Annotated in this window: 115 protein-coding genes, 1 tRNA gene and 1 riboswitch (2 of these 117 running past the window's edge); of the genes, 63 read left to right on the top strand and 53 right to left on the bottom strand. The window is 56.5% G+C overall.

Annotation, left to right across the window (positions count from 1 at the left end; genetic code table 11):
* Positions 1-52, bottom strand: partial view of a glucosamine kinase nucleotide-binding domain-containing protein gene (locus G7G_RS0105610; RefSeq protein ID WP_010439361.1) — the start only. 836 nt of this gene lie to the left of the window's left edge; only the first 52 of its 888 coding nucleotides appear in the window; the start codon lies at positions 50-52; the stop codon falls past the left edge of the window.
* A 158-nt stretch (positions 53-210) separates the two neighbouring features.
* Between G7G_RS0105610 and G7G_RS0105605 the strand changes: the two genes are divergently transcribed.
* From G7G_RS0105605 to G7G_RS0105580, 6 genes are all read left to right on the top strand, one after another.
* Complete coding sequence (locus G7G_RS0105605; RefSeq protein WP_010439359.1) at positions 211-1,134, top strand: N-acetylmuramic acid 6-phosphate etherase; 924 nt, start codon at positions 211-213, stop codon at positions 1,132-1,134.
* Positions 1,131-2,381 carry an ABC transporter substrate-binding protein gene (locus G7G_RS0105600; protein ID WP_010439357.1) on the top strand — a complete coding sequence of 417 codons (1,251 nt, stop codon included), beginning with the start codon at positions 1,131-1,133 and terminating at the stop codon, positions 2,379-2,381. The genes G7G_RS0105605 and G7G_RS0105600 overlap by 4 nt, the downstream gene beginning before the upstream one ends.
* Positions 2,382-2,448: 67 nt before the next feature.
* A complete protein-coding gene (locus G7G_RS0105595; RefSeq protein WP_010439355.1) occupies positions 2,449-3,363 on the top strand; it encodes a carbohydrate ABC transporter permease in 915 nt (304 codons plus the stop codon).
* A gap of 10 nt (positions 3,364-3,373) precedes the next feature.
* Positions 3,374-4,213 (top strand): carbohydrate ABC transporter permease, encoded by an 840-nt coding sequence (locus G7G_RS0105590; RefSeq protein ID WP_010439354.1) that lies wholly within the window; start codon positions 3,374-3,376, stop codon positions 4,211-4,213.
* Positions 4,210-5,244, top strand: coding sequence for a Gfo/Idh/MocA family protein (locus G7G_RS0105585; RefSeq protein WP_010439352.1), 1,035 nt, complete (start codon positions 4,210-4,212; stop codon positions 5,242-5,244). Before G7G_RS0105590 ends, G7G_RS0105585 begins: the two co-directional genes overlap by 4 nt.
* A complete protein-coding gene (locus G7G_RS0105580) occupies positions 5,241-6,236 on the top strand; it encodes an ABC transporter ATP-binding protein (RefSeq protein ID WP_010439350.1) in 996 nt (331 codons plus the stop codon). Before G7G_RS0105585 ends, G7G_RS0105580 begins: the two co-directional genes overlap by 4 nt.
* 760 nt (positions 6,237-6,996) lie before the next feature.
* Here G7G_RS0105580 and G7G_RS23660 read toward each other — a convergent pair.
* A complete protein-coding gene (locus tag G7G_RS23660; RefSeq protein ID WP_010439349.1) occupies positions 6,997-7,938 on the bottom strand; it encodes a response regulator in 942 nt (313 codons plus the stop codon).
* Positions 7,939-8,641: 703 nt separating this feature from the next.
* Between G7G_RS23660 and G7G_RS0105570 the strand changes: the two genes are divergently transcribed.
* Both G7G_RS0105570 and G7G_RS23655 read left to right on the top strand, forming a co-directional pair.
* Positions 8,642-9,244, top strand: coding sequence for an acyl-homoserine-lactone synthase (locus G7G_RS0105570; protein ID WP_010439348.1), 603 nt, complete (start codon positions 8,642-8,644; stop codon positions 9,242-9,244).
* Between the two features lie 404 nt (positions 9,245-9,648).
* A complete protein-coding gene (locus tag G7G_RS23655; protein WP_010439347.1) occupies positions 9,649-10,785 on the top strand; it encodes a response regulator in 1,137 nt (378 codons plus the stop codon).
* Positions 10,786-10,848: 63 nt separating this feature from the next.
* Here the strand turns inward: G7G_RS23655 and G7G_RS0105560 are convergent, their stop codons facing one another.
* Complete coding sequence (locus G7G_RS0105560) at positions 10,849-12,099, bottom strand: cytochrome P450 (RefSeq protein WP_120981149.1); 1,251 nt, start codon at positions 12,097-12,099, stop codon at positions 10,849-10,851.
* A 385-nt stretch (positions 12,100-12,484) separates the two neighbouring features.
* On the opposite strand from G7G_RS0105560, the gene G7G_RS0105550 reads away from it, so the two are divergent.
* Entirely contained in the window at positions 12,485-13,918 is a 1,434-nt protein-coding gene (locus G7G_RS0105550; RefSeq protein ID WP_010439345.1) for a sensor histidine kinase, read from the top strand.
* 834 nt (positions 13,919-14,752) lie between these two features.
* On the opposite strand, the gene G7G_RS0105545 is transcribed toward G7G_RS0105550, so the two are convergent.
* Positions 14,753-14,839, bottom strand: a tRNA-Leu gene (locus G7G_RS0105545).
* A gap of 129 nt (positions 14,840-14,968) precedes the next feature.
* Here G7G_RS0105545 and G7G_RS0105540 point away from each other — a divergent pair.
* On the top strand, positions 14,969-15,628 hold the full coding sequence (locus G7G_RS0105540; protein ID WP_010439344.1) for a DsbA family oxidoreductase: 660 nt from the start codon (positions 14,969-14,971) through the stop codon (positions 15,626-15,628).
* A 39-nt stretch (positions 15,629-15,667) separates the two neighbouring features.
* Positions 15,668-16,324 (top strand): lipoyl(octanoyl) transferase LipB, encoded by a 657-nt coding sequence (gene lipB / locus G7G_RS0105535; RefSeq protein WP_010439342.1) that lies wholly within the window; start codon positions 15,668-15,670, stop codon positions 16,322-16,324.
* A gap of 395 nt (positions 16,325-16,719) precedes the next feature.
* On the opposite strand, the gene G7G_RS0105530 is transcribed toward lipB, so the two are convergent.
* Positions 16,720-17,139, bottom strand: coding sequence for an HIT family protein (locus G7G_RS0105530; protein ID WP_010439340.1), 420 nt, complete (start codon positions 17,137-17,139; stop codon positions 16,720-16,722).
* A gap of 279 nt (positions 17,140-17,418) precedes the next feature.
* Here G7G_RS0105530 and ctaD point away from each other — a divergent pair, with 279 nt between their 5' ends.
* The 3 genes from ctaD (at position 17,419) to G7G_RS0105515 (ending at position 20,355) form a co-directional block, all read left to right on the top strand.
* Positions 17,419-19,077, top strand: coding sequence for a cytochrome c oxidase subunit I (gene ctaD / locus G7G_RS0105525; protein ID WP_010439338.1), 1,659 nt, complete (start codon positions 17,419-17,421; stop codon positions 19,075-19,077).
* Positions 19,078-19,224: 147 nt separating this feature from the next.
* Entirely contained in the window at positions 19,225-19,824 is a 600-nt protein-coding gene (locus G7G_RS0105520; RefSeq protein WP_010439336.1) for a 2-hydroxychromene-2-carboxylate isomerase, read from the top strand.
* Between the two features lie 45 nt (positions 19,825-19,869).
* Positions 19,870-20,355, top strand: a complete 486-nt coding sequence (locus G7G_RS0105515) for a DUF2244 domain-containing protein (RefSeq protein ID WP_010439334.1) — start codon at positions 19,870-19,872, stop codon at positions 20,353-20,355.
* Here the strand turns inward: G7G_RS0105515 and G7G_RS0105510 are convergent, their stop codons facing one another.
* Complete coding sequence (locus G7G_RS0105510) at positions 20,356-20,838, bottom strand: GatB/YqeY domain-containing protein (protein WP_010439332.1); 483 nt, start codon at positions 20,836-20,838, stop codon at positions 20,356-20,358.
* A gap of 183 nt (positions 20,839-21,021) precedes the next feature.
* Here G7G_RS0105510 and carA point away from each other — a divergent pair, with 183 nt between their 5' ends.
* Complete coding sequence (gene carA, locus G7G_RS0105505; RefSeq protein ID WP_010439331.1) at positions 21,022-22,188, top strand: glutamine-hydrolyzing carbamoyl-phosphate synthase small subunit; 1,167 nt, start codon at positions 21,022-21,024, stop codon at positions 22,186-22,188.
* Positions 22,189-22,267: 79 nt separating this feature from the next.
* Positions 22,268-24,172, top strand: a complete 1,905-nt coding sequence (locus tag G7G_RS0105500) for a glycosyltransferase family 2 protein (RefSeq protein WP_010439328.1) — start codon at positions 22,268-22,270, stop codon at positions 24,170-24,172.
* Here G7G_RS0105500 and G7G_RS0105495 read toward each other — a convergent pair.
* Positions 24,129-24,776 (bottom strand): GntR family transcriptional regulator, encoded by a 648-nt coding sequence (locus G7G_RS0105495; protein WP_010439325.1) that lies wholly within the window; start codon positions 24,774-24,776, stop codon positions 24,129-24,131. The genes G7G_RS0105500 and G7G_RS0105495 overlap by 44 nt on opposite strands.
* 100 nt (positions 24,777-24,876) lie before the next feature.
* Between G7G_RS0105495 and G7G_RS0105490 the strand changes: the two genes are divergently transcribed.
* The 3 genes from G7G_RS0105490 (at position 24,877) to G7G_RS0105480 (ending at position 27,126) form a co-directional block, all read left to right on the top strand.
* A complete protein-coding gene (locus tag G7G_RS0105490) occupies positions 24,877-25,521 on the top strand; it encodes a pyrimidine 5'-nucleotidase (RefSeq protein ID WP_010439322.1) in 645 nt (214 codons plus the stop codon).
* Positions 25,522-25,608: 87 nt separating this feature from the next.
* Entirely contained in the window at positions 25,609-25,857 is a 249-nt protein-coding gene (locus G7G_RS0105485; protein ID WP_010439320.1) for a hypothetical protein, read from the top strand.
* 72 nt (positions 25,858-25,929) lie between these two features.
* Positions 25,930-27,126 carry a UbiH/UbiF family hydroxylase gene (locus G7G_RS0105480; RefSeq protein WP_010439318.1) on the top strand — a complete coding sequence of 399 codons (1,197 nt, stop codon included), beginning with the start codon at positions 25,930-25,932 and terminating at the stop codon, positions 27,124-27,126.
* 32 nt (positions 27,127-27,158) lie between these two features.
* On the opposite strand, the gene G7G_RS0105475 is transcribed toward G7G_RS0105480, so the two are convergent.
* Entirely contained in the window at positions 27,159-28,286 is a 1,128-nt protein-coding gene (locus G7G_RS0105475) for an aminotransferase class V-fold PLP-dependent enzyme (protein ID WP_010439317.1), read from the bottom strand.
* A gap of 231 nt (positions 28,287-28,517) precedes the next feature.
* Between G7G_RS0105475 and G7G_RS0105465 the strand changes: the two genes are divergently transcribed.
* Positions 28,518-29,219, top strand: a complete 702-nt coding sequence (locus tag G7G_RS0105465) for a GntR family transcriptional regulator (protein ID WP_010439315.1) — start codon at positions 28,518-28,520, stop codon at positions 29,217-29,219.
* Here the strand turns inward: G7G_RS0105465 and G7G_RS0105460 are convergent.
* Together G7G_RS0105460 and G7G_RS0105455 are read right to left on the bottom strand one after the other, a co-directional pair.
* On the bottom strand, positions 29,216-29,674 hold the full coding sequence (locus G7G_RS0105460) for an Lrp/AsnC family transcriptional regulator (RefSeq protein ID WP_010439313.1): 459 nt from the start codon (positions 29,672-29,674) through the stop codon (positions 29,216-29,218). The genes G7G_RS0105465 and G7G_RS0105460 overlap by 4 nt on opposite strands.
* A complete protein-coding gene (locus G7G_RS0105455) occupies positions 29,671-30,126 on the bottom strand; it encodes an Lrp/AsnC family transcriptional regulator (RefSeq protein WP_029621755.1) in 456 nt (151 codons plus the stop codon). Before G7G_RS0105455 ends, G7G_RS0105460 begins: the two co-directional genes overlap by 4 nt.
* Positions 30,127-30,258: 132 nt before the next feature.
* Here G7G_RS0105455 and ilvC point away from each other — a divergent pair, with 132 nt between their 5' ends.
* Positions 30,259-31,281 (top strand): ketol-acid reductoisomerase, encoded by a 1,023-nt coding sequence (gene ilvC, locus G7G_RS0105450; protein ID WP_010439309.1) that lies wholly within the window; start codon positions 30,259-30,261, stop codon positions 31,279-31,281.
* Between the two features lie 45 nt (positions 31,282-31,326).
* Here the strand turns inward: ilvC and G7G_RS0105445 are convergent, their stop codons facing one another.
* Positions 31,327-31,782, bottom strand: a complete 456-nt coding sequence (locus G7G_RS0105445; protein WP_010439306.1) for an SRPBCC domain-containing protein — start codon at positions 31,780-31,782, stop codon at positions 31,327-31,329.
* On the bottom strand, positions 31,779-32,090 hold the full coding sequence (locus G7G_RS0105440; protein ID WP_010439305.1) for an ArsR/SmtB family transcription factor: 312 nt from the start codon (positions 32,088-32,090) through the stop codon (positions 31,779-31,781). The genes G7G_RS0105445 and G7G_RS0105440 overlap by 4 nt, the downstream gene beginning before the upstream one ends.
* Positions 32,091-32,168: 78 nt before the next feature.
* Here G7G_RS0105440 and G7G_RS0105435 point away from each other — a divergent pair, with 78 nt between their 5' ends.
* On the top strand, positions 32,169-33,071 hold the full coding sequence (locus G7G_RS0105435; protein ID WP_010439303.1) for a DMT family transporter: 903 nt from the start codon (positions 32,169-32,171) through the stop codon (positions 33,069-33,071).
* Here G7G_RS0105435 and glmM read toward each other — a convergent pair.
* From glmM to G7G_RS0105390, 9 genes are all read right to left on the bottom strand, one after another.
* On the bottom strand, positions 33,068-34,411 hold the full coding sequence (gene glmM / locus G7G_RS0105430) for a phosphoglucosamine mutase (RefSeq protein ID WP_010439300.1): 1,344 nt from the start codon (positions 34,409-34,411) through the stop codon (positions 33,068-33,070). The genes G7G_RS0105435 and glmM overlap by 4 nt on opposite strands.
* Before the next feature lie 32 nt (positions 34,412-34,443).
* The gene (gene folP / locus G7G_RS0105425) at positions 34,444-35,442 is read right to left on the bottom strand and encodes a dihydropteroate synthase (RefSeq protein WP_010439298.1); all 999 of its coding nucleotides are present in this window, start codon (positions 35,440-35,442) and stop codon (positions 34,444-34,446) included.
* Positions 35,439-36,359, bottom strand: coding sequence for a dihydroneopterin aldolase (locus tag G7G_RS0105420; protein ID WP_010439296.1), 921 nt, complete (start codon positions 36,357-36,359; stop codon positions 35,439-35,441). The genes folP and G7G_RS0105420 overlap by 4 nt, the downstream gene beginning before the upstream one ends.
* A 104-nt stretch (positions 36,360-36,463) precedes the next feature.
* On the bottom strand, positions 36,464-37,837 hold the full coding sequence (locus G7G_RS0105415; RefSeq protein WP_010439294.1) for a multicopper oxidase family protein: 1,374 nt from the start codon (positions 37,835-37,837) through the stop codon (positions 36,464-36,466).
* A 73-nt stretch (positions 37,838-37,910) separates the two neighbouring features.
* Positions 37,911-38,549: a cell wall hydrolase gene (locus tag G7G_RS0105410; protein WP_029621754.1), complete on the bottom strand. Its 639-nt coding sequence runs from the start codon at positions 38,547-38,549 to the stop codon at positions 37,911-37,913.
* A gap of 186 nt (positions 38,550-38,735) precedes the next feature.
* Positions 38,736-41,321 (bottom strand): putative PEP-binding protein, encoded by a 2,586-nt coding sequence (locus G7G_RS0105405; protein ID WP_010439288.1) that lies wholly within the window; start codon positions 41,319-41,321, stop codon positions 38,736-38,738.
* A gap of 12 nt (positions 41,322-41,333) precedes the next feature.
* Positions 41,334-43,553 carry a glycine--tRNA ligase subunit beta gene (glyS, locus tag G7G_RS0105400; RefSeq protein WP_010439285.1) on the bottom strand — a complete coding sequence of 740 codons (2,220 nt, stop codon included), beginning with the start codon at positions 43,551-43,553 and terminating at the stop codon, positions 41,334-41,336.
* A 9-nt stretch (positions 43,554-43,562) separates the two neighbouring features.
* Entirely contained in the window at positions 43,563-44,771 is a 1,209-nt protein-coding gene (gltS, locus tag G7G_RS0105395) for a sodium/glutamate symporter (RefSeq protein ID WP_010439281.1), read from the bottom strand.
* Positions 44,772-44,776: 5 nt separating this feature from the next.
* On the bottom strand, positions 44,777-45,298 hold the full coding sequence (locus G7G_RS0105390; protein WP_010439279.1) for a DUF6446 family protein: 522 nt from the start codon (positions 45,296-45,298) through the stop codon (positions 44,777-44,779).
* Between the two features lie 78 nt (positions 45,299-45,376).
* Between G7G_RS0105390 and G7G_RS0105385 the strand changes: the two genes are divergently transcribed.
* Entirely contained in the window at positions 45,377-46,009 is a 633-nt protein-coding gene (locus G7G_RS0105385) for a MarC family protein (RefSeq protein ID WP_010439276.1), read from the top strand.
* Here G7G_RS0105385 and G7G_RS0105380 read toward each other — a convergent pair.
* Positions 46,006-46,947, bottom strand: coding sequence for a glycine--tRNA ligase subunit alpha (locus G7G_RS0105380; protein WP_029621752.1), 942 nt, complete (start codon positions 46,945-46,947; stop codon positions 46,006-46,008). The two genes, G7G_RS0105385 and G7G_RS0105380, sit on opposite strands and share 4 nt — an antisense overlap.
* Positions 46,948-47,154: 207 nt before the next feature.
* On the opposite strand from G7G_RS0105380, the gene G7G_RS0105375 reads away from it, so the two are divergent.
* Positions 47,155-48,894, top strand: a complete 1,740-nt coding sequence (locus tag G7G_RS0105375) for a serine protease (protein ID WP_010439271.1) — start codon at positions 47,155-47,157, stop codon at positions 48,892-48,894.
* A 56-nt stretch (positions 48,895-48,950) separates the two neighbouring features.
* On the opposite strand, the gene G7G_RS0105370 is transcribed toward G7G_RS0105375, so the two are convergent.
* The 5 genes from G7G_RS0105370 to metZ all read right to left on the bottom strand — a co-directional run bounded on the left by G7G_RS0105370 (position 48,951) and on the right by metZ (position 55,549).
* Positions 48,951-50,525: a thiamine pyrophosphate-binding protein gene (locus tag G7G_RS0105370; protein ID WP_010439268.1), complete on the bottom strand. Its 1,575-nt coding sequence runs from the start codon at positions 50,523-50,525 to the stop codon at positions 48,951-48,953.
* Positions 50,525-51,973, bottom strand: coding sequence for a TrkH family potassium uptake protein (locus tag G7G_RS0105365; protein WP_010439263.1), 1,449 nt, complete (start codon positions 51,971-51,973; stop codon positions 50,525-50,527). Before G7G_RS0105365 ends, G7G_RS0105370 begins: the two co-directional genes overlap by 1 nt.
* 51 nt (positions 51,974-52,024) lie before the next feature.
* The gene (locus tag G7G_RS23650) at positions 52,025-52,792 is read right to left on the bottom strand and encodes a hypothetical protein (RefSeq protein ID WP_139056596.1); all 768 of its coding nucleotides are present in this window, start codon (positions 52,790-52,792) and stop codon (positions 52,025-52,027) included.
* A gap of 281 nt (positions 52,793-53,073) precedes the next feature.
* Positions 53,074-54,177 (bottom strand): GTP cyclohydrolase FolE2, encoded by a 1,104-nt coding sequence (gene folE2, locus G7G_RS0105355; RefSeq protein WP_010439255.1) that lies wholly within the window; start codon positions 54,175-54,177, stop codon positions 53,074-53,076.
* 181 nt (positions 54,178-54,358) lie between these two features.
* Positions 54,359-55,549, bottom strand: a complete 1,191-nt coding sequence (gene metZ / locus G7G_RS0105350) for an O-succinylhomoserine sulfhydrylase (RefSeq protein ID WP_010439253.1) — start codon at positions 55,547-55,549, stop codon at positions 54,359-54,361.
* Positions 55,550-55,611: 62 nt separating this feature from the next.
* A riboswitch (SAM riboswitch) is annotated at positions 55,612-55,689 on the bottom strand.
* 129 nt (positions 55,690-55,818) lie between these two features.
* On the opposite strand from metZ, the gene G7G_RS0105345 reads away from it, so the two are divergent.
* The 4 genes from G7G_RS0105345 to G7G_RS0105330 all read left to right on the top strand — a co-directional run bounded on the left by G7G_RS0105345 (position 55,819) and on the right by G7G_RS0105330 (position 58,605).
* Positions 55,819-56,508 (top strand): glutathione S-transferase N-terminal domain-containing protein, encoded by a 690-nt coding sequence (locus G7G_RS0105345; RefSeq protein WP_010439251.1) that lies wholly within the window; start codon positions 55,819-55,821, stop codon positions 56,506-56,508.
* Positions 56,509-56,696: 188 nt separating this feature from the next.
* Positions 56,697-57,401, top strand: coding sequence for a creatininase family protein (locus G7G_RS0105340; RefSeq protein WP_158005268.1), 705 nt, complete (start codon positions 56,697-56,699; stop codon positions 57,399-57,401).
* Positions 57,402-57,559: 158 nt separating this feature from the next.
* Positions 57,560-57,883 (top strand): 2Fe-2S iron-sulfur cluster-binding protein, encoded by a 324-nt coding sequence (locus tag G7G_RS0105335; RefSeq protein WP_010439247.1) that lies wholly within the window; start codon positions 57,560-57,562, stop codon positions 57,881-57,883.
* Positions 57,884-57,900: 17 nt separating this feature from the next.
* Positions 57,901-58,605, top strand: a complete 705-nt coding sequence (locus G7G_RS0105330) for an FG-GAP repeat domain-containing protein (RefSeq protein ID WP_238528767.1) — start codon at positions 57,901-57,903, stop codon at positions 58,603-58,605.
* Between the two features lie 108 nt (positions 58,606-58,713).
* Here the strand turns inward: G7G_RS0105330 and purD are convergent, their stop codons facing one another.
* On the bottom strand, positions 58,714-59,976 hold the full coding sequence (gene purD / locus G7G_RS0105325; protein WP_010439243.1) for a phosphoribosylamine--glycine ligase: 1,263 nt from the start codon (positions 59,974-59,976) through the stop codon (positions 58,714-58,716).
* A 74-nt stretch (positions 59,977-60,050) separates the two neighbouring features.
* On the opposite strand from purD, the gene xseA reads away from it, so the two are divergent.
* Together xseA and G7G_RS0105315 are read left to right on the top strand one after the other, a co-directional pair.
* Complete coding sequence (gene xseA / locus G7G_RS0105320) at positions 60,051-61,535, top strand: exodeoxyribonuclease VII large subunit (RefSeq protein ID WP_010439240.1); 1,485 nt, start codon at positions 60,051-60,053, stop codon at positions 61,533-61,535.
* A 3-nt stretch (positions 61,536-61,538) separates the two neighbouring features.
* Positions 61,539-62,186 (top strand): glutathione S-transferase family protein, encoded by a 648-nt coding sequence (locus tag G7G_RS0105315; RefSeq protein ID WP_010439238.1) that lies wholly within the window; start codon positions 61,539-61,541, stop codon positions 62,184-62,186.
* Positions 62,187-62,188: 2 nt separating this feature from the next.
* Here G7G_RS0105315 and G7G_RS0105310 read toward each other — a convergent pair whose 3' ends face one another.
* On the bottom strand, positions 62,189-62,584 hold the full coding sequence (locus G7G_RS0105310; protein ID WP_029621749.1) for a hypothetical protein: 396 nt from the start codon (positions 62,582-62,584) through the stop codon (positions 62,189-62,191).
* Positions 62,585-62,725: 141 nt separating this feature from the next.
* On the opposite strand from G7G_RS0105310, the gene G7G_RS0105300 reads away from it, so the two are divergent.
* The 5 genes from G7G_RS0105300 to G7G_RS0105280 all read left to right on the top strand — a co-directional run bounded on the left by G7G_RS0105300 (position 62,726) and on the right by G7G_RS0105280 (position 66,949).
* Positions 62,726-63,364 carry a lysoplasmalogenase gene (locus tag G7G_RS0105300; RefSeq protein ID WP_010439232.1) on the top strand — a complete coding sequence of 213 codons (639 nt, stop codon included), beginning with the start codon at positions 62,726-62,728 and terminating at the stop codon, positions 63,362-63,364.
* A 58-nt stretch (positions 63,365-63,422) separates the two neighbouring features.
* Entirely contained in the window at positions 63,423-64,559 is a 1,137-nt protein-coding gene (gene ftsY / locus G7G_RS0105295; RefSeq protein ID WP_010439229.1) for a signal recognition particle-docking protein FtsY, read from the top strand.
* A gap of 88 nt (positions 64,560-64,647) precedes the next feature.
* Positions 64,648-65,550: an EamA family transporter gene (locus G7G_RS0105290; RefSeq protein ID WP_010439225.1), complete on the top strand. Its 903-nt coding sequence runs from the start codon at positions 64,648-64,650 to the stop codon at positions 65,548-65,550.
* 16 nt (positions 65,551-65,566) lie between these two features.
* Positions 65,567-66,169: an inner membrane-spanning protein YciB gene (locus G7G_RS0105285; RefSeq protein ID WP_010439223.1), complete on the top strand. Its 603-nt coding sequence runs from the start codon at positions 65,567-65,569 to the stop codon at positions 66,167-66,169.
* 111 nt (positions 66,170-66,280) lie between these two features.
* Positions 66,281-66,949, top strand: a complete 669-nt coding sequence (locus G7G_RS0105280; protein WP_010439221.1) for a Crp/Fnr family transcriptional regulator — start codon at positions 66,281-66,283, stop codon at positions 66,947-66,949.
* Positions 66,950-67,181: 232 nt separating this feature from the next.
* Here G7G_RS0105280 and G7G_RS0105275 read toward each other — a convergent pair whose 3' ends face one another.
* From G7G_RS0105275 to rpiA, 6 genes are all read right to left on the bottom strand, one after another.
* Positions 67,182-68,630: a DegQ family serine endoprotease gene (locus tag G7G_RS0105275; protein WP_120981148.1), complete on the bottom strand. Its 1,449-nt coding sequence runs from the start codon at positions 68,628-68,630 to the stop codon at positions 67,182-67,184.
* Positions 68,631-68,806: 176 nt separating this feature from the next.
* Entirely contained in the window at positions 68,807-69,001 is a 195-nt protein-coding gene (locus tag G7G_RS0105270; protein WP_010439218.1) for a DUF2065 domain-containing protein, read from the bottom strand.
* Positions 69,001-69,897 (bottom strand): protease modulator HflC, encoded by an 897-nt coding sequence (gene hflC / locus G7G_RS0105265; RefSeq protein WP_010439217.1) that lies wholly within the window; start codon positions 69,895-69,897, stop codon positions 69,001-69,003. The genes G7G_RS0105270 and hflC overlap by 1 nt, the downstream gene beginning before the upstream one ends.
* On the bottom strand, positions 69,897-71,039 hold the full coding sequence (hflK, locus tag G7G_RS0105260; protein ID WP_010439214.1) for an FtsH protease activity modulator HflK: 1,143 nt from the start codon (positions 71,037-71,039) through the stop codon (positions 69,897-69,899). The genes hflC and hflK overlap by 1 nt, the downstream gene beginning before the upstream one ends.
* A gap of 72 nt (positions 71,040-71,111) precedes the next feature.
* Positions 71,112-72,470, bottom strand: a complete 1,359-nt coding sequence (gor, locus tag G7G_RS0105255) for a glutathione-disulfide reductase (protein ID WP_010439212.1) — start codon at positions 72,468-72,470, stop codon at positions 71,112-71,114.
* A 130-nt stretch (positions 72,471-72,600) separates the two neighbouring features.
* Entirely contained in the window at positions 72,601-73,386 is a 786-nt protein-coding gene (gene rpiA / locus G7G_RS0105250) for a ribose-5-phosphate isomerase RpiA (protein ID WP_010439210.1), read from the bottom strand.
* A 167-nt stretch (positions 73,387-73,553) separates the two neighbouring features.
* On the opposite strand from rpiA, the gene G7G_RS0105245 reads away from it, so the two are divergent.
* From G7G_RS0105245 to G7G_RS0105230, 4 genes are read left to right on the top strand one after another with little or no spacing between them, the layout of a single operon-like run.
* Complete coding sequence (locus G7G_RS0105245) at positions 73,554-74,255, top strand: glutathione S-transferase family protein (protein WP_010439208.1); 702 nt, start codon at positions 73,554-73,556, stop codon at positions 74,253-74,255.
* 1 nt (position 74,256) lies between these two features.
* The gene (locus G7G_RS0105240) at positions 74,257-75,630 is read left to right on the top strand and encodes an L-serine ammonia-lyase (protein ID WP_010439206.1); all 1,374 of its coding nucleotides are present in this window, start codon (positions 74,257-74,259) and stop codon (positions 75,628-75,630) included.
* A 26-nt stretch (positions 75,631-75,656) separates the two neighbouring features.
* Positions 75,657-76,073 (top strand): GFA family protein, encoded by a 417-nt coding sequence (locus G7G_RS0105235; RefSeq protein WP_083828997.1) that lies wholly within the window; start codon positions 75,657-75,659, stop codon positions 76,071-76,073.
* A 45-nt stretch (positions 76,074-76,118) separates the two neighbouring features.
* Positions 76,119-77,033 (top strand): DMT family transporter, encoded by a 915-nt coding sequence (locus G7G_RS0105230; protein ID WP_010439202.1) that lies wholly within the window; start codon positions 76,119-76,121, stop codon positions 77,031-77,033.
* Here the strand turns inward: G7G_RS0105230 and G7G_RS0105225 are convergent.
* A complete protein-coding gene (locus tag G7G_RS0105225) occupies positions 76,978-77,685 on the bottom strand; it encodes a thiamine diphosphokinase (protein ID WP_010439199.1) in 708 nt (235 codons plus the stop codon). The genes G7G_RS0105230 and G7G_RS0105225 overlap by 56 nt on opposite strands.
* A 111-nt stretch (positions 77,686-77,796) precedes the next feature.
* Between G7G_RS0105225 and G7G_RS0105220 the strand changes: the two genes are divergently transcribed.
* A complete protein-coding gene (locus G7G_RS0105220) occupies positions 77,797-79,542 on the top strand; it encodes a hypothetical protein (protein ID WP_010439197.1) in 1,746 nt (581 codons plus the stop codon).
* A 225-nt stretch (positions 79,543-79,767) separates the two neighbouring features.
* Here G7G_RS0105220 and G7G_RS0105215 read toward each other — a convergent pair whose 3' ends face one another.
* From G7G_RS0105215 to nthA, 6 genes are all read right to left on the bottom strand, one after another.
* The gene (locus G7G_RS0105215) at positions 79,768-80,037 is read right to left on the bottom strand and encodes a hypothetical protein (RefSeq protein ID WP_010439195.1); all 270 of its coding nucleotides are present in this window, start codon (positions 80,035-80,037) and stop codon (positions 79,768-79,770) included.
* Between the two features lie 390 nt (positions 80,038-80,427).
* Entirely contained in the window at positions 80,428-80,670 is a 243-nt protein-coding gene (locus G7G_RS0105210; protein ID WP_010439193.1) for a DUF2842 domain-containing protein, read from the bottom strand.
* Positions 80,670-81,962, bottom strand: a complete 1,293-nt coding sequence (locus tag G7G_RS0105205) for an adenylosuccinate synthase (protein ID WP_010439192.1) — start codon at positions 81,960-81,962, stop codon at positions 80,670-80,672. The genes G7G_RS0105210 and G7G_RS0105205 overlap by 1 nt, the downstream gene beginning before the upstream one ends.
* Positions 81,963-82,182: 220 nt before the next feature.
* Positions 82,183-82,512, bottom strand: a complete 330-nt coding sequence (locus G7G_RS0105200) for a nitrile hydratase accessory protein (protein ID WP_010439189.1) — start codon at positions 82,510-82,512, stop codon at positions 82,183-82,185.
* On the bottom strand, positions 82,509-83,186 hold the full coding sequence (gene nthB / locus G7G_RS0105195) for a nitrile hydratase subunit beta (RefSeq protein WP_010439187.1): 678 nt from the start codon (positions 83,184-83,186) through the stop codon (positions 82,509-82,511). Before nthB ends, G7G_RS0105200 begins: the two co-directional genes overlap by 4 nt.
* Complete coding sequence (gene nthA / locus G7G_RS0105190; RefSeq protein WP_029621743.1) at positions 83,183-83,797, bottom strand: nitrile hydratase subunit alpha; 615 nt, start codon at positions 83,795-83,797, stop codon at positions 83,183-83,185. The genes nthB and nthA overlap by 4 nt, the downstream gene beginning before the upstream one ends.
* 151 nt (positions 83,798-83,948) lie before the next feature.
* Here nthA and secG point away from each other — a divergent pair, with 151 nt between their 5' ends.
* The 11 genes from secG (at position 83,949) to G7G_RS0105135 (ending at position 93,180) form a co-directional block, all read left to right on the top strand.
* Positions 83,949-84,317: a preprotein translocase subunit SecG gene (gene secG / locus G7G_RS0105185; RefSeq protein ID WP_010439184.1), complete on the top strand. Its 369-nt coding sequence runs from the start codon at positions 83,949-83,951 to the stop codon at positions 84,315-84,317.
* Between the two features lie 160 nt (positions 84,318-84,477).
* Entirely contained in the window at positions 84,478-86,121 is a 1,644-nt protein-coding gene (locus G7G_RS0105180) for a CTP synthase (RefSeq protein ID WP_010439182.1), read from the top strand.
* A 102-nt stretch (positions 86,122-86,223) separates the two neighbouring features.
* On the top strand, positions 86,224-87,000 hold the full coding sequence (locus tag G7G_RS0105175) for an isocitrate lyase/PEP mutase family protein (RefSeq protein ID WP_010439180.1): 777 nt from the start codon (positions 86,224-86,226) through the stop codon (positions 86,998-87,000).
* A 71-nt stretch (positions 87,001-87,071) separates the two neighbouring features.
* The gene (locus G7G_RS0105170) at positions 87,072-87,365 is read left to right on the top strand and encodes a DUF1330 domain-containing protein (protein WP_010439177.1); all 294 of its coding nucleotides are present in this window, start codon (positions 87,072-87,074) and stop codon (positions 87,363-87,365) included.
* Positions 87,366-87,406: 41 nt separating this feature from the next.
* Complete coding sequence (locus tag G7G_RS0105165; RefSeq protein ID WP_010439176.1) at positions 87,407-87,856, top strand: tellurite resistance TerB family protein; 450 nt, start codon at positions 87,407-87,409, stop codon at positions 87,854-87,856.
* A gap of 21 nt (positions 87,857-87,877) precedes the next feature.
* On the top strand, positions 87,878-88,315 hold the full coding sequence (locus G7G_RS0105160) for a tellurite resistance TerB family protein (RefSeq protein WP_010439172.1): 438 nt from the start codon (positions 87,878-87,880) through the stop codon (positions 88,313-88,315).
* A gap of 132 nt (positions 88,316-88,447) precedes the next feature.
* Entirely contained in the window at positions 88,448-89,623 is a 1,176-nt protein-coding gene (locus G7G_RS0105155) for a S41 family peptidase (protein WP_010439170.1), read from the top strand.
* A 269-nt stretch (positions 89,624-89,892) separates the two neighbouring features.
* Positions 89,893-90,669 (top strand): ABC transporter ATP-binding protein, encoded by a 777-nt coding sequence (locus G7G_RS0105150; protein WP_010439167.1) that lies wholly within the window; start codon positions 89,893-89,895, stop codon positions 90,667-90,669.
* 31 nt (positions 90,670-90,700) lie between these two features.
* Positions 90,701-91,414 carry a transporter substrate-binding domain-containing protein gene (locus G7G_RS0105145; protein WP_010439165.1) on the top strand — a complete coding sequence of 238 codons (714 nt, stop codon included), beginning with the start codon at positions 90,701-90,703 and terminating at the stop codon, positions 91,412-91,414.
* A 75-nt stretch (positions 91,415-91,489) separates the two neighbouring features.
* Entirely contained in the window at positions 91,490-92,377 is an 888-nt protein-coding gene (locus tag G7G_RS0105140) for an ABC transporter permease (protein ID WP_029621742.1), read from the top strand.
* A complete protein-coding gene (locus G7G_RS0105135) occupies positions 92,374-93,180 on the top strand; it encodes an ABC transporter permease (protein WP_010439160.1) in 807 nt (268 codons plus the stop codon). Before G7G_RS0105140 ends, G7G_RS0105135 begins: the two co-directional genes overlap by 4 nt.
* Here G7G_RS0105135 and G7G_RS0105130 read toward each other — a convergent pair.
* A complete protein-coding gene (locus tag G7G_RS0105130) occupies positions 93,177-94,004 on the bottom strand; it encodes a M90 family metallopeptidase (RefSeq protein WP_238528765.1) in 828 nt (275 codons plus the stop codon). The two genes, G7G_RS0105135 and G7G_RS0105130, sit on opposite strands and share 4 nt — an antisense overlap.
* A gap of 193 nt (positions 94,005-94,197) precedes the next feature.
* On the opposite strand from G7G_RS0105130, the gene G7G_RS0105125 reads away from it, so the two are divergent.
* The 5 genes from G7G_RS0105125 (at position 94,198) to G7G_RS0105105 (ending at position 100,243) form a co-directional block, all read left to right on the top strand.
* Positions 94,198-95,517: a glutamine synthetase family protein gene (locus tag G7G_RS0105125; protein ID WP_010439156.1), complete on the top strand. Its 1,320-nt coding sequence runs from the start codon at positions 94,198-94,200 to the stop codon at positions 95,515-95,517.
* Between the two features lie 58 nt (positions 95,518-95,575).
* The gene (locus G7G_RS0105120) at positions 95,576-96,256 is read left to right on the top strand and encodes a type 1 glutamine amidotransferase (RefSeq protein WP_010439155.1); all 681 of its coding nucleotides are present in this window, start codon (positions 95,576-95,578) and stop codon (positions 96,254-96,256) included.
* Positions 96,256-97,614: a glutamine synthetase family protein gene (locus G7G_RS0105115; protein WP_010439152.1), complete on the top strand. Its 1,359-nt coding sequence runs from the start codon at positions 96,256-96,258 to the stop codon at positions 97,612-97,614. The genes G7G_RS0105120 and G7G_RS0105115 overlap by 1 nt, the downstream gene beginning before the upstream one ends.
* A 12-nt stretch (positions 97,615-97,626) precedes the next feature.
* Entirely contained in the window at positions 97,627-98,931 is a 1,305-nt protein-coding gene (locus tag G7G_RS0105110; protein ID WP_010439151.1) for an NAD(P)/FAD-dependent oxidoreductase, read from the top strand.
* Between the two features lie 112 nt (positions 98,932-99,043).
* Positions 99,044-100,243, top strand: coding sequence for a DegT/DnrJ/EryC1/StrS family aminotransferase (locus G7G_RS0105105; protein WP_010439150.1), 1,200 nt, complete (start codon positions 99,044-99,046; stop codon positions 100,241-100,243).
* A gap of 2 nt (positions 100,244-100,245) precedes the next feature.
* Here G7G_RS0105105 and G7G_RS0105100 read toward each other — a convergent pair whose 3' ends face one another.
* The 4 genes from G7G_RS0105100 to G7G_RS0105085 form a co-directional block, all read right to left on the bottom strand.
* The gene (locus G7G_RS0105100; protein WP_010439149.1) at positions 100,246-101,007 is read right to left on the bottom strand and encodes a trypsin-like serine peptidase; all 762 of its coding nucleotides are present in this window, start codon (positions 101,005-101,007) and stop codon (positions 100,246-100,248) included.
* An 8-nt stretch (positions 101,008-101,015) separates the two neighbouring features.
* Positions 101,016-101,570, bottom strand: a complete 555-nt coding sequence (gene phaR, locus G7G_RS0105095; RefSeq protein ID WP_010439148.1) for a polyhydroxyalkanoate synthesis repressor PhaR — start codon at positions 101,568-101,570, stop codon at positions 101,016-101,018.
* 136 nt (positions 101,571-101,706) lie between these two features.
* On the bottom strand, positions 101,707-102,153 hold the full coding sequence (locus tag G7G_RS0105090; protein ID WP_029621740.1) for a phasin family protein: 447 nt from the start codon (positions 102,151-102,153) through the stop codon (positions 101,707-101,709).
* Positions 102,154-102,285: 132 nt separating this feature from the next.
* Entirely contained in the window at positions 102,286-104,088 is a 1,803-nt protein-coding gene (locus tag G7G_RS0105085; RefSeq protein ID WP_010439146.1) for a PHA/PHB synthase family protein, read from the bottom strand.
* A gap of 111 nt (positions 104,089-104,199) precedes the next feature.
* Between G7G_RS0105085 and phaZ the strand changes: the two genes are divergently transcribed.
* Complete coding sequence (gene phaZ / locus G7G_RS0105080) at positions 104,200-105,474, top strand: polyhydroxyalkanoate depolymerase (protein WP_010439145.1); 1,275 nt, start codon at positions 104,200-104,202, stop codon at positions 105,472-105,474.
* Positions 105,471-106,055: a DUF6151 family protein gene (locus G7G_RS0105075; protein WP_010439144.1), complete on the top strand. Its 585-nt coding sequence runs from the start codon at positions 105,471-105,473 to the stop codon at positions 106,053-106,055. The genes phaZ and G7G_RS0105075 overlap by 4 nt, the downstream gene beginning before the upstream one ends.
* Before the next feature lie 29 nt (positions 106,056-106,084).
* On the opposite strand, the gene G7G_RS24955 is transcribed toward G7G_RS0105075, so the two are convergent.
* The 6 genes from G7G_RS24955 to G7G_RS0105050 all read right to left on the bottom strand — a co-directional run bounded on the left by G7G_RS24955 (position 106,085) and on the right by G7G_RS0105050 (position 109,637).
* Positions 106,085-106,183, bottom strand: a complete 99-nt coding sequence (locus G7G_RS24955) for an alpha/beta fold hydrolase (protein ID WP_420794972.1) — start codon at positions 106,181-106,183, stop codon at positions 106,085-106,087.
* Positions 106,184-106,233: 50 nt separating this feature from the next.
* Positions 106,234-106,761 (bottom strand): alpha/beta fold hydrolase, encoded by a 528-nt coding sequence (locus G7G_RS22760; protein ID WP_310793651.1) that lies wholly within the window; start codon positions 106,759-106,761, stop codon positions 106,234-106,236.
* A 74-nt stretch (positions 106,762-106,835) separates the two neighbouring features.
* Positions 106,836-107,450 (bottom strand): hypothetical protein, encoded by a 615-nt coding sequence (locus G7G_RS0105065; RefSeq protein ID WP_010439143.1) that lies wholly within the window; start codon positions 107,448-107,450, stop codon positions 106,836-106,838.
* A 20-nt stretch (positions 107,451-107,470) separates the two neighbouring features.
* The gene (locus G7G_RS0105060; protein ID WP_010439141.1) at positions 107,471-107,896 is read right to left on the bottom strand and encodes a VOC family protein; all 426 of its coding nucleotides are present in this window, start codon (positions 107,894-107,896) and stop codon (positions 107,471-107,473) included.
* Positions 107,896-108,888 carry an alpha/beta hydrolase gene (locus G7G_RS0105055; RefSeq protein ID WP_010439138.1) on the bottom strand — a complete coding sequence of 331 codons (993 nt, stop codon included), beginning with the start codon at positions 108,886-108,888 and terminating at the stop codon, positions 107,896-107,898. Before G7G_RS0105055 ends, G7G_RS0105060 begins: the two co-directional genes overlap by 1 nt.
* A complete protein-coding gene (locus G7G_RS0105050; RefSeq protein WP_010439134.1) occupies positions 108,888-109,637 on the bottom strand; it encodes an alpha/beta fold hydrolase in 750 nt (249 codons plus the stop codon). Before G7G_RS0105050 ends, G7G_RS0105055 begins: the two co-directional genes overlap by 1 nt.
* Before the next feature lie 217 nt (positions 109,638-109,854).
* Here G7G_RS0105050 and thrS point away from each other — a divergent pair, with 217 nt between their 5' ends.
* From thrS to G7G_RS0105025, 5 genes are all read left to right on the top strand, one after another.
* Complete coding sequence (thrS, locus tag G7G_RS0105045; protein WP_010439131.1) at positions 109,855-111,813, top strand: threonine--tRNA ligase; 1,959 nt, start codon at positions 109,855-109,857, stop codon at positions 111,811-111,813.
* A 222-nt stretch (positions 111,814-112,035) separates the two neighbouring features.
* Positions 112,036-112,338, top strand: coding sequence for a BufA1 family periplasmic bufferin-type metallophore (locus G7G_RS0105040; RefSeq protein ID WP_010439128.1), 303 nt, complete (start codon positions 112,036-112,038; stop codon positions 112,336-112,338).
* 71 nt (positions 112,339-112,409) lie between these two features.
* Positions 112,410-113,267, top strand: coding sequence for an MNIO family bufferin maturase (bufB, locus tag G7G_RS0105035; RefSeq protein ID WP_010439125.1), 858 nt, complete (start codon positions 112,410-112,412; stop codon positions 113,265-113,267).
* Positions 113,264-114,025 carry an HvfC/BufC N-terminal domain-containing protein gene (locus G7G_RS0105030; protein WP_010439123.1) on the top strand — a complete coding sequence of 254 codons (762 nt, stop codon included), beginning with the start codon at positions 113,264-113,266 and terminating at the stop codon, positions 114,023-114,025. The genes bufB and G7G_RS0105030 overlap by 4 nt, the downstream gene beginning before the upstream one ends.
* Positions 114,022-114,295, top strand: partial view of a DoxX family membrane protein gene (locus G7G_RS0105025; RefSeq protein WP_010439120.1) — the 5' portion only. Its footprint extends 245 nt past the window's final position; 274 of the gene's 519 nt are visible here — the first part of the coding sequence; it begins with the start codon at positions 114,022-114,024; its stop codon lies off the right edge, out of view. Before G7G_RS0105030 ends, G7G_RS0105025 begins: the two co-directional genes overlap by 4 nt.

The raw sequence follows: 114,295 nt of genomic DNA, 5'->3' as shown, positions 1-114,295 counted from the left end.
GCGTACCACCGCCATCTACAGCGAGCACTATGGTATCAGCAAGACGACTCATGGAAATACCTTTATAATACCTATTTAAGTTTTTGAAGACCCAATTGCGACCAAATTGCAGAATTATGGCTGAAATTCTGAAACATATCGACACAAAAAGAAAATGGTAGACTAATGGTATCTAAAAGGTATGATGTCCAGAACTGAGGGGAGAATCACGTGGCCACGCCAGTAACGGAACAACTGCACAAGGATGCGATCGGGCTAGACGCGCGCCCCTTGGCCGAAGTTGCCGAGTTGCTGGCTCGATCCCAGTCTGAGGCCGCGACCACCCCGCTCACCTCGCTCACCCCCATTTGCACCGGAGCAAAAGCAATGGCGCAAACGATCCGCACGGGTGGTGTCTTGCATTATCTCGCGGCGGGATCATCTGGCCTGATGGCCGCTTCGGATGCACTGGAACTCGGCGGAACTTATTCAATACCTCCAAGCCAAATACGCATTCATATGGCAGGTGGTATGCCAACGGGTGTCGAGATGCCCGGAGATACTGAAGATGCGACCAGCACTCTTGCTCGTGATCTTGTGGATCTGTCCCCCAAAGACACTTTGATCACTGTTTCTGCCAGCGGTACGACGCCGTATACTGTTGCCGCAGCCCAGATCGCGCGCGACAAGGGTGCCCCTATCGTCGGGATCGCGAATAACGGCGATACCGAACTGTTGCGGCTGTCTGATCACCCCATTCTGCTTTCCACACCGCCCGAGCTGGTTTCGGGTTCGACCCGCATGGGGGCAGGCACGGCACAAAAAATCGCGCTGAACATGCTGTCGACCCTGATGGCAATGGAGTTGGGGCATATTCAGGACGGCATGATGATCAATCTGCGTGCTGACAATGATAAGCTCCGCGCCCGCGCCAAAGGGATTGTTTGTCAACTGGCCGGCGTTGACCCCGAACAAGCCGAAACAGCATTGATGACGGCCAGCGGCAATCTGAAATGCGCCGCCTTGCTTGCAGCAGGGGTCCCGACGCTGGGCGAGGCACAGGCCATATTGCACGACGCGAATGATCACCTCCGTCCCGCCCTGGAGCGGATTAAGCAAAACCAAGAAACCATCAACCTGGGAGAAACCAAATGACACGCAAAGTTCTGAGCCTTGCTCTGATGAGTACGGCCTTGGTCACAAGCGCCTATGCACAGGAGGCCACCCTGACAATCGAAAGCTGGCGCAATGACGATCTGGCTCTGTGGCAGGAAAAAATCATTCCGGCTTTTGAAGCCGAGCACCCCGACATCAAAGTGATTTTCTCGCCCTCTGCCCCTGCGGAATACAACGCCGTTCTGAATTCGAAGCTCGAGGCCGGATCGGCTGGTGATCTGATCACCTGCCGTCCGTTTGATGCGTCGCTCGCGCTTTATGAAGACGGCCACCTGACGGATTTGTCCGATCTGGACGCTATGGGCAATTTCTCCGACGTCGCCAAATCTGCCTGGCAAACCGATGACGGTTCGGCCAGCTTCTGCGTCCCGATGGCGTCGGTGATTCACGGCTTCATCTACAACAAGGATGCGTTCAACGAGCTGGGCATCGAAGTTCCTACCACCGAGGCTGAATTCTTTGCCGCCCTCGACAAGATCAAGGAAGACGGCACCTATATCCCGATGGCGATGGGCACCAATGATCAGTGGGAAGCCGCCACAATGGGCTATAACAACATCGGCCCGAACTACTGGAAAGGTGAAGAAGGCCGTCAGGCGCTGATCAAAGGCGAGCAAAAGCTGACCGATCCCCAGTGGGTTGCCCCATATGCGACGCTGGCCAAATGGGCGGACTATCTGGGCGACGGGTATGAAGCGCAAACCTATCCCGACAGCCAGAACCTGTTCACGCTGGGTCGTGCAGCGGTCTATCCAGCAGGCAGCTGGGAAATCTCGGGCTTCAACACGCAGGCCGATTTTGAAATGGGCGCCTTTAAGCCACCGGTCCAGAACGCGGGCGATACCTGCTATATTTCGGACCACACTGATATCGGCATCGGTATGAACGCCGCGAGCGAAAACCAAGAAGCTGCGCGCACCTTCCTGGCTTGGGTCGCAAGCCCCGAGTTTGCCAGCATATTCGGTAACGCCCTACCCGGTTTCTTCCCGCTATCCAGCACTCCGGTCGAGTTGGAAGATCCACTGGCCAAAGAAATCGTTGGCTGGCGCGAAGAGTGCGAAAGCACGATCCGTTCGACCTACCAAATCCTGTCGCGCGGCACGCCGAACCTCGAAAACGAGACTTGGGGTGCATCCGTTGCAGCCATCAAGGGTGCAGAGACACCCGAAGCGCTGGGTCAGCAACTGCAAGACGGTCTGGCCAGCTGGTACGCACCGCATCAGTAACACCTAGGCCACTCACACCGGACGCGACCGCCGCGTCGCGTCCGGACCTTTTTCCCCGGAGATTCCCATGCAGACCCGCCGCATACGCTGGCACATTGCCGTTTTCCTCGCCCCTGCGGTGTTGGTCTATACGGCGGTGATGATCTTCCCCTTGTTCAACACTCTGCGCCTCGCACTGTTCACCGAGGTTGATCAGACACGTATCTACGTGGGCCTGCAGAATTTCCGCACCCTGTTCTTCGATCCAATCTGGTCCGAGCAGTTCTGGAACGCTTTGGGCAACAACTTCTGGTTCTTCCTGATCCACATGCTGGTGCAGAACCCAATCGGTATCGCTCTGGCGGCACTACTTTCGCATCCCCGCCTGCGGTTTGCGGCGCTCTACCGGTCCGCGATTTTCATTCCGACCATTCTGAGCTTTGTCATTGTCGGATTCGCGTGGAAATTAATCTTGTCCCCGCTTTGGGGCATTGCACCTTCGATGCTGGACGCCGTTGGTCTTAAGTCTCTGTTTGCACCATGGCTGGGCAAGGAAGAATACGCGCTGACGACACTGGCACTTGTCTCGGTCTGGCAATTCGTCGGCATCCCGATGATGTTGATCTATGCCGCCCTGCTGTCGATCCCCGAAGAGATCCTTGAGGCCGGAGAAATAGACGGCATCACCGGAGCCTCGGCATTCTGGAAGATCAAACTGCCGTTGATCATTCCTTCAATCGGAATCATCTCAATCCTGACTTTTGTAGGCAATTTCAACGCATTCGACCTGATCTACGTCTCGCAAGGCGCACTGGCAGGACCGGATTTCTCGACCGATATCCTCGGCACCTTCATGTACCGCACCTTCTTTGGCTTCCAGCTGCAACTGGGCGACCCGCATATGGGCTCCGCCATCGCTGGCGCCATGTTCGCCATAATCTTGATCGGTGTCTGCATCTACCTCTTCGGCATCCAGACCCGAATGCGCCGGTATCAACTGTGAGGGTGAACGCATGAACAAAGCACGCCAAAACCCGCTAAACACGGCCGCCATGCATGGGGCGCTGATCCTCTACACGTTGATCGCCCTCTTCCCGGTCTTCGTGATCATCATCAACAGCTTCAAAACCCGACGCTCGATTTTCCGCGAGCCACTCGCCCTGCCCGATGCCGAAAGCTTCTCGCTGATCGGTTATCAGACGGTGATGAAACAAGGGGATTTCTTCCTTTATTTCCAGAACTCGCTGATCGTGACCGTGGTATCGCTGGCTTTTGTTCTGTTGTTCGGCGCAATGGCTGCTTTTGCGCTGAGCGAGTACAAGTTCAAGGGCAACACCCTGATGGGCCTCTATCTGGCACTTGGGATCATGATCCCGATCCGCATCGGCACCGTTGCGATACTTGAGATGATGGTTGCTACAGGGTTGGTGAACACCCTCTGGGCACTAATCCTTGTCTACACCGCACAGGGCCTGCCCCTAGCCGTGTTTATCCTGTCCGAGTTCATGCGACAGGTTTCGGACGATCTGAAAAACGCGGGCCGCGTCGATGGCCTATCCGAATACACCATCTTCTTCCGGTTGGTCCTGCCCCTCGTCCGCCCTGCTATGGCGACCGTGGCCGTGTTCAACATGATCCCGATCTGGAACGACCTCTGGTTCCCACTGATCCTCGCCCCAGCTGAGGAAACCAAAACACTGACACTGGGCAGCCAAGTCTTCATCGGCCAGTTCGTCACCGACTGGAACGCGGTTCTGTCGGCGCTCAGCATGGCGATCCTGCCGGTGCTGGTGCTCTATGTCATCTTCTCACGCCAGTTGATCCGCGGCATCACTTCAGGAGCTGTGAAATGACCAAAGTTCTGATCGCCGGCCTTGGCAATATGGGGCTGAGCCACGCTTTGGCCAACCATCACCACCCGGACGCTGAAGTCGTGGGGCTCGTGAACCGGTCTGGCCGCGTAGACCATCCTGACTTGTCAGAATATCCGGCCTTTTCCGAATTTCAGACGGCTCTGTCAGAGACGAACCCGGATTTGGTAGTCGTCGCCACCTATTCTGACAGCCATGCTGATTACGCCTGCACTGCGATGGAGGCCGGAGCGCATGTCTTCGTTGAAAAACCACTAGCGACGACTGTGGCTGATGCCAAACGCGTTGTAGCGAAAGCCATTGAAACCAAACGCAAACTGGTCATCGGCTACATCCTGCGCCATCACCCCTCATGGATTCGTCTGATTTCCGAGGCGCGCGACCTGGGCGGGCCCTACGTGTTCCGGCTGAATCTCAACCAGCAAAGCAGCGGGGCCGAGTGGGAGACGCATAAGGCCTTGATGCAGACCACCTCGCCCATCGTCGATTGCGGAGTGCACTATGTCGACGTGATGTGCCAGATCACGGACTCAGACCCCGTGCGCGTCCACGGCATGGGCCTGCGCCTAAGCGATGAGATAGCCGAAGGCATGTACAATTACGGCCAGTTTCAGGTGATCTTCGAGGATGGCTCCGTCGGTTGGTACGAAGCCGGTTGGGGCCCGATGATGTCTGAAACCGCATTCTTCGTGAAAGACATTGTCTCACCGAACGGTTCCGTCTCGATCACCGATGGCAACAAGGGTGCGTCAGCCGATATCGACGGCCACACCAAAGTCGGTGGCCTTCTGGTCCATCGCCCCGAAGGCGACCAGACAATCGACATGCCGGATGAACCCGGCCATCAGGAGCTCTGCGATGCCGAACAAGCCTATATGCTGCGCGCCATCGCTGAAGACATCGACCTGACCCGCCACATGAACGACGCCGTGCAATCGCTGGCCATCTGTCTGGCTGCCGATACAAGTATCCGCACCGGCCAACCAATTTCGCTGAAAGAGGCAAACACATGACCGCCCTGACGCTAACGAACGTGAACAAGTCCTTCGGCTCCGTCGAAGTCCTTAAGGATATCAACATCGAAGTCGAAGACGGAGAATTCGTCGTCTTCGTTGGACCTTCGGGCTGTGGCAAATCCACTCTTCTGCGCGTGATTGCGGGGCTCGAAGATGTGACCTCGGGCGAGGTTCGCATCGGCGGAGAACTTATGAACCTAACCCCGCCCTCCAAACGCGGCATCGCGATGGTGTTTCAGAGCTATGCACTCTATCCCCACCTGAATGTGCGCAAAAACATGTCACTGGCACTGAAACAGGAAGGTCAAAGCAAGCAGGTCATAGAAGAGCGCGTTGCCAAGGCCAGCAAGATGCTGAACCTTGAACCATATATCGACCGTTACCCCTCGGAACTGTCCGGCGGCCAACGTCAACGTGTCGCCATTGGGCGTGCCATCGTGCGCGAACCCAAACTGTTCCTGTTCGACGAACCTTTGTCCAATTTGGACGCCGCCCTGCGCATGAACACGCGGCTGGAAATCGCAAACCTGCATCAGCAGCTCGATGCATCGATGATATACGTCACCCACGACCAGACCGAGGCGATGACGCTAGCCGACAAAATCGTCGTCCTGCGCGACGGGCGCGTTGAACAGGTCGGTAGCCCGATGGAGCTATACAACAACCCCGCCAACCAGTTCGTCGCAGGCTTCCTCGGTGCGCCCTCGATGAATTTCTTCCCTGCCAGCGTGATCGGCGACAGCGCGGACACGATACTGGGAATACGCCCCGAAGACCTATACCTGACCGACGAGGGCCCCCTGACCGCGAACGTGACTCATGTCGAGCATCTGGGCGGAGACACCAACGTGATCGCGATGATGCAAGACCATCAGATCACCGCGCGCTTATTCGGCCAACATCAGGTTAATGCAGGTGAATCCGTACATTTCGGCTATGCTCAGGATCGAACCTATCGCTTCAACCCACAGGGTGCCCGTCTCACCTGACAATATCGGGTAACGATTTTAGGATTTTGGTGCGGTCGAGATGTATTGAAAACTTAAACACGCCTGTTTCCGGACTCCTCGAAAAACCAGAAGAATAATTTTAAAACAACATAATGAGGCTTCCAGTAGTCTCTAGATGGATCACTGTGTCTCATAGTAAAAGTTGGACCTTGGGGAGGACCAATTATGCAGTCAACAAGCTGTTATCTTTGCAAGTGAAGAACACTCAAACCGGCTAGTACTAGGATGGCGAGAACCTCTGGCTGCCAAAAAGGACGGTGATGCTGGCAAGTAGTTGCTTCGGGTCCATGTCTACAGGCGTCGCAGAGAGATGGGTTTGGGCGCTCTGTCAGCCATAGCTCTGAAGATTCACGCCAAGAAGCAGAGAAATGGCGACCCGTAGCCCGTCAAGGCAAAGACCCGATCAAAGAACAAGAACGGATACACCGGGAAGCTGCTTAGACCGATCACGCTCTGACCGTGGTCGCGAAAGAAACCTCCAGGAAATCAGAGAGAAGCGAATACGCCAAATCTCGCATCTGATCAAATTTCGAGAAGAAGCTTACGGGTTCTTTCTCAGAGTTGTTGCCGCCGGGTAGGCACTGAGATCGGACGAAGTAGGCCAAAAGCACAAAGGTTGAACGTCTGATGAACGAGCGCGCGGATCTACTTAAACCAGAAAAATGAAAAACTCAGGGCGTTCAAATGTATTTTTTACACCAACAGCCTGGCCTTAATCACCATCCATATATGCAGTTTTTCATCCGATATTCGCCGCTTGACGCTCCGACATTTCAGCCATTTCAACGGCCTTGTCTATCAAGAACAACGCCTCCATCTTGGTTTTGGCTTTAAGCATAACTTCTTCGCTAACTTGGAAGCCAATTGGCCGACCTGAAGTGGTGTCACTGGAAATTTCTTTCAATGCCTCCGGAAGCGGTGCTCCCAACTGGTCCACACTCAAATCAATTTGATTGTCATAGATCATCAAGAATACGCCATTTCCCCAATAGGTCGCTACTTTGCGCCCTTGCTGATTGGCTGTCAGAAGCGCGGTACCAGCTAAAGTCATGGCACTACGGAATTCACTGACCGTGCTCGTCTCATAGATTTGTTCGGTGCCTATGCATTTCACCGCCACAAGCTTTGCAGCCATGGAGTGCATCGTTGAAAGCTGAATTACGTAGTTCTCAAATTCAGCTAACCCAATGCAACCGGGCAAATCTCCGAAACATTGCGGATCACTTAAGCGAACGTCCGGACTATTGCCAAAACACAACTCAGAATCCGCTTCAGCTTCCAGCACTTCGATTGCGGCTCTGCGTTCCGCTGCCATTCTATAGGCGTCAGACAACCTCTGCTTCAGATCCGAGAACTCAAAAGGCTTTGTAACGTAGTCCGTTGCCCCAACTCCGAATGCTTCGTCGATGTACTCTTTTTGCACCATGGCGGTCACCATGATAATGGGCGTGTACGTGTATTCTGGTAATTTTCGCACTTCTTCGCAAAGAGTTATGCCGTTCATCTGCGGCATCTGCACATCAAGCAATAAGCAGTCGAACGCTTCATTTGGTCTCGACAGTATTTCAAGGGCCTCCCGACCACTTCTGGCGGTAACGACATCTTTGTACCCGAACGCTTCTAGAACTTTATCAAGCAACTCCAGGATGCTAGGATCGTCGTCTACAGCAAGTATACGCATAACTTTTCACCAACCTCTTACACCTCTCCAACCGTTGGGCATTGCAGACTTTAAGGCAACGGCTGGCTGGCGCATAAAACACTCAGGGATTACTCATCCTCTCTCATTTTCTTCTACGAAGGTGGCAAAACGGTGACATTAGGCAGACTTCCTTATGTCTGCACATTTTTTTTAATCTGTACAAATTTCTCAGCCCGAGGACGCAATTAGAAAAATAACTCCCTCCAAATTTGGATGTCATTTTGATGACTGCTTTTATCAGCAGTCAGGGCTGCCTTGAAATTTCATCAGACAGCGAGACGGCACTTGATCCAGCGTAAGCTCTAATTGAAAGAGCAAAAAAAGCTTTTTTTCAGAATGTTGCTGCACACGCGGAAATGAATGAAGCCTACGGGTGAAAAGAAAAGTTAAAAAAAACTTGCGTAACTGATCTGTCAGCGAACTCAACCATTGGGAGAGAGGAGATTTGGACACACCCATTCATCAATTCGGTTAACTACCGCATAGGTTGGTGGACTTGCCGAGCTGAATATTGTCATAAGTGCGTCAATAATATGAGCAAAATATGGACCGTCCACTCAGGTTTAAGCAGACATACTCGGTCCCGGAGGGATTTCCGGAGCTGACACCCGCTAACGCCACTTCAAGCGTTCCGAGTAAATCGGCGCGAATAGAAGTTTTTGCGGTTAGAAGTAGCCAGCCAATGCCACGTAGTGACGTTGGCAATATTCGTGCGACTACGCTTAGCTTTCGCAATATTCACGAGTATGGCCCACTGCTGGCAAAATACCTCGAAACCAGAAAGTCAATTTTTATAGATCAGCTAAAGTGGCAAGTCGGCGAAGCTGACGGGATGGAATTCGACCAATACGACACGCCAGCCTGTCGGTGGGTTGTGCTGCACGAGTTTGGTGAAATTTTGGCAGGTGTACGACTTCTGCCCACGACTGCACAATGCGGGGTATACAGTTATATGCTGCGCGACGCACAAAGAGGTATTCTTAAAGATATCCCATCTGACGTTCTGTTTGTTGAAGCCCCGGTAAAGCAATCTGTCTGGGAAGCATCCCGTTTCTTCGTGACAAAAGATGTCGCTTCATCACGCAGGCAGCAGGTTCAACAAGAGTTGTTTCACCAGATGACTACTGTCGCAATGGAAGGTGGTGCATCCAGCATATTGGGCATCGTTCCTTCAGTCTGGGCACGGTGGTCACGGCGTCTGGGTGTCAATGCCTCGCCTGTCGGCGCAAAGTTCTCTATCGATGGCACCGTCAGTCAGTCGGTTTTGTTCAACATCTACAAGTAAATTGAACAACCCCGCCGCTGGATGGTCTATTGTACTTTCTAACGCCCGACGCTGACTTCATTGCGACTGGGGTTTATTTTCAGGCTATAGGGAAACCGTGGCTATAATGCATGTTAGCAGCGCTACCAGAGTTGATGCTTAAATTCCCTATCGCATTTCAATTCCGTTGTTTTGAGATCGTGAATTGTTCTTAGACACAAACAAATTGCCGAATAAATAGCACCAAAAAAGCGCCACGGCCGCTCAAAACAAAAAACAGGCAACTCGTCGCTGAGGCCGTTTGCGCCAAACAAAGGTCAAGAAAAAACCCCTTTCTACGAAGAATTTCTCAATTTTTGCCGCGGTTTCGACCCACTCACCTCATAGGTTCAACCCGTTATGAGGATATCGGCGGTTCACCAGTTATGAGACATTCCACATTTGGCAGTGATCGGTTCCAAAGAAATCTAGAGCATCGAGCACAAAGAAAGACCGCACTTACTGTACTGGCGGTTGATGATGATCCTGACATCTTGAAATTGCTCCAATCAGCGCTTCCTGAACTCGAAAACTGCAATGTGGCTGCTGCCAGTTCAGCTGATGAAGCGCTTGGGATGATAGAAGCAGCAGAATCCCCGTTCGACTGTCTGCTTGTTGACATTCAGATGCCTGGAACCTCAGGGATAGAGTTGCTTTCACAAATCCGGAACCTGCCGGAAAATCTGGAAACACCTGTCATAATGCTGACTGCACTGGATGACAGGCAGAACATCGAGAAGGCATTTTTAGAAGGCGCGTTTGATTATGTAACTAAACCCTTCGACTTCTTTGAACTGCGCAGCCGTATGAACGCTGCTCACCTTCTGATGATGGAGAGAAAGAAAACCCAATCCTCATCGGCGTCGATAGAAAATCTTCGCAGTGAATTGGATTTCAACCAGAAATTCAATTTCAAGGATCCTTTGTCTATCGACGAGCAGGAACAATGCTTGGGGTATGTCGAATTCGACAACTATGTCGAGCAGCTTTCACGGAGGCGTCGATTTGACACCTGGGTCACCGCAATCAAATTTCGTGACGCCGAGTATCACTTTGATCTGGGAAATTTTGGTGATTTTCGGCGATCTGTTTCCGACATTGGATTCTGCATTGAAAGAACAACACAGGCTGCTGGAGGAATCTATTCCTATCGCGGGAGTGGCACATTTCTCGTTGTTACACATGGGCGGGAACGCACCCAGAATATTCCGACCGAAGCTTTCCTAAACCAAGAACTAGGGACTGTTCTCAGCAACCGCTGCGCATCTGTCCATCTTAAAGTGGTGAAAGGTACACCGGTATCGCTTCGTTCATTTACGAAGGTTGGAGCATTCGCCTCTTTGGACATGGCTATCAAAAAAGTGAATCATCGCGAGGCCAATCTCAGAAAGGGCCTGGTTACAACTTCCTCCACATTTTCAGAGCCCACACCGGATCGCAAAGAAATGGTCAACGATAGATTGTTTGATGTAGTCTTGCGTGAGCTGTACGGCGATAACACTTACCTCACTCGCCGGCAGTAAGCTAATTCTGTCGCCAGGCCTGACGTCGATCAAAGGTCAGGCACTGGAGTGTAAATATCGACTTTATTCGCGAACCCGTTCGGCATTGAGGATGAGTGGGCCACTCGTACGCATGGTGAATGTCAAAACTGGTTCCGGTAATTCAGACTCTGTAATCGAAAAATTTATTTGGCGGAGCACCGAAGCCATAAGTACCATGATTTCAGTTTCAGCGTACTGAGCACCAATGCAGATTCTGGGACCATCTCCAAATGGAATGTACTGACCTCGAGGCAGTGTAGATCCCAAGAACCGTTCCGGTTGATAGTGGTCAGGAGCATCCCATAGTTTTTCGTTTCTGTGCAAAGAGTAAACTGGGAAGAACAGCGCGTCACCATTTGCAATCTTTACCCCTTTGATTTCAAGGTCGGCAGATGCGTCTCTAGCAAAGAACGCGGCTGAAGGGTAAAGCCGCAGCGTCTCTTTTACATGGGCGCGCAGGAGTGGCATTGCCTCCAGGTCAGAAAACTCGATTGGGCCTTTTGGGCGAACCGACCGAATTTCTTGTCTAACCCTAGCTTGCATATCTTGGTGCAGCGCCAGCAGATAATACCCCCAGGCCAGAGCGTTGGCGGAAGTTTCATGACCAGCGACAACAAAGGTTAAAAGGTTGTCGACGGTTGTCGCTTCATCTTCGAAATCTGTTTTCAACGCCTCAATCATGAAATCGAGGAAGTCCTGTGGTTCGCTGCGGCATTCGGCGCGACGCTGATCAATGACCTGTCTGGCGAGGTTCCGCATATTAGTGACCGGGGCCAGGCTGCGTAGCCAATTCTTGCGCGGCACCCACTTTGGCAAACCCATTAAGTCGAAAAGAGACAAATCAGAAATGTACTCAAAATACTTGATCAGCCCCACGCGTATTTGCTCTGAATTGACTTTCTTGTTACCCGAAAAAATCACCCTAGAAATATTCGTCAACGTTGATGCAGGCGCAATTTGTGCAACATCTACGGGGCCTTCGTGTTCCGCCAATGAATCTGCAATCTCGACACCAGTCTCTGCAAAATGCCGAGCCAGAACCGGGAGGTTCCTGGCGGCGAATAGTGGAGAATACCTACGCCGCTGCTGACGCCATTTTTCCCCTTCAGAGAGTATCAACCCGTTGCCTACAGCCGATCCAATAATGTCTTTAGTGAACTTGGCTTTGGGAAACGAACGACCCTGCCCGACGAGTAATTCGGTTATCATTTCAGGATCGCAGATATAGTGTATGTTCAAAGGCCCGCGAACATAAGTTTCACGCAAAGTTTCGGCCGGGATGACTTCAAACATGTTTCGGCCAGCGGACCTTGCAAACTGAAGCAGTGTCACCGGCTTTTTTGCAAGCCTAGCCGAAACAGGAGCGACAGCGCCCTGTCCCAACTTCGTAAATTCAACTGCAGTCAAACCCCAACCCTTTTAGATTTTCTCCGTCTTTCTGGCACATTAAGATAAAAAAAATGTACTTAGCAACGAGATCGTCAAATTTGGGCGCCCCACACTGCATTTGCGCAACAAAAATTTTTTTAACCTCTCACACCAGAATCTTGCGTGAAAAGCCAACAATCCCAGTGGCCTTCAAAGGATTAGCGCCAAACTGTGAACCCAATTCAGACCAACTAAGTCCTCATTGTGCCGGTAATGGTATTTTCCAAGCGCGAAAAACGAAGACATCTAGATGACAGCCATCGACGCCAATCTGCCGGACCGGGACTCCGGTGAAACGGAAAACCGGCTTCTGCAAAACATCATAGATTATACTGCCATGAGCTTTGCGCTTCTGTGGCAGCGGCAGGCTATTTATCTGGCCACGACCATTTTGACTGCGTTCTTCTTCGATCCCATTAACGCCATGCTGTTCTATGGGACAATCCTCATTTGCGAAGCGCAAGATTTATTGCTGGCCAAACGCGTACCGCGCTTGAAGCCAGATCAGCACAAAGCAATTAGTATGATGGTTGTTTGGATTCTGTTGAACACGATCCTCAGCGCGGCCGCAATCTGCCTGTATGCTGTTTCAGTTGCTTTCGCACAGCCCGCCGGTGGTCACTTTACTCCAATGTTCTTCTTGTTTGCTGCTGCGTTGTTTGCAGCAATGAACAACCATCAGTTTCTGTGGGCAATGATTATCCGTCTGACAATGTACGGCGTATCGTTCATGTTGATTGTCGTCAAGGATATCTGGACCGAACGCCCCGAGCTTTCATCTGAACTCTGGCTGCACTTCTTCACCGTTATCTTCGTAATGTACTTTCTGATTGACTGTTCGATGGTGTTTCTGAAGCTCTACCGCAGGAATTTGGAACAACTCGAAAAGCTCAAAGCAGAGCACGAAAGAACAAAAGCGGCCTACATTGCGAAAACTCAGTTCATATCGACAGTTAGTCATGAACTGCGTACGCCTCTGACATCGATCAAGGGATCACTTGACCTAATCAACACAGGCGCATTGGGTGAAGCTCCAGAATCAATGCAAAGCCTCATACATTTAGCAGGTAAAAACTGCGAACGGCTCGCATCCCTAATCAATGATGTGCTGGACATTCAAAAAATGGAAGCGGGCGAGATGAACTACCGTGAAGGAACTGTTGATGTACATGCGCTGATTCAGGAAGCGATTGCCTGTAACATGGGATACACCAGTGCTCACAACGTAGAAATTGTAGAAGACTTAAGGGGAAACAATGATCTGTACGTTAAAGGTGATCCCTCCCGCCTTCTTCAGGTGTTGGCCAACATTATCTCCAACGCAGCTAAATTCTCCCTTGATGGAGGCGAGATAACCGTCGGATGCGAGAAAGTCGGCGAGAATATTCGCCTCTTCGTCAAAGACCATGGCATCGGGATACCTGAGGGGAGCCATGACAAAGTTTTCGATCGATTTTCCCAGATAGACTCCTCCGATGAACGTCACGCAGGCGGTACAGGGCTCGGGATGCACATTTCAAAGGAAATTGTTGAGCATTTTGGCGGAACAATAGACTACAGAAGCAAACTTGGTGAAGGCACAGAGTTTTTCATTAAATTCCCTGCGATAAGCGGACATGAAGTAGGTTCCACCGGAGAAGAGCACACCTCACCACCCTGCGCCACGCAACCGGAGCAACGATAACGAATTCCTGCCAAGCAATTTCGATGGCACAACACTTTGCATTTTGAAGCAATCCCGTGATTCAGTAGCGGATTTTCGGTTGTGAAGTTATCCCTATGATCACAAGACCTCGTGGCACACTCGAGATCGTCAGTGGTAAAATGAGGGAGCCTGCATATTGCCAAAGCAACTCCAAAAAGAAAATGCTGTCCCGATCATACGATCGAAACAGCACACTCGTTACCAAATACACTTCCGAAGATGCAGTAGATTTACAACTTTCGGCAAATAGGCCTACTACTTGCAGGCCGCGATATTACTACGAACATCATAAGGGATGAGCTGTCCAAGCACCGAGAAATTCTCGTGTTTTGTTCGTTTTAGTTGTTCTAATTGATGTAATCCGGAAACAAAGAAGCCAATGACCGCCGGACTGTCAACATATTCAGCTTCTTCATCGATTGGGCGCACTCTATTTGAACTAATTCACTCAAGTTATGACGCCCAACTCTGATTGTATGGTCGTCACAGTTCTTAAGCCCGTGTTGCACGTCTATCTCAATATTCTCGGCTAATCAGCCTTCACAAGTGCGGCAGCTAATTTCGTTGACGCACTCATACAGCCATTTAACCAGCAGTCGAGGTTCCTCCTCGATAAACAGTAATGGTGGAAGCCATTTATGTACTTGATCGGTTGTCGGGCACTCTACTCGACGATCGGAGGTATCAGTGCACGCGTGCAGAAGCAGCGAAAGCGACTACGTTGCGCTGATGACCAAATCACAAGCCTTTAGGTGGACCAAGATCGTTCACGCCAACATAATAAATTGAAATTACACAACGAGATGGATTATTTGGTGCGGTCGAGAAGACTCGAACTTCCACGGGTGTTACCCCACAGCGACCTCAACGCTGCGCGTCTACCAATTCCGCCACGACCGCACTGCCAATGACTTGGTAGAGGGGCGTATAGACGCTGTGCCACGCGATGTGAAGAGGCAAAAACACAGCCGATTGAATTCGCGCGCTTTAGCAATATCTAAACGCGACCAATGCAATCTGGAGCAGCCCATGCCCTCGCCCGATCCCCGCCCTACCGTGCAGATTGATGTCGTTTCGGATGTGGTCTGTCCGTGGTGTATAGTCGGCTTTCATCAACTCGATGCCGCACTGAAGCAAGAGAATGTTCTAGCCCGGTTGCGCTGGCATCCGTTCGAATTGAACCCCAGCATGGGGCCCGAGGGGCAGAACCTGCGAGAGCATATTGCCGAAAAATATGGCTTGACGCCCGAACAAAGCCACCAGGCGCGCGAGCGGTTGACCGCGTTGGGGGCTGAACTTGGATTTACCTTCAATTTCACCGATGACAGCAGAATCGTGAACACCTTTGCCGCGCATCAACTGCTTGATTGGGCGGAAACGAAGGGGCGACAACATCCGCTTAAGCTGGCCTTGTTCGATGCTTATTTCACCAGGCAACAGGATGTCTCTGACGTCGACGTGTTGTTGGGCGCGGTTGAAACGGCGGGGCTCGACACAGTGGCAGCGCGCGCGGCGCTTGAATCGGGTGCACATGCCCAACCGGTGCGTGAGAAACAACGGTTCTGGACCAGCCGAGGCATTTCGGGCGTCCCTTCGATGGTTTTCGAAGGGAAATACCTGCTGACCGGCGCGCAAGGCGCTGACACCTATGCGCAGGTCTTGCAGCGTTGTCTGGCCGAGGCCGCCTGACCCCTTCCCCCTGCCCCTCAGAAGGTCTAAGGAACCGACATGGAATGGAAAACCACTGACGGGCTGATCGACTACGACGAGGCCACCGCCTTCATGGAGGCACGCGTTGCAGCGATTGCGGCGGGCGAAGCGGATGAATGCGTCTGGCTGTTAGAGCACCCGCCACTTTATACCGCTGGGACCTCTGCCAAGCGAGAAGACCTGACCGATCCGGACCGCTTTCCGGTTTATGAAAGTAAACGTGGTGGTCAGTACACCTATCACGGACCCGGTCAGCGTGTGGTCTACGTGATGCTGGATGTGGGCAAACGCGGCCATGATGTGCGCCGCTTTGTTCAGCAGCTTGAGGCCTGGGTGATCGCCGCACTGGCAGAATTCAATGTCACGGGTGAAATAAGAGAAGGCCGCGTGGGCGTCTGGGTGCAACGACAGGACAAGCCGCTAACGATAGCAGGACAGACCGCCGAGGATAAAATAGCAGCCATCGGAATACGTCTGAGGAAGTGGGTTAGTTTCCACGGAATATCAATCAATGTTGAACCAGATCTGTCTCATTTCGGTGGGATTGTACCTTGCGGCATACAGGAACACGGTGTGACATCTTTGGTCGACCTCGGGCTTCCCGTAACTATGGATGACGTCGACGTGGCACTAAAAAAGACCTTTGATGATGTGTTCGCCTCCGAAGGCGTTTGAAAACTAGGTGATTCCACGTACTCGGAACGATCCGGAAACATTACCCAAACAACAATGCTGAATTTCGATGCGTTCTGTTTCGAAAATCATAGTGGGTTGTCCTTCAAATCGCCCTAATTCGCCTCAAATTCAGGGATTCTTCACATCCACTCCTTACAAACGCCATTTGACCACGTAGTATGTAATGACCGTTCATGAGTGAGTGGTGTGTTAACCGGTGATCGCAGGGCTGCCCAGCGAAATCCGAGAAGTGTTTGGTTACGAGTCTGCCGTTCCGACCCCATAATCGGAACGGCAATTCTCGTTTTAGGGCCTCGGTATTTTGTAAATCCCTTGCCTTTGCGGCCTTTCGTGCAGCTTATCGACCCCACGTGCCAGCGGAACTTTCTTGGAATTCAACCCAATGCTGCGCGGATTTTGTCAGCGTGTTTGGCGATCAGATCAAAATCACCCATCTTGCCCGGTGGACGCATCGATACGCCTTCGTAACGGGGTAGGACATGGAAATGTAGATGAAACACCTCCTGCCCGCCCGCAGCTTCGTTGAACTGCTGAACAGTTACACCATCAGCTTCAAACGCGACCTTCATAGCCTGTGCTATTTTCTGAACCGTCGCTATCACTGCCGCAAGTTCTACGGACGACGCGTCCAGCATGTTGCGGCACGGTGATTTTGGGATGACCAACACATGCCCATCAGTGCGCGGCATGATGTCCATCAAGGCGACTGTTTCATCATCTTCATAAACTCGGCTCGACGGGATTTCCCCACGTAAGATCTTGGCAAAGACGTTTTCGGGATCATATTCAGTCATCACGGGCCTCCGGTATTGCGCTTCTTTGCTGTTCTGTGCCGCCCCCCGATGCGGGTCAAGCGGGATTCCCCCATCACCACTTGAATTCGTGGACTGCCCCCCCAAATCGCTAGTATCTGAGGTTGGAATGCCGGGCTGCATGGGCTGCCCGCGACAATTAATCTTGATCCAGATCAAACTCGGCCATTGAAGGTCGCCCCCTTGCAATCTAAAACCAGCAGGAATCCCGCGCGTTGGAGAGGTCCGACTACGCGGTGTAGTTGCAACAGGAGGCACCTAATGGCAGACGCAGCCATTCATGGTCACGAGCATGAAGACCAGCGTGGGTTCTTTACCCGCTGGTTCATGTCGACCAACCACAAGGATATCGGGATTCTGTACCTGATCGTCTCGGCGCTGGCCGGTTTGATTTCGGTTCTGATGACTGTCTACATGCGGCTCGAACTGATGCACCCCGGTGTTCAGTACATGTGCCTCGAAGGTTTCATGGCCGATCCATGTACCCCCAACGGACACCTGTGGAACGTCATGATCACTTATCACGGTGTCCTGATGATGTTCTTCGTGGTTATCCCGGCCCTCTTCGGCGGATTTGGCAACTATTTCATGCCGTTGCAGATCGGTGCGCCGGATATGGCGTTCCCGCGGATGAACAACCTGTCCTTCTGGCTGTACGTCGCCGGGACCTCGCTGGGCGTCGCCTCGCTGCTGAGCCCCGGTGGTAACGATCAGCTCGGTTCGGGCGTCGGCTGGGTTCTGTATCCACCGCTGTCCACGACCGAGGGTGGCATGTCCATGGACCTTGCGATCTTTGCCGTGCACGTATCGGGCGCCTCTTCGATCCTCGGCGCGATCAATATGATCACCACCTTCCTGAACATGCGTGCCCCGGGCATGACCCTGTTCAAGGTGCCGCTGTTCAGCTGGTCGATCTTTGTCACCGCGTGGCTGATTCTGCTTTCGCTGCCGGTTCTTGCGGGCGCGATCACCATGCTGCTGATGGACCGCAACTTCGGCTTCACCTTCTTTGATCCGGCCGGTGGCGGCGATCCGATCCTGTATCAGCACATCCTGTGGTTCTTTGGCCACCCCGAAGTGTATATCGTGATCCTGCCGGGCTTTGGCCTTATCAGCCACGTGATCGCGACCTTCGCACGCAAGCCGATCTTCGGTTACCTGCCGATGGTCTGGGCGATTATCGCGATCGGTGTTCTGGGCTTCGTCGTGTGGGCGCACCACATGTACACCGTTGGCATGTCGCTGCGTCAGCAAGCCTACTTCATGCTGGCCACGATGGTCATCGCGGTTCCGACCGGCGTCAAGGTCTTCTCGTGGATTGCGACCATGTGGGGCGGCTCGATCGAGTTCAAAACCCCGATGCTGTTCGCCTTCGGCTTTCTGTTCCTGTTCACCGTTGGTGGTGTAACCGGCGTTGTGCTGTCGCAGGCAGGTGTAGACCGTGCTTATCATGACACTTACTACGTCGTGGCGCATTTCCACTATGTGATGAGCTTGGGTGCAGTCTTCGCGATCTTCGCTGGCGTATACTTCTACTTCTCGAAGATGACAGGTCGTCAGTATTCCGAGTTCTGGGGCAAGGTTCATTTCTGGCTGTTCTTCATCGGCGCCAACCTGACCTTCTTCCCGCAGCACTTCCTGGGTCGTCAGGGCATGCCACGTCGCTACATCGACTATCCCGAAGCGTTCGCGCAGTGGAACTTTGTTTCGTCGATTGGTGCATTCATCTCGTTCGCTTCGTTCCTGCTGTTCTTTGGCATCGTGATCTACGCCCTGCTGCGCGGCGCGAAAGAGACGCGGCCGAACCCGTGGAACGAATACGCGGATACGCTGGAATGGACATTGCCAACGCCGCCGCCTGAACACACGTTCGAGCAGCTGCCGAAGCAGGAGGATTGGGATAAAGGCCACGCGCACTGATCCCGACCTGAATGACAAGAAAACCCCGCCCATTGAGGCGGGGTTTTTTGTTCCTGCCTGACCTGTGTAAGCGGGGCAGTCGCCAGAACAGCAAAAATAGAGTATTCTGGTCCGGGCAAAATATCCGGCCAACCGAAGGGGTTTACGATGCCCGAGATCGACTTTTGGTTCTCAATAGGTAGCACCTACAGCTTCCTGACGATCAAACGCCTGGACGATTGGAGTGCCGAACACGATGCCACCGTGAACTGGCGGCCGTTCAATGTGCGGACCGTGATGTCAGAACAGCAGAACATCCCCTTCGCTGGCAAACCGATTAAATCCGCTTACATGTGGCGGGATATCGAACGCCGGGCGGCCAAGTATCATATTCACGCCAACTTGCCAGCGCCCTACCCAATCTCGGACCTCGCATTGGCCAATCAGGTTGCCCTACTGGGAATGACCGAAGGCTGGGGAAAGACGTATACACAATCGCTCTATGGTCTCTGGTTTGAAGACGGCATAGAAGCCGGGTCCGAGACAGCCATCACCGAAGCCCTGCATCGTTGTCAGCAGGACCCCCGCCTAGCCCTCGCACGTGCGCGCAGTCCGGACATTGTGCAATCTCTCGAAAACGAGACCAACACTGCCATCCAACTGGGTGTGTTTGGCGCGCCCAGCTTTGTCGTGCGCGGCGAGGTGTTTTGGGGTGATGATCGGCTGGACGACGCGCTGTCATGGGTGCGTGTTGGACACGTTGTGTGACAGATTGCACTTCGACTCAGGCAGTTGCTGCGCTAGGTTTCGACCATGCCTTATCGATGGATCAAGAATTCAGATACAGAGCAGGAGTTGCGCCTTTGGCCGCATAACTCCTTACCGCCGCGCGGCGCGATGGGGGTTGTTCTCGCGGTCTTTCTGTTCGGTCTGATTCCGCTGTTTGCAGTGCTCGGATCTGTTCTGCTGTGGGGCTTGCTGCCCTTCCTGTTGCTGACCGTATTAGGTCTCTGGCTGGCATTTGAGATGAACTATCGCGCACGCAGCGTGTTCGAGGTTCTCACGTTGGATAAAACGCAGGCGCGCCTCGCGCACCGCAATCCACGCAAAGACGATCTGGAATGGTCCTGCAATCGATATTGGGCGCGCCCCGAAATGCACGCGAGCGGTGGTCCGGTGCCCCATTACGTGACACTGGTCGGAGACGGCCGGGAGGTCGAAATTGGTGCATTCCTCACTGAAGAGGAACGGATCGCGCTTTTCGATGACTTAACCCGGAAACTGCGCGATTCTGCTTGATTAACCGCCGTTTGATGCGGCGCAAAGGTGATCTTTGACCATTGGCCCGACCTTGCCGAAATCCATCTGACCGGTATAGCGCGTTTTCAATTCGCCCATCACCTTGCCCATATCGCGGATTGACCCCGCGCCGGTGGCCGTGATGGCCGTCTGAATAGCTTTGCTGACCTCGTCATCATCCAGCTGCTTGGGCAGGAATTCCTCGATCACTTCGACTTCGCGCAACTCACGCTCGGCCAAATCCAGGCGCCCACCCTCTTCATAGGCGCGCGCGCTTTCCTTGCGCTGCTTGGTCATTTTTCCAAGAATATCAAGCACCTCGGCATCGCCACAGCCTTTGGCCTCTTCATTTACGGATGCGCGCGAAGCAATGTCACGATCCTTGATCGCGGCATTGATCAGGCGCAGCGTCGATAGGCGCTCGGCTTCTTTGTCTTTCATTGCTTGCTTCAGGGCGGCATTCACCCGTGATCGCATATCCATATGGTCTGTCCATCCCCATGGCAAAGGAACCTCGACCATATCGAAACAAAAAGGCGGGCACAACAGGGGCGATACTTTCCTAAGTTATTGATTTTAAACAATAGCATAAAATTTGAACAGGCTTGACCCGACGCGCTAACCCCCTTAGGTATGCGTCCGTTTACCTTGCAGGAGAGTCGCGCCATGGCCCAGAACGCCCCGTCCAAGCCCACCGCATGTCTGGCATTGGCCGATGGAACGCTGTTCTACGGTATTGGCTTTGGCGCCACCGGCCAGACGGTGGCCGAGCTGTGCTTCAACACCGCCATGACCGGCTATCAGGAAATCATGACAGACCCCTCCTACGCGGGCCAGATCGTGACATTTACCTTCCCGCATATCGGTAATGTTGGCGTGAACCCGGAGGATGACGAAACTGGCGATCCAGTTGCCGCGGGTATGGTGGTCAAATGGGACCCGACCGAGCCTTCAAACTGGCGCTCTGCCGAAGAGCTAAAAGCATGGCTGGCCCGTCGCGGCCGCATTGCGATTGGGGGCGTCGACACCCGCCGCCTGACCCGCGCTATCCGTCAGCAAGGTGCACCGCATGTAGCGCTCGCGCATGACCCCGAAGGTAACTTCGACATCGAAGCTTTGATCGCGGCTGCGCGCGGGTTTGCCGGACTTGAGGGCATGGATCTGGCTAAGGACGTTACCTGCGCACAAAGCTATCGTTGGGATGAGATGCGTTGGGCCTGGCCTGACGGCTATCAGCGCCAGGAAGCTCCGTCACATAAGGTTGTCGCTATCGACTATGGTGCCAAGCGGAACATCCTGCGCTGCCTGGCATCGGCAGGCTGTGACGTGACCGTATTGCCTGCGACCGCGACAGCAGCAGAAGTTCTTGCCCATAAGCCCGACGGTGTTTTCCTGTCCAACGGCCCGGGCGACCCGGCGGCCACTGGTGAATACGCCGTGCCGATGATCAAGGAAGTGTTGGAAACCACTAACCTGCCGGTCTTTGGCATCTGCCTTGGCCATCAGATGCTCGCGCTGGCTTTGGGCGGGCAGACCGTCAAGATGAACCACGGCCACCACGGCGCGAACCATCCCGTCAAGGATATGGAAACCGGCAAGGTCGAAATCACCTCGATGAACCACGGCTTTGCCGTAGACGCTCAATCCCTGCCCGATGGCGTGATCGAGACGCATCGTTCATTGTTTGACGGCTCAAACTGCGGCATCCGCATGACGGGTCGCCCAGTCTATTCGGTGCAACATCACCCCGAAGCCTCACCCGGACCACAAGACAGTTTCTACCTGTTCGAACGTTTCGCCGCTGCAATGGCCGATCAAAAAACACAGGCCTAAGTGCGATTTAGTCGAGTTAACTCGGCGTTAACCCTGTTTGAGCAACCCTGCCGTCTGTGAAGCGCGGCAGGGTATTCTTATGGTTGAACTGAATCTGAAACGCCAGATACCGGCGGAACCGGTTCCCGGCCTCCATTCACGCAAACCTCTTGGGGCCTGCCTGCGGGATCAAGGGGTGATATCAGAGGCTCAGCTCCAACAGGCGTTGCATTTACAAACCCGCCAGAATGCCCCGTTGGGGGAAATCCTTGTTGGTGAAGATTGGGCCAGTCGGGCCGAAGTTCTCTCTGCCCTGTCCGAACAAACAGGCTTGCAAATTGCCGATCTGGATCAAACTCCACCTCCCGAAGAGCTTTGCGCGCTGAAACCATTGGAGTTTTGGCTAACCCACAACGTTCTGCCTTGGATGCGAGTTGGACCAATTCTGCCAATTGCAACGGCGCGGCCTGACCGGTTCGATACGGTTTCAACTGCGTTAAGTGATACAGGCTATACGATCGTCCCGGTTCTAGCCGGGGCCGAACAGATTGATACCGCAATTGCGCGCCATTTTGCCGCCGATCTGACGGAGGCGGCTGAAACGCGCGTCGATTTGCAACAAAGCTGTCGCAACTGGGGGGCAACGGCTCGGGCCAGACCTATCACGTTGGTCGTTTTGCTAATCACTTTATGCAGCTTATTCCCAATGCTGGGTCTCACCGCTCTACTTTGGACAACGCTTGCGACATTGGCGTTGTTCCTCTTCCTTCGTGTCTCGGGGCTGATTGCCCATCTGACACTTCGAAACCCTCGTCTTGTCACAGCAGATCCGATCCGCCTGCCCTGTGTGTCGATACTGGTGCCGCTTTTTAAAGAAAAAGAAATTGCAGAAATCCTGATCGCCCGTCTGCGACGGTTGACTTACCCAAAGGCGCTGCTCGATATCATATTGGTGCTTGAAGAGCAGGATAGCGTCACCAAAGCCGCACTGAATAACATCGAGCTTCCCAGCTGGGTACGGGTACTTGAGGTGCCGAAGCGGGGTAAACTAACGACCAAGCCTCGTGCGATGAACTATGCGCTGGATTTCTGCCGTGGGGATATATTGGGTGTCTGGGATGCCGAAGACGCCCCGATGCCAGATCAGATCGAATCCGTTGTCCGGCATTTTGCGGCCGCGCCCGAAGATGTTGTCTGCCTGCAGGGCGTCCTGGACTATTATAACCCGCGCACCAACTGGCGGTCGCGGTGCTTTACCATCGAATACAGCGGTTGGTTTCGGGTGATTCTCAGCGGCATCGCCCGATTGGGCCTTGTGGTTCCGCTGGGTGGAACCACCTTCTTTTTTCGTCGAGACAAACTGGTCGAGCTGGGCGGATGGGATGCCCATAATGTTACTGAAGACGCAGATTTGGGCGTTCGTCTCTGCCGGGCTGGCTACAAGACTGAAATCGTCAGCACTGCCACCTATGAAGAGGCTAATTTTCGGGCCTGGCCCTGGGTCAAACAGCGCTCGCGCTGGCTAAAGGGATTCATGGTTACATATCTGGTCCATATGCGCGCGCCGTTAAGGTTGCTGCGCGATCTGGGACCGCTCCGTTTTCTGGGCTTTCAGGCCTTTTTTCTTGGAACGCTCGGGCAGTTTCTACTTGCCCCGGTGTTATGGGTATTCTGGCTGACATTTCTCGATCTGCCGCACCCCTTTCAGCACATCACAACACCTGACTTTCTGCGAAACTGCATTTACTTATTGCTCGCTGCAGAAGCTGCAAATCTTTTGGTTGGCATGCTGGGCGTCATCGCGGGCAACAGGCGCTTTCTGCTGCCCTGGGTTCCGATGATGGTCCTCTATTTTCCACTGGGTGTTCTGGCGGCCTATAAGGGCTTGTGGGAACTAGCGGTACGGCCATTCTTCTGGGACAAAACCCAGCACGGTCATGCGGTCGAGGAAAGCGAGGCTGCTATTTCTCGCGCCGGATCGCATCCTGTTTCAGCCGGGTCATGAACGCGACCGAGATATGGTCCTGCAGGGCTTGTTGGGCCCCTACCTCATCGCGGGCAGCAATCGCGTCAACGATGTTTTTGTGCTCATTCTGCGCGATTTCACCGCGCCCCTCAGCCGCAAGGGATGTAGTCGCCATCAACGCCATGGTCCTGTGCACCAGATCAAGCTGTTGCACCAGATAGCGATTGTGCGAGGCCAGATGGATCTGCTCGTGAAACCTGCGGTTGGCACGCGAAAGCGCAGACGAGTCATTCACCAGCGCATCATCGGCATCTACCATATCTTGAAGGACCCGGATTTCTTCTTCGGTCGCATGCTTGGCCGCCAGCCTTGCGGCGAGCCCCTCCAATTCGCGTCGCACGACATATAGTTCTGCCATCTGGTTGTGGTCCAGCGACGCCACGATCAGAGACCGCCCGTCCCGTTCCAGCAGCGATTGCGTCTCTAACCGCTGCAACGCTTCGCGGATCGGTGTACGCGAAACGCCAAAACGCTCGGCCAACTCGCTTTCCACCAACCGGTCGCCCGGCTTGTAGACGCCCACATCGATTGCTTCGAGTATCAGGCTATAGGCATCCGTATTGGACTGTTTGGATTGGGGCATCGGCTATTATGTCTCCTGGTTCGGACATGTCTAGCCGCCTCACGCCCCGGCAATCAAGTGCGGCATTGAAAACCGTCGTTCATCGCCCTAAACCCAAACCATGGTCAAACCTGCCTTTACTCACGTCACCCAATGGGTGTTCGACCTCGACAACACACTTTACCCACCGCATATGCGCCTGTTCGATCAGATTGAGGTGCTGATGACGGATTACGTGGTGCAAGCGATCGGCGTCGACCGACCCGAGGCCGATCGGCTCCGTTCGCACTACTGGCGTGAATACGGCACCACGCTTGCCGGCCTGATGGCCGAACACGATCTGGACCCAGATCCCTATCTGCACGCAGTGCATCAGGTGGATATGAGCCATATGGAGCCTGACGCGACATTGGCCGATCACATTCGTGCGCTGCCGGGCCGCCGCATCGTCTATACCAATGGGTCAGCGCCTTACGCACAGCGTGTTTTAGCTGCACGTGGGCTGGATGGGCTATTCGATGCGATCTACGGAATTGAGCATGCGGGCTATCGCCCAAAACCGCAAAAGGCTGCATTCCAAGCCATCTTTGCTCAGGACGGAATCGAAGCCACACAAGCAGCCATGTTCGAGGATGATCCACGCAACCTGGCAGCGCCGCATGAGATGGGAATGCGTACCGTTCACGTCGCCCCTGATCCACACCATGCAGATCACATTCACCATCACACGGACGATCTGACCGGATTTCTGGGCCGCCTGCGATAGGCTGTCACACTGCGACGATCTGTGCGTTTCGCAGTCGCAGCATCAGCCCCATATGCAGCTCAGCGACGAACAGAATTGGAGATCCCAATGACCGCGCTCGATATCCCAGCGCGCCCGCCTTTGTGGCAGCGCCTGTTGTTTGCAATCCCGCTTTTTGGCTGGATGGCCCGGGATGTGGCCAATGCCGAGGCCGAAGACCTGTACTACTCGGCCGCAGCACTCGTCAGTATGTGGGGGTGTTCCATCCTTCTGTTCGGCCTGCCTGGCCTTTACATCCCTGCACTGATGATGGTGCCGACGATGTTCCTTGTCCTGATTTTGATCTCTCGCGGATAAGGCACGAGACAGGATGTCACTTGGCACCCACCTCGCAACAGCACTAGTGTCTGCGGCAACGGAGACATATTCATGACCGACAGCTGTGACATCCTGATTTCTGGCGGTGGAATCGCCGGATTGACCGCCGCCGCCGCCTTTGGTGCTGCCGGGTTTGACGTGATTTGCCTCGACCCTTCACCACCGATCACAGAACGCGACGTGGATGGCTCGGATCTGCGCACTACTGCCTTTTTGCAGCCCGCCCATGGGTTGCTAGAGCAATGTGGACTTTGGGCGCGTTTGGATGCACATGCTGCCCCTCTGCAGATCATGCGCATTGTGGACGCAGGCGGTGATGTACCCGAACCCCGCGTGGTACGCGATTTCAACGCCGCTGATATCTCGGATCAACCGTTCGGCTGGAACCTGCCCAACTGGCTGCTGCGGCGTGAGATGGTGGCACGGCTGGGGGAATTGCCAAACGTCGATTTCCGACCCGGTTCTGCCACGATCAGCCTGTTCACCCGCACCAATGAAGCACGTGTTGGTCTGAGCGATGGCAGCCGCGTCCGCTGCAAACTTGTCATCGCCGCAGACGGACGAAACTCGCCGATGCGGGAAGCCGCCGGAATTAGCGTGCATACCACCCGCTACGGCCAGAAAGCTCTGGCCTTCGCCGTTACTCACCCAATCCCGCACGACAATGTTTCGACCGAAATCCATCGGTCCGGTGGGCCCTTCACCTTGGTCCCCCTGCCCGATTGGCAGGGTCAGCCGTCGTCTGCGATTGTCTGGATGGAACGCGGCCCACGCGCGGTCGAATTGCTGAACCTCGGAGCCGAGACATTCGAGGCTGCGATGACTGAACGCTCCTGCGGGCTGTTCGGACCGCTGAAACTCGCTTCGCGCAGGACAATCTGGCCAATCATCAGCCAGTCGGCGGAACGTCTTGCTGGTGAACGCATTGCCCTGATGGCCGAAGCCGCACACGTGGTCCCCCCTATCGGCGCGCAGGGACTGAACATGTCGCTCGGCGATCTTCGTAGTTTGATGGAACTAGCGCTGGCTCGGCCCGAAGGCTTGGGTGACGCGCAAATGCTGGATGCCTATCATAAGGCCCGCCATACTGAGATCGGACTGCGCGTCAAAGGTATCGATCTGCTGAACCGCGCCTCGATGATCGAGGCGCGACCGCTGCGTGATGCAAGGGCGATGGGGCTAAATGCGCTCTATTCCTTACCAACAGTGCGGAAGACGCTGATGCAAATGGGCCTCGGCGTCCGCTGATCCGTCAGGCGGGCTTCTGCCCGCGTTGCCGGTTACAATACCTGATCCAAAACGCGTGTCAGGCGCGAAATCGTGCCGTCGACATCATAAAGTTTGTCCAAGCCAAACAGCCCCAGACGGAATGTGCTGAACCCAGCCGGTTCATCACATTGAAGCGGCACACCTGCCGCGATCTGCATGCCCAAAGCCGCGAACTTCTTACCGTTTTGAATCTCGGGGTCGGCAGTGTAACTGACGACCACTCCAGGCGCGCCGAAACCTTCGGCTGCCACCGACATCACGCCTTTATCCTTCAGATAAGCCCGTACGCCATCCCCCAAAGCCCACTGCGCCGCACGCAACTTTTCGAATCCATACTCACGTGTTTCAAGCATGGTATCGCGAAAGGCACGCAGAGAATCCGTGGGCATCGTGGCGTGATAGGCATGGCCGCCATTTTCATAGGCCTGCATGATCTGTCGCCATTTCTTCAGATCAATCGCAAAACTGTCAGATGTGGTTTCGGTCAACCGTGCTTCGGCCCGCTCAGACAGCATGACAAGACCGGCACAGGGCGTCGCACTCCACCCCTTTTGCGGAGCCGAAATCAGCACATCCACACCGGTTGCCTTCATATCGACCCAAGCACAGCCCGACGCGATGCAATCCAGTACCATAAGCGCACCCACCTCATGCGCGGCGGTTGCCATTGCGTTTACATAGTCATCAGGCAAAATCACCCCAGCAGAGGTTTCGACATGCGGGGCAAAAACGACATCCGGGCGTTTCTCATGGATTGTCGCGACAACTTCTTCTATCGGAGCAGGTGCAAAGGGCGAAGGGCTGGCATTCCCGGTCTCTCGGGCTTTCAAAACCGTCGTCGAACCGGTCAATTCACCTGATTCTATGATCTGGCTCCAGCGATAGGAAAACCAGCCGTTGCGGACCACGAGAACATTTGCCCCGCGTGCAAATTGTCGCGCAACCGCCTCCATCCCGTACGTCCCGCCTCCAGGAACAATGGCGACACCTTCAGCGTTGTATACCTCGCGCAACATATCAGAGATATCGCGCATAACCTGTTGAAAGTTTGCAGACATATGGTTGAGCGAGCGATCAGTAAATACGACCGAGAATTCCTCAAGGCCATTGGGATCAACGGTTCCGAGTAATGCAGGCATCATGCGTCCTTTCCTATCGCCACTTGTTTCTGCCTGTTCCTTGCCTCGGGGTAAAGCTTCAATGCGCCAAGATTGGTTGACCTTAAGTAACCCGCAACCTTAAGTTTTACTTTGAGATTTAACATGCAACAATTAGCAGAAATGACGCCAACTAGTGTCACCATCTCTTTACACCCTGACGTGTTTCTGACCAGATACACTCACTTTGAACAAGAATGGATTTTTTAGCTCGTGACTGCGCAAAAGCGGATCAATTTTCAGGTCGTCCGGGACGAAGTTAAACGGCGGATTGAATCACGTATTTGGCCACAGGGCTCACTTCTGCCCACCGAAACCCAACTTGCGGAAGAGTTCAATTGCGCCCGCGCTACAGTCAACCGGGCGTTGCGAGAACTTGCAGAACAGGGCTTTGTCGAGCGTAAACGCAAAAGCGGGACGCGGGTTAAGAAAGAGCCGCGCAAACAAGCCAAACTTGAGATTTCACTGGCACGTCAGGCAGTTGAGAATCAGAACTCAGCCTATCGCTACGCACTGGTGGAACGTAGGGTGGTCTACAGCCCCGGCTGGCTGACCTCTCAATTGAATGTCGAGCCGGATGCGCGTGTCTTGCATGTGATTTGTATGCACTATGCTGACAATCGTCCCTTCCAGCTTGAAGAGCGCTGGATCAATATTGAAGCCGTTCCCGAGGTTGAACACGCCGATCTGAACAAAAGCGGCCCTCATGAATGGTTGCTGAACGCAGCACCTTTTACCGAAGCTGAGATCGCCTTTTGCGCCATCTCTGCCGATGGGCGCTTAGCTGATTTCATGGGCACCACGACTGGGACATCGATGATCCAGCTCGAGCGGACCACATGGAAAAACGGCCGCCCCATGACTTTTGCCCGCATGACCCATCATCCCGGATTTCGAATCCGCTCAAAGTACTAACCAATCGGTCCTGGAAGGCGCTCTTCGCTTAGCAATACGTTGGCCTCGACTTCCCCGGCCCCGGGCAGAGTCATAACGCGTCTCCGCAAGACTCTCTCGAAATCAGCCAGGTCCCGCGCCACAACCCGCAAGCGATAATCGTAAAGCCCTAGCACATGCTCGACTGTCTGCACTTCTGGAATGGCACTGACGGCGCGTTCAAAATCCTCAAGGCTAACCTGACCTTTTCGCGCTAGTTTCACGCCCAAAAACACCGTTACCCCGAACCCGAGCGCTTCGGCGTTCAGCCGCAATCGTCGACCTTTGATCACACCCGCATCTTCCAGACGCTTAATTCGGCGCCAGGTGGCGGGCTGAGACAACCCGAACTTGCGCCCCAATGCACCGGCGCTTTGGGTGGCATCCTGCCTCAAAGCGCGCAAAATCCTTCGATCGATTTCGTCCAATTCGATCATATCGGCAATGCCTCATCCTGTTTGACTCGAGCAATGTGCATCAAGGCCTCAATATCTGCGATATGCGGCAGTGTCAGGATGCGATCCCGATAGACCTGTTGGTAATGGCTCATGTCCTGTGCCAGCACTGAAAGGCGCACATCGACGCGCCCCAGAAAGGTCTGAAGTTCGATCACCTCGCCCACTTCACGGGCAGCTTCGGTAAATTCATCAAAGGCCCGTGCCTGCGTCTTGTCCAAGGTCACGCGCAGCGACACTTCTACCGCATATCCCAGAGCGGTCCAATCAATTACTGCCTCCTGCCCTTCGATGATACCCGCCGCCTGCATCTTTTCGATTCGCCGCCCGCAAACTCCCTGCGTGCTGCGGCAACGTTCGGCCAGTTCCGCACCGGACAAACTCGGCTCGGCCTGCAGATGGCGTAATATTCGGCGATCCAGATCATCTAACATGAAATTCACAAGAATAGCATTTTTCAAGAATAGACAAGGCATTTATTCTTGATTTTCCAAGGATAGAGCCATCGCTATCCATGGAAATACAAAGTAAAAACCACCGCAATCGAAACAGAAAGGACCGGCAAAATGCGCGTCTATTACGATCGCGATTGCGACATCAACCTGATCAAAGACAAGAAAGTGGCCATCCTGGGCTACGGCTCGCAAGGTCACGCCCACGCTCTGAACCTACGTGACTCGGGCGCCAAGAACCTTGTCGTAGCGCTGCGCGAAGGTTCGCCTTCAGCGAAGAAAGCCGAAGCGGAAGGTTTGGAAGTGATGGACATCGCTGAAGCCGCCGTTTGGTGCGACGTCATCATGTTCACCATGCCCGACGAACTGCAGGCCGAGACGTACAAGAAATACGTGCATGACAATATCAAGCCGGGCGCCGCGATTGCGTTTGCCCACGGCCTGAACGTGCACTTCGGCTTGATCGAGCCGAAAGAAGGTGTCGACGTCATCATGATGGCCCCTAAAGGCCCCGGCCACACTGTGCGCGGTGAATACACCAAAGGCGGCGGTGTTCCTTGCCTCGTCGCGGTCGACAACGATGCGACCGGCAAAGCGCTGGAAATCGGCCTGTCCTATTGCTCAGCCATCGGTGGCGGGCGTTCGGGCATCATCGAAACCAACTTCCGCGAAGAATGCGAAACCGACCTGTTCGGCGAACAAGCCGTTCTGTGCGGTGGTCTGGTAGAGCTGATCCGCTGCGGCTTTGAAACGCTGGTCGAAGCTGGCTACGCGCCCGAGATGGCCTATTTCGAGTGTCTGCACGAGGTGAAGCTGATCGTGGACCTGATCTATGAAGGCGGCATCGCCAACATGGATTACTCGATCTCGAACACGGCCGAATACGGCCAGTACGTCACCGGCCCGCGTATCCTGAAATACGACGAGACCAAAGCACGAATGAAAGAGGTTCTGAACGACATCCAGCAGGGCAAATTCGTTCGTGACTTCATGCTGGAAAACGCCGTTGGTCAGCCGACCATCAAAGCGGCCCGCCGCGCCAATGACGAGCACATGATCGAAGAAACCGGTGCCAAACTGCGTGGTATGATGCCTTGGATCTCGGCCGGTAAAATGGTCGACAAAGAAAAGAACTAGGCCTGACGTCTGTTAGTGAAAGGGCGGCCCATGTGGCCGCCCTTTTCATTTGCCCACCGCATCGGCAAAACAGGTCGCAAGTACATAATCCCAGCCACTGTTATAGCCATCTCGCTTGGTTTGTGCCTCAGCGGCCCAGACCTCCCAACCAGAATGGGTCAACGTAACTTTGGTTTGTCCCTGCCCATGATCCTCGAACTTCACCTCGACGCGGGTCTGTTTGTCTGGATCAGTGCCCGGATGCCAGCTCATAGCAAAGTGGCGACCGACCTCATAATCCAGAACCTCCCCCCATTTGGCCCGTGCGCCATCATGCATCACTTCATAGACCGCGCCGCCAACTTCAGTTTCAATCACGACACCCAAAGCCGCCTTGCCAGCTCCGGCAGATACCGCGTGCCGGTTCAGTGGCCACCATGATGCCGTGCGCTTGACGAATATGTCGAAAGCCTGTTGTGGCGCTGCATTTACAACTACAGTTTTGATGATTGGATCCGTCATATGTCCTGCCCCCCTTCATTTACCTCAATTGCAAAGCTTTCCAGAACATCAGACCAGTAGCGCTCTAACCACGCCCGCATTTCATTCAGCCCGCCGGGCCGCGCCGCATAAATCCGTCGGGTGCCTTCAGCGCGGCATTCGACCAAACCGGCGTCGGAAAGCACTTTCAGATGCTGGGATACCGCAGGGCGACTAACGGGCAATTCACCTGCCAGTTCACCTACTGCACGGGGCTTGTCAGCTACCGCTTCGAACACCTGCCGGCGGGTCGGATCACCTAACGCATAGAACGTATCATGGTAAGTCATGACTAACGGTAAGTAAATACTTACAAAAAGTCAAGATCGCATCGTGACACCGACCTGATCGCAGGATAAGGGGATGGAATGGTTCAACAACCCGACCACCGCGACTGGAGCGGCATCGCAGCGCTCGGTCTCATCTGGGGGGCCACTTTCATGGTCGTGGCCATAGCTCTTGAAGGCTATGGCCCCATTACTGTGGCCACCGCGCGCACAACTCTGGGCGCGGTCACACTGCTGATGTTGATGCGGATCACACGGCGCAAAATGCCCGCGATGAGTGCTCAACTTTGGTGGTTCGTCACTGTTATCGGAGTGCTTTCTACTGCCCTGCCCTTTGTGTTGCTGAGTTGGGGCCAGCAATATGTGCCATCGGCATTTGCGGGCCTGTCGATGGCCGCGGTTCCGCTCATGGTGCTGCCATTGGCACATTTCTTTTCGGATGAGCCTATGTACGTGCGCCGCTTGGTTGGGGTATCGCTGGGATTTTCCGGTGCGCTTGTTCTGATCGGCCCCGGCCTGGCACAGCTGGGCCAAGGGGCCGAGCCACTGGCCCAGCTTGCCTGTATCGGCGCGGCATTCTGCTATGCCAGTTCATCCGTTATTACACGCCGTTGTCCGCCAATTGACCCGATAACGTTGTCTGCACTGACACTGGTCGTTGGCGCAGTGATCTTATTGCCGATCATGCTGATGACTGAAGGAACACCCACATGGCAAGGCACACGCTCAGGACTTGCCATCATAATTCTGGGGCTGATACCAACAGCCTTCGCCACACTGCTTCGCGTTTCGATCATCCGTAGCGCCGGATCGGTTTTTATGACCTTGGTGAATTATCAGGTGCCCATCTGGTCAATGGTATTCGGAGCGTGGATTCTGTCCGAGGCTTTGCCTCTGCGCTTCTACATCGCTCTACTCATGATTCTGACCGGTTTGGCGATCAGCCAATGGTTCAGCCTGCGTAAAATGCTGATCGGGCGTTAGCCTGTGGCGGCCTCGACCTCGGCCACGATCCCATCAACAACCTGGTTCAGCAGGGCGGAATCTTCGCATTCAGCCATAACCCGGATCAAAGGTTCGGTTCCTGATTTGCGGATCAACAGGCGTCCCTGACCATTCAGGCGTGCTTCGGCGTCGGAAATAGCACTTTGGACGCTGGCGGCCTCAAGCGGCGCCTGACCGGCACCAAAACGCACATTTTTCAGCAGTTGCGGCACCGTCTCAAACTGGCGCGACAGTTCCGAGGCCTTCTTTCCGGTCTGTACCATCTCGGCCAGAAAATGGAGCCCTGCCATAAGCCCGTCGCCGGTTGTGGCATAATCGCTCATAACAATATGGCCCGATTGTTCGCCGCCCAGATTGAAGCCACCTTCGCGCATCCGTTCGACTACATACCGGTCACCAACGGCAGTGCGTTCCAACCGCAGCCCTTGCCCCGCCAGATACCGTTCCAGCCCGAGGTTTGACATCACCGTTGCCACCAGCGCACCGCCTTTGAGCTGGTCGGCGCGGGACCAGGATGACGCCAATAGAGCCATCAGCTGGTCCCCATCAGCTACGGTCCCGGTTTCGTCGATCACAACCACCCGGTCGGCGTCACCGTCCAGACAGATCCCCACATCCGCTCCATGCGACACCACCGTCTCAGCCGCTACGCGCGGCTGTGTCGAGCCGCAATCGAGGTTGATATTCTTGCCGTCAGGTGCAGTCCCAACCGGGATCACATCCGCACCCAGCTCCCACAGAACCTCGGGCGCTGTCCGATGCGCCGCCCCATTTGCGCAGTCGATCACGACCTTCAGCCCGCCCAGCCGCAGATCGCGCGGCAACGAGGATTTCACCCGCTCTCCGTAACGAAAGCGCGCATCATCGACCCGACGCGCACGGCCGATGTTCTGTGCCTGCGCGGGGCTTACGCCTTCTTCGATCAGCCGTTCGATATCAATCTCTGCCTGATCAGACAATTTGAAGCCATCTGGCCCAAAAAACTTGATACCATTGTCGATCGCCGGGTTGTGGCTGGCCGAGATCATCACGCCCAAATCTGCACGCATCGAACGAGTCATCAACCCGACTGCGGGCGTCGGCACCGGCCCCAGCAACAGCACATTCATGCCCGTAGAGGTCAGGCCCGCCGTCAACGCGTTTTCCAGCATATAGCCAGACAGCCTTGTGTCCTTACCAATGACCACCCGATGCACGCCTGACGCATCCCGGCGAAAATACCGACCCACAGCAGCACCGATACGCAATGCCATTTCCGCCGTCATCGGGTGCGTGTTGGCGGTGCCCCGCACTCCGTCGGTTCCAAACAGCTTGCGCATAAGTCGTTCTCCTGAAATTCCTTGTGTCCGGATTACCGGACGGCGGCCCATAGACGCAAGGCCTGAGCCGTCTCGGCCACGTCATGTACCCGCACAATCTGCACGCCCTGTGATATTCCCGCCAGAGCAACCGCGATTGATCCCGGCGCGCGGGCATCCTTGCGCGACTCTTTGCCGATCTCGCCAATGAACCCTTTGCGCGAAACGCCTAACAGGATTGGGCAGCCCAACCCGTGGAACAGGCTGAGATTACGCAAAAGGGTTAGGTTGTGATCTGTGTTTTTGCCAAACCCGATGCCGGGATCGACGATAATCAGATCGCGGTTCAGGCCCTGCCCTACCAATTCAGTGATTTGCCCATCTAGGAAATCGTAAACGTCCAATAAAACGTCGTCATATTGCGGGTCATCCTGCATCGTGGCCGGATCACCCTGCATATGCATTACGCAGACCGGAGCCTCGATCTGTGCGCAAAATGGCGCAAGTTGCGGGTCGAAAGTGAACCCCGACACGTCATTGATCAGCCCTGCGCCTGCCTGATACGCGGCTCTGGCAACGCTGGCTTTACGAGTATCGATCGAGATCAACGCATCGGTTTCGGAGCGGATCGCCTCGATCAGGGGGCGCGTACGCGCAATTTCTTCGTCCTCCGGCACGAAATCAGCTCCGGGGCGTGTGGACTCGCCGCCGATGTCCAGAATGCTTGCACCATGCGCCACCATCTCGACTGCAGCGGTGCGCGCTGTGTCAACCGAGTTATGCACCCCTCCATCCGAGAAGCTATCGGGCGTTGCGTTCAGAATGCCCATGATCTGAGGCTGCGCCATATCAAGCCCGGCGACTGTTGTACGCGCGCGCGTCAACGAATCCAGATATTCCGGAGGAATATCAACGACATTCACGATCTTCCTGACATTGTTCCGCTCGATCTTTTCGGCCTGCGTAAACCACAGATTCTGACCGGCCAGAGGTACTGAACCCTGAGGACGCAAGGAGCCGTGCTGAACCAATGGTCGATAATAGACAGTCACAGTTGCGCCTGTTCGACCGGAACTGCACGCAACGGCGTTTTAGGGGCCTCGGGCAGGTCTCCGCCGATCACCAGCATTTCGCTGGCTTCAAATGTTGCCGCGAACCACGCAGCCAGCGCCACTGCATCCGACGGTGCCGCAGACGGGCCATCTACCGCATCCAACACTACTTTCGACGGTGCCCAAACGCATATCTGACCGTTTTTCATCGCCCAATCCAACTCGGTCCGTGTCGAGACGACTACGCAACGGAAATCCCTTGCGGCCAACACCCAGGCGTTCTGCTCGATCGCCAGCAGATCAATCCTGCGTTGCGTCATGGCATGGCCGGTCTGCGGCACCGCCAGATCAGAGGCACCAACACACAAGATCAGCGGGCGCTGACGGTTCTCGAGCTGATCGATCCAGCCAGTCAGGTTTTCGGATTCAATCGCGGCATTTGACAGGAAAACAAGCCGCGGATGAGGCCGCTCTTCTTCGGTCACGTCGTGATGCACCGCATCCTTTCCGCGGACGATCTCGACCCCCAGCGCACCGGGGCCGCGATCCAATTTTTCAATTCGAACAAAGGCTCTTACGGCCTGAGGCTCATGCAAAATTCGCTCAGCCACGCGGTCAGCCAGTGTTTCTAGAAGATTCAACCGCTCAGCCGCCAATTCGAACGCGATCGCTTCGGTTACTCTGTCATAAGACAGAATGCGATCCACATCATCATCAATAGGATCGCTCAACGGACGCACTTCAACGACGATGTTGAAACAGATACGTTGGGTTGTGCCGCGTTCAGCCTGAAAGGCACCGATCTCAACTTCGACAATGTGATCCCGCAAAGAAATACGATCCAAAGGACCGCGAGGTGCGGTTGCCTCGGACCGCTCAGAGGGATGCGCGAAGGCAAGGCGGATTTCAGAGCTCATACGTCGGACCTTTTCGGGCTCGGTGGACTGATCACAGCCCACTTTAGGCGTTTCGCGGGCGTATAGCACCGTAACATGCGCCTTTCCAGCTATCGATTGCGGCGTTACATGACCCGAAACCAGCTCATCATTCCCGATGCCGCATGGCCTAGCATGTGACAATGCAACAGCCAGTTACCTGGATTGTCGGCGACAAGCGCCACCTGCCGCACCTGCCCACGCTCGACCAGAACAGTGTCACGCCACGGCCCCAGCGTACCATCCTGCAAGATTATGCGAAAATGGTGGCCATGCAGATGCATGGCATGTGGAAATGCCGTTTCATTTGCAAATTCAATCCGATGAACCGATCCCAATCGCACATCCAGAAACGGATCATCCGGCCGCTCTGCATATCCGTTCAATGCCCAGAATCGCCCAAGCTGTGCCAACTCACGACCTGAAAGCTCCGCATCGCCCAAGTTGGCGCTTTCCAACCAGCGCATTGCCCCACCTTGCATCGTCATACGATGCAGCGGAGTGTTCTGCAGTGTAATTTCGGGCATCTGATTTACCGGTAGCGGATCAATTTCAGTCCGCGCAACACGTGATGAAACTCCTGACACATCAAACTTGAGCAATCCGTATGCGCCGTCCCGCTCCACGCTGACAATGCTCGCCGCCTGGCCCGAGTTCGCCAAAACATCAACGATCAGGTCAGCCCGCTGCGCGGGTGCCAATGGGAAACTGTTTTCAACCCGCAATGGAACCTCAAGCGGCATACCGTCAAGCGCCACGATCCAGCCGGCGAGCCCGTCGAGCGTGACGTCGAATACCCGGGCATTCGCCGCATTGATCAGCCGTAAGCGTAATCGTTCAGACGTCTGTACCGGATAAGAAGGGTCAAACTTTCCGTTCACCGTTATAAGGTTGCCCAGCCGACCCGCATGGCTCAGATCATGACCATTGTCGAACTCGCCTGAAATCTCTGCGCTTTCGGGGTCAAGGCGCCAATCGTCCAGCATCAGGCTCAGGTCCTGATCAACATCGGGTCCGCTGGCCTCTTCGACGATCAAAGGGCCATAAAGCCCTCGCGCGACCTGTTCCATAGATTGATTATGCGCGTGGTACCAATAGGTCCCCGCATCCGGCACCTCGAAATCATAGTCAAAACTAGCCTTCGGCTGCACGACCTCCTGCGTCAGACCGGGCACTCCATCCATCGCATTGTCAATCCGGACGCCATGCCAGTGAACAGTCGTTGGTTGGGGCAGCATGTTAACAAGCTTGCGACGCACTCGGGCGCCCTGTGGAACACGGATTTCGCTACCCGGAACACCACCGCCGTAACTCCAGATCGGTGTTTCCGGATACCCTTGGGGCGCGATCTGCTGCATGGAAGTCTGTGCCACCAACTCGGAGGCCGATGCCATCGCCACGCGTGGCATCATCGACAAGGCCAAGGTCGATTGCAGAAACTGTCGGCGTGATATGGTCATTACGAGCCTCCTGGCTCGCAACATAGTCGGTAAAACGCCTGTAGCCAGCACCTTTCCAGCGCTGGTGCGTCAATCAGTTGCTGGCAGTGCGATAGTTGTGCTTGTAGAAAATATGCACACCAATCCGCGCAGTTTCCTTGTAAACCCGTGACCAGGACGGGCGAACTGCCTTCGTGTGATAGTGTGTGGCACCCGCTGTCATCTCTTCAGCAACGCCATCAATCGCCGCACGGGCAACCTTGGCGACACGCTCGTAAGCACGCTTTTCGTGGATGACCTCTTTGTGGCCATCGCAGGTGTAAGTAAACTGGCACTGATACTTCTTGCCGGTTCCCTGCTTGATCACACCACAAAGCGAATTCGGAAAGCGTCCGCTTTCGACGCGGTTCATGATCACTTCGGCTACGGCAAATTGCCCGCGTACGCTTTCACCACGGGCTTCGAAATACAGCGCCTCTGCAAGACAACGGAAATGTTCATCTCCGTTTGCGTTGGGCTGCTGATCCAACCAACCTTTGGTGTAAGAGATTTCAACCTTTTCCGGTGCCTTACGCGGCTTGAACAGCGTAAGATAGTCGCGAAAGTTCTGCGCTGGCAGCTCGTTACGGGCAACCAGTTCAACAGGTTTTTCGTCGTTCTGCCGTTCGGCGAACAACAAACTTGGCAGCACGGCTGCGGCCCCCACGGCGACAGCCATTATGTAGCGTCTCATCAGATAACCTCGCACAGGCACAAACGCGCCATACCCTCCCCCGGCGGGCGCGACGAGGCACATACCCCACTTCGAGGCAGACGTCCAGTTTTCAAATAAATGCAAGTAAAAAATCGCCTACGCCACCGATTTTCATCGACAGCGGGGCAATTACTTCGCCACTATTTCTAGGTAGTGGACAGTTAGTCAACCCCCAAGTTTGGACGAAATCGCCAGTTGAGCGGCAGACAGCCTAGCGACCGGAACTCGGAAGGGAGAGCAGGACACGTAGTCAAACCCCAGAGCTCGGCAGATGGCGATTGATTCGGGGTTACCACCATGTTCACCACATACTGAAAGCGTAACGTCTGGCTGAGCCTCCCGACCACGTTCGGCCCCAAGCTTCAGCAATTCGCCAACCCCGTCCCCATCAAGAACGTGAAATGGATCTTCATTGAAGACCCCCAAATTCACATAAGCCGACATGAACCGCCCCGCATCGTCGCGCGACAATCCATAGGTCATCTGAGTCAAATCGTTGGTTCCAAAGCTGAGAAAGGCGGAATGCGGGGCAATCTCATTCGCGCGCAGACAGGCCCGGGGCGTTTCCACCATCACGCCCAACCGATAATCGAATTCCTGCCCTTGCTCCGTGGCAACCTCGGCCGCGACCGTATCGATCCGGGTTTTAACCAGCTCAACCTCGCGCTTGGCCGAAACTAGTGGGATCATCACCTCGGGCACCACGGGTGCGCCTTCCTTGCTGGCCTCCAACGTTGCTTCGAAGATCGCGCGCGCCTGCATGTCGTAGATTTCGGGTACAGTCACGCCCAAACGTACGCCACGCAGCCCCAGCATGGGGTTGTATTCGCTCATCGCCTCGACCCGACGCTCGACATCAGAAACGGGCAGGTCCAGCGCCTCGGCCAGTTCTCTCTGTCCACTACGGGTTGTGGGCAGGAATTCATGCAATGGCGGATCGAACAGGCGGATGCAAACCGGCTGCCCCTCCATGATACGAAACAGCTGTACAAAATCCTGCCGCTGCATCGGCAGCAGGCGTTCCAGCACCGCAGCACGCCCCGAGGGCGTTTGCGCAAAAATCATCTCGCGCATCACGGTCAGACGACCCGGATCAAAGAACATGTGCTCCGTCCGGCAAAGCCCGATCCCTTCTGCTTGAAAATTCCGCGCAGTCTGTGCATCGGCAGGCGTATCGGCATTCGCGCGGATCGCAATGTCCCGCTCGGCGTCGGCCCACCCCATCAAGGTTTGAAAGCAATCATCCAGCGCTGCCTCAAGCATTTCCGGCTGGCCTGCCAGAACCTGCCCGGACGTGCCGTCGATGGTCAGAATGTCACCTGTTTTGAACACCCGCCCATCCGGAGCGTTCAGCAGCTTTTTCTTGGTTTGAAACCGCATCTCGGACGCGCCGACAATACAAGGCAGTCCCAAACCTCGGCCGATCACCGCCGCATGGCTGGTAATCCCACCCTTTTCGGTCAACACCGCAACCGAGGCATGCATTCCCCGCACATCCTCGGGCGAAGTTTCACGGCGCACAAGAATACAAGGTTCACCCCGTGCAGCGCTGGCCTGCGCTTCGGCTGCGGTAAATACAATCCGACCTGTCGCAGCGCCCGGGCTTGCGGCGATGGCCGTGGCCAGAACATCACGTTCAGCGTCTGGGTGAACCTGACGGTGCAGCAGTTCATTCAGCGAGTGCGGGTCGATGCGCATCACAGCCTCTTGCGGCGGGATGATCCCGTCCTCGGCCAAACGCACCGCAATCCGCATGCCTGCGCGCGATCCGCGTGGCACCCGGACACCATCCAGAATATGTACCTGCCCGTTCTGAACGACAAACTCGACTTGCATCTCTTCGCGCAGCTTCTCTCGCATCAAGGCAGCATTGGCCTTGAGATCTGCGAAAGCTTCGGGAGCCACATCTTCCAGTGATGGTCCGCGCTCATCCTTCTCAAGATACAGCGCAGCAACGCCTTCGCCGAGCGCATCGCGCCCCTGGCTCTGGCTCAGATACCGCCCAGTGATCTGAGGCATGCCCGTTGCCGGATCAATCAGTTGCAGCACGCCCGATCCACATTCGCCTTGCCCCACGCCCGGGATCATTTCCTGAATCACCAGTCCAAGCCCGGCATCTGCGGGTGCCCCTTTGGCCTGTCGCAGCAACCGGGCCGAGGTTCCATCCCACGCCCGCGCCATCGACCGCAAGACACCGATCAACTGCTCACCCCGATCCTGAGGGAAGACCTCGTCGGTTTCATCTTCATACGCGCGCAGATACAAGCTCAGCCCTTCGCGACCATCCGTCTCGATATCATCGAATACATCCGGGTCCAGACGGGCCACATGCAGCGCGTAGCTCTGCACGAACCGAAGATAGAGCGCCGCCGCCGCTTCTGCGCCCATATCCGCCGATCGATCGAGATAACGCGCATCATTCATACCGATGTTCAGCACTGCGCCCGGGCCACCCCAATCTGGGTCTTCTGAACTAGGCCGTACACACAGCAGCGCCTCGGCATCGAATTGTTCCAGAATGGCGGCGATGTCAGGCACCTGACCTTCCGCGATGCGCTGCACCGCGTCAAAAGACAGCGCCACCGTGCGCGGCACCGGCATGTCCAGTCGGACCAGACGTTGCAGGCACTTCGCCCGGCCGCCATGGGTATTGGCGGCAACGGGCGCTTTAGGAGTGATAAGCGTGGTATGCGGATTATTCTGCACTGCGGCACCTTTTGGTTTGCCCGCAGCATAAGGCCCTGCGCCCATGGCGCAAGGGCGTTATCCTTCGATCCGGGTCAGATCAGCCACGCTGGAGCAGACCTTGCGGATCTGGCTCAGCAGGTTCAGACGGTTGCGGCGCAGGATGTCATTTTCGGTGTTGACCTGCACATCCTCAAAGAACGCATCCACAGGCTTGCGCAGTTCGGCCATGGCTGCCATCGCTGCCGGGAAATCCTCGGCCTTCAGCGCGGGATCGATCTTGGCCTCTGCCGCATCAAGTACTGCAAACAGCGCCTTTTCGCTGTCGGTCTCAGCAAATTTCACATCCGCGCCGTAGGAGTATTCCACCCCATCCTTCTCTTCCGCCTGAGACAAGATATTGTTGGCCCGCTTGAACCCCTGCACGAGGTTCTCTCCATCCTCGGTCGCAATCACCGCGTTCAGAGCACGCGCACGTTTGACCAACAGGTTGAGGTCGTCATTCCCCTCCATCGCGATACAGGCGTCGATGACATCATGGCGGATGCCTTCGTCTCGGAGGAAGACTTTGAGCCGGTCGTGGAAGAAAGAAAGGAGATCGTCAGACGCGTCAGGAACCTTTTTCTCAAGCTCAAGAAATGCTGTTGCGGGCAGTCCTTCAAGCTTTTCTTTGACTGTCTGGTATGACGCACCAAAGACACCATGTTCTGCGATTTCTTCCAAGAGATCGCGGACATTCGTTTCGGGCAAGGCGTCATTGATAGCGCTTTCTGCTCGAACAAGTTGGCTATCGAAGAAACGGTCCAACCGAAGGCGTAGATTGTTATTCACAATTAGTCGAATTACCCCTAACGCCGAACGACGCAACGCAAACGGATCTTTCGAGCCAGTCGGCTTCTCATCAATCGCCCAGAATCCGGTCAGCGTGTCCAACTTGTCGGCCAGCGCCACGGCCACCGAAAGCGGAGCGGTTGGCACGTCATCCGACGGCCCCAGCGGCGAGTAATGCTCTTGCGCCACAGCCGCGACGGCAGCGTCCTCGCCAGCCGCTTCGATGTAATACCGCCCCATAAGCCCCTGAAGTTCAGGGAATTCATAGACCATTTCGGAGTTCAGATCAGCCTTGGCCAAACGCGCGGCTTTCTCAGCCTGATCGGCATCCGCCCCGATCACCGGGGCGAGTTCGCGGGCCAGTGCGGCGATGCGGTCGATCCGCTCGGCCTGTGTACCCAGCTTGTTTTGGAAGGTCACATTCTCCAGCGCGCGGGTCCATTGGGCGATGTCCGACTTGGCAACGCGCAGATCGTTCTCCCAAAAGAATTTCGCATCGGCCAGACGGGCTGAAAGCACTTTCTGGTTCCCTGCCAGAATGGTCGCACCATTGTCGGCGGTTTCACGGTTGGCGACGGTAATGAAGCGTTCGATCCGGCCCGTCTTGGGGTTTTTCACGGAAAAGAACTTCTGATGCTCTTTCATCGAGGTCTGCAGCACCTCGGGCGGCAGCTCAAGAAACTCCTCATCAATCTGCCCCATCAGTACAACGGGCCATTCGACCAGACCGGCCACCTCGGCGAGCAGACCCTTGTCATCAACCACTTCCAGACCTGCGGCAAAGGCCATGTTCTGAGCGTCGTTCCAGATATGCTCGGCACGTTCCTCGGGCGACAGAACCACAAAGGCGCGTTTCAGCTTGGCGGCATAATCCTCGAACGAGGTCACAGAAAACCGGTTCGGGGCCATGAAACGGTGGCCCTCAGTCGTGTCACCGGATGTGATCCCCTCGACCTCAAGCGGCACGACCTGCACGCCTGCCTCATCTGTCAGGATACACAGGATCGAGTGCAAAGGCCGTACCCACCGCATCGATCCAGCCCCCCAGCGCATCGATTTAGGCCAGGGAAAGTTTCGAATGGTAGCTTCCAAAACCTCGGCGATGATTTCAGCGGCCGGGCGGCCCGCCTTTTCGATGGTGGCGAAATAGACTGCGCCTTTGGGCCTGTCGCGCTCTTCCAACTGATCTCGGGTCAGACCAGCGCCGCGCAGAAAACCTTCAATGGCTTTGTCAGGCGCGCCGACCTTGGGGCCTTTGCGCTCTTCGCGGATCGTAGGGCTTTCCGCAAGCAGGCCCTCAATAGCCAGCGTCAGGCGACGCGGCGTCGTCAGTGCAGCGGCAGAGGCATAGGTCAAACCAGCCTCGACCAAACCGTCCGTGATCCGTTTTTTCAGATCCTCACCGGCGCGGGCTTGCATCCGCGCGGGGATCTCTTCGGAGAACAGTTCGATCAGCAGGTCGGGCATAGTCGGTCCTTAGAAATTGACAATCGTCTGGATGACGATGGCATTGGCGATATCCACAAAGAATGCGGATACAAGGGGCAGCACGATAAAGGCAATAGGTGAAGGTCCATATCGCTTGGTTACGGCGGTCATATTCGCGATAGCGGTCGGGGTCGCACCCAATGCGAATCCTCCGAACCCAGCGGCCAGAACGGCGGCGCGGTAATTTGATCCCATCAGCGGGAACAGTGCCCAGATCACGAACACGACGGCAAACAGCGTCTGAGCGGTCATGATCACCGCGATTGCAAGGCCCAGCTCGGCGATGGTCCACAGTTGCAAGCTCATCAAGGACATCGCCAGAAATGCGCCTAATGCGAATTCCGATATCAGTGCCAGCGATGGTGTGCGCGAAACCGGCTTTGCGTTCGGTGCGACCATGCTGCGCAGATTGGCGATTACGATCCCCATGATCAGGCAGGGCACGAACAAGGGCAGCTTTAACCCAGCCGCACTGATCGCCTCGCTCAAAATCGCGCCGGAAATGATCGCGAGGTTGAGATACAGCAGAACCCGCATGATTGTCAGATGATCAATCTCGGACTTCTGGTCGACCTCATTGGGCAAGCCCACCGTATGCTCTTCCCCCGGCCGTTCGGGGCTGAGCTCGCGCCCCTCGATCAGCAGCCGCGCAATCGGCCCACCGACCAAGGCGGCCAACACAAGACCCAATGTAGCCACGGCCGCACCCAACTCGGTTGCACCACTCAGCCCGGTGGCATCCGCAACTTCGGGTGCCCAGGCGATCGCGGTCCCATGCCCCCCGATCAACGCAGCAGACCCGAATAGCACCCCGGCTTGCGCCGGATATCCGAACATCACGGCCCCAGCAGCGCCGATCACATTCTGCGCGACGATGGTTAGAAGCGTCAAAATCAGAAGCAATAGCAATGGCTTGCCGCCCGCGATCAAATCGGACAGACGGGCGTTCAGACCAATCCCGGCAAAGAACAGAACCAATAGGAAATCTCGCGCGGTCAAGCCAAATGACAGCTCAATGCCAAATCCAAGATACAGAGCCAACACCACCAGCGAGGCCAAAAGGCCCCCGGTCACAGGCTCGGGGATGTTGAAGCTGCGCAAGGGCGCAACGCGGGCGTTAATCTCGGCCCCCAACAGGTAAACCGCAAAGCCCAGCGTTGCGGTCAGGAACTCCGGAATGTCAACAACCGTACCCATCTTCGTCAACCCTCGGGTCTGGGTGGGCATTCCTCGCCCACAACCGTGCCGTCATAGGCCTTTTCACCGCAATTGTTCAGTGCGTGCCAGATGTAGCCTTTACCATCCTGTGTAATGGCGACGATCTGATCGACACCATAATGGATGTTCTTGGCGCCCATGAAGGCCTGCGCCTGCCCTGTTTTCAACGCATCGGCAAGCGCGACCGCGTCGTAGCAGTCAAACCATCCCGGCGCAGTCAATGGCTCGGGGTTCTCGACAGGGATGAAATCCACCATCTGATCCGGCATCATCTCAGTTTCGAAACAGGCCCTATACCGGATCGGAGAGCTGTCGGCGTCAATGGCCTGGAACGCAGTGTAAGCGATGGGTTCGGGCGCCTCCGCCCCTCGCGCCAGCACTACCACATCCTGGCCCGGGCGTGGCTCGACCTCATAATAGAACCCATAGACCTGCAGATAATACATCCCGGCCCCTGCCAGAACGGCAGAAATCACAAGGATCAGCGCAAGCAGTTTTCCAGTCATCGATTACGCCGCCTCTTTCAAGTTCACAGAAAATAGGACAGGTTTCAAACTAGTACGAGCAGAAACGAGGCTACACGCATGGAAACCACCCTTGCCGTCGGATTTTTCGGCGCGCTGTTCGCGATCATGAATCCGATCACCAACCTGCCTGTGTTCCTGAGTGTTACGCAAGACCTGCCCGTTTCGGATCAACGCAAAGTGGCTGTGAAAACCGCGCTCTACTGCTTGATCCTTGGTGGAGCCTTCGCCGCAATTGGCAGTCAAGCGCTTGGGCTGTTTGGCATCAGTGTCGATGACCTGCGTGTCGCCGGTGGCCTTGTCGTCCTGATGATCGGGCTGAACATGCTGAACGGAAACGAAAGCAGCTCGCACCATGGGACCGACGGAGAAAAGAAATCCTACCCGGCCCCCGAGACGGTTGCCTTCTATCCCTTGGCCTTTCCGATACTGGTCGGCCCCGGCACGATCACGACCTTGATCCTCTACGCGCATCACATCAAGACACCGGTCGAAGCCATTGTCTATGCGGGTGTATTTCTGTTTGTCGTCGCTTTGCTGCTGGGTACATTCTGGAACGCCTCGGCGCTGGCCAAGCGGCTGTCGGACAATGCCCGCGTGGTCATGAGCCGCTTCATGGGCATGATCCTTGCGGCCATCGCAATCAGCATGATCGCAGACGGCCTGAAGGCGTTGTTGCCCGGTCTGGCCTAGGCGTTGCATAAAACCTCGAACCCGGCGGCCTCGGTCTGCACGAACGCATCGGCGCATTGCTTGGCCAATGCGCGGACGCGACCGATATAGGCCTGCCGTTCGGTCACCGAGATCACGCCTCGCGCGTCAAGCAGATTGAAAATGTGGCTGGCCTTGATGCACTGATCGTATGCAGGATGCGCCATGATGATGCGCTTGCCCGTCTTCGGGTCATCATGTTCCTGCGCCAGAATGGACGCGCATTCGGCCTCGGCCTCTTCGAAGTGGCGCAGCAGGACCTCGGTATTGGCCACATCAAAGTTCCAGCGGGCGTATTCCTCTTCGGTCTGCTTGAAGATGTCGCCATAAGTTAGCGGACTGGGTGATTGCGGATCGTTGAACGGCATATCCATCACATGATCGATGCCCAGTACATACATCGCCAAACGTTCCAGACCATAGGTCAACTCGCCCGAAACCGGCGTACAGTCGTGGCCCCCGACCTGCTGGAAATAGGTGAACTGGCTGACTTCCATGCCATCACACCAAACTTCCCAGCCCAGTCCCCACGCGCCCAGAGTAGGGCTTTCCCAGTCATCTTCAACAAACCGGATGTCGTGCAGGTCCATGTCGATACCGATGGCCTCAAGGCTGCCCAGATACAGCTCTTGCAGATCCGGCGGGCTGGGTTTGATCAACACCTGATACTGATAGTAATGCTGCAACCGGTTTGGGTTTTCGCCATAGCGCCCGTCCGTCGGGCGGCGTGAGGGTTGAACGTAGGCCGCGGCCCAAGCCTTGGATCCCAGCGCGCGCAGGGTGGTTGCCGGATGGAACGTACCCGCGCCAACCTCCATGTCATAGGGCTGCAGGATCGCACAGCCTTTCGACGCCCAATAGGTCTGAAGCCGCAGGATAATCTCCTGAAATGAACGAGGAGCGCTTTTGGGTTCGGTCATGACATTTCCCTTGGACGCCATTTGCGCCCTGTTTCAGTGGGTTTGGCCCTTCCTATGCAAGCCACCAAGGGGCGTCAACGGGCCAAACGGCACTGGCTGTCGCTGAGCAGCCACACCCAGAATTCCCCGTATTCCGGGCATGGCCATCGGGTCGCGATTCCGCGTACTCTGCGGCAAAGTGAAAACACTGCATAAAACGGGCAGACAATGACACGCGTATTTACAGTAATTACATTCTTTCTCTTCTTCGGTCTTCGCGCCGCTTTCGCCCAACAAGACGCCGGCGTTTGGATCCAGATTGAGGCACAGCCCTCGCTTCGCGAAGCGCGAGAGCGCGCTCAGGCTTACGCAAACGCCCTGCCAGATGTGAACGGATTTCGCCTGAACTCGGGCTGGTATGCCATTGTAATCGGGCCATATATTCGCGATGACGCCGAGCAGGTATTGCGGGTCTACCGGGCTGAACGCCAGATACCGTCAGACAGTTTCATCGCTTTTTCCAATGCGCTGGCTCAGCAGTTCTGGCCTGTTGGAGCCAACATTCTTGAACGGGGTGTGATCAACGCACCCGTACAGCCGGAACAGCAACCAGAACAGCCAGCGATTGGTTTGAGCTTGCAGGACGCAGACGAAACGCGTTCGGAAGCCCTGCAGGGTGAACGCCTGCTGACGGCTCAGGAACGCAAGGACCTGCAGACTGCGCTGCAGGCGGCCGGGTTCTACAACTCGACCATCGACGGTGCGTTTGGTCAGGGTACCCGTCGCTCGATGAGCGATTGGCAAAGCTTCAACGGGTTTGAGGCAACTGGCGTTCTGACAACATTGCAGCGCAAGACGCTGATGGACGACTACAACGCACCGCTGATCGGCGTCGGCTTGGCGCGATATTCCGACGTTCAAGCGGGGATCGAGTTGGACATGCCTCTGGGCGTGATTGCATTTGATCGCTATGAAGCCCCCTTTGCGCATTTCAAACCCGCCTCGGATCTGGACGCTCAAGCGCTGTTGATCAGCCAGGAAGGTTCACCCGCCACCCTTCGGGCGCTGTATCAGGTGATGCAATCGCTTGAGATTGTTCCGCTTGATGGCAAACGCGCCTTACGCGGGAACAGTTTTACGATAGAGGGGCGCGGCCAGGGAATAACCTCGCACACTCAGGCGGCCTTGAAGGACGGGAAGATCAAGGGGTTCACTCTGGTTTGGCCTGAAGGCGATGAAGCGCGACGCGCCCGCGTTCTGGCCGCAATGCGCGCTAGCTTCACCCCAACGGATGCGGTGCTCGATGCCAGTGCCGGGGCAGAGGCCGAACAACGCATTGATCTGGTCTCGGGTCTTCAGGTCCGCAAACCGCGACTGTCGCGATCCGGCTTCTACGCCGATAGCAACGGGACAGTCCTGACTGTATCGGAGGCTTCCGACAGCTGTAACCGCATCACTCTGGACGGTGGTCTGGAGGTTCAGGTCGCATGGCAAGACGCTGATCTTGGCGTTTCCGTTTTGCGCCCCAGCCAGACACTGGCCCCAATCAGCGTCGCCGAATTCCAATCAGACCAACCCCGTATTCAGTCTCAGGTCGCCGTTTCGGGCTTTTCTTACGAAGGCGCTTTGGGTGCCCCCACCCTGACCTTTGGCGAGATCGCCGATCTTCGCGGCTTGAACGGCGAAGATGGCGTCAAACGTTTAGCGCTGGCCGCGCAGCCCGGGGATGCGGGCGGGCCGGTCTTTGATGACAGCGGCAACGTGGTCGGCATGCTGCTACCCACCCCATCTGAGGGACGCACCCTGCCCGACTCGGTTAGCCTTGCGGCAAATGTCGATCGCCTGACAGAAGTCCTGAACAAGGCGGGTGTTTCCGGCCAAACCGCACAAAACTCGACCCAGATCTCACCAAACGAGCTAAGCCGCCGGGCCAGTGGAATGACTGTATTAGTTCATTGCTGGGACTGAATATCTGACATCACTGAAAAGGCGCTGGACCGAGGTGCAGCGCCTTTTTTCATGCCTCACAGAATTTCCGGCGTAATTCTGATCAGAGTTGGGCCGTTAGCAGTAAACGCCTTGCGAACTGCCGCCTGCATCTCATCCAGATTACCCGGTTCTGCCGATCGGGCCCCGAAGGCCTCGGCCAGTTTGCAGAAATCCGGATTGCGCGCGATCACCGCGTTGGGCGCGATCTGACTGCGCACCATGCTATCTTCGATCGCTTTCAGCTTGCCATTGTCCCACAGAATAATGGGCAAAGGCAGGCCCAACTCCACTGCGACGCCAAGCTCTTGCATCGTGTAGTGGAAACCATAGTCGCCCGCGATCACCGCTGTGGGTTTTCCACGTCGCGCCATGGCACCACCGATGCCTGCGGGCAGAGCATATCCCAGTGTGCCGAACCCAGTTGGGTGATGCCAGTGATAAGGATAATGCATGTCCCAGATCTCTTTCGAGACATAAGCGAACTGCGTCATATCCGAATAGATCATCGTCTCGACCGGCATCGCCTCGCGCAGCGCGTCGGACACCTGAACGATGCCCGGTAGTTCGGCGTTGATTTCCGCACGCCAGCGCGCGCGTGCCTCACTTACTTCATCCTGGGACCATCCGCCTGCCGGTTGAACCTTTTCGACGGATTGCCACAACGCATATGCGAAGCTTTCGCCATCAGCCTGAATCTTGACTGTCGCCCTATGGTGGTCGGACAACACTTCGGGGTCGATATCAACGCGTACCAGCTGGGCGGAATGGCCCAATCGATCACGCCACAAATCAACCTCTCCCAGCTCTGCCCCGACAACAACTACAAGATCGGCCGAAGCGATGACCTCGGCGCTGCCCGGACGAGGCAACATCGATCCGAAATCCAGCGGATAGTTGGCCCCAACAAGCCCTCGTCCGGCAAATGTGGTGAAACAGGCAGCACCTAGCTCCGTCAGAATCTGCCGCCACAGGTTGGAGCGGCTACCACCGCCTAGAATGAACAATGGCCGCTGCGCAATATTGAGCAAAGACAAAACAGGAGCGACATCAGGCGGCAACGCCTTGGTACGCAAGGCGGGTTGGTTCGGGAATGGTGCCGGCTCAGCTTCAGCTTCCAGCTGAGCAATTGGGATCTGGATATGCTTGGGCCGTGGTCGCGACAACTCAAAGTCTTCGAACGCTCGTTCAACCAACAGATATGTGGACTGCGCATCGTCTGCCTGGCAGGACCAGTCTGCCACGGTGTCCGCTGCGCCGCGTTGATCTTTCATCTGGTGCAACTGTCCACGCCGTGACTGAACATCATCAAGGCAAGAGGACAACACCAGCATTGGAACTGAATCCGAATAGGCCTGGCCCATTGGCGTCATGATGTTGCACAGGCCAGGACCGGTGATCACATAAGCCACACCAGGCTTGCCAGAAGCGCGCGCGTATCCATCAGCCATGAACCCAGCGCCTTGTTCGTGGCGCGCCAGTACATGCGTTATGCCAGCTTCTTCGATACCACGGTACATTTCCTGATTATGAACGCCGGGAATTCCAAAAATCACATCAACGCCGCGATCTTTCAACATATGCGATATCTGCGCACCAAGCGGTCGCTTCATTAGTCTCTCCAGAATTGAACAGTAAATATTGCGTAAACGGCAAGCAGCTCTAGCCGCCCAACCAACATACCTACAATAAGCATCCATTTCGCGCTGTCGTTGAGCCCGGCAAAGTTTCCTGCAGGGCCGATCTGATCACCCAGCCCAGGACCCACATTGGCCAGTGCAGTTGCGGCACCCGAAACCGAGGTTATAAAGTCCAGTCCAGTCAATGCCAGAGCCCATGACAGCACCCCCATCGAAAGTGCGAAGAACATAAAATAGCTCATGACCGAGGTCAGAACATCGCGCCCGATGGGTCGCCCGTCATATCGCGGCACGAACACACCATGCGGAGACCGGATGCGGCTGATCTGCGTTTTGATCGAGGCAAACAGCAGCTGATAGCGGAACACCTTGATCGAACATGCGGTAGAGCCCGCACAACCGCCAATTAGGCCGATCAGGAAGAACAGCATGATCGGGAAGCTGCCCCAGCCCATATAATCAACGCTGGCATAGCCGGTACCCGAGATGATCGAAGTGATATTGAACAGCGACTCGCGGAACGCTTGTTCCCAATGGTGTGGAAAGACCGATGTCAGGAATATCGACATGAGAACCACAAGAACCGCAATCGTTGCCAGAAATGCCCTGATCTGACTGTCTTGCCAAAGCGAACTCGTATTGCCATTGGCAAATTGGACATAGCGTACGAATGGCAAGGCCGCGAGGATCATGAAAACGGCGGCGGCGTATTCGGCAGGTCCCGAAAAAGTCCCGAATGATGCATCATAGTTAGAGAACCCGCCGGTGGAAATCGTGGTCAGCGCATGGACCAGAGCGTCAAAGAAACTCATCCCAAGACCGGCATATACGAGGATGCAGACCACTGTGAGAACGACATAGATCAGGGAAATCTGACCTGCAATTTCTTGCGCACGAGGAAGGATCTTCCCCATGGTTTCAAATCCTTCCGAGCGGAAGATCTGCATTCCGCCTACGCGCAGTTCGGGCAGGAACACCATTGCGACAACGATGATGCCAATGCCACCCAGCCATTGCAGGACCCCCCGCCACAACAACAGGCCACGTGGCAGATCATCCAGCCCCGAGATCACAGTCGACCCGGTGGTGGTCAGCCCCGACATCGCCTCGAAATAAGCATCAACAAAGCGGAGCTCGGTCTCGCCGAATACAAAGGGTATGGCGCCAAAAACCGGCAACGCCACCCAGACGCCCGAAGTCAGCAAAAAGGTCTGACGGATGGTCAGACCTTCGCCCACCCCGTTCGAACAACTCATCGCAAGAACGCTGCCGGTCAGCAGCGTGATGATCGCGCTTTCAAAGAAAACATGCCACTCGCCCCGCCCCTCGATCATGTCGACAAGCATGGGCAGCAGCATGGTCGCCCCTAGAATGGCGACCAGCAGGCCAATCACATATCCGACCGGGCGAAGATCCATCATGACGGGCAGCGTTGGCGCGCCAACCCGACGGTGTCAAGCAGATGATCGGCGTTAACTGTCGGATTTTGCCTCAGAGCCCGGCATCGCGGGTGGCTTCGACGGGGCGCGTGCACGACGCTGCGCTGGTTTGGCCTGCTCAGCCGACGCAGCTGCCGGTTTCTGCGGCGCAGGCTTTGCTGCGGCAGGTTTCGGGGCCGCTGTGACCTGATGCGCAGCTTTGGCCGGCGCGGGCTTTGCGGGGGCAGGCTTAGCTGCCGCAGGTGCCTTGGGCCCAGCTTTTGCCGTTTTTGCCGACGCTTTCGGCGCTGCGGCTACCGGTTGTGCCTTGGCCTGCGCGGAGGATTTGAACTCCGCGACCGCCTTGGCCGCCGTTGATACTGGCTTGGCCGATTTCGAGGCGGGTTTCACAGGCATCATGGCCTTGGCCCGTGCTGTTTTCACAGCCGGCTTGGCCGCAGGGGTCGCCATGGGTGCAGCGGCCGCAACCTTAGGAGCCGCCGCTTTCGGCACTGGTACCACCGCAGACGTAGCCGCCGCCTTTGGCTTAGGTGCCGCTTTGGTTTTCGGCTCGGCTTTATACTTTGCTGCAACCTTGGTTTTGGCAGCCGGCCTGGCTGGCTTTCGTGTTGCTGGTGTCGCCGCTTTGCGGGCAACCGGTGCGGGTGCCTCGGCTGTCTTCAGTCCGTGCAGAGGTGTCATCGGCAGATCAAAAGCCGCGCGCGTCATGATCTGCATGATCTCAATCTGACTGGCCATTGCGTAACCGGCCATCCGGATGGCCGCTGCCTGAAACTCAAGCGGTTGAGTAATCGGATTCATTGCATGTCTCTCCTGATAAAACCGAGGCAGCGGGAAAATGAGTAAAAGACCCCACCCGCCCCAATCGTCCGGGCGGATTTGCAGGTTGGCGGTCCAAGGCGTCGCACGTCCCGGCTTCCTTTCGGGCTGCACCATCCGGGTTTTGCGGAGGCGCAGCAGCTGCACTCAGGGGCAACCTAGCGCAAATTGAGGTGCAGATGCAGCATTACTTGCTGCATTGCGGCAAAAAAGCGCCCATGCGGGATTTTTGATCGTTTTTCCAGCAGCTTCCGAGGGGTCAATCAACCCACATGAAACAGCGTCGTGAACAAACGCGGGTCCAGGCTAGCCGTTTCGAACGTTGGACCCTCGGTCAAAATCGAGACCGCATCATGGCTGTGAAGGCTTTCCTGATGGCTGGCAATCACGCGGAAATCGCCGACATGATGATCGGCCTGCAACTCGGCGCAGAACAGACGCGCGGCATCTTCAACGAAAATGGGGTTGGCCGCGTTCAGTTCGGCAAAGGCCTGTTCATCCTCGCGCTTGACCATCACCTGCGTTTCGGTCGGCACCGCACGGCGACAGAGCGCGATCAGATCTTCGAACCACAGGCAATCCGCATTGCAATCAACCACGACCGAAATCCGCGCGACTGAGCGCTGCGAGTGCGGCGTTGCCAACTGCCCTCGTGTGGCGCGTGCGTGTTCACTAAGTTCCAGTGAACAGGGGCATGTGGACGAATAGACATAGTCAAGATGCATGATCTTTAGACGCTCTCCGCCCCGATCAACCAGTTCCAGCGCGATGTCGTAGTACTGGTATCCGGACAATCCCGAACGCAGGCTCTCGATCCGGTCGGGATAGGAAAACCGCATCTGAATCCGCGCATCCAAACTGTCCAGATCGGACAGATAGTCGTTCAGCGCTGCCTCCATCACCTCAAAACTAAAGGTACGCTCGGCGTGCTTGTAGAAAGACCGCATGATCCGGGACATGTTGATCCCCTTCTTTTCGGCCTCAAGGCTGACAGATCCGGTGACCGAGGTCTCAAGTGTCAGCTCGGCACCGCTTTTGCGGTGGAACCGGATCGGCAGGCGAAAATTCGAGATGCCGACATGCTGGATCTGCTGCTTCGACCCCCGGATCAGGCTGGACGGCCCGTTCTGCAAATCGGGCAAGGTGGCCCTGTAGGCTACATCTGCCTCAAAGCTTTCGGGATAGTCGCGCGACAAAGCAGGATATTCCGCCTGAGACAGCCCCGGAACAAGCTGCGCCACCGCCGGATCAAGCTGGCTGATTTCGACCGCCGAGGCCGATTTCGCCCATTCCCGCAGTACCTTTAGCGCTGCGGCGGCCTGATCGTGATCGGGTGTCTCGTTGATGTCGCGCGGATGAATGTTCATTGGCACGGATCCCTTGCTAGGCCGACGGTTATATACCACCGAGGTTTAATTACCAGTCCTGAACGATACGCGCGGGATAGCAGCCCGGATCGAAATTCGAGGCGAGAAATCGTCACATTACAACCAAAAGCGCCGGATCAGGCGGTTCACACCCGCCTGACCATGAATTCCCGGCGCGGCGCTAGCCCTGAGATACCTCCAGCGCGCGCTGGATATCCGTCAGCAGATCCCCGGCATCCTCAAGCCCGACCGACAGGCGGATCAGGCCGGGCGTAATACCCAACTCATCGCGCTGTTCTTCGCTCAGGCGCTGATGCGTGGTGGTGGCCGGGTGTGTCGCGATCGACTTGGCGTCACCCAAATTGTTCGAGATCACGGGGATCGTGAGCGCATTCAGGAACGCAAACGCTGCGGCTTTGCCGCCCTTGATATCCAGCGACAGAACCGTGCCGCCTTTGCCGCCCAGCTGATCCTGCACCAATGCGTTCTGCGGGTGCGTCTTAAGACCAGGGAACAGTGTCCTTTCTAGTGCGGGATGCCCTTCAAGCTCCTCAGCAATCTTCTGGGCGCTGTCTGCCTGCGCATTCACGCGCAGCGCCATGGTTTCAAGACCTTTGACCATGATCCAGGCGTTAAACGGACTAAGTGCACCGCCGGTGTGTTTCATGTAGGGTTCGACCGTGCCGCGGATGAAATCCTTGGTGCCGATGATCACACCGCCCAGCGCGCGGCCCTGCCCGTCAATATGCTTGGTTGCCGAATAAACAACCACATTCGCGCCCTGCTCGATCGCGCGCGAGAACACCGGCGTCGAGAACACATTGTCTACGATTACAACGGCACCAACCGCGTGGGCCAGTTTCGACACAGCGGCGATATCGATCACCTCAAGCGTCGGGTTCGACATGGATTCGAAGAATACCGCCTTGGTGTCAGGTCGGAGCGCGGCCTCCCATGCGGCCAGATCGGTACCGTCCACAAACGTCACCTCAACACCGAACCGAGTCAGGATGTTTTCAAGGATATACAGGCAGGACCCAAACAGAGCTTTGGCTGATACCACATGGTCGCCAGCTTTCAACATCGAAGTCAGCGCACCGTTCACAGCCGCCATTCCCGAAGCGGTTGCGAACGCATCCTCGCCGCCTTCCAAAGCCGCTATACGTTGCTCGAACATCGAAACGGTGGGGTTGCCGTAGCGGGCATAGATGAACTCATCCGGGCCGCTTTCGATAAACCGGGCCTCGGCCTGCTCAGCGTTTTCGTAGACAAACCCTTGGGTCAGAAAGATCGCCTCGGAAACCTCATTGTACTGACTGCGACGGATGCCGCCATGGACGGCTTGGGTGCGTTTGTTCCAGCTCTCGCTCATCTCATTCCTTTCAGCCCCGCTTGGGAGGCAAACAAAAAACCCCAGACGCGGCCAAGCGAAAGGGGTCTTTCATCCTGACCTTTTAGCGGTGTTGTTTAGCGTGGCCCGCAATCCGGTAACAAATCGCCACGTGGTAGGCATGCGTTTACGCCCCGTCCCAGGCCTCGTCAAGCCCGTCCCGCTTCGGGTCACGCTTTCGTAAATGGCCCAAGCAGGCTCTTGCCGTTTGTGTAGAAAACTTCATGATCGCCCCAAACTAGGGAGGTCCCATGATCGATCTGTATTTCTGGCCCACGCCCAACGGCTGGAAAGTGTCCATCGCTTTGGAAGAGATGGAGCTGCCCTATGAAACCCACTTGATCAATATCGGCAAGGGCGATCAGTTCGATCCCGAATTCCTGAAGATCTCACCCAACAACCGCATGCCAGCTATCGTCGATCCGGATGGCCCCGACGGCGAGCCCGTTTCCGTTTTCGAAAGCGGCGCGATCCTGATGTATCTCGCCCGCAAGACTGGGCGCTTTTATGGCAAAACCGAGCGCGACCGGATTGCAGTCGAAGAATGGTTGATGTGGCAAATGGGCGGCGTTGGCCCCATGGCCGGTCAGGCGCATCACTTCCTGAAATACGCTCCGAAACTGGAGCCGCCGCAAGACCTTCCCTATCCAAAAGACCGCTATCGCACCGAGGTCGGGCGTCTATACGGCGTTCTGGACAGGCGTCTGGCCGAAAATGAATTTGTTGCGGGCGATTTCTACTCGATCGCCGACATGTCGATCTGGGGCTGGGCGAGCTTGTGGGAGGGTCAGCAGCAGGTACTGGAGGACAAACCGCACTTCACACGCTGGCTTGAGATGATGAGCGCCCGCCCCGGCGTTCAGGCCGGTCGCGCGCTGCATGCCGAGCTGCGTGGGGATCACGGGGACAAAAAATCGCAGGGGATCTTGTTCAATCGGTGAATTCGTTGTCTTTGTCCTGACCCGATTAGTGGGTTCCAGCATCATTTATAAGAGGAATGAACATGTGCCAGGCACGTTTGCGCAGAACCATTTGGGCGGTGTGCATTGTCGGGGCAGCGCTCATAACCGCCAGCTTGATGTGGATACAGCAAACGCCAGACCCTACCAACGATCTTTTTCTGGAACATATGACCTGGCCAGAAGTGCATGCCGCGCTTGAGGACGGCTACAGAACAATCATCATTCCCACAGGAGGAACCGAACAGAATGGTCCCCACGTCACTTTGGGAAAACACAATTTCGTTGTCGAATATGCCAGTCGGGAAATTGCCGAACAACTGGGCAATACTCTGATCGCACCGGTGATCCGCTATGTACCTGAAGGTGACGTTGTCCCCAACCCCACAGGACACATGCAATGGCCGGGTACAATTTCATTGCCCGAACCGGTCTTTCAGCAGGTGCTGGAAGCAACAATCCGCAGCCTCGCCTCTCACGGGTTCAAGGAGATCCTCCTGATCGGCGACAGCGGGGGAAATCAGGCAGCGCAGTCCCGTGCCGCCACTTCAACCAGCCTTGAATTAGCGACAACCGGGGTAATCGTTCAGCATGTCTCTGACTATTATGAAAAAAATGGCCAGATCGCATTTCTGGAAGATCAAGGTTTCAGTGCAGAGCAAATCGGCAATCATGCTGCGTTGCGGGACACCTCCGAGCTCATGTATGTCAATGCAGATGAAGTCGGTCGCTCACGAGCACCGGTTCCTCCTGGTTGGAGCGCAGGATTCGACGGTCAACCTGACCTCGCGACGCGCGAAATCGGCAAACAAATGGTTCAGCTTAAGGTGGACGCCGCGTTGAAACAGATACAGCGCCGAAGGGACGCAAATTAATAATGCACCCTTTCATAATCAAAGCAGCGATGAGAACAAAAATGGAATTCTCACCAGGAGAATCCAAGCTCAATACGATGAGACGCAAATGAGACTGGAAACATCAGGCTCCCTTCACTAAGGAAGAGTTCGACAACCGAAAAAGGAAGACGCACGCAATGGCAAAGATCACCTATGTCGAGCATGGCGGTACCGAACATACAGTCGAGGTCGCCAACGGACTGACAGTCATGGAAGGGGCCCGTGACAACAATATCCCCGGCATCGAGGCCGATTGCGGTGGCGCCTGCGCCTGCTCGACTTGCCATGTCTATGTTCACCCTGACTGGGTCGAGAAAATCCCGGCCAAGGACGACATGGAAGAAGACATGCTGGACTTTGCCTATGAGCCCGACACTGAGCGCTCGCGCCTGACCTGCCAGATCAAGGTCACCGATGCGCTGGACGGGCTGGTTGTCCAGATGCCCGAAAAACAAATCTGATGCCTTCCTGGTCGGTCATGGTCCTAGCAATCGCGCTGGGGATTTGTCCGATCAAAGCTCAGTCACAGCAACCATGGCAGTATGAGCCATTGGAATCGGCGGAATACGCCGAGCCCACCGCTCGATACCCGCACGGCGTGCTCGGTGATCAGATCGAATACGGCGCGCTTGTATTGCAATACGCACCCAATTCGGCGCGATACACAATCCGCCTGCCCAAGGAACGGGTCTTTGAAGATATTAAGCCGCGTCTTGTCGACATAGACAATGACGGCCTTCGCGAAGCGCTAGTGGTTGAAAGCCATCGTGACAAAGGTGCCCGGCTCGCAATCTACAACGGCGGCGGTCTGATCGCCGCCACCCCCTATATCGGAACCCGGAATCGCTGGCTTGCCCCTATCGGTGCCGCCGACCTCGATGGTGACGGCCATATCGAGATCGCCTATGTCGACCGCCCACACCTCGCTAAAACCCTGCGGATCTGGCGCTATGAAAACGGCACCCTGACCGAAATCCAGTCGATCCCCAGCCTCACCAATCACAAAATCGGAGAGGACTTCATCTCGGGCGGCCTACGTCAATGCGACGGTGCCCCAGAGTTAATCGTTGCAAACGCGAACTGGACGCGCATCATCAGCGTCTCATACCAGAACGGCTGGCAAACCGCTGATCTCGGCCCGCTCAGAAAACGCGATGACTTGACCGCAGCGCTAAAGTGCTGATCCCGTCTTCATCTGGCCATAAATACCCTGGGGGGGTGAGGCCAAAGGCCGAGGGGGCAATGCCCCCTACTTGCAAACAATCAAGTCGGGCATAGCCCGGAAATCAGATCACAGCGCGCGCCAACCGATATCACGGCGATAGAAGCCTTCGGGCCAATCCACGCCTTCTACCATCGCATAAGCCCGGTCGCGCGCTTCTTGCAGCGTGTCCCCGCGTGCGGTCACGTTGAGAACCCGACCGCCTGTTGCCTGAACCTGCCCCTCAGCCGCCTTAGTACCCGCATGGAAGACCATGTTCCGGCTGTCCTCGGGCAGGTCTTCCAATCCCTTGATTGCAGTGCCTTTCTCGTAGGTGCCGGGATATCCTTTTGCGGCCATCACGACGGTGATCGCGTGATCCTCAGCCCAGTTCACACGCGTCTCACCCAGCCGCCCTTCGGCCGCAGCGTGCAACAGATCCATCGCCTGCGCGCCCAGCCGCATCATCAAAACCTGACATTCCGGATCGCCAAAACGCACATTGTATTCCACCAGCTTGGGCTGACCATCGTTGATCATCAGCCCTGCATAAAGCACACCCTGAAATGGCGTCCCCCGCCGCGTCATCTCAGCTACGGTCGGGCGCACGATCTGATCCATTGCACGGGCCTCAATCTCGGCACTCAAAACCGGGGCCGGAGAATACGCACCCATGCCGCCGGTGTTCAGTCCGGTATCCCCCTCTCCCACACGCTTGTGGTCCTGAGCCGTGCCAATCGACAGGATATCCTCACCATCACAGAGAACGAAAAGCGAAGCCTCCTCGCCCTCCATGAATTCTTCGATTACAACTTCGGCCCCCGCGCCACCGAAGGCACCGCCGAACATGTCATCAATGGCGTCCAGCGCGGTTTGCTCATCCATTGCAACGATCACACCCTTCCCGGCAGCCAGACCATCGGCCTTGACCACGATCGGGGCACCCTGCGCGCGGATATAAGCCTTGGCTGGTTCTGCTTCCGTGAACCGGGCATAACCCGCTGTCGGCGCGCCAGATGCGTCACAGATTTCCTTGGTGAAACTTTTTGAGGCCTCTAACCGCGCCGCTTCGGCTGACGGACCAAAGACCAGAACGCCTGCTTCACGCAACCGATCAGCAACCCCCGCCGCCAAAGGAGCCTCAGGGCCGACAATTACGAAATCAATCGCGTTTTCTTCGGCAAAACTGACGACTGCGCCACCATTCTCGATATCCAGCGCAGCACAATCTGCGATCTGCGCGATCCCGGCGTTGCCCGGTGCCACAATCAGGCGATCACATTTAGGGTTCTGCATCACCGCCCAAGCAAGGCTGTGTTCGCGCCCGCCGCTGCCGAGAATGAGGATATTCATGAAACGCTCCGATCTGCTTGGCCTTGCCTGCGCGGCGTTCTAAGCTGCGCAGAGATTTGACACAAGGCGCTGAAATGTCCGACCTGCTTGATGACCCGATTCCGGGCCAAAACACCCCCGAATACACCGTCTCGGACATCTCGGGTGAGGTGAAGCGCACGCTCGAAGGCACGTTTGGCCGAATCCGTGTACGCGGCGAGGTCGGGCGGGTGTTCAAGGCGCGCTCGGGGCATCTCTACTACGACATTAAGGACGACCGGAATGTTCTGGCCTGCACCACGTGGAAAGGGCAGATATCAGGTTTGTCGGTTGTTCCCGAGGAAGGTCTTGAAGTTGTCGTTACCGGACGTCTCACAGCTTTCGGAGCCCAGTCGAAATACAATCTGAACGTCGATGAGGTCGCCGTCGCCGGCCAAGGCGCACTAATGGCATTGCTGGAAAAGCGCAAGAAACAGCTCGAAGCCGAAGGCCTGTTTGCGCCCGAACGCAAGAAACCGCTGCCCTACCTGCCCCAAATCATCGGCGTTGTCACTTCGCCCTCCGGCGCGGTGATCCGGGACATCTTGCATCGGCTACGCGATCGTTTCCCGCGCAAAGTACTGATCTGGCCCGTCGCGGTCCAGGGTGCAAACTGCGCCCCTGAAGTGACCCGCGCCATCGAAGGCTTCAACAACCTTACCCCCGGCGGAGCGCTGCCGCGCCCCGACCTGATTATCGTCGCGCGCGGGGGCGGATCAATCGAAGACCTCTGGGGCTTCAACGAAGAAAGCGTTGCGCGTGCGACCGCCGCTTCAGAAATCCCGCTGATCTCGGCCGTGGGACACGAGACCGACACCACCCTGATCGACTATGTCTCGGACCGCCGCGCCCCTACGCCAACCGCCGCTGCCGAACTTGCCGTACCGGTCCGCATGGAACTGCTGGCTTGGACCAACGAACAAGGGGCCCGCCTGTCGCGCGCGGCAACGGACGCCGTGCAGCGCCGCAGCCAACGCCTGCGCGATCTGTCGCGCGCGCTGCCGCGCCCAGACACACTGCTGGAAAGCCCGCGCCAAAGGCTCGACCAGATATCCGAGCGCTTGCCCAACGCGCTAATCCGGGGTGTTCAGAACCGCCGCGTCAAGCTGCTGGACAGTGCGGCGCGTCTGCGCCCCTCGACCCTGCGCAGCTTTGTCGAAACCCGCCGCGACCGCTGGCGCAACCTGTCCTCACGCCTGTCGCTGCGCCCGATCCAGCGCGAGCTGGAAACACGGCGCGATACCCTCAACCGACTGAGCGATCGCCTGAACGCCGCGCAATCCACGCGGCTGGACCGCCTACGCCAGCAAATGGAGGCCACCGACCGCCTGCGCGAAACGCTGAGCTACAAGGCGACGCTCGGGCGTGGCTACGCCGTCGTGCGCGCCGACGGGGAAGTCATCACAACCAAAGCACAGGCCGCCGGTCACACGGCACTTGAGATCGAGTTCGCCGATGGTCGCCTCCAAACCGGAACACAGGGCAAAGCATCGACCAAAAAACCCAAACAGGCACCGCCTGATCAGGGATCGTTGTTCTGATCCATGCTGACGATCTGGGGCCGTAAAACATCATCCAATGTTCAGGCGCTCCTGTGGTGTGTCGGCGAACTCGATCTGGAGTACCAGCGCCACGATCTGGGTCATCTCTTTGGCGGATTGGACAGCGCGGCGTTTCAGGCCCTGAACCCAAACCGAACCATTCCGGTTCTAAGAGATGGTGACGGCGCACCGCTCTGGGAGACCGGTGCCATCCTGCGGTATCTTGCTACCAGATATGGGAACGAAACTTTCTGGCCATCAGATCCCATTCAGCGCGCGCAGATCGACAAATGGGCGGAATGGGCAAAACTAAACATCGCAATGGCGTTTACCGTCCCGATTTTCTGGCAAGTGGTTCGCACCCCTGCAAAACAGCGGGACGATCAGGCAATCCGACAGGCCGTCATCGATCTGGAGATCAAGCTAACCATAGCAGACACTCTGCTTGCCGACTCACCCTATCTGGCGGGCGATACGTTCACTTTGGCCGATATCCAATTCGGCCACGTGCTCTACCGCTACTACGATATCGAAATAGACCGCGCGACGCTCCCGCATCTTAGCAGATACTACGACACGTTAACCGAAAGACCTGCATATAAAAGACATGTCATGATTGGCTACGAAGAGCTAAGGCCACCCGACGCTTGACATCAGACCCCGACATCCGGCCCGTAACACAGCATCTCTTCGCCAATATCCTCAGCCTCGTACAGTTCCGTCGCAGTCGGATCACCTTCGAATTGCGCGATCAGCCCGCCGCCAAACTCCGTGAACACCCAGCATTGCGGCGCCAGCTGATCCTCATAGATAAAGCAGATCTGATCTTCCTGCTCGTACCAGACCCCTTCCATGCATTTGCCATCCAGAAATGACCAGATCACACGACGATTAGGAAGATACCGCTCGACCCCATAGGCTTGCCCACCGAACCCGTAAAACAACGTTTTCCCACGGGTATACGCATCGAACTCAGTCGCAGTCAGAGGCGACTGCGCCGCAACGGAATGCGCCACGAAGGTCAGCAGAATCATAATAGCTCTGAACATGTCTTCAGTCTGTCAGATGCTGCTACCGAGTACCATTCAACCTTTCTGGCTCTGCCAAATCGGCAAGATAACTCAACGTCACGCCTTGATGCACCGCGGTGATCATGGCGATGATTGCCTCAAAAACATCGGGGATGCACCATGACGACACTTCTGTTTTGGATCGCGGGGGCCTGCGCGCTGGCCTACCTGCCACTCACCCCGCGCCCTGCCAGCGCCCTGCGCAGCACGCTGAAAACAGCGTCGGTCGCCCTGCTGGCCGGAATCGCCCTACTGGCAAATGCACCATGGCTTCTGATCCTTGCGCTCACCCTCTGCGCCATCGGGGATGCCCTTCTGTCACGCGAAACCGACAGCACATTCATGGCAGGCATCGGCACATTTGCGGCTGGCCATCTGGCTTATATTGCTCTGTTCCTGACCCATCCCGATAGCAACCTGGAACTGATCTTCGACCACCCCGCGACCTTCTGGTCCCTGATCATTCTTGGCATCGTTATGGCCACGCTGCTCGCCCCCCGCGCCGGAGACCTCAAGATCCCCGTCCTCGCCTATATCCCGATCATCCTGGGCATGGGCATTACCGTTCTGTCCCTTCCTGATACTGGTGTATTACGCTGGGCCTTGCCCGCCGCTATGGCCTTCATCGCCTCGGACCTGACCCTTGCGACTGAAAAGTTTCTGCTGCCCGCCAAGCACCCGGCCCTGAAGCTTACGCCCTATCTGGTCTGGCCGCTCTATTGGGGGGCGCAGGCCGGGTTTCTGATCACCTTCACCTGACCCTTTGCAACTGCCTTCAATCCGCATTAGGTGAGGGGAACACCTGCGGAGACCAAAAATGGCGTTTTTCTCAAAGCTCAAGGACAAGCTGTTCAAATCCTCGTCGCGCCTCGAAGAGGGGCTGGATGCGATTGTCGAGGATGGCGGCGAGGAAACCACACCTGACCCCGTGATCCCTGACCCCGAGCCAGAACCGCAACCGGTTCCCGAAGTGCCGGAGCCTGCGCCTGTGCCACAACCGGCCGAACCCCCAGCTCCGATCCCGGCTGATCCCACACCGGCCCCTCCGCCCCCGGAAGTCCCCGATTCCAAAGGCCTGCTGGGCCGCCTGTTTACGCGCAACGAAGACCGCATGGTTGTTCGCCGCACTCTGGACGACGACATGCTGGAACAGCTCGAAGAGCTTCTGATCGCCTCGGACATGGGCGTCGACACCGCCCTGCGCGTTACGTCCAACATAGCAGAGGGGCGCTTTGGCCGCAAACTCTCGACCCAGGAAATCAAACAGCTGCTGGCGCAGGAAGTCGCGCGTGTGATGGACCCTGTGGCCAAACCAATGCCAATCTACCCCAAGCGCCCACAAGTGGTGTTGGTCGTGGGCGTGAACGGCTCGGGCAAAACCACGACCATCGGCAAGCTCGCCAGCCAGTTCAAAGCCGCAGGCAAAAAGGTCGTCATCGCCGCCGGAGACACCTTCCGCGCCGCCGCCGTCGAGCAGTTGCAGGTCTGGGGAGACCGCGCTGGTGTCCCGGTGCTGACCGCGCCCGAAGGCTCAGACCCCGCTTCGCTGGCCTTCGATGCCCTGACCAAAGCGCAAAACGAAGGTGCCGACCTTCTGATGATTGATACAGCAGGCCGCCTGCAAAATCGCGCTGACCTAATGGAGGAACTGGCCAAGATCGTCCGCGTCATCCGCAAGGTCGACGACACGGCCCCGCACAACACCCTACTGGTGCTGGACGCCACCACCGGCCAGAACGCCCTTAGCCAGGTCGAAACCTTCCGCAATCTCGCCGATGTCTCGGGCCTTGTGATGACCAAGCTCGATGGCACAGCCAAAGGCGGCGTACTGGTCGCCCTCGCCGACAAGTTCGGTCTGCCGATCCACGCGATTGGCGTCGGTGAGCAGATTGACGACCTCGCCCCTTTCGACCCCGAAGAATTCGCCGCCGCCCTCACCGGCCTGCAAACCTGATCCGCCCCTTCATCTGGCCAAAAATACCTTCGGGGGGCGTGGGGGGCAGACAGCCCCCCACTCTCTCCGCCCAAGCGAAAGCCCCGATTTGAGCGACTGGCTAATCTCCCTCGAAGGCACCGAAGCAGGCCACCACCTCGCCCTCGCCCTCGCGCTGATGGCGGCCTTCCTGCATGCAGTCTTCGGCGCGCTGCAAAAGGGTCGCCATGACCCGTGGATGTCGCGTGGGGCGATCGATGCCTGCTATTGCCTTATGGCGATGCCCTTCGCCTTTTTCGTCGTCCCATGGCCCGAACCATATATGTGGCCCATCTTTGGCGTCGTTTGGGTGATCCATATCGGCTACAAGGTCCTGCAGGCGATGGCCTATACCAAAGGCTCCTACACGGTTGTCTATCCGGTCGTGCGTGGCACTGGCCCGCTCTTTACCGTAATCGGGGCCTATATTCTGTTTGGCGAGACATTCACAGGTGTTCAATGGCTGGGTGTGGCCACTTTGCTGGCAGGTATCTTCGGCCTCGCCGCCTATAACCTGCGCTATCTTGAGACCAATCGTGACACGCTACATATCGCGCTGGTACTGGCGCTTGCCACTGGCCTCTTTGTCGCGCTCTATACGACCTATGACGCCTACGGCATACGCGCCACAGCCGACCCGTTCACCTTCCTCGCGTGGTTCTTCATGATCGACGGAGCCGCCATGCCGATTTACGCCGCGCTTCGATACCGTGCCATGATTCACCGACCAGCACTCGGCCCCCTGATGCTACGCGGTTTTGTCGGCGGTATCGTCGCACCGCTGTCTTTTGGTGCGGTCATGTTGGCCACGCGGCTCGACAAGGTCGGAGAAGCCGCCGTCCTGCGCGAAACCTCAACCGTCTTCGCCGCGCTCATCGGGTGGCTGGTGCTAAAAGAAACCGTCGGCCCCAGGCGCATTGCGTTAATGGCATTGATTGCACTCGGTGCAGTAATAGTTGAAATGGGCGGGTAAGCAGCAGGTCGGAATCATGGCAGAGAAAAAAGACATCAACCCTTTCCTCAAACAGGTGCTGGAACTGGGGCCCCCGCTGGCCTTCTTCTTCATCTACCTGCGTCTGCGTGATGACAATTTCGTGATCGGCGGCACCGAGTATTCGGGCTTTATCGTCGCCACCATCCTGTTTGTGCCTCTGATGCTGGCTGCCATGGGCATCCTCTGGTACCTGACCGGCAAGCTCAGCCGGATGCAGATTTTCACTGCGTTCATGGTGATTTTCTTCGGTGGCCTTACCGCCTGGTTCAATGACGAGCGGTTTTTCAAGATGAAAACAACGCTGGTCTATGGCTTCTTTTCCGCCATCCTTGGGATCGGTCTTTTGCAGGGAAAGTCCTACCTGGCTTACGTTCTGGACGAAATGCTGCCCATGCGTGACGAAGGCTGGATGATCCTGACGCGCCGACTGTGTGCCTGTTTTGCGGTGCTTGCGGTCGCCAATGAACTGGTCTGGAGAACAATGTCGACCGACCTTTGGGTCAAGATCGAAACCTTCGGCTTTCCCATCGCGCTGATGGCGTTCCTGATGATGCAGTTCAGCATGCTGCAACGCTATATGGATGACCCGGATCAGTAACCGGTCGGATCACTCAGCGTTAATATCTGATGAATTTTCTTGGCTTAGAACGCAAGCTGTGGAAAGCTGGGTCACCACCCGCACCACTCAACTCCGGAGACAATCGCCCGCATGATGGCTTTCCCCAATAGCGGATTCCTATCCGAAGCCTCTGAAGAGCTGCGCACAATGCTGGCGGCCCAGGCCACAGAATTGACGCTCGACCGGGGCGATGTACTGTTCGAACAAGGCGACCCAGGAGAGGCGCTTTATGCGATCCTGTCCGGCAAGCTCGAGGTATCCTTTTTGGCCATGAGCGGACGTAAACTGTCGCTTAGGCTGATGCGCGCTGGCGAAGTGTTCGGCGAGATTGCTCTGTTCGACAGCGGTCCCCGGACCGCCACTGTCACCGCAGCAGAGCCTGCCAAAGTACTTCGCGTTCGACACAAGGATGTCATGGAACAGATCAGAAAGAACCCCGATCTCGCGGTCGACTTGATCCGCCTCGCGGGGGTGCGCATGCGTTGGATGGGTGATCAGTTGAACGAGCAGGTGTTCCTGCCAATGCCGATAAGACTGGCGCGCAAGCTGTTGCATTTGGCAGGTCAACAAGACACACCGACGGCTCGGATCACGCTGTCACAAAGCGAACTGGCTGAATTCGTCGGTGCAACGCGTGAAGCGGTGTCAAAAACCATATCGACTTGGAAGCGCGACAATGTGGTCGAAGCCTCGCGTGGAGGTCTGCAAATCCACGATTTCGACGCACTACGGCAACTTGCCGAATCTGATCTGATCTAAAGTTGCACGGATGTGATCCGCTTCACATACGCGGCATCAAGATTGCCCTAAGGTCAATCCTGTTACCGTAGGAGGTCGGTTTTATCATCCCCGATATCTGTCCACCGACCTCTCCCTGTACAAGAGCCATATGCCTTCCCCGGCATATGGCTTCTTTCTTAAGAAAGTATGAATAAATGAAGAAAGGCCGGGATATTCACCCGGCCTTCACAAATTTTGATTGGAATGCTGTTTACGGTTCCAAGCTCAGCGCCACAAAACGAGGCTCTCCGCCACGCCGTACCAGCAGCAGCAGCGATTTACGCCCAGCCTCTCGCGCCTCTTCCATGCGGGCCTCAAGATCAGCAATTGAGGTCACTTTTTGCTGCCCCGCCTCTGTGATCAGATCGCCGGTGCGCAGGCCTTTCTCAAAGGCTTCCGAAGCTTCATCCACATTGGTGACCAACAGGCCCTCGGCATCGGCATCCAGCCCCAATTCCTCGCGCTGGCTGTTGCCCAACGGAGCGATGGTCAGACCCAGAATGTCTTTATCCTCTTCCGCCGGTGCTTCGATTTCTGGCTCATCACCTTCTTCGGAGCGCTCGGCATCCTCGCGACGCCCCAGCGTCACCAGCACGGTTTGCGTGCCACCGTCACGATGCACAACGACGCGCACGGATTTACCTACCGTGGTCTCACCCACCTGCCGTACAAGGCCGCGCGTGTCCTCGACCTCGACTCCATCGAAGCTGATGATCACATCTCCGGCCAACAGACCGGCTTCTTTGGCCGGACCGTCCGGGACATCGCTGATCAGCGCGCCGCCGGGTTTGTCCAGACCCATTGCCTCGGCCATATCCTCGGTCACGTCCTGAATGCGCACGCCCAGCCAGCCGCGGCGGGTTTCACCAAACTCGCGCAACTGATCGACAACCTTGATCACCACGTTCGAGGCCATCGAGAACCCGATCCCGATCGAGCCGCCATTGGGCGACAGGATCGCCGTGTTCACACCAATTACTTCGCCATTCATATTGAACAAAGGACCGCCCGAGTTCCCTCGGTTGATCGCGGCATCGGTCTGGATGTAATCGTCATAAGAACCGCTCAGCGCCCGGTTTCGCGCCGACACGATCCCGGCCGAGACCGAAAATCCCTGCCCAAGCGGATTACCCATCGCAATCACCCAATCCCCCACGCGCGCCGTATCGCTGTCACCGAATTGGACATATTTCAGAGGCCCTTCGGCTTCGACCTTCAGCAGCGCGATATCGGTTTTTTCGTCCTTGCCGATCACCTTAGCAACCAGTTCTTCTGCAGGCTGACCATCACCAGGAAAGAACTCGACCAGAATTTCATCGGCTTCGGCGATGACGTGATTGTTGGTGACGATATACCCGTCTTCCGAAATCACGAACCCCGAGCCCAGCGCGTTGCTGCGGCGCGGGCGGTTTTCGTCATCCCCGCCATTGCGGTCCTGAAACTCGCGGAAAAAATCCTCGAACGGAGAGCCTTCGGGCACGATCCCCTGCGGACCGGTCTGACCTTCGATCAGGGTCGAGGTGGTAATATTGACCACCGCGGGGCTGATCTTTTCAGCAAGCGGTGCCAGACTGTCACCGCGCGACTGCGCGGCCACTGACTGTGCAAGAACCAGCAGCATCCCCAAAAAGGCCAGCCACATAAGCCGCATCATTACCATAACATCGTCCCGCCGGACGGACACACTGCGCGCTTTCGCCTGCACTTGGGGTCTCCTTGTCGACACTTCTTTTGCGGGCAACCAAAGATCACCCTTCTTAGCAACCAATGTAGTCAGTTTGGCCAAGCCCGCAACTCGGGATCGCGGGGAAATCACCGGTGCGTGAAACCATCGCATCAAAAACCGACCTGATATGCGCCCCACAATAGGATCAAACCGCTGACGACACATAGCAATCCGGCCAAACGCCGCGCCTGTTCAGGCAGGGTGCGCAACGCTTCCAGCATACGTTCAATAAGCGAAGGGGCCAGCGCATATGCCAGCCCCTCAACGATCAACACCAGCCCAAAGGCCAGAAGGATCATACCCATTACTCGGAAGCCGCAGCGGCCGGCGCCCGACGTCCGGTCGGCGAAGCAAGGTAGTTGAAGAACTCTGAATCCGGGCTCAGGATCAACGAACTGTTGCCGCCTTGCAGGGCGTTTTCGTAAGCTGTGAGCGACCGGTAGAATTCAAAGAACTCCGGATCGGCACCGTAGGCTTCGGCAAAGATCGAGTTCCGTTCGGCATCCGCTTCACCGCGAATGATTTCAGCCTCGCGATTTGCGTCGGACACCAGTTCAACCACGGTCCGGTCGGCCTGCGCGCGTACACGCTGCGCCGCCTCGTTACCACGGGCACGTTCGTCAGTGGCTTCACGTTCACGTTCGGCCTTCATCCGGTCAAACGTCGCTTCGAGGTTCGCCTGCGGCAGATCGGTGGCTTTCAGACGCACGTCGATCACGTTAACGCCCAGCGCCTGCGCTTCGGCAATCGCACTGTTGCGGATTCGCAGCATCAGCGCAGCACGATCCGAGCTGAGGATATCACGGGACGATACCGAACCCAGAACCTCACGCGTTTCAGCGCGCAGGATACGGTCCAGGCGATCCTCGGCAACCGGGATGCCACCGACACCGACAGCCTGACGGAACTGGTTCAGGTCCGAAATCCGGTAGCGCGCGAAGGCGTCAACCACCAGACGGCGATCGTCCAAAGGCGTAACCTCTAGCGGCTGCACATCGATCGACAGGATGCGGTCATCGTAGCGCACCACTTCCTGAATCAACGGGATTTTGAACGCCAAGCCCGGCTCTTCCTTCACTGCAACAACGCGGCCAAATTGCAGAACCAGCGCGCGCTCGCGCTCATCCACGATGAAGATCGAGGACAGGATGCCGACGATTGCGACGAATACGATCGGCAGAATGATTGTCGATTTACGCATCAGTTGCTCTCCCCTGCAGGGCTACGGCGCAGTTCATTCAGCGGCAGATACGGGACGACGCCCTGCCCTGATCCTGTGGATTTTTCATCCAGAATGATCTTGTCAACATCGCCCAGAACCTGCTCCATCCGCTCCAGGTACAGACGTTTGCGGGTTACATCCGGCGCTTTGGAGTACTCTTCCAAAACCGCACTGAAACGACTGGCCTCACCCATTGCGCTGTTGATCTGCTGGGCACGATAGGCTTCGGCCTCTTCCAGAACCTGAGCGGCTTCACCCCGCGCTTCGGCCAGAACGCGGTTGGCATAAGCATCCGCCACGTTCTGCAACCGGTCGCGTTCCTGCGCGGCGGCCTGAACATCACGGAACGCGGCAATCACGTCCTGCGGCGGGTCGGCTTTGTCGAAGTTCACACGGACGATGTTCACACCTGAATCATAGCTGTCCATTGTCGCCTGAATCAGTTCCTGCAAACGGTCGGCAATAATGCCACGATCCCGGTTCAGGATTGGTGCGAGCTCGCTTTGCGCGATGATCTCACGCATGGCCGATTCCGAAACGGCACGGATCGTCTGGCGCGGATCGCGCAGGTTGAACAGATATTTGGCCGGGTCGTTAATGTTCCAGACGACCTGATAGTCAATATCGACCACATTCTCGTCCCCGGTCAGCATCAGACCATCGTCGCTGCCGCGGGCACCACCCATGTCTTCGTTTTGTTCGCGGGTGACCGGAATCACTTCTGCGGTGACAAGAGGCCAAGGCGCGAAATTCAGACCTGGATTTCCAACAGCCGAGAATTCGCCCAGAAACAGCTCAACAGACTGTTCTTCGGGTTTAACGGTGTAGAAGCTTGCCGCAGCCCAGAGACCTGCTGCCACCAACACACCAATTGCAATTGTACCCTTGGTAAATGCCGGACCACCGCCGCCGCCTTTGCCATTGGTCCCTCGGCCACCGCCGCCGCGACCGCCCATTAGGACGCGCAGCTGCTCCTGGCCTTTTTTCATCAGCTCGTCGATCTCGGGGATCTGCGGGCCGTCGCCTTCGGGGGGCTTGCGCCCGTCCCCGTTGTTACCCCGATTTCCTCCGCCTCCGGATGAGCCTCCGCCCCCCCAGGGGCCGCCGCTGTTGCCCGCCATATGTATCTTTTCCCTTATATTGGACCGTGTGATCACGGGTTCCCTTGTAACGTGTGTGCGCGCGCTTGCAAATCAAGCCGTGCGCACAGGTTGCCGCATTGTCACCAGTTCTTCGGCCATCACCGGGTGAACTGCAACGGTGCGGTCAAAATCTTCTTTGGTAGCCCCCATTTTCACGGCAATTCCGGCCAGCTGGATCATCTCACCCGCCCCCGGAGCCACAATGTGACAGCCCAGCACCTTGCGCGTCGCCTGCGATACGATCAGCTTCATCAGAACCTTCTGCGAGCCACCTGCAAATGACTTCTGCATTGGTTTGAACGAAGTCGTGTAAACCTCGATTGATTCCTGCGCAGCCGCCTCTTCTTCGCTGAGGCCTACAGTGCCCATTTCTGGCTGCGTGAAGATCGCGGTTGGGATCAGTTCGTGGTCCACCGGGGTCGGGTTGCCCTTGAAAACCGTCTCAACAAAGGCCATGCCCTCGCGGATCGCAACCGGAGTCAGGTTCACCCGATCCGTCACGTCGCCAATGGCGTAGATCGATGGCACGCCGGTCTGGCTGTATTCATCTACGATGATCTCGCCCTTGCGGCCGCGTTCGACACCCAGCGCCTCGAGCCCAATATCATCTGCATTGGGTGCGCGGCCGGTGGCATACATCACCACATCGAACTGATCTTCACTGCCATCGGTGGCTTTGACACGGATCTTGTCGCCAGCTTTGGTCATTTCGACCACGTTGGTTTCCAGACGCACATCAATGCCGTTCTGGCGCATCTCGTCGCAGATCAGGCCGCGCGCTTCTTCGTCGAAGCCGCGCAAAATCTGAGGTCCACGATAGAACTGGGTAGTCTTCACCCCTAATCCGTTCATGATGCCGGCAAACTCACTTGCGATATAGCCGCCACCCACAATCAGGATGTTTTCGGGTAATTTTTCCAGATGGAATATCTCGTTTGAGGTGATCGCCAGATCCGAGCCGGGAAACTCGGGCACAACCGGACGCCCACCCGTGGCGATCAGGATGTGCTTGGCGGTCTTGCGCGTCCCGTCAGCCAGTTCAACCGTATGCGGATCGACCACACGGGCCCTCTGATCAAAGCTTTCGACACCGTTGTTTTTAAGGATGTTGCGATAGACGCCCTCCAAACGGTCCAACTCAGTCACCAACTTGCCATGGAATAAGTTCCAGTCGAACCCACCGGGCCGAATATCCCAACCGAATGCCTGAGCATCTCCGACCATCCCAGAAAATTCGCTGGCAAAAACCATCAACTTTTTGGGCACACAGCCGCGGATCACGCAGGTTCCGCCGTAACGATCCTCTTCTGCCAGCGCCACTTTGGCACCAGTCTCACCCGCAGCTACACGCGCCGCGCGTACACCACCCGAGCCACCTCCGATGACGAACAGATCATAGTCAAAGCTCATACATACGTTCCTTTGCTTGCCGCGTGGCTAAAATTCAGTGGATATCTGGGCGCAAAATTCAAACTGCCAACCCCTGAGCGCTGAAATATCAAGATTTCATCAGATACCCGCCGCGCTATCTGACCCGACCTTAATCTGCCAGATCGGAGAACAGGTTGTCCCCACCCTCGCCCAGCATGTTGGTCAGCACGGTGCCTTCATTGAGGTCGCGCAGTTCAACGCGCCCGTCACCATGGCCGACGATTACTTTGTCGCAAATGTCGATGAAGAGACCGTTCTCGACCACGCCGGGGATCTGGTTCATCACCAGCGCCAACTGCCGCGCATTTCCGATCCGTTTGAGGTGCAGGTCCAAGATGTGATTGCCCTCATCCGTGACCTTAGGGGCCTCGCCATTCATCCGCAAAGTAACCGACGTGCCCAGCACATCCATCGTGTCCAGCGCCTCTTCGATCAGCGTGCGGGTGGTTTGCCAGCCGAACGGGATCACCTCAACCGGCAAGGGGAACGCGCCTAGCGTCTCGACCTCTTTGCCGGCGTCGGCGATCACTACCATCTGGTCGCTGGCCGTGGCCACGATCTTTTCCTGCAGCAGCGCAGCACCGCCGCCCTTAATCAGATTGAATTCACCATCGAATTCATCCGCGCCGTCTATGGTCAGGTCCAACCATCCAGCCTGATCCAGCGAGATAACCTCGATCCCCTCTTCCCGCGCCAATTGCGCGGTCGCGGTCGAGGTCGGAACGCCTTTGATCGACAGACCTTCGTCGCGCACCCTCTCGCCTAGACGGCGGACCAGCCACGCGGCGGTCGACCCGGTCCCCAGGCCCACGCGCATTCCACTTTGGACAAGATCGGCGGCACGGCAGGCCGCAACATATTTTGCTTTGTCGATGGGCGACAAATCCTTGATCATGGCAGCTTCCCCTCAGAATATTGACGGACTTATAGGGAATGCCCCGCGCAACTGCGAGAGGCAATTCACTCGATCGCAGCGCTAACTTAACACTTAACGACGAGTTTCCTATAGGAAACGTCGTAATCGATCACTATACTGGTCGCCAGACACTCTAGAAAGACGTCATGGAATCGACTTATCGCCTTCACTATGCCCCCGACAATGCCTCGCTGATAATCCGATTGGCATTGGAAGAGATGGGCTTGACGTATGAGACGGCGCTGGTCGATCGCACACGTAACGCACAAGACAGTGCCGCTTATCGGGCACTGAATCCCAATGGGCTGATTCCCGTATTGGAAACACCACAAGGACCAATTTTCGAGACTGCCGCAATCCTGTTGTGGCTGGCCGACACGCACCGACAGATGGCCCCCGCGCCCGAAAGCGCCGATCGGGCGGCGTTTCTGAAATGGCTGTTCTTTGCCTCAAACACGTTGCATGCCGATCTGCGCATCCTGTTCTACGCTGAGAAATACATTGACGCAGCACAGGCTGAAGCGTTGCGTGCCGGTATTCGCCCCAGATTGCGCCAGCATCTGAAGCGGCTGGATGATTTGGCCCAAGACGCGCCCGATTGGTTCAACACGCAGGTGCCCTCGGCCCTGACCGTCTATGTCGCCTGCATGATGCGCTGGATGGCGCTTTATCCCGCCAAGGCTGACCGCAGTTGGTATCAACTGGCCGACACACCCTATTTGCAAAAGATACTGCATCAACTCGAATTTCGCCCGGCAACCCGATCGGTCATCGCCGCCGAGGGTTTGGGGGCGACGCCGTTCACATCTCCAACCTACGCCACCCCTCCAGAAGGCTCAGCTACCTGACATGTTTCTCTCAGTTTTCGATATGTTCAAAGTGGGCATTGGCCCATCGTCGTCACACACCATGGGCCCTATGGTTGCCGCCGCACGGTTTCTTGATCTGATGCGTGCATCACCGTTTGAATTTGCGGGGTTGCGCGGCTCATTGCATGGATCGCTTGCTTTCACCGGCGTCGGCCACGCGACTGACCGCGCTACGATCCTTGGTCTCGCCGGGTTCGTGCCCGACACGTATGACAACGATAAGGCCGAGGCCGCGCTGACGCAGATTTCCGATACGCATACGGTAACCCCAGAAGGGTTGCCTACGCTAAGCTTCGATCCTAAGGCCGATCTGATATTTGACTACGACAACAATCTGCCCGGCCACGCCAACGGCATGATCCTGATGGCCACTGACGCACAAGGCGATGTCATATTGCGTCAGGTCTATTATTCCATTGGTGGCGGCTTTGTCCTGACCGAAGAAGAATTGGCCGAAGGCAAAGCAACCGACGAAGGTGCGCCTGTTCCCTTCCCGTTCAAATCCGCGGCCGAAATGCTGCAGATGGCCAAGGACAACGGCAAAAGTATCGCTCAGATGAAGCGCGAAAATGAAATCGCGCGCGGTTGCGCGGATAGCTTTGCCAAAGGCACGGCACGTCTTTGGCAGGTCATGAATGACTGTATCGAGCGCGGCTTGAAAACCGATGGCATCCTACCCGGTGGCCTTAGCGTGCGCCGCCGCGCCAAGGGGATCCACGATGCCCTGCTGGCCGAACGCGGCATGAACCTGAACGCGCCGCATACGATCAACGACTGGATGAGCGTCTACGCGATGGCCGTGAACGAAGAAAACGCCGCCGGTGGGCAAGTCGTCACCGCACCTACCAACGGCGCGGCAGGCGTGCTGCCTTCAGTCTTGCGTTATTACCTCGATCATGTCCCCGGCGCGTCCGAAAGCCATGTCGAGGATTTCCTGCTCACCGCGGCCGCCATCGGCGGTCTGGTCAAGTTCAACGCCTCGATCTCGGGCGCCGAGGCGGGCTGTCAGGCAGAGGTCGGAAGTGCCTCGGCCATGGCTGCCGCCGGCATGTGCGCTGTGATGGGTGGTACGCCCGAGCAGGTGGAAAACGCCGCCGAGATCGCGCTCGAACATCACCTCGGCATGACATGCGACCCAGTCGCGGGCTTGGTGCAGGTGCCTTGTATCGAACGCAATGGCCTTGGCGCGATCAAGGCCGTTTCGGCCGCGTCACTCGCCCTGCGCGGTGACGGTAAGCACTTCATGCCCCTAGACGCGGCCATTGAAACCATGCGCCAGACCGGCGAGGATATGCACGCGAAGTACAAGGAAACCTCATTGGGCGGGCTGGCCGTCAACGTGCCGAACTGCTGATCTGACAGCAAGAAAGAGCGGGTGACATGCGCGGACATTGCCTATGCGGCAAGATCGGATACGAGGTTGATCCTCCGGTTCTGTCCTGTGTCACCTGCCATTGCGATAGCTGCCGTCGCCAATGCGCGGCCCCGATCACCACCTATTTCGGGGTGCGCGATGGCAATTGGCGCTGGACCGGAGAACAACCGAGAAGGTTTAACTCCTCCCCCGGGGTCGAGCGCAGCTTTTGCCCCCATTGCGGCACACCGATATCCTTCCGCTCGACAGTAATGTCGGATGTGATGCACCTCTATGTGGCGACGCTAGAAAACCCCGAGGCGCTGACCCCGACTCTGCATGTCGCGCACGAGGAAAAGCTAAGCTGGCTTCAACTCAATGACGGCCTGCCCACCTGCGTTGGCCCGGATTATACCAAAGTCCAACCCCTGCCCGACGCCTGAGATCAGAGCTTCCCCCTTTGATGCGAAAACGCTAGCGTCGCGCACATGACTCAGGATCGTCCCGTTTTTGGCATCGTATTGATGCTCGGCTTTTGCGTGCTCGCTCCGCTTGGTGACGGGATGGCGAAGCTGTTGGGCGAAACCATTGCTCTGGGTTTGTTGGTTCTGGTGCGGTTCGGCGTGCAAGCGATGATCCTGATCCCGCTCATCGCTGTGACCGGCAAGCCATGGCGGATGACACCAAGGGTCCTGCGTCTGACGATGGTCCGTACGCTGCTGCACATTGTTGGGATCGCGGCGATGTTTACAGCGCTGCAATATATGCCGCTGGCCGATACTGTCGCCATTGCTTTTGTGATGCCGTTTATCATGCTGCTGCTGGGCAAGTACGTTCTTGGCGAACAAGTCGGCCCGCGCCGCCTGATTGCCTGTGTCGTGGGTTTCATCGGCACTTTGCTCGTCATCCAACCTAGCTTTGCGCAGGTTGGCGCTCCTGCGTTACTGCCTTTGATCGTCGCCGTGGTCTTTGCCCTGTTCATGCTGGTCACACGCCAGATCGCCAAAGAAACAGACCCGGTTGCGCTGCAAGCGGTATCGGGGGCTATGGCGACAGCTCTCTTGTTGCCGATCGTCTATGTGGGCTCTCAGGCTGGCCTGCCCGCCATGTCATTGACGATGCCCAAGGGTGAAACGCTTTGGCTGCTGCTGGGCATCGGCGTGCTCGGCACCGTGGCACATCTTCTGATGACGTGGTCGCTGCGCTATGCACCGTCCGCGACCCTCGCCCCGATGCAATATCTTGAAATTCCTGTTGCCACCCTGATCGGCTGGTTGATTTTCCACGACCTGCCCAACGGGCTGGCGGCGATCGGCATCGGCATCACCATCTCCGCGGGGCTTTATGTCATCCTGCACGAGCGGGCCAATGCCCGGTCTGGCCCGACAGAAACGCCTGCATGACCTGATCCAACGCGGTGCGCGGCAGGATCGCCAGCAGACCAGGCGCGTCCACCTCAAGTGCAAGTGCACCCAGCGCCCGGTTCGAGGTTCCGACCCGCCCGTCCGGTTCAAGCACCAAATCGTTGATCGGCCATTCAAGCCCATCGCTGCGCCCGGTCACCCGTCGCAAAGGGAACAGAGAAACGGTATCTCCGGCAGTCAATTCCAGCCGGATCTGGGGAGGCGCGTGAAACACTATCTCGCGTGCCCCTAACAGGATACAGGGCCGGTCCTGCAAACGAACGAGCGTATTGAACGCGACCAACTGATGATCAACCCGAGCGCCCAGAAATCCCGCTGCCAGGACGACCGGGGCAATGACATTTCGAAGGGCTTTGTCGAAATCGGTGCTGTTCTGTTCGGATATTGGATGCAGCCGATCAGCCGGTATCTGCGCGCGATGACCGGATGAAAGCGAATCGAAATCGCCGATCACCGCATCCGGAATTCGACCCGAATCAATCAACGCGGCAGCGCCCCCATCCGCTGCAACAGCGCTTTTGACGCGATTCAGGACCAGACTCACATCTTCAGATGTGATTTCCCCCCCGCCAAACAGACCGATTGGCATTTCAGCCTGAACAATCACCCCAGATTCCACAAGATTGACCATAATTCCCGGTTTTGGACATAATGAAACCACAAAATGGTAGCTTCATGACTAGAGTTTCGAGTCGATTGCTGCTGCTGTGTCTGGCGATCGGCCTGGTAGTTTGTAAAGGACATGCGTCTGATGGTACAGAACAACAAGGTACTTACCGTTTCCTACGGAACCTTTTCATGCACGCTCGAAGGCTTCGACGATTCATTTGAAACGATGAAAGCCATAGCCGAGTATTTCCGAGATCTCGCGGCGGACGACCGCTATTTTGGTTCTGAGCCCCCTCAGCCCGATGCCGAGATGCTGACCCGCATAGCCCAGCGCGATGTCGCACGAAAGGTAGAAGCCAGTCAGAACGACAGCGGTCTGCTGCTACGCGCGACCGAGACCGACGCCCCTGCAGTACCGACCCCCGCTGCACCTGCAGTACCGACCCCCGCTGCAGTCGCGAGTGCGCCTGAGCCTGCACCTGTTCAGACCACCGATGTTGTTCCCCCCGCCCCTGCGCCCGTCGCGGCACAATCCGCTCCTGCAGTGGACAGCCCAGCGGCCGACAGTATTGCGGCCAAACTCCAGCGCATCCGAGCTGTGGTTTCGCATTCCGAAGAAGTCTCCCCCGGCTATTCAGAGGACGAAGACTCCAGCTATCTTCAGCCTGTGAAGCCAAAGGTTGATGCCATCTCTGCCGCCTTTGAAGCAGGCGCACTGGATCCCGCCGACTTGCAGGAAGCAGAAGAGGATACCTTCCCTGCGCCCAAGCCCGAGCTGGCTGCCGAACCGGAACATGTCGACGAGTTAGCCGAAGCACAGGCCGACGAGGCGGCTCATGTTACGGAACCAGAAAGCTCAGATGAATTGGTTGAAGAGACCTCAGATGAAACGGTAGAGGAGACCTCCGACGATCTAAGTGCATTGGTCGCTGCCGCGGAATCGGCGGATGAAGCTGAAGAAATCGGAGCGTCGGAACCTGCCACAGCTGATGTAACGGAAAACGACGTTCTGTTTTCTGATCTGGATGATGAGGCCCCAGAAGTCGAGGAAGAAAACCCATCAAACATTCTAGGCGATGAAGCCAGTAGTGTTGCCTCTGAGGCAATGACCGGAATCGAGCACGGCATCATCTCGGTCGAGGAAGAAGCGCTTTTGTTGGATGAGATCGCGCTTGTTGAATCCGAACTCGAAGCAATTTCTGAAGCCGATGTGCCCAGTATTTCTGGACCAGATGAGGACGTCTCGCGCCTAATGGACGAAGCAGATGTTCAGCTGGACGATCCCGCTACCAGCGATCAGCGTGATACCTACTCGCACTTGCGCGCTGCGGTCGCCGCGACCGAGGCCGAACGCGAAGCCGTAGGCGACAAGACAAAGACACCCGAAGATGATTTTCGCGGCGATCTGGCCTCAGTCGTCAATCCACGTCGTCCCGCGGTTGAAGTCACCAGCCAGCGCCCGACCCCAGAATCGGCCGCCCCCTTGAAGCTGGTTGCCGAACAGCGCATCGATACCGAGAATGCCGATACTGGCCCTGTTACGCCGCGCCGGATCACTTCAACTGATGAAGACACGGGTGAAGAAGAAGGCGGATTTGCCACTTTCGCACAGGAACAGGGCGCCCAGTCGCTGCCTGATCTGCTTGAAGCTGCAGCTGCCTATCTGTCCTTTATCGAAGGTCAAGAGCAGTTCTCGCGCCCGCAACTTATGAACAAGGTCCGCTCGCTTAAGCAAGATGCGTTTAATCGCGAAGAAAGCCTGCGCTCCTTCGGTCAGTTGCTTCGCGATGGCAAGATCGAGAAAGCTGGAGGTGGTCGATTCGCTGCCTCAACCGACATCGGCTTCCGCCCCAATGACAACGAACGCGCTGCGGGCTAGGTCCCAGCGAATCCATTACCCCCCTCGAGTCGTAGTAGGGCCAGAGGATACTCTGGCCCTAATTCTTTTAATAGCGCGGCTTCGGCGCGACCAACCAGATTAGAATAATAAGGCCAACGCCACGTAGGGGCCGGTCAGGATCAGATCGATCAATTCACGTCCATCTTGAAACACAACATCCAGATGGCGGCACCCACCGGCGACGCTGATGCCAGGTCGTCATTTCTAGTTGGCTTGTGCCAGCGCCTCCCACTGTAACTCTGAACCATAACCAAAGCCGCCAATGTTTCCTATTGCGGTGACACTCCATCGATCGTTCAGAGCACGACTGTAGCGCGCTCCAACCAACGGGTCAGTCCAAGTTTGATCCGCGCTGAATGTGCGAACCAGCACCGTGGTTGAGACATCAAGATCCCAATGGCGCAGCCCGGCAATCGCTTCCAGCCGCGACTGTTCATCTTCATAAACCGCGAAACCGGCCCCCAGCGATGTCATGGTGCCCTCAAGCTCTCAACTGGCGGCGTTGTTAGATGGTCCGATGGAAACATAGTCTCCTAGGTTCAGGTAGTTGAACTCGCATCCAATGGACCATCCGCCATTCCGGGCCTCGCCTACAATCAGAATTGCCCCCTTTGAAATATTGAAGATCGAGGTATCCCCGTTCACCGGCGGGTTCGGCCCCACTTCAAGGGAGGTCCTGAATTCCAGCCCCCCAAAAAGGGTGCGACCGTGTAGCTCCAGTCTCCAGCCTGAGCGCCGTATGCGACACAAGACGCGGCGAACGCCGCGAAAAGCCCTTTGTTCATGCCCTAACCGCCCTTACCTGCAACGCGTTTAAGCTGCAGTCAGCGTGCCTCGCGAATGACGCACCGGCAGTCGGAAAGTCTAATTTTGATCCTGATCTGGGTCTTCTTTACCCACACCACGAAAGACAAACTTGAAGGGTAATGCCCATAGAATGCCCAACGCGACATAGACCAAAAGCTCCAGCCAGATTGGCGGGCGGTCCAGCCAGTTCACGATAGTCACAACCGCAACGATATAGACTGGCAACCCGACCAGCAGCAGTACCAGAGACCAGCGCCGCCGTGCTTTGTAGCTAAGGCCAGGCTTGTCGCTACCGCTCATCAGTCTGCAAACGGGTCGGTAACCAGAATGGTATCCTCCCGCTCCGGGCTGGTGGACAATAGGGCAACCGGGCAATCGATCAGTTCCTCGACCCGGCGCACATATTTGATTGCGTTGGCTGGCAGATCAGCCCAGCTGCGTGCACCTTCGGTTGATTCGCTCCACCCCGGCATCTCTTCGTAGATAGGAGTGCATCGCGCCTGTTGGTCGGCGGCTGTCGGCAGATAGTCCAGACGTTTGCCATCCAGCTCGTATCCAACGCAGATTTTCAGTGTCTCGAACCCATCCAGAACATCCAATTTGGTCAGCGAAATGCCGTTCACACCGCTGGTCGCGCAGGTTTGGCGTACCAGACAGGCGTCGAACCACCCGCAGCGTCGCTTGCGACCCGTCGTCGTTCCGAACTCATGTCCCCGTTCGCCCAGACGCTGGCCATCTGCATCGTCCAACTCGGTGGGGAATGGCCCCTCACCCACGCGGGTCGTGTAAGCCTTGACGATGCCCAGAACGAAGTCGATCGAGCCCGGTCCGATTCCGACGCCCGTTGAGGCCTGGCCTGCAATCACATTTGACGATGTCACAAACGGATAGGTCCCGAAATCAATATCCAGCAACGCGCCCTGCGCGCCTTCGAACAGGATACGCTTGCCCGCCTTGCGCTTCTCATTCAGCACCTTCCACACCGGTGCTGCGAAAGGCAAAATTTGCGGCGCGATCTCTTTCAGCTGCGCGATCAACGCGTCCCGATCAATCGGATCAAGCCCCAAACCATTGCGCAGCGCGTTGTGATGGACCAGCGCCCGATCCACCCGGAGCGCCAGCGTTGCGTCATCGGCCAGGTCAGCCACCCGAATTACGCGACGCCCGACCTTGTCTTCATAACACGGACCGATCCCGCGACCGGTTGTCCCGATCTTGGCGACTGAATTCTGGCTCTCGCGCGCACGATCTAACTCGCCATGGAACGGCAGGATCAGTGGGGTGTTTTCAGCAATCATCAGCGTCTCAGGCGTGATATCAACGCCTTGGGCACGGATTGTTCCGATCTCTTTGATCAGGTGCCAAGGATCAAGAACAACACCATTGCCGATCACACTCAGCTTGCCGCCGCGCACCACGCCCGAAGGCAGCGCGTGCAGTTTGTATACCTCGCCCTCAATGACCAGTGTGTGCCCGGCATTATGTCCACCCTGAAAACGCGCGATCACATCTGCACGCTCGCTGAGCCAGTCGACAATCTTGCCTTTTCCTTCGTCACCCCACTGGGCGCCGACAACAACCACGTTGGCCATATCCGGTCCTTTTGCGCTGAATAATCAAACCTGGCTCATATAGCGAGGCACAGACGGCAGGGAAACCGATATTTCGCCGCAGTTGAAAATCGCGCTGCGCGCGATGCCTCCGGCGGAGGTACTTTGGGCCAGATGAAAAACGGATCCCCTGCTTCATCTGGCCAAAAGTACCTGGGGGGAGCCGCCCGGACGGGTGGCGGGGGCAGAGCCCCTTCTGCTTTTAGCGTAAGTGTACGGGGTGACCGTGGGGTGTTGTCAGATAGGCCTCTTCCCATGCATTGCGAATATCTTGGACATCATCAGTGGGTGCTTTTCCCTGCTCAGCCAGCAGCGCCTCCAAGGTCTCCAACCAAGCGTGAAAGTAATCGTCACCACCATCCAGTTCTTTTTTGAGGCCGTTCCGTTTCAAAGTAATGGAAAACCGCTCTGCCCAGTCCGACCAATCAAACCGGCCCGCTTCGTTCAAAGCTACGGTGACTGCAAAAACCTGCGCGTGCCAGGGCTCGGCGAAAATCGGCTCCGGGGCCGAATGGGTGATACAATCGCTCATGCGGGCTCCAGATAAGATTGCCACAGATCCAATACGACCTCGTCTGATGGATGCTCAGGATTTGCCCAAAGCTCCGAGGTGGAAAACGCGACGGCGTAAAGCGGCTCAGGGGCCTCACCCAATTCATGGGCGTTGGAATCCGGCAGCACATGGGTGCCATGCAATCTGAGAATGCGACCCTTTGCGCCCGAGGCATAGGCCGGAAGTCGGGTGTGGCCGCCCTCAACCAGGCGATTTGCGCTTTGGCCCAGAGTTCGGACGGCTTGCCCGGTTTCAAACCGAACTTCGACGCTCGACGGGCGATCCGCGGGTCCACCTTTGGCCAAAGCGTCCGCGACTGCCTCAGCCTTCAGGGTGCGCTCTGCCAAAGGATGGTCACCATCCCGGTCCACACCGCGCAAATCTTCAAGCGTCAGGACACCCTTATCGACCAAAAGATCGGCTAGACCGGATATCCACTTCTCATAGTAGGAAAACCGCGCGTAGTCTTTAGGAGACAGTTTTTCACGCGCGTGGCGTGAGATATCGATATTCCATTGCCCCAGAAATCCCGCAGCGAGTGTTACCGCCAGCGCCCGACCGTGCCAGTCTTCTGCAAAGACCGGAGCGTCCTCAGCCTCCGGTACAACCGAGCCATCGCCAAAACGCCCTCCCATGTCATGAATCCGCGTCATGATGGCACCTTGGGCAGCCCGGTGCCGATCATACTGTCACGGATGACCAGCGCAGCGAGTTCTTCCTCACTCAGCCCTTCGCTGCCCTCGGGGCGCATCGGCAGGACAAGATAGCGAATCTCGGCGGTCGAGTCCCACACCCGTACGGATGTATCTTCGGGCAGCGTCACGCCAAATTCGGCAAGAACCTTGCGCGGTTCGCGTACGGCACGGGCGCGGTAGGCATCGGATTTGTACCAACCCGGCGGGATACCCAGCAGCGGCCACGGGTAACAACTGCACAAGGTGCAGACGACCATATTATGCTGTTCAGGCGTGTTCTCGACGACCACCATGTGCTCACCCTGTCGGCCGTAATAGCCCAGATCGGCCACGACCGAGGTGGCATCCTCCAGCAGCGCGGCTTTGAAATCGGGATCACTCCAGGCCTTGGCAACGACATGCGCGCCGTTCTGCGGGCCAATCTTGTTTTGATAGGTGTCGATGATTTCATCTAACGCCGCCGGATCGATCAGCCCCTTGCGGGTCAGAATCGTTTCAAGCGCCTTGACGCGAAGCGCGGGTTCAGGGGGCAACAGAGCGTGCGGGTGGTCGTGATCATCATGTGGCATGGGGCGCAGCCTGCGCGACAGAACGGCGCTCTGTCCAGTCTCTTTGGTGTGATATGAAACATCACCGCACGTGATGCCAACTCGTGACTTGCCCCCAGCATCAAACTTGCATAAGTACCACGCGATACACGCCACGCTGTACAGGACCACCATGGAAAACGTCGTTCTCATCATCCACCTTCTTCTGGCTTTGGGCCTGATTGTCGTTGTGCTGATGCAACGTTCCGAAGGCGGCGGCCTTGGCATGGGTGGCGGTGGCGGCGGGGCCATGACGGGCCGCGCGGCAGCGACCGCTCTGGGCAAGCTGACTTGGATCCTGGCTGCGTGTTTCATCGTAACCTCGATCACGCTGACGATTTTGGCCGCTCAGAAATCTTCGGGCAGCTCGGTGATTGATCGTTTGGGCGTACCTGCTCCGGCACCGGCTGAGGAAAGCGCTCCGGCGGTTCCATCTGCGGATGAACTGCTGCCGCCAGCACAAGGCGACAACGCTCCGCTGATCCCGCAGGCTGCCGACTAAGCCACAAAACCTAGAAATTCATAGGGGAACTGCAACAGCATCTTGCGGTTCTCTTGCGCTATGTGCGCGAATCCTTTATATGTGAAGTCCCGTGATGCAGCGGTTTTTTGTAAGCCGCCGGGCAGCTGATAATGACGTCTCACGGGAGCAGCCGAACAACATGGCGCGTTTTATATTCATCACTGGTGGTGTGGTTTCATCCTTGGGCAAAGGACTGGCTTCGGCGGCTCTGGGCGCGCTGTTACAGGCCCGAGGGTATTCGGTGCGTCTGCGCAAGCTGGACCCCTACCTGAACGTTGATCCGGGCACGATGTCGCCGTTCGAACATGGCGAGGTGTTCGTCACTGATGACGGGGCCGAGACCGATCTGGACCTTGGCCACTATGAGCGATTCACCGGCGTGGCCGCACGCAAAACCGACTCGGTCAGCTCGGGACGGATTTATTCCAACGTGCTCGAGAAAGAGCGCCGTGGAGATTACCTCGGCAAAACCATTCAGGTGATCCCGCACGTCACCAATGAGATCAAGGACTTCATCGCCATTGGCGAGGATGAGGTTGATTTCATGCTCTGCGAAATTGGCGGAACCGTGGGTGATATCGAAGGCCTGCCCTTCTTTGAAGCCATCCGCCAGTTCAGCCAAGACAAGCCGCGCGGTCAGTGCCTTTTCATGCACCTGACGCTGCTGCCCTACATCAAAGCCTCGGGTGAACTGAAAACCAAACCGACCCAGCATTCGGTGAAAGAGCTGCGCTCGATCGGTCTTGCGCCTGACATTCTGGTGTGTCGCTCGGAAGGACCGATTCCGACGAAAGAACGCGAAAAGCTGGCCCTGTTCTGTAACGTCCGCCCCGATAGCGTTATTGCAGCGCAGGATCTGTCCACCATCTATGACGCCCCGCTGGCCTATCACCGCGAAGGTCTGGATCAGGCGGTTTTGGACGCGTTCCAGATCAGTCCTGCCCCCAAGCCCGATCTGGCCAAGTGGGAAGACGTCAGCGACCGCATTCACAACGCAGAGGGCGAAGTGAAGGTCGCGATCGTCGGCAAATACACGCAGTTGGAAGACGCTTATAAGTCGATCGCCGAGGCGTTGACGCATGGCGGCATGGCCAACCGGGTCAAGGTCAAGGTCGAATGGGTTGATGCCGAGGTGTTCGATACCGAAGACGCCGCCCCCCATCTCGAAGGTTTCCACGCCATCCTCGTCCCCGGAGGGTTTGGCGAACGCGGCACTGAAGGCAAGATCAAGGCTGCTCAATACGCCCGCGAGCACAAGGTGCCCTATCTGGGCATCTGTCTGGGCATGCAGATGGCGGTCATCGAAGCTGCACGCAATGCGGCGGGAATCACCGAGGCCGGGTCCGAGGAATTCGACCACGAGGCCGGAAAAAAGCGTTTTGAGCCCGTTGTTTACCACCTCAAGGAATGGGTGCAGGGCAACCACAAGGTCGAGCGCAAAGTCGGTGATGACAAAGGTGGCACCATGCGTCTAGGCGCCTATAACGCCGTCCTGGCCGAAGGCTCCAAGGTCGCAGACGTCTATGGCAGCACCCAGATCGAGGAGCGCCACCGACACCGCTATGAAGTTGACATCAAGTACCGCGACAAGCTGGAAAAAGCCGGCCTGAACTTCTCGGGCATGTCCCCTGATGGCCGTCTGCCCGAGATCGTCGAATGGTCGGATCATCCATGGTTCATCGGCGTTCAGTACCACCCGGAACTGAAATCCAAACCCTTCGATCCGCACCCCCTGTTCCGCGAGTTCGTGCGCGCCGCAAAAGACACCTCGCGTCTGGTCTGATCACGGACCGATAACAGTATTGTACCCCTCGGCGCGAAATATCTTTACGCGCCGACCAGTTACACGGTTAACTGCCGCCATAGCAGCGACAGGAGACCGGCCATGACCAACCAGATTACCCAAGCAGAAACTTTTGCCGCACTGCATAAGAAGGGCGATCCGGTCATCCTTTACAATATCTGGGACCCCGGCAGCGCCGCCGCTGTGCGCGATGCGGGGGCCAAGGCACTAGCGACCGGCAGTGCTCCGGTCGCGATGGCACAGGGGTTTTCGGATGGGCAGAACATCCCCTTTGATGCGGCGCTGGACAACGCCCGCCGCATTGTTGAGGCGGTCGATATCCCGGTTACGATGGACCTTGAAGGCGCCTATGCCGAAGATACTTTCGGCATATCGGCCAATGTCAAACGCGCGCTGGAAACCGGCGTAATCGGCTTCAACTTCGAGGACCAAATTGTTGGTACTAAAGAGCTTTATGACACTGAAACCCAAGCCGCGCGTGTCGCCGCCATGCGCGAATCTTGTGATGTTGCGGGTGTGCCTGCTTTCATCAACGCCCGCACCGATATTTTCCTAAAGGCGGCTCCGGAAACGCATAACCAGGCGATGCTGGATGATGCCATGGCCCGCGCCAAAGCCTATGCCGATGCTGGTGCCAGCGGCTTCTTTGCACCGGGACTGAAAGACGAAGCGATGATTGGCCAGCTTTGCGAGGCCACCGACCTGCCGGTCAACATCATCGCCCTGCCCGGCACGCCGGTTACGCCAACGCTTGCAAAACTCGGCGTGGCGCGGATCAGCTATGGCCCGGTGCCTTATCGGCAAATGATCGCTTGGCTGCAGGACAAAGCACGCGAGGCGCTGCAGACAGGCGGTTGATCCACTTTTAAGGGATTGCATTTTATGCGGTTCCTCCGCACCTTGCATCAGATACCAGCGGAGGAATTGCCGTGGCCAGAGGTTATTGGGTCGCCCATGTCGATGTAGACGACATCGAAACCTACAAATCGTATGTCGCTGCCAACGCGGCCCCTTTTGCCGAATATGGCGGCAAATTTCTTGTGCGTGGCGGTGAAAGGACCGAGGTCGAGGGCAAAGCCCGAGCCCGTACAGTCGTGATCGAGTTTCCCAGCTATGAACAGGCCCTAGCCTGTTATGAATGTGCAGGATATCAGGCCGCCAAAACCCTTCGTGAACCGGTATCAACCGCCGATCTTGTGATTATTCAGGGCTATGAGGGCTAGCACCGCTTGGCGCACCTCGAATTACGGAATATCTTGACCTCATGTTGAAAAAATTCTTCCAGGCCTTCCGGCCTCCGCAACATGACAAGTTGCCCGATCCTGATGCCGAACTGGCTTTGGGGGCGCTGCTGGTGCGCGTGGCACAGGCCGATCGCGACTATAAGCTGGAAGAGATCAGCCTGATCGACCGCATCCTTGCGCGTCTCTACCAGCACAACGCGATCGAGGCCGCCAAGGTCCGCGCCACTTGCGAGAAGCTGCACGCAGCCGCCCCCGAAACCGACACGTTCGGCAAGCTGATCCGCGAAACCACCAATCTGAACGAACGTCTGGCCGCTCTGGACGCGCTTTGGGAGGTGGTGCTGGCCGACGGCAATACGGATGAAGGAGAAGTCAAGATGGTCGAAGAAGCCCGCATTGCCATGGGTCTCAGCTTCAACGACAGTAAGGCCGCACGCGAACGGATACAAAGCCGCTTGGAAGCGACCTAAGCAGCCTCTATATCTTTGACCATGTTCAGTGATTTCCTGTCCCGGCTCACGCAGCCGCAGCCCGACCCGCTTGTCGAAGATGACGCCCGTCTGGCCCTCACCGCCTTGTTGGTGCGAATTGCACGATCCGACAATGACTATGCCGATACCGAAATGGCCCGGATCGACCGCATCTCGGCTGAACGTTTTGGCCTGTCCCCGTTCGAAGCCGCCTCCCTGCGCGCCTGTGCTGAAGATCTTGAGGCAGAAGCCCCCGACACCGTCCGCTTTACCCGCGCCATCAAAGAGGCCATTGCCTATGATGATCGCCTAGCCGTGGTGCAGGCAATGTGGTCGGTTGCATTGGCAGATGGACACCGCAGCGGAGAAGAGGATTCGCTGCTGCGTCTCGTCGTAAGCCTGTTGGGTGTCAGCGACGTGGATTCGGCACTGGCACGGCAAAAAGCAGCCAAAGCCTGAGCCAATTGCAGCACAGCCAAGCGATAAGCCCAACTACGAAGCTGCTGGATAATTTTACCTGAGCTGAGAAAGCTTGATGTCGGCTTCGTGTCCAATCTAGACATTGACGATTGGCTATGCGCACTGTGAATCATGGCGCTGACGGAAGACCTGAAGCAAATTCTAGAAACTGCTCTGCCAACCGATCCCAGCTTTCGTCGGATCGATAAGGCCGTGATAGACAGCTGCCTTAGTGAAACCCGGCGATACGCCTCGGAGGGCTGTATCGAAGCCTTCTTGATGTCCGCGATGCGCCTATTGGCACTCCCCCAAAATGGGCACACAAGGCTGATCCCGAATGATGCGATCTCGGTGCTGCCGCTGAGGTTCGTGAACGTGGGGCGTTCAGTGCAAGTCATGGGGGCGGCACCAGGGGTAATTGCACCGCGTGGAAAATTGATCGCGATCAACGGTGCGGCTTTGAGCAAAATTGAAGCCACGGCAGAGAATTTTCTGGCGGGAACATGCCAAAGGAAAAGGGTCATCGGTCCGATCCTTTTTGCGTGGCCGTACGCTTTGGCACATTTGGGTTTTTCGTCAAACGGCAAAGCGACCGAATATCGTGTGCAGGACGAAAATGGACAGATAGCGAATCTGAAATTGGCAAATGAACATACGGTTCCCGGATCGATGCTCTACCCGAGAAACGAGCACGGCAAGGCTGATCCAGCTTGGGAGCCCGAGATTTTTGTGGAAATACAGGACTGGCAAGAGCTTGGGCTATCAATAGTGTTACCAAGCTTCTTTGATCCGAACGAAAGTGCGCTACCCAAAGCCATCTCAGCCGCAGTGGAACATGTGCGCGCCGGCTCGACCAAAACACTTCTGATTGACGTTCGCGGAAATACTGGTGGCGACTTTCTTCTAACGATGCCTTTGATCGACGCGATCTCGGAAAGCGCAAACAAGCAGGTTGTTGTGCTCGTCGATAAATTCACGTTTTCCGCAGCGATAGTGTTTGTAGCGATCCTTAGACATCGATTGGGAAACAGGCTCAAACTCATCGGGGAAGAAATGGGTGACGGATTGACGTTCTTTGCCGAGGGCGGGTTGCTCGATTTGCCGGTTAGCGGAGCGGTCGTTCGATACTCAACAGCCTTTCACGACTGGAAGAATGGAACGTCTGACGAAACCACACCGCCCGATATCGCGCGGCAAATCGTACCCGCAGGAGCACTGAGTTTAGATTTGGAATGGGTCGCACGGCCTACTGGTGAGGATGCAAACGTCGCGTTCTATCAACAAATTCTCAAAAGCGTGAACGATTAGACGAACGGCCGGTAAGTCCCGCAATGTTGGCATTGGATATCGTTCGTATGATGGTGGTGTCGATAGCCTGAGAACCGTCACTGCAAATCTCATAAGGTTACCTGTCTGTTCGCCCTAACGGCACGCAAATCGCCCAACCAACTGACAATTCTGACAGCGTCATTGGCCAAATTGGCTATTTCTCAGCGTGAACTTGTTATTTGCGCATTGCATTAGCCCGATTTTTCAGCCCTATTACCGCACCAACACCAATCATATCTGGACAGCCCGTGACAGACGCCGCTCCCGTCATCGAGATCAAGAACCTTCACAAAAGCTTTGGCCAACTTGAGGTGCTCAAGGGCGTGGATATCACCGCGCATCGCGGCGACGTTGTCTCGCTGATCGGGTCTTCAGGCTCGGGGAAATCCACCCTATTACGCTGCTGCAACCTGTTGGAAGACAGCCAAGAAGGCGAGATTCTGTTCAAAGGCGAACCTGTCCGCTGGACCGGCAGCCACAATCACCGTCGTCCCGCCGACCCCAAACAGGTGCTGCGCATCCGCACCAACCTGTCGATGGTGTTTCAGCAGTTTAATCTGTGGGCGCATATGACCATCCTGCAAAACGTGATGGAGGCCCCCGTCACCGTTCTGGGCCGAGATCGGTCTGAGGTTGAGGACAGCGCACGCAGGTATCTGGAAAAGGTCGGCATCGGCGACAAATGCGATGTTTATCCGGCACAGCTGTCGGGCGGACAGCAACAGCGCGCCGCGATCGCGCGCGGCCTGTGCATGGAACCGCAGGCGCTGCTGTTCGATGAACCGACCTCGGCGCTCGATCCCGAACTGGAACAGGAAGTGATCAAGGTGATCAAGGATCTGGCCGCGGAAGGCCGCACCATGATCATCGTGACCCACGACATGAAGATGGCTGCGGATATCTCGAGCCACGTCGTCTTCCTGCATCAGGGCCTGATCGAAGAAGAGGGCCTGCCAGAAGATCTATTCACCACCCCTGAATCCGAACGGCTTCAGGGCTTTCTCTCCGCCACTCAGGCGGCTTAATCAACGGACAGAACCAATAAGGGGAGTAACAATGAAAAACCTGATTCTGACCACTGCAGCACTGGCGCTGACCGCCGGTATCGCCATGGCCGATACCGTGCGCATGGGCACCGAGGGTGCCTATGCGCCTTGGAACTTCATCAACGACGCGGGCGAGATCGACGGTTTCGAACGTGAACTGGGCGATGAGCTGTGCAAGCGCGCGAATCTGGAATGCGAATGGGTCAAGAACGACTGGGATTCGATCATTCCGAACCTGGTGTCGGGCAACTATGACGTGATCATCGCAGGTATGTCGATCACCGACGAGCGCGACGAAGTCATCGACTTCACCCAGAACTATACGCCACCGGATCCGTCTGCCTATGTTGCGCTGTCCGATGACGTTGACGTCGCTGGTGGCGTTGTCGCAGCTCAGACCGGGACCATTCAGGCGGGTTACATTGCTGAATCCGGTGCAACTCTGGTCGAATTCGCCAGCCCTGAAGAAACCATCGCAGCCGTCCGCAACGGCGAAGCCGATGCTGTGCTGGCTGACAAATCCTTCCTCGCACCGATCGTCGAAGAAGACGGTGAGCTGAAATTTGTTGCCGATGACGTACCGCTGGGCGGTGGCGTCGGCATGGGCATCCGTGAATCGGACGGTGAACTGAAAGAAAAGTTCAACGCAGCGATCCAATCCATGAAGGACGATGGCAGCCTGAACGAGCTGATCACCAAGTGGGAAGTGTCCTCGACCTTCTGATCTGATGATCCAAGTGGCGCGCCCTGAACGCTGGGCGCGTCCCTGCAGCGCCCTTGCCAGTCTAAGAGGCCCGCCATTTTCTCGTACTGCTCCGATCCCGATACGCTGGGTACATTCCGTTGGTTCTCATGCTACCTGACCAACGGTGTCCACTGGTCGTTCTACGCCTCATTCCTCAAGGTGCTGGCCTTGCTGGCGGTCACCGCCCCGGTTGCATTAGGTTTTGGCTTTGTCGGAGCCATGGCAGCGCGCTCGCATATCCCGCCGGTTAGCTGGTTGGGCAAAGGGTATATCGCGATTGTACGCGGTGTGCCGGATATTGCTTTTTTCATGTTCTTCGTGATCGCTCTGGATCAGGGTTTTGAGTGGGTAAGACACAAGATTCTCTGCCCCGACTGGACCGATCCGATCCGTCAGGGCAACGATTTCCTCGTCTGCCAGGCCGCCAAACTGCCACTGGGCAGCGCCCCTGAATGGGTGCACGAAACCTATGGTTTTTTCCTCGCGGTCATCACATTTTCCATTGTGTTCGGCGCTTTCGCTGCCAACGTCTTGTTCGGCGGCATGCGCGCCGTGCCGCATGCGCAGCTGGAAACGGCAGAAGCCTACGGCATGACCCGACGCCAGACATTCTGGAAAATCCTTGTTCCTCAAATGTGGGTCTATGCCCTGCCCGGTCTGTCCAACCTTTGGATGGTGTTGATCAAGGCGACCCCCCTGCTGTTCCTGCTGGGGGTCGAAGATATCGTCTATTGGGCCCGCGAATTGGGCGGCACAAAAACTTCGAAATTCACGCAGTACCCCCATGGCGATTGGCGCATGTGGTACTTCCTTGGATTGCTGATCTTTTACCTTGGTATGACGCGTTTCTCGGAACTCGGGCTTGAAAAACTGATGCGTCGCCTGTCCCACGGTCAGGCAACATCCGGCGGAGAGCTTCTGCGTAAGGAGACCACCGCATGAGCTGCATCCAGACCATACAGGATTATGGCCTCCGTTCGCTTGGCTTCGGTGAACGCCTTCTGCCCAAGACCGATTTCACATTGTGTGAGCAGTTTACCCTGATCGGCTCGGGCATGATCTGGAACGTCTATTTCGGCGCGATGGCGCTGGCGACCGGGTTCTTTTTGGCCACTGCACTGGCCGTTGGAAAAGCATCCACCAACAAATGGCTGCGCAAACCGTCCGAGTGGTTCATCTTCCTGTTCCGGGGGTCGCCGCTCTTCATTCAGTTCTTCTTTGCATATTTCTTCTTCCTGTCACTGAAGAAAACTTACCCGATGTTTGACGCTCTGACCTCGGCTTGGCTGGGCGCCCTGATTGTGCTGTTCCTGAACACAGCCGCCTATTCGGGCGAGATCTTCTATGGCGCCCTACGCTCGATCCCCAAGGGAGATATTGAAGCGGCAGATGCCTACGGCATGTCGGGCTGGTCCCGGTTCCGCCGCATCGTCTGGCCCACCATGCTGCGGTTGGCATGGCCCGCCTATACGAACGAGGCGATCTTTCTGTTCCACGCAACTACGCTGGTCTTCTTCTCGGCCTTCCCGGCCTGGCAGCAAAGGGGCGATGCGCTGTACTACGCCAGCTATTTCGCGGACAAGACGTTCAACCCGTTCATCCCCTACCCGATTCTGGCATTCTATTTCATCCTGTTGACGCTGGTGATCGTTTGGGGGTTTGGCATGATCAACAAACGCCTGAACCGCCACCTGCCAGCCGAGCGAAAAGCAAAGATGCGGTTCCGCCTGAACCTTGCCCGCTAAGCCCAGTCCACTGGATTGAGTCGGAACAGTTTCGAAAGCTGCTCGTAGACTTCTGGCACCTCGTGCTTCAACGCACGGGGGCGCTCGAAGAATACTTCGACCGAGACCGCAAAGAACTCTTCATGCCCCGTCGCACCATAGGGGTCGATTACCGTACGCCGCCCGCTCTCAACAGCGTGGACATGCGCGTCATAGGCGGTCAGGAAAACCTTTTCCCATTCGGCAAAACTCTGCCCTTCGCTCAGGATCGGCACACCATTCGTACCTCCGGACAGATCATCAATCTGATGCGCAAATTCGTGTAGCACCACATTCTGCCCATCGCGATCATCCAGCGCGCCCTGCCGACTGTGTGCCCATGACAAAATGACCGGCCCGCGATCCCAGCTTTCGCCGGTTCTCACGATCTCTTTCTCAGACACGACATAACCCGAGCGTCGCTGCTGCTTTGACTTGAACGCATTGGGATAGATCAGGATCGTCGTCAGGTTATCGTACCAAAGGTCACTGTTGATCACGAGCAGACAGGCTTGCGCCGCAATCGACAGCTCCATCTCTTCGGTCACTTCCAACCCGTCGCAGCCATAAAAGCTGACCTGATCCAGAAACAGATTCACTTTGCCATCCAGGTGGCTGCGCAATGAGGCGGGTAGCCGCCGGATGATGGGCACCTGTTGTTCGATGATGTCACCCTGATGCGAGGTCAGATGGGTCGCCAGCAGTGCCGCGCGGGCCTGCTTTTTGGACCAGAGATAATAGCCGATCCCGCCAGCGATCAGTAATGCAGTAGTAAGAAAGATGAACATACCCGAGACTATAGGCATCACCGCTCCGGGCACAATCAGGTGCCTAACTGTTGTACAACTCGGAAGAAAGCGGTTTTGATCCCTGTACAAGTTGGAAGATTTCCAGCTTCGGCCCTCATCGCAAAAAGCGTTGACTCATAATTTGATCAAATTTAGTGACAAGGCGCCAATCCTGATTTAAACCTCTCGTGACAAGACCACGGAGCCCCCAATGGACCTGAGCGCCCTGCACACATTTCGCGTCGCCGCCTGTGACCTGAACGGACAGATGCGCGGCAAACGCGTGCCGCCCTCCTATGCCAGCAAGCTGGATAAGGGGGCTGTTCGAATGCCGTTCTCAGCGCTCAATGTCGATCTTTGGGGAGCCGATATTGATGGCAGCCCGCTGGTCTTCGAAAGCGGAGATGCCGATGGCGTCCTACGTCCGACGGGGCGGGGCCCAGTTCCGGTGCCCTGGCTCGACACAGCCACGGCTCTGGTGCCCATGTGCCTTTATCATGATGATGGAACTCCCTTTGCGGGCGATCCCCGGCACGCGCTATCTGCTGTACTGGACCGCTATGCAGAACGAGGCTGGTCGGTTGTTGCCGCCACTGAGCTGGAATTCACTCTGCTCGACGCTTCAGGCGACCAACCGCAAGCTCCTATCAACCCGGTCACCGGCCGCAGACTGCAGGACGAGGCCGTTCTATCGATGGCCGAGATGGATGCCTTTGATGCGTTCTTCACCGATCTTTACGATGGCTGCACCGCAATGGGCATCCCGGCCCAAACCGCCATTTCTGAGAGCGGGATTGGTCAATTTGAGATCAACCTGAATCATCAGGACGCCTTGCGCTGCGCCGATGATACGTGGCTTTTCAAAGGCTTGACGCGTGGCCTTGCACGAAAACACGGATTCACTGCGACCTTCATGGCCAAACCTTACGCCGAGGATGCTGGCAACGGGATGCATGTGCACTTCTCGGTTATAGACGCTGATGGCCAAAATATCTTTGACGACGGGGGGGCCGAAGGCACCGAATTGCTGCGCTCAGCGGTTGCGGGATGTCTGGCCGCAATGCCCGGCTCAACCCTGATCTTCGCGCCGCACGGAAACTCTTACACACGGCTTGTACCCGGCGCGCATGCCCCCACTGGTGCCAGTTGGGCCTATGAGAACCGCACAGCCGCCCTGCGCATTCCGGGCGGTGCCCCTGCCGCCCGACGGATCGAACATCGCGTCGCTGGGGGAGACATCAACCCCTATCTCATGCTGGCCGCCGTGCTAGGTGCCGCGCTGCTTGGTATAGAGGACGCCTTGCAGCCACCTGCTCCGATATCCGGAAATGCTTATGAGGTTGCAGACCTTCCGCAGCTTGCTCCCGACTGGTCCTCGGCAATTTCCGCATTTGAGACAGACCGGTTGGTTGCGCGCATCTTCCCTGCTGACCTGATCCGCTACATGGCGATGACAAAACGGCAGGAAATCGCACGCTTCGCAGAGCGGCCCCCAGAAAGCCACTGGCTTAGCTATCTCGAGAGCGTATGAGCCTCTTGCCCGCCTCGTTCTGCTCCGCTAGAATAAATTTGATCAAATTTGGTGAACTATGAAAATCGGCATCCTTGTAACCGGCCACCCACCCGACGAATTGTATGATCAATTCGGGGAATATGATGGAATGTTTCGTGCATTGCTGGGCGGCAACGGCTTCGAATTCCAGACATATGCAGTCGTCGATGGCGAGTTTCCTGAGGACGCACATCAGGCGGATGGATGGGTCATCACGGGCTCACGCCATGGTGCTTACGAAGATCACCCGTGGATACCACCGCTCGAGCAATTGATCCGGGACATTCAGAAAACCGGAAACCCGCTGATCGGTGTCTGCTTTGGTCACCAGATCATCGCGCAAGCCCTTGGTGGAAAAGTGGAAAAGTTCAAAGATGGTTGGGCCATTGGACGCACCGATTATCGTTTTGGCGATCAATCCGTCTCCCTGAACGCATGGCATCAGGATCAGGTGACCCAACTGCCCGAAGGTGCTGTGGTCACTGGCACGAATGACTTTTGCCAAAACGCCATGGTCACTTATGGCGATACGATCTGGACCGTGCAGGCCCATCCTGAATATGGAAATGACTTCATTCAGGGCTTGATGGAGACCCGAGGCAAAGGTGTGGTTCCTGATGCGTTGATGCAGGCGGCCGCGAACCGGCATGATGCCCCGGATGACAATGCCAAAATCGGTCGCCACATGGCAGAATTCCTAAAGAAAGCGAGGGCCTAATGGCCGACTGGACAGATCAACTGCCTGAAGCGGCACGCACCTACTTTGAAGGCAAACGGCTGGATGAGGTTGAATGCATCATCTCTGACCTGCCCGGCATCGCCCGCGGCAAGGCGGTCCCGGCGTCAAAGTTTGCCAAGCAATCCTATTTTCACCTACCCGACAGCATTTTCTACCAGACCATCACAGGGGATTGGGGCGAAGCTGCAGGTGAGGACGGTTTCATTGAGCGGGACATGATCCTGAAACCCGACTTCTCAACTGCGTCGGCCGCTCCTTGGACGGGCGACTGGACCTTGCAGGTGATTCACGACGCGTTCGACCGAGATGGCGAGCCGATCCCTTTCAGCCCCCGCAATGTGCTCAAACGCGTTGTGAAGATGTATCACGACAAAGGTTGGAAGCCGGTTGTCGCCCCTGAGATGGAATTTTTCCTTGTCGCGCCGAATGTAGACCCGGCGCAAGGGATCAAGCCGATGATGGGCCGCTCGGGCCGTCCGGCGGCGGCGCGGCAGGCCTATTCGATGACGGCGGTCGATGAGTTCGGGCCGGTGATCGACGACATCTACGACTTTGCCGAGTTTCAGGGGTTTGAAATCGACGGGATCACGCAAGAAGGCGGGGCCGGGCAGTTGGAGATCAATCTGCGTCATGGCGATCCTGTAAAACTGGCCGATGAGGTATTCTACTTCAAACGTCTGATCCGCGAAGCCGCGCTGCGTCATAACTGCTTTGCAACATTCATGGCGAAACCGATCGAGGATGAGCCGGGCTCGGCCATGCACATCCATCACTCAATTATCGATATGGAATCGGGTCAGAATATTTTCTCGGGCCCTCAGGGCGGAGAAACGGACGCCTTCTACAACTTCATCGCCGGCTTGCAAAACCACCTGCCCGCAGGGCTTGCGGTGATGGCGCCGTATGTGAATTCTTATCGCCGCTACGTCAAAGACCACGCGGCTCCGATCAATCTGGAGTGGGCGCGCGACAACCGCACAACCGGCATTCGCGTACCTCTGTCCGGCCCCGAGGCGCGACGGGTCGAGAATCGCATCGCAGGCATGGACTGCAACCCTTATCTGGGCATCGCATTGTCACTGGCCTGCGGCTATTTGGGGCTGACTCAGCAAGAACGCCCACGCCGCCAATTCTACGGTGACGCCTATGAAGGCGACGGCGATATCCCTCAGATCATGGGTGAAGCCCTGGACTTGTTTGATGAAGCAACAGCCCTGCACGAAGTTCTGGGTCCTGAATTCGCCCGCGTCTACGGCATCGTCAAGCGTGCTGAGTACGAAGAGTTCTTGCAGGTCATTTCCCCGTGGGAACGCGAGCATCTGCTGATGAACGTCTAAGGCAACGACGCGATGAACCTGCTGTATTCCAATGATCGCAAGGCGGAGTACCCGCCGAGCTGGTACGCCGCGACTGCGCATCCATTCGACCGCTATCCGGCACTTGTAGGCGACCACACCGCGGACGTCTGCATTGTCGGGGGCGGATATACGGGCCTTTCGGCCGCTTTGCATTTAGCTGAGGCCGGGTTCGATGTTGTCCTGCTCGAAGCTCACCGCGCGGGCTTTGGCGCTTCGGGTCGCAACGGAGGCCAACTGGGCAGCGCACAGCGGATGGACCAGGAGGATCTTGAGCGGCTCGTTGGCGATGACGACGCCTTAAAGCTTTGGGATCTGGCCGAAGATGCAAAGGATCTGGTCAAATCACTGATCTCAAAGCATCAGATCGACTGCGATCTGAAGCCAGGAATTGCGGTTCTGGGCTTCAACGACTCGGAGCGCGCTGAGCTACATGATCACGCGGCGCATCTGTCGGGCAGATACAAATACGACCAAATCGAAGCCCTGGATGCCGATGCTGCGCGCGGGCTTTGTCCCTCACCTGCCTATGCGGGTGGGTATCTGGACAATGGTGCGGCGCATTTGCATCCGTTGAACTATGCGCTTGGCCTCGCGCGCGCCGCGGTCGGAGCGGGGTTACGACTGCATGAAGACACCGAGGTTCTTGGCATCGATCAGGGCGCTCGCGTGACTGTGCGCACGGAAAAAGGCAAGATCACCGCAGATAACGTTATTCTGGCCTGCAACGGATATCTCGGCGATCTGAACCGGCAAGTTGCATCGCGTGTGATGCCCATCAACAATTTCATCGCGGCAACCGAGCCATTGGGCGCCGAGGCGCAAAAGGTATTGGCCAAGGATATCGCCGTTGCTGACACGAAATTCGTGGTGAACTACTTCCGGTTAAGTGCAGATGGAAGGCTGCTGTTTGGGGGTGGCGAAAGCTATGGTTATCGTTTCCCCGAGGACATCGCCGCCAAGGTGCGCAAACCGATGACCGAGATTTACCCGCATCTGCGAGACGTCAAGATTGACTATGCTTGGGGTGGAACCCTCGGTATCACCATGCGGCGTATGCCCTACCTCGCCCGGATCGCACCGAATATCCTGTCCGCCTCGGGTTATTCCGGTCACGGCGTTGGCACTGCGACCCATGCGGGGCAACTAATGGCACTGGCGATTCAGGGACAGGCTGAGGGGTTTGATACCATGGCCCGCGTTCCTGCGCTGCCATTCCCTGGTGGACCCGCATTGCGAACGCCCCTGTTGATCTTGGCGATGACTTGGTACGCGACGCGCGACAGGCTGGGTATCTGAACACATTCCATACGACGAATTGGTGAAATCTCGCTGACGATGCGAATTGGGACTTGGCTTGTCAGAGCATCGAATTTATATTTCCCAAAGATAAAATTCGGGAAATCCAAATATGACGCTTGTACCCAACGTTCATGAAGCCGAACCTATCCCCGCAGCCGCAAGAGACGCCATCGACGCCCTGATGAAGTCAGGCGATCTGTTCCGCTATACCGCCCCGCAGGATGCGCCTGTCGCCCTGCTGGAAACAGAATTCGCAGAACTACTTGGCACGAAATACGCGCTCGCTGTTTCGTCCTGTTCCGCAGCACTATTTCTGTCGCTCAAAGCGTTGGGCTTACCCCGCGATGCGCGGGTTCTGATTCCCGGATTTACCTTTGCGGCCGTGCCGTCTTCAATCGTGCACGCGGATTGCATTCCGGTTCTGTGCGAAGTCGGCGACAATTATCGCGTCGATGTGGCCGACTTCGCCGCCAAGCTCGACAGCGTGCAGGCGGTGATCATCAGCCACATGCGCGGCCATACTTCGGATATAGACGCCATCATGGAGTTGTGTGACGCACTCGATATCCCTGTGATCGAAGACGCGGCCCATTCACTGGGCACAACCTGGCATGGGCGTAATATTGGCACTATCGGCAAGGTAGGCTGCTTCTCGTTCCAGTCTTACAAGATGATCAACGCCGGTGAAGGTGGCATTCTGGTTAGCGATGATGCTGATCTGGTTGCTCAGGCGGTCATCATGTCGGGTGCGTACGAGCATAACTGGAAAAAACACTCGGGCTCGTCAGAGCTGGAACAGGCCTTTGCCAAATGGCAGAACCGATTGCCACTGTATAACTTGCGCATGAGCAACCTCAGCGCCGCAGTCATTCGCCCGCAAATCCCCGAACTGGCCCGCCGAGTGCGCGACGGGCTGGCAAACCATGACTATGTGGCTGATCGACTGAACACGTCGCCCTATATCGATGTCCCTGCCCCTCTGGCGCCCGAGCAGCGCGCACCGGATTCAATCCAGTTTAATCTGGTTGACCTTAACGACGAAGAAATTCGCGCCTTCGCCGCTGCTGCCGAAGCGCGTGGCGTCAAAGTGCAGGTGTTTGGCATGAGTCAGGACAATGCCCGCGCCTTCTGGAACTGGCAGTTCCTGCCCGAGCAGTTTGATCTGCCGCAGACCCGCGCAATGTTGATGAAGGCCTGTGATGTGCGCCTGCCTGTGCGCCTGACACGCGAAGAGCTGGACGTCATTGCCGACATCCTACTGGCCTCGATTGGTGAAGTTGTTGGTCCGATGCCGGTTTATGGCACCTAGCTCTAACGCCTGCCCAGATCGAACTCCTGTATAGACAGAAACAATGCATCAATCCCATCGGGGGTTGGTGCAATACGCGATAGTATTCCTGCAACGGCGAGGCCCGCATCGGTTTGTACGAGGAACGGTGCACCAGAATCTCCCATCATGACCGGGCAAATCCCATGGAAAAGCCCATCACCTGACGGGTTTGGGGCACATGAGCCCGTTTGACTCAGCACATGCGGGCGCAATCCGGGGTACCCTACGACCGAACCGACCCTCTCAGCGGTCTGGAAAATCGAGAAAAAGCCCAACTGGACTCCAATCGGCTGGTCCAGTTCCAATACGGCCCAATCCAGATCAGCGCGATTGTTGAAACGACCACCGACACCCTGCTCTGCATCAAGCCGGTAGGCAGTGACGGATGAGACAGCAATGGCCTCACCGCGTTGATAACCCGATGCAAAGCGGATGCTGCCAGGAGGGATCCAGCGCTGACGGGCAGTGTTGAACAGACAATGCGCTGCGGTCAGAACCAAATGTTCAGCGACAAGAACACCCGTGCAGTGCGACCGTTGGCTACGACTGGCAAAGTTGACGCGCCCTATCGCGCGCCAAGGTTCAGTCGAAGCGTCCAGAATTTCGCGCGCGCGGATATCATCGCAGCCCGCAGCGGTATCGTGTCCTAATGTGCAGACAGGTTCCCAGATCGACGTGAACTGCCCTTGTGCTGCAGTCTGGGATGCCCAAAGCACCGCGCACAGCACAAACAGCCAACGCATCGGTAAAATCAGCTCAGCTTTGAAAGCTTCTGCTGCAAATCGGCAAGCTGCTTCTTGATGTCGTCCAGATCTTCTTTCGGCTCGGACGGTGCCTCAGGCTCTTGCTCGGGGCTGGACCAGTTGCCAGCCAAGCCCCCGGTCATTGCCTTCAGGAAAGCCTTTTGCTGCGCCTGCATCGCGTCGAAACCCGGCATCTGTGACATCGGGTTCATCGCATTCATGTTTTCCATCATCTTGGACTGGCTTTCACGCAGCATCTCGAACGAGCTCTGCAGGAATTGTGGCATCATGCCCCCGCCCGGCACCATGTAGCTACGGACCAGATCATTCAGGACGTTGACCGGCAGCACATTCTCGCCACGGCTTTCGTGTTCGGCAATGATTTGAAGCAGATATTGGCGGGTCAGATCATCGCCGGTTTTCAGGTCGATGATCTGCACTTCACGCCCGTCGCGAATAAAGCCCGCGATATCTTCAAGCGTCACGTAATCGCTAGTCTCAGTATTATACAGCCGACGGCTGGCATAACGCTTGATCAGCAGAGGTTTTTCTTGTTCCGACACCCTGTACCCTCCCCAAGGATGATGCGTTGCAGCAGAGGTTATGCGACTGCAGAACAAAAAGAAAGGGCAGGTCAAGCGACCTGCCCGCAGCGATTGCACCATTTGGGAGGAATGGGTGCTAAGTCGCAGTCTTATCTTACTTTGCAGTTGCTGCTTTCTTTGCTGCAGCAGTCACCTCGTTGGTGGCTTTTTTGACAGCTGCAGTTGCATCTTCTGCAGCGTCTTTGCCAGCCGCCATCAGCAGCTCAACGGTTTCGGTCTGAACTTTTTTCGCAATCTCAGCGAAAGCAGCCAGGTTTTCAGCAGCAACTTCAGCCGACGCGCTTGCGAAGTCGGTTGCGGCTTTTGCGTAATCTGCAGGCTCGGTTTTTGCTTTCGACATCTCGGTCAGTTTGGCCAGAGTTTCTTTGGTCCATTTGTTCGAGATTTCAGCCGATTTTTCAGCTGCGTCCAGAGCAACACCCGACAGCTTTTCGTTCAGCGAAGCGGTCGATTTGAATGCGTCTTCCAGAGCGGTTGTGTCAACCGGGAACGCGCCCATCATGTCTTTCAGGGTCGCGGTAAAGTCTTGGGTCTTTGCCATTGTCCTAAATCCTTCTAGCCGTTCCGGGCCCACCCCGGTTCTCATCAGCTTGAAGGCAATATGATTGCTGCATCGCAGCATTGCAAGTTTTTTCTTGCTGCGATGCAGAAAATTTTGAGTTTCAAAGTGATATCAGCGGTTTGCCTTGACCAAAACATAGGTCCCCGGAGCCGGACATAAGCGCGGATGATCCGAATCGCCGGTATCCCGGGCCGGAACCTGCTTGCCTGACCGCTTCTTCAACCACGCTTCCCACATCGGCCACCACGAACCTTCGTGGAAGTCAGCCTCTTTCAGCCAGGTCTCAGCATCCGCTTTAAGATCAGGGTTGGTATAGTGGCCGTATTTCTTCTTACTGGGCGGATTGACGATGCCTGCGATATGACCGGACTCAGACACGACAAAGGATTTTGATTTCGAACCCATCTGCTGCACACCGCGATAGCAGTCTTTCCAGGCGGCAATATGGTCTGTTTCACAGGTAATCGCCATAAGCGGCACATCCACATCTTTGATATGCAGCTTCTGCCCCAGCAATTCGAACCCGTCCGTCACGAAACCATTGCCCTGACATAAACCGCGCAGATACTGGATCGCCATCTTTCCTGGCAGATTGGCCCCATCACCGTTCCAGTAAAGCAGATCGAAGGCGGGCGGTGTCTCACCCATCATGTAGCTGCGGATCGCCGGTGTGTAGATCAGATCCCGTGAACGCAGGAAAGACATCGTCCGGCCAATGATCCAGGCCTTCAGCACGCCGTCTTTTGAAACCTGATCTTCGATCCCATCTACGAAATCGTTTTGCAGGAACGGCGTAAATTCTCCCTGCTCGCCAAAATCCGTCAGAGTTGTGAAGAAGGTAGCCGATTTGACCGATTTGTCGCCGCGTTGCTTCATTAGCGAAAGGGTTAGGCTGAGTGTCGTTCCAGCAATGCAGTAGCCTACCGCGTTGACCTGCTTGACCTTGCAGATTTTCTTGGCCTCTTCGATGGCAGTCAGAAACCCTTCCTGAATATAGTCTTCCATCCCGATATCAGCATGAGAGCTGTCGGCATTGACCCAGCTGACCACAAACAGGGTATAGCCCTGCTCGGTCACCCATTTAATCAAGCTGTTCTGAGCCTTCAGGTCGAGGATATAGAATTTGTTGATCCAGGGCGGGAACAGAACGATCGGGGTTTCATGCACCGTCTCGGTCACCGGTTTATATTGTATCAGTTCCATCATCCGATTGCGGTAAACGACGTCTCCAGGCGTTGTCGCGATATTGCCACCGATCTCAAAGGCGCTTTCGTCGGCGAGCCGGACAACCATCTCGCCGTCATTGGCCTCAAGATCGGATACGAGGTTTTCAAGCCCTTGTATTAATGACTGACCTTCAGTCTCGACGGCTTTCTCCAGCGCATCGGGGTTGGTGGCCAGAAAATTCGTCGGCGCCATCATATCGATGATCTGTTGCGAGAAATAACGCAGGCGCTGTTTGTCTTTGGTATCTAGGTCATCAACAGATGCGACAGCCTGAGCGATCGCATCAGCATTGGTCTGGTATTGCTGGCGGATCAAGCGGAAATAGGGGTTGGTGTCCCACATCGGGTTGGAAAACCGCTTATCTTTGACTGGGGCGTCCGGCTCTTCGCTTTCGCCAGAAGTCATCGCTTTCTGCGCTTCGGCAAAGTTGAGTACTGACTTTCCCCAATACTCAATCTGTTGTTCCAGCAGCTTTGAGGGGTTTTGCATGACATCGGCCCAATAGGCTGTTGCTGCTTTTGCAAAAAGCTCTTGATTCGGGCCGTCTAACGCAGGGGTATGCGGCGTTTTTCCCGCCATGACTTCGACGAGGCGTTTGGACAATTCTTCGACTTTGCCCATATTTTCTTTAAGTCGTTCAATATGTTCTTCAGTCAATTCTGGCGTCTGGTCGTCGGTAGTTGTCATTTTAACAATTCCCCCCTAGTCTCGCTGCTGTGCAGAATAACGTCGTAGGCGTCGGGGGGCAAAGCGGCGAATGGTCCGAATTCTCAGGCTGATACTCAGGAGGCACATTCGATGCGCTACATGATGACTTACGACCTGATGGAAACCATGCGTAACACCAACCAATGGCTTGGTGCAACCGCCAGCGCGATGGCGTCCTATCCCCTGTTTTCGATGACACCCAATCCGGCCTTCAACTGGATGGCAGCCTGGGGTGAAGTAACCGAGCGAACATTCCAACGTATGGTCGTCAAACCCGATTGGGGTATTCGCACCTTCACCTGCGAAGATGGCAAGGACCATTTGGTCGATGTCACAACAGTGCTTGAGCGCCCGTTCGGCGACCTGATCCACTTCCGCGTCAACGGGCGTGAAGAGCAGCCTCGCAAAGTTCTGCTGGTGGCACCCATGTCGGGCCATTATGCGACGCTGCTGCGCTCGACCGTCAAAAGCTTGTTGGTCAATTGCGAGGTTTACATCACCGATTGGCATAATGCGCGCGATATCCCTGTGTCCGAAGGCAAGTTCGATGTTGAGGATTACACCCTCTACCTTGTCGATTTTATGAAAGAACTCGGGCCCGACACACACGTTGTCGCCGTTTGCCAGCCTGCCCCTCTGACATTGGCCGCAACCGCCTATCTGGCCGAAGTCGAACCAAAAGCGCAGCCCAGCACACTGACCTTGATCGGTGGGCCGGTCGATCCGGATGCGACCCCAACCGAGGTCACGGATTTTGGTCGCCGCGTTACAATGGGCCAACTGGAAGAAACCATGATCCAGCGCGTTGGTTTCAAATACAAAGGGGTCGGTCGCATGGTCTATCCCGGCCTGCTGCAACTTGCCTCGTTCATGTCGATGAATGCCGAGCGTCATAGCAAGGCGTTTTCGGACCAAATCCAGCGGGTGATCCGGGATGAAGCTTCGGATCACGATGCCCACAATCGGTTCTATGATGAATATCTTGCCGTGATGGACATGACGGCCGAGTTCTACCTTTCAACCGTCGAACGGGTCTTTAAGAACCGCGAGATTGCGCGGAACGAATTTGTTGTCGCCGGACACAAGGTGGATATCGGCAAGATTACCGATGTCGCCGTGAAATCGGTTGAAGGCGCGAACGACGATATCTCGGCACCCGGTCAGTGCATTGCAGCGCTTGATTTGTGCACCGGCCTGCCGGACAGCAAAAAAGCCAGCCATGTCGAACCTGGCGCTGGCCATTATGGTATTTTCGCGGGCCGCAGCTGGCGTGACAACATCCGCCCGCTTGTGATTGATTTCATGAATGAAAACAGCCGCAAGAAACCACGCCGTCGCGCCGCCAATAGCAACAAAGTGGCATGAGCGGCACCGCAGCCAAGGAACTTTCCTTCAGCTGTGACTGCGGCGCGCTTTCTGGCCGCATCACAGAGCGCGGCGTCAAATCAGGTACGCATGTCGTCTGCTTCTGCCATGATTGTCGCGCAGCCCAGCTTTATTTCAAACAGCCAGACCCGGCCCCCGGTCCTGTCGACATTTTTCAGATGGCCCCGGAAGAAATCGAGTTAGACCGAGGAGCCGAGCACTTGGCTTTGATGCAGCTTAGTCCCAAGGGTATGTTGCGGTGGTATGCCAAATGCTGCAACGCGCCATTGGCAACAACGCCATTGACCCCCAAATTTCCATTCGCGGGGGTTATTGTGAAACGCATCCCCGACAGCAACAGTCTTGGTCCCGTTACCACACGCGGATTTGTGCCCGGGCCTGATGGCAAACAATCTCATGAAAAAATTCGCTACGCGGCCATGGGATTGCTGAAGCGGGTTCTAAAATCGCGCCTGTCGGGAAGCTGGAAGAAAACACCGTTTTTCGATTCCGAGACGGGCACCCCCGTTGCTCAACCGACCATTTTAACAAAAGAAGAACGCGCAGCTTTCTACGACTAGGTCAGCCGTAGCGGAGTTTGAACCCAGTCCTACAGCGTTTCAGTTACTGTGTCAGGAGCTTCCAGTGTTGGGAAATGTCCAGCTCCATCAATTACATGCAGCACCGCATCCGGAATGAGATCTGCCACGAAAGCGTGTTTCCGCACCGTGTCTTCGGCATCATGAGCACCGCACATGATCACGGTCGGCCTCTTGATCCGTCGCAACGTGCCTTGCTGATCCGGACGCCGCTGCAATATTCGCATCTGTCGCACAACACATCCGGTCCTAACGCCCCGGCCATCTGCAATACATCATCGAGAATCGGAATTCGTTTCGGTCCTGGGGCCAGCATGTCTGAACCGATCACGCTGCGCATGACGTCGTCCAACCGTCCCGCCTGCGCCCCTATGATCAATTCTTCGCGGTCTGCAGCGATCTGAGGCGTGTCCGCCTGCACCTCTGCCGTGATCAAACATAATCGTGTCACCCTCTCAGGCGCGCGTCGCACAATTTCAAGCGCGATGCTTCCACCCAGACCAAACCCACACAATGCGAACCGATGCGGTAGTTGATCCAGCAGACCCGACGCGATCTCCTCTATCCGCTTACCACCGGTGATTGGTGCAACCGTGACCGCACGATCATGCGACATCGCTGTGATCTGCGCCTGAAACAACCGCGCGTCACACATCAATCCGGGCAGCAAAACCAACGGCTCGATCACCCTGGCGCCCTCCGCTCGTTGTTTATTGTTTTGTTACAGGATGAGAGGATTGCCAGGGGCGGGCAAGTAAAACTTCAGGGATAACTGATCGCCCTGAATGGCGGAAAATCCGCGTAGCGCGCCTGCCTTTGTGCCAGCGTTTCTTCCGGATCGGCCCCCGCCCGCAACAAGCAGCCGCGCGGCGCAATATAACTGTCGATCCGCCTAACAGGCTTGGGCCGCCATACCAGATTGAACGCGCAGAGTTTCGGAAAAAACCAGATTTCAGAGTAATCCAGATGGTCATGCAACCACCACGCAAGATCCCGCCAATCGCGCCCTTGTTCATACCGGTCGGCAAACCATGGTATAACGACCGAAGCACCCGCGACACGCGCGTCGCCTTCGCCCCAGTCCCAGATGTGGCACTCTAATGGGTTGTCATTGCGGGCGCAGTTCAATCTGTTCTCGTTCCCGAACCGGTTCAAGGACCGAGAACGATAGCCCGAGCGTACAGCGACCCGCCCAAAGGTCTCTTCCAGTGGATCCATCAGTGTTTCACAAAACGCACGCCCCGTTTCGATCGCAAGATCGGGGTTGTCAGGTACGTTCTGTATCTCGTGAAAGTTTCCAATTTCGGAATAAAGGAAATCCCGCATGAAGAAATGCCGGGAAAGGCGCACACGACCCAGGTTCTCGAGGCTCCACATGCTGCCCGGCCGACGCACGATCAGTACCCGTTCCAGCGAAAGGAACCGTCCGCTGCTAAGGTCGAGAACGGGTTGAACGCAATTTCCCAGATCGTCTTGTCCGGAGCGCGAAAATACCCGTGATGTCCGCCCCAGAAGACGTCTGATGCTGGCTTGAGCACCTCCGCTCCGGCACGTTCCGCCTGATCAATCAGCGCTGCCACGTCATCTTTCGCTCGGCAGTTATGGCTTAACGTCATTGACCCGCCTCCCAGAGTTGCGACGTCCACTCCCATTTCGTCAGCCAAAGCGGCAAGTGGATAGAGGCCCAGCGTTTGCCCGATCAGATCAAACGCAATCACCCCATCCGGACTTTCAACACGTCGCCAGCCCAGTTTCTCATAAAAAACAGCGGCTGTTTCTAAGTCTTCGACGCCGATCGTGATCAGACTTACACGCTGTTCCATCACTCAATCCCCTGCTCCGATAGCCACTCCAACATACCTGAGACCGTTGCATCCGTCTGACCGGGCGACATCAACCGCCCCGCCACAACGTGCGAAGCTGGATCATCCCCGGGGCCCATGGTCACCAATGCAACCGAGGCCGGGCCTCCCCATGCCTTTGCCACTTCATGCGTTCTGTCCGGCCGCACGACTTGATCGTCATCCGAGAACCAGAATAGCGCGGGGATCGGTGCACCTGAAAAGTCCAACCCATAGACTGCATCTACGATGACAGACATCGGCACAACCGCCTCCCATGGGTAGATTGTTGTCCAATACCTATTCTTTTCAGTATCAGAACTGGATACATCCCGCTCGGCCCCCATCAAAAGAGGCAACCAATCTCGCGCCCAAGGCAAAGTTGGCACCCAGGCCGCAGCCATGTTCACACCGAAGTTCGGAGAGACAAAAATCATCGCGGCCACATTCGCACTCAGTTCGGTATCCAGCGCAGCTGCTGCCGCCAGAGTTCCGCCAGTAGATGTCGAGATTACAACTACCTGCTCTCCGACTGCCCGGGCTGCTGCCAACCCCTCGGCCGCATCCCGCATCCAGCCCGATGCTGTCCCTTCAGCCATCGCGTCACCATCACGCCCATGCCCTTGAAGCCGGGTATAAACAAGGTTGGCGCCCAGCGCCTCTGCGACTCGATCGGGCACCGGCCTGATCTCTTCTGACGAGGCCGAGAACCCATGGATATAAAGCACGGCGTACGGTGTTCGCTGCTCATAAAACTCATCCTGCCAGATCACACGCTTTTCGACCCCCGGCTCGATGTCGTCATAGGCAGTTTCGATGCTTTCAAAATAGACCTGAACGCCTTCACCAAATTTGCGTGGATCGAAACGGGGATGCAGGTCTACAGGCTCACGGGGGCCAAATACGAAGACCAACCCACCAATCAGGGCCAATCCCAGCAGCAGACGCCCCAAAATCCAGCCAAAGCGCTGCATCAGGTGCCTCCTATTACGTCGCGAACGGCCTGCTCGATCAAACCAAGGCACGGTCCATCCGAGAATCGGTGATCCGCGTCTTTGACTAGCAGAAGCTGCATGTCTTGACCCGACGCGTGGTTAAGCAAGCCTACTGCTGTTTCAGTGGATACCGCCGTATCTGCCGTTCCCTGCAGGAAACGCACCGGGAAGGGCAATTTAAGCGGCGTACGCAAAACCAGACGCTGCCGCCCATCTTCAATCATCCGCTTGGTAATGACGTAGGGCTCCATATAGTCCGAAGGCAGCTCCACATGCCCAACGGTCTCCAGATCAGATTTCTGCTGATCTGAAAACGAAGCCCAATACCCGTCTTCGGTAAAATCCGGCGCTGCGGCGATCGTCACCATACCCGCCATCCGCTCAGGCATAACCCGCGCAAGCAACAATGCCTGCCATCCGCCCATGGATGATCCCACAATAATCAACGGGCCCGCGGTCAACCGTGAGACTGCAGCCAACGTATCCTCGTGCCAGTCCCCAATGCACCCGTCGGTAAACTCACCGGAACTTTCACCATGCCCCGAATAATCGAAGCGTAAGAAAGACTGCCCTCGCGCCCTGGCCCAGGCCTCAAGATGCACAGCCTTGGTGCCTTCCATGTCCGATTTCAATCCGCCCAGAAAAACGATGGTTGGCCCCGTTCCTTCAGACTTGTGATAAGCCAGCCGTCGCCCCTGCGCTGTCTCAAGAAATTTCGTCTCTGCCATGAAATCCTCTTTTCTTTTCCCGCATCATGCACGTCATCACGCGCTTCGCAATTCCCCGACCCCTTTTTCATCCGGCCAAAAATATCCCGGGGTGCGCGAGGGGCAGCGCCTCTCGTTTCCACCCTTGACACGCGCATCCCCACCTGCCACATGAGCCGAACACACATAACCCGCAACCGGGCGTTCAGTGGGCGCCAAACCGACGAGGAGAGCCGATATGGCCCTGGACTCACAGTCAGTCTCCCTTACTTTTCCCGATGGCAATTCCCGTACCTTTGACGCAGGCGTCACGCCAGCTCAGGTCGCTTCCGACATTTCAACATCGCTGGCGAAAAAAGCGATCTCGGCGACGGTCGATGGTAAACATTGGGACCTGCAGTGGCCCATCGAAACCGATGCACAGATCGCCATCCATACCATGAAAGACGAAGCGCAGGCCAATGAGCTGATCCGTCACGATCTGGCGCACATCATGGCACGCGCCGTGCAGGAAATCTGGCCGGACACTAAGGTCACCATTGGCCCCGTGATCGAGAACGGCTGGTATTATGACTTCGACCGAGCCGAGCCGTTCACTCCAGAAGACCTCGGCAAGATCGAAAAGAAGATGAAGGAAATCATCAACAAGCGCGACGCCGTGACCACCGAGGTCTGGGATCGTCAGCGTGCGATCGATTTCTATGCGGCCAATAACGAGCCCTACAAAGTCGAGCTGATCGAGGCCATCCCGGGCGATGAGCCATTGCGCATGTACTGGCATGGCGACTGGCAGGACCTATGCCGCGGTCCGCATCTGCAGCATACCGGACAGGTGCCGGGCGATGCGTTCAAACTGATGTCCATTGCCGGTGCCTACTGGCGCGGCGACAGCGACCGCGCCATGCTTCAACGCATCTATGGCGTGGCCTTCACCGGCAAGGAAAAGCTGAAGGCGTATCTGCATATGCTGGAAGAAGCCGCCAAGCGCGATCACCGCAAGCTGGGCCGCGAGATGGACCTGTTCCACATGCAGGAAGAGGCTCCGGGGCAGATTTTCTGGCACCCCAATGGTTGGACCGTTTACACCCAACTTCAGGACTATATGCGCCGTCAGCAGCGCAAGGGCGGTTATGTCGAGGTCAACACGCCTCAGGTTGTCGACCGCAAGCTGTGGGAAGCCTCGGGTCACTGGGACAAATATCAGGAAAACATGTTCATCGTCGAAGTCGACGAGGAACATGCGCGGGAAAAGGCTATTAACGCCTTGAAACCGATGAACTGCCCCTGTCACGTGCAGATATTCAACCAAGGCCTGAAATCCTATCGCGATTTGCCTTTGCGTATGGCCGAATTCGGATCGTGCAATCGGTACGAACCCTCGGGTGCTCTGCACGGTATCATGCGCGTACGCGGCTTTACCCAGGACGACGGGCACATCTTCTGCACCGAAGACCAGATCGAATCTGAAACCGCCGAGTTCATTCGGTTCCTGTCCGAGATCTACAAAGACCTCGGGTTCGAAAACTTCTCGGTCAAGTTCTCGGATCGCCCCGAAAAGCGGTCTGGCTCCGACGAGGTATGGGACAAGGCTGAGGCCGCCCTGCTCAGTGCGATCCGTGCCGCAGGGATCGAACCGGAACTCAACCCGGGTGAAGGGGCGTTCTATGGCCCGAAACTGGAGTTCGTTCTGACCGATGCGATTGGTCGGGACTGGCAGTGCGGCACCCATCAGGTGGACTTTGTTCTGCCAGAACGTCTAGACGCCACATATATCGGCGCCGATGGCGGCAAACACCGTCCGGTCATGCTGCACCGCGCGACACTGGGTTCGTTCGAGCGGTTTATCGGCATCTTGATTGAAGAACACGCAGGCAAGCTGCCCTTCTGGCTTGCGCCGCGGCAGGTCGTAGTCGCCTCGATCACGTCCGAGGCTGATGCGTATGTGGCCGAAGTGGTCGAAGCCTTGCGCGCCGCTGGTGTTCGGGCCGAAGCTGATATTCGTAACGAGAAAATTAACTACAAGGTCCGCGAGCATTCGGTTGGCAAAGTCCCGATCATTCTGGCCGTCGGTCACCGCGAAGTTGATGAGCGCACGGTCAGTGTCCGCCGTCTCGGTGAAAAACAGACGCAAGTTCAGCCGCTTGAATCTGTAACAAAAGAGTTGGGTCAGGCCGCAACGCCGCCAGATCTGCTGTAACATTCGGTGCCAAATTGCCGAAAATCCGGCCCTGATTTTAGGGCCGGATTGAAACAAATACCATTTTTCATTTCAAAAACAGTTTGTTAACCTTCAAGGGGCCATGACGGTCTTTGACGGGGTTGTGAGACACGGGCTCGTGAATTCAACTCTGAGCATCAAGCTACTACCTTTGTCATTGTCACAAGCAGACACTTAAAGTCAGCAAAAGGAAAATCCGAGATGTCGAACACCGCAAAAACACTGGTTATCGCAAGCGCAGTGGCCGCCGCCGTTTCCGGCGCTGCAACAACGGCGACCGCTCAGGCCAAAGAGAAATGCTATGGCGTTTCGCTGGCCGGTCAAAACGACTGCGCGGCTGGCCCCGGTACGACCTGCGCGGGCACGTCAACTGTAGATTATCAGGGTAATGCATGGACTCTGGTTGACGCAGGCACCTGCGCGGACATTGAGCTGCCAAAAACAGCAGATGGTGCGGACCGCAAAGGCTCGCTCGAGCCGCTGGAACGCGATCTGCCTGCATAAGACTGCCCGAATTAACCGGAAAGGGCGGGCACCATCGCCCGCCCTTTCTGTGATGATCAAGGGATTTGCACATGTTAGACAATGCTCTCAGATCAAATCGATTGCCCGCCGCCCCAGGCGTCGGATATAAACCGCAGCATTTCTCGCAAATCCTTGAGCATGCTAAGCCAGTAGAATGGCTTGAGATTCATGCAGAAAACTATATGGGCGATGGCGGGCGTCCTTTAGCACAACTGCGCCATCTATCCGAACAATTTCCCATATCCGTTCACGGCGTTGGCCTCTCCATTGGTGGTGAAACACCGCTGGACCCAGATCACCTCGCACGCCTGAAACACTTGGTTGGTTGGCTGAACCCAGCAAGCTTCTCGGAACACTTGGCATGGTCAACTCATGACAGTCACTTCCTGAATGATCTGCTGCCCCTGCCCTATACCGATGCCACTCTGACCCGCGTGTGCGATCATATTGATCAGGTGCAAGGGGTCGTTGGACGGCAAATGCTGTTGGAAAATCCTTCCAGCTATTTGGCTTTCGAAGAAAGCACCTGGTCCGAGCCTGATTTCCTACGCGAGATAACGCGCCGCACCGGATGTGGTTTGCTGTTGGATGTGAACAACGTCTTTGTTTCTGCCACTAATCTGGATTTCTCACCTCAGGGCTATATCGACGCCTACCCGCTCGATAAGGTGGGTGAGATTCATTTGGGCGGTCATGACGAAGACGAAGACGATCACGGCCATCCCTTGCTAATCGATAGCCACGGGCGCGAGGTGGTTGATCCGGTCTGGGCATTGCTGGACTACGTTCTGGACAAATCGGGACCCAAGCCGGTGCTGATCGAATGGGATACCGACGTACCGGACTGGCCAATCCTGAGGGCCGAAGCCGAACGTGCCAAATCTGCTTTGGACAAGATTCCCGCATGAACGTATCGCAAACCACCTTCCATGACGCTTTGCTGGACGCCAACAAATCGATTCCGGGTGGTTTGGTGGATGCACAAGCAAACGCGGCGGGCCGTCGTTTCAGCGTGTATCGCAACAATGTCGCCGTTTCATTGACAGAGGCAATGCATCAGGCGTTTCCAGTCATTGCTAAGTTGCTGGGATCACAGAACATGGATGGGCTTGCCGGGATTTTCCTGCGCCAGCACCCGCCTACCTCACCACTTATGATGTTTTACGGTGACGAATTCCCTGCCTTTTTGGAAGGTATGGAGCAATTGTCGCATCTGGGATACCTGCCAGATGTAGCGCGGCTGGAGCTGGCGTTGCGGCGGGCCTATCACGCCGCCGATTGCCAGCCTATCGACCCCGAGGCATTGAGCGTCCCACCAGAAGATTTGATGCGCGCCAAGCTGACCCTCGCACCTGCGGCAACTGCTTTAAGATCTGAATGGCCTGTTCACGCGATCTGGTTGTTTAACACTGAAGACGGCGCCCCGAAACCTGAAGCGGGCGCTCAGGATGTACTGATTACACGTCCCGAATACGATCCTGCCCCGCAGCTGCTGCCACAAGGCGGCGCGGCATGGATCGCACGCGTTCAAAACGGGCAAAACATCGGTGAAGCATTCGAAGCCACCATGGCGGAAACGCCCGAGTTTGACCTTGGAACCACTCTGGCACTGCTTTTGCAGGGCGGTGCAATAACTTCTGTGACTATCGAAAGGCTGGACACATGACTGCCCTGATCTCTACCTACAATGACACGATGGACAAAGTGGCGAACACGTCCGGCTGGCTGACGCCTACCCTCGCTCGGGTTGTTTTTATCGCTGTCCTGTTCGTTTATTATTGGAACTCGGCAACACTGAAGATTGACGGCTCAATATTTTCGCCATCCGCCGGGGCATTTGGGCAAATCTTCCCCAAGGCGGCCGAAGCCGTCCTGTATGACGTCAGCCAAATGACTTTCTTCCAGCGAATTGTCATCTTCTTTGGAACCGTGGCTG

The organism is Ruegeria conchae (assembly GCF_000192475.1).
Taxonomy (GTDB): Bacteria; Pseudomonadota; Alphaproteobacteria; order Rhodobacterales; family Rhodobacteraceae; genus Ruegeria; species Ruegeria conchae.
The sequence above is the reverse complement of the archived record's forward strand: the minus strand, read 5'-3'. Positions and strand labels throughout refer to the sequence as shown.

Coding starts and splice junctions, on each gene's coding strand:
- G7G_RS0105600 (WP_010439357.1), top strand. CDS start 1,131: ATGACACGCAAAGTTCTGAGCCTTGCTCTGATGAGTACGGCCTTGGTC.
- G7G_RS0105595 (WP_010439355.1), top strand. CDS start 2,449: ATGCAGACCCGCCGCATACGCTGGCACATTGCCGTTTTCCTCGCCCCT.
- G7G_RS0105590 (WP_010439354.1), top strand. CDS start 3,374: ATGAACAAAGCACGCCAAAACCCGCTAAACACGGCCGCCATGCATGGG.
- G7G_RS0105585 (WP_010439352.1), top strand. CDS start 4,210: ATGACCAAAGTTCTGATCGCCGGCCTTGGCAATATGGGGCTGAGCCAC.
- G7G_RS0105580 (WP_010439350.1), top strand. CDS start 5,241: ATGACCGCCCTGACGCTAACGAACGTGAACAAGTCCTTCGGCTCCGTC.
- G7G_RS23660 (WP_010439349.1), bottom strand. CDS start 7,938: ATGCGTATACTTGCTGTAGACGACGATCCTAGCATCCTGGAGTTGCTT.
- G7G_RS0105570 (WP_010439348.1), top strand. CDS start 8,642: ATGCCACGTAGTGACGTTGGCAATATTCGTGCGACTACGCTTAGCTTT.
- G7G_RS23655 (WP_010439347.1), top strand. CDS start 9,649: ATGAGACATTCCACATTTGGCAGTGATCGGTTCCAAAGAAATCTAGAG.
- G7G_RS0105560 (WP_120981149.1), bottom strand. CDS start 12,099: ATGTTTGAAGTCATCCCGGCCGAAACTTTGCGTGAAACTTATGTTCGC.
- G7G_RS0105550 (WP_010439345.1), top strand. CDS start 12,485: ATGACAGCCATCGACGCCAATCTGCCGGACCGGGACTCCGGTGAAACG.
- G7G_RS0105540 (WP_010439344.1), top strand. CDS start 14,969: ATGCCCTCGCCCGATCCCCGCCCTACCGTGCAGATTGATGTCGTTTCG.
- lipB (WP_010439342.1), top strand. CDS start 15,668: ATGGAATGGAAAACCACTGACGGGCTGATCGACTACGACGAGGCCACC.
- G7G_RS0105530 (WP_010439340.1), bottom strand. CDS start 17,139: ATGACTGAATATGATCCCGAAAACGTCTTTGCCAAGATCTTACGTGGG.
- ctaD (WP_010439338.1), top strand. CDS start 17,419: ATGGCAGACGCAGCCATTCATGGTCACGAGCATGAAGACCAGCGTGGG.
- G7G_RS0105520 (WP_010439336.1), top strand. CDS start 19,225: ATGCCCGAGATCGACTTTTGGTTCTCAATAGGTAGCACCTACAGCTTC.
- G7G_RS0105515 (WP_010439334.1), top strand. CDS start 19,870: ATGCCTTATCGATGGATCAAGAATTCAGATACAGAGCAGGAGTTGCGC.
- G7G_RS0105510 (WP_010439332.1), bottom strand. CDS start 20,838: ATGGATATGCGATCACGGGTGAATGCCGCCCTGAAGCAAGCAATGAAA.
- carA (WP_010439331.1), top strand. CDS start 21,022: ATGGCCCAGAACGCCCCGTCCAAGCCCACCGCATGTCTGGCATTGGCC.
- G7G_RS0105500 (WP_010439328.1), top strand. CDS start 22,268: ATGGTTGAACTGAATCTGAAACGCCAGATACCGGCGGAACCGGTTCCC.
- G7G_RS0105495 (WP_010439325.1), bottom strand. CDS start 24,776: ATGCCCCAATCCAAACAGTCCAATACGGATGCCTATAGCCTGATACTC.
- G7G_RS0105490 (WP_010439322.1), top strand. CDS start 24,877: ATGGTCAAACCTGCCTTTACTCACGTCACCCAATGGGTGTTCGACCTC.
- G7G_RS0105485 (WP_010439320.1), top strand. CDS start 25,609: ATGACCGCGCTCGATATCCCAGCGCGCCCGCCTTTGTGGCAGCGCCTG.
- G7G_RS0105480 (WP_010439318.1), top strand. CDS start 25,930: ATGACCGACAGCTGTGACATCCTGATTTCTGGCGGTGGAATCGCCGGA.
- G7G_RS0105475 (WP_010439317.1), bottom strand. CDS start 28,286: ATGCCTGCATTACTCGGAACCGTTGATCCCAATGGCCTTGAGGAATTC.
- G7G_RS0105460 (WP_010439313.1), bottom strand. CDS start 29,674: ATGATCGAATTGGACGAAATCGATCGAAGGATTTTGCGCGCTTTGAGG.
- G7G_RS0105455 (WP_029621755.1), bottom strand. CDS start 30,126: ATGTTAGATGATCTGGATCGCCGAATATTACGCCATCTGCAGGCCGAG.
- ilvC (WP_010439309.1), top strand. CDS start 30,259: ATGCGCGTCTATTACGATCGCGATTGCGACATCAACCTGATCAAAGAC.
- G7G_RS0105445 (WP_010439306.1), bottom strand. CDS start 31,782: ATGACGGATCCAATCATCAAAACTGTAGTTGTAAATGCAGCGCCACAA.
- G7G_RS0105440 (WP_010439305.1), bottom strand. CDS start 32,090: ATGACTTACCATGATACGTTCTATGCGTTAGGTGATCCGACCCGCCGG.
- G7G_RS0105435 (WP_010439303.1), top strand. CDS start 32,169: ATGGTTCAACAACCCGACCACCGCGACTGGAGCGGCATCGCAGCGCTC.
- glmM (WP_010439300.1), bottom strand. CDS start 34,411: ATGCGCAAGCTGTTTGGAACCGACGGAGTGCGGGGCACCGCCAACACG.
- G7G_RS0105420 (WP_010439296.1), bottom strand. CDS start 36,359: ATGAGCTCTGAAATCCGCCTTGCCTTCGCGCATCCCTCTGAGCGGTCC.
- G7G_RS0105415 (WP_010439294.1), bottom strand. CDS start 37,837: ATGACCATATCACGCCGACAGTTTCTGCAATCGACCTTGGCCTTGTCG.
- G7G_RS0105410 (WP_029621754.1), bottom strand. CDS start 38,549: ATGAGACGCTACATAATGGCTGTCGCCGTGGGGGCCGCAGCCGTGCTG.
- G7G_RS0105405 (WP_010439288.1), bottom strand. CDS start 41,321: ATGGGCGCAGGGCCTTATGCTGCGGGCAAACCAAAAGGTGCCGCAGTG.
- glyS (WP_010439285.1), bottom strand. CDS start 43,553: ATGCCCGACCTGCTGATCGAACTGTTCTCCGAAGAGATCCCCGCGCGG.
- gltS (WP_010439281.1), bottom strand. CDS start 44,771: ATGGGTACGGTTGTTGACATTCCGGAGTTCCTGACCGCAACGCTGGGC.
- G7G_RS0105390 (WP_010439279.1), bottom strand. CDS start 45,298: ATGACTGGAAAACTGCTTGCGCTGATCCTTGTGATTTCTGCCGTTCTG.
- G7G_RS0105385 (WP_010439276.1), top strand. CDS start 45,377: ATGGAAACCACCCTTGCCGTCGGATTTTTCGGCGCGCTGTTCGCGATC.
- G7G_RS0105380 (WP_029621752.1), bottom strand. CDS start 46,947: ATGACCGAACCCAAAAGCGCTCCTCGTTCATTTCAGGAGATTATCCTG.
- G7G_RS0105375 (WP_010439271.1), top strand. CDS start 47,155: ATGACACGCGTATTTACAGTAATTACATTCTTTCTCTTCTTCGGTCTT.
- G7G_RS0105370 (WP_010439268.1), bottom strand. CDS start 50,525: ATGAAGCGACCGCTTGGTGCGCAGATATCGCATATGTTGAAAGATCGC.
- G7G_RS0105365 (WP_010439263.1), bottom strand. CDS start 51,973: ATGATGGATCTTCGCCCGGTCGGATATGTGATTGGCCTGCTGGTCGCC.
- G7G_RS23650 (WP_139056596.1), bottom strand. CDS start 52,792: ATGAATCCGATTACTCAACCGCTTGAGTTTCAGGCAGCGGCCATCCGG.
- folE2 (WP_010439255.1), bottom strand. CDS start 54,177: ATGAACATTCATCCGCGCGACATCAACGAGACACCCGATCACGATCAG.
- metZ (WP_010439253.1), bottom strand. CDS start 55,549: ATGAGCGAGAGCTGGAACAAACGCACCCAAGCCGTCCATGGCGGCATC.
- G7G_RS0105345 (WP_010439251.1), top strand. CDS start 55,819: ATGATCGATCTGTATTTCTGGCCCACGCCCAACGGCTGGAAAGTGTCC.
- G7G_RS0105340 (WP_158005268.1), top strand. CDS start 56,697: ATGACCTGGCCAGAAGTGCATGCCGCGCTTGAGGACGGCTACAGAACA.
- G7G_RS0105335 (WP_010439247.1), top strand. CDS start 57,560: ATGGCAAAGATCACCTATGTCGAGCATGGCGGTACCGAACATACAGTC.
- G7G_RS0105330 (WP_238528767.1), top strand. CDS start 57,901: ATGGTCCTAGCAATCGCGCTGGGGATTTGTCCGATCAAAGCTCAGTCA.
- purD (WP_010439243.1), bottom strand. CDS start 59,976: ATGAATATCCTCATTCTCGGCAGCGGCGGGCGCGAACACAGCCTTGCT.
- xseA (WP_010439240.1), top strand. CDS start 60,051: ATGTCCGACCTGCTTGATGACCCGATTCCGGGCCAAAACACCCCCGAA.
- G7G_RS0105315 (WP_010439238.1), top strand. CDS start 61,539: ATGCTGACGATCTGGGGCCGTAAAACATCATCCAATGTTCAGGCGCTC.
- G7G_RS0105310 (WP_029621749.1), bottom strand. CDS start 62,584: ATGTTCAGAGCTATTATGATTCTGCTGACCTTCGTGGCGCATTCCGTT.
- G7G_RS0105300 (WP_010439232.1), top strand. CDS start 62,726: ATGACGACACTTCTGTTTTGGATCGCGGGGGCCTGCGCGCTGGCCTAC.
- ftsY (WP_010439229.1), top strand. CDS start 63,423: ATGGCGTTTTTCTCAAAGCTCAAGGACAAGCTGTTCAAATCCTCGTCG.
- G7G_RS0105285 (WP_010439223.1), top strand. CDS start 65,567: ATGGCAGAGAAAAAAGACATCAACCCTTTCCTCAAACAGGTGCTGGAA.
- G7G_RS0105280 (WP_010439221.1), top strand. CDS start 66,281: ATGATGGCTTTCCCCAATAGCGGATTCCTATCCGAAGCCTCTGAAGAG.
- G7G_RS0105275 (WP_120981148.1), bottom strand. CDS start 68,630: ATGGTAATGATGCGGCTTATGTGGCTGGCCTTTTTGGGGATGCTGCTG.
- G7G_RS0105270 (WP_010439218.1), bottom strand. CDS start 69,001: ATGGGTATGATCCTTCTGGCCTTTGGGCTGGTGTTGATCGTTGAGGGG.
- hflC (WP_010439217.1), bottom strand. CDS start 69,897: ATGCGTAAATCGACAATCATTCTGCCGATCGTATTCGTCGCAATCGTC.
- hflK (WP_010439214.1), bottom strand. CDS start 71,039: ATGGCGGGCAACAGCGGCGGCCCCTGGGGGGGCGGAGGCTCATCCGGA.
- gor (WP_010439212.1), bottom strand. CDS start 72,470: ATGAGCTTTGACTATGATCTGTTCGTCATCGGAGGTGGCTCGGGTGGT.
- rpiA (WP_010439210.1), bottom strand. CDS start 73,386: ATGATCAAGGATTTGTCGCCCATCGACAAAGCAAAATATGTTGCGGCC.
- G7G_RS0105245 (WP_010439208.1), top strand. CDS start 73,554: ATGGAATCGACTTATCGCCTTCACTATGCCCCCGACAATGCCTCGCTG.
- G7G_RS0105240 (WP_010439206.1), top strand. CDS start 74,257: ATGTTTCTCTCAGTTTTCGATATGTTCAAAGTGGGCATTGGCCCATCG.
- G7G_RS0105235 (WP_083828997.1), top strand. CDS start 75,657: ATGCGCGGACATTGCCTATGCGGCAAGATCGGATACGAGGTTGATCCT.
- G7G_RS0105230 (WP_010439202.1), top strand. CDS start 76,119: ATGACTCAGGATCGTCCCGTTTTTGGCATCGTATTGATGCTCGGCTTT.
- G7G_RS0105225 (WP_010439199.1), bottom strand. CDS start 77,685: ATGGTCAATCTTGTGGAATCTGGGGTGATTGTTCAGGCTGAAATGCCA.
- G7G_RS0105220 (WP_010439197.1), top strand. CDS start 77,797: ATGCGTCTGATGGTACAGAACAACAAGGTACTTACCGTTTCCTACGGA.
- G7G_RS0105215 (WP_010439195.1), bottom strand. CDS start 80,037: ATGACATCGCTGGGGGCCGGTTTCGCGGTTTATGAAGATGAACAGTCG.
- G7G_RS0105210 (WP_010439193.1), bottom strand. CDS start 80,670: ATGAGCGGTAGCGACAAGCCTGGCCTTAGCTACAAAGCACGGCGGCGC.
- G7G_RS0105205 (WP_010439192.1), bottom strand. CDS start 81,962: ATGGCCAACGTGGTTGTTGTCGGCGCCCAGTGGGGTGACGAAGGAAAA.
- G7G_RS0105200 (WP_010439189.1), bottom strand. CDS start 82,512: ATGAGCGATTGTATCACCCATTCGGCCCCGGAGCCGATTTTCGCCGAG.
- nthB (WP_010439187.1), bottom strand. CDS start 83,186: ATGACGCGGATTCATGACATGGGAGGGCGTTTTGGCGATGGCTCGGTT.
- nthA (WP_029621743.1), bottom strand. CDS start 83,797: ATGCCACATGATGATCACGACCACCCGCACGCTCTGTTGCCCCCTGAA.
- secG (WP_010439184.1), top strand. CDS start 83,949: ATGGAAAACGTCGTTCTCATCATCCACCTTCTTCTGGCTTTGGGCCTG.
- G7G_RS0105180 (WP_010439182.1), top strand. CDS start 84,478: ATGGCGCGTTTTATATTCATCACTGGTGGTGTGGTTTCATCCTTGGGC.
- G7G_RS0105175 (WP_010439180.1), top strand. CDS start 86,224: ATGACCAACCAGATTACCCAAGCAGAAACTTTTGCCGCACTGCATAAG.
- G7G_RS0105165 (WP_010439176.1), top strand. CDS start 87,407: ATGTTGAAAAAATTCTTCCAGGCCTTCCGGCCTCCGCAACATGACAAG.
- G7G_RS0105160 (WP_010439172.1), top strand. CDS start 87,878: ATGTTCAGTGATTTCCTGTCCCGGCTCACGCAGCCGCAGCCCGACCCG.
- G7G_RS0105155 (WP_010439170.1), top strand. CDS start 88,448: ATGGCGCTGACGGAAGACCTGAAGCAAATTCTAGAAACTGCTCTGCCA.
- G7G_RS0105145 (WP_010439165.1), top strand. CDS start 90,701: ATGAAAAACCTGATTCTGACCACTGCAGCACTGGCGCTGACCGCCGGT.
- G7G_RS0105135 (WP_010439160.1), top strand. CDS start 92,374: ATGAGCTGCATCCAGACCATACAGGATTATGGCCTCCGTTCGCTTGGC.
- G7G_RS0105130 (WP_238528765.1), bottom strand. CDS start 94,004: ATGCCTATAGTCTCGGGTATGTTCATCTTTCTTACTACTGCATTACTG.
- G7G_RS0105125 (WP_010439156.1), top strand. CDS start 94,198: ATGGACCTGAGCGCCCTGCACACATTTCGCGTCGCCGCCTGTGACCTG.
- G7G_RS0105120 (WP_010439155.1), top strand. CDS start 95,576: ATGAAAATCGGCATCCTTGTAACCGGCCACCCACCCGACGAATTGTAT.
- G7G_RS0105115 (WP_010439152.1), top strand. CDS start 96,256: ATGGCCGACTGGACAGATCAACTGCCTGAAGCGGCACGCACCTACTTT.
- G7G_RS0105110 (WP_010439151.1), top strand. CDS start 97,627: ATGAACCTGCTGTATTCCAATGATCGCAAGGCGGAGTACCCGCCGAGC.
- G7G_RS0105105 (WP_010439150.1), top strand. CDS start 99,044: ATGACGCTTGTACCCAACGTTCATGAAGCCGAACCTATCCCCGCAGCC.
- G7G_RS0105100 (WP_010439149.1), bottom strand. CDS start 101,007: ATGCGTTGGCTGTTTGTGCTGTGCGCGGTGCTTTGGGCATCCCAGACT.
- G7G_RS0105090 (WP_029621740.1), bottom strand. CDS start 102,153: ATGGCAAAGACCCAAGACTTTACCGCGACCCTGAAAGACATGATGGGC.
- G7G_RS0105085 (WP_010439146.1), bottom strand. CDS start 104,088: ATGACAACTACCGACGACCAGACGCCAGAATTGACTGAAGAACATATT.
- phaZ (WP_010439145.1), top strand. CDS start 104,200: ATGCGCTACATGATGACTTACGACCTGATGGAAACCATGCGTAACACC.
- G7G_RS0105075 (WP_010439144.1), top strand. CDS start 105,471: ATGAGCGGCACCGCAGCCAAGGAACTTTCCTTCAGCTGTGACTGCGGC.
- G7G_RS0105065 (WP_010439143.1), bottom strand. CDS start 107,450: ATGTGGAGCCTCGAGAACCTGGGTCGTGTGCGCCTTTCCCGGCATTTC.
- G7G_RS0105060 (WP_010439141.1), bottom strand. CDS start 107,896: ATGGAACAGCGTGTAAGTCTGATCACGATCGGCGTCGAAGACTTAGAA.
- G7G_RS0105055 (WP_010439138.1), bottom strand. CDS start 108,888: ATGCAGCGCTTTGGCTGGATTTTGGGGCGTCTGCTGCTGGGATTGGCC.
- G7G_RS0105050 (WP_010439134.1), bottom strand. CDS start 109,637: ATGGCAGAGACGAAATTTCTTGAGACAGCGCAGGGGCGACGGCTGGCT.
- thrS (WP_010439131.1), top strand. CDS start 109,855: ATGGCCCTGGACTCACAGTCAGTCTCCCTTACTTTTCCCGATGGCAAT.
- G7G_RS0105040 (WP_010439128.1), top strand. CDS start 112,036: ATGTCGAACACCGCAAAAACACTGGTTATCGCAAGCGCAGTGGCCGCC.
- bufB (WP_010439125.1), top strand. CDS start 112,410: ATGTTAGACAATGCTCTCAGATCAAATCGATTGCCCGCCGCCCCAGGC.
- G7G_RS0105030 (WP_010439123.1), top strand. CDS start 113,264: ATGAACGTATCGCAAACCACCTTCCATGACGCTTTGCTGGACGCCAAC.